Here is a 115,343-nt window from a genome sequence, read left to right on the forward strand (position 1 = left end):
TATCTCGTCCCGGACTTCTAAGATTCGCTCGCCTGACTTCCGCCGATCTTTCCGCACTGCGGCACCGGGCTAGAGGCGGCGGAAGGGTCCGTTCTCGACCCAATGCAGACACTTTATATGATAACCCCGGCGTCGGGAATGCGTTCCGTAGCGGACGCTGCGAGGTTCGTCGCGTTGATTACCGAGGCCGACCCCGCCCGATCGCCCCTGTTTGCTGACGCCAGCAGGGGAGGATGCCCCCGAGCCGATGCCGAACTGGGGTCTGTTCGGTCAGCCCGAGCCTGTCGCCGAGCACGATCAGCGCATCGCTTGGTAGCCGTCGCCTCCTGCAAGAGAGGGGCGCCCCTGTTCTGCGGGTTCGCTGGCTCCGGATTCTCGCCCCAGCGCCCGGAAATACGCGCGCTCGCAACACTCGCGACGTCCGTCAGCCCCGCAGTTGGACGTTGACCGCGCACCCCACCCCCGCTAATCTCCTTCCTCGGGCCAACCTGGACGCTCAGGGTGGCTTGGATTTCCTATCCGTCATGGGTCGGTGGATAGAGTCGCTTTCCCTCGCCTCCGGCGAGAACAAAGGCAAGAACCTTGAGCTGCATATCGCCTCCTATGCTGTCGGGTGTTATTTGGTGCGTTGATCGATGCGTTCGGTCCGCGGATCTGCACTCATCGGTGCAGGCGATCACCCGATAGTCACCGGCGATAAAAAACACGGCCAACCAAACCGTTAAAGTAACAAAGTAGAACTAATGACAGCCTAGTCTTATTGGCGTGGCTGCACCTTGAGCTCGACACGGCGGTTGAGGGCGCGACCTTCTGGGGTGTCGTTAGGGGCTATTGGGTTGTCTGGGCCGTAACCACGTACTTCAAGGCGCGCGGGATCGATGCCGGCATTGATTAGATAATCCGCGACAGCTTGCGCACGCTCATCGGAGAGGCGGAGATTTATAGCGTGCACACCTTCGTTGTCTGAATGTCCCTGAATTTCGATTTGGATTTCAGGGGTTCTGCGCAAGACCTCCAGCACTTGATCAATCGACGCGGTGTCGATGCCGGCGAGACTAGCGCTGTTGGTGCGGAACTTCAGATCGCTGAGCACCCAGCAACCGCGCTCGTCAGTGGTGATACCTTCAGGGGTGTCTTTGCAGTTATCGGATGCATCATCGACGCCATCGCCATCATCGTCGATTTTAGGCGTGCAACCACGGGTGTCGACTGGAGTGTCTGCAGTGCTGCCGGGGCACTGATCAAGGCTGTCAGGAACGCCGTCGGCGTCGGCGTCGAGCGCGCAGCCATGGGTATCGACCGGGCTCCCTGCGGCACTGTCGGGGCATTGATCGAGGCTGTCTGGAATACCATCGGCGTCGGCGTCGAGCGCGCAGCCATCGGCATCGACTGGGGTGTCCGCCGGCGTCTTGCCGCACAAATCCATGCAATCGGAGATGCCGTCGCCGTCGCGATCCGGAAGACATCCCTGGGCATCGACTGGATTGCCCGGCGCGGTGTCAGCGCATTGATCGAGTTCGTCAGGGACGCCGTCGGCATCGGCATCAGGGGGGCAGCCGTGCGTGTCTACCGCGAGCTTGGGCGCGGTCTCGGGGCAATGATCGACGGCATCATTGACACCGTCGCGGTCCTGGTCGCGGGCGCGCAGGCGTTGCTCGAGCAGCCGCGCGGGCCTGCGAAACAGCCCATCGGGCAATAATTCGACATAGAGTTTGACCACATCGGGATTATCGCTCCGGCGCACCCGACTCCACAATTCGCTGTCGATTCGACGCAGGCGCGCTTGTGGGGAGATGCGAGCCTGGCCTGGCATTGGCACGATGGCATCGTTCGAGCGGGCATCCTTGACGATACCACTGAGCAGTGGAGCGACCACGTCGGCGCGCCGTTCGTCACTCAGGGGAACGAAGCCGAGTGCGCGCAGATAGCCATCTGGCCCGGTCGCCGCCTCACTGGTCAATTCGGTCACAAACTCACGCAACCCCGGGATGACACCAATTTGACCGTTACGGATAAATAAATAGACCGGTCTCGCGCCCGGATAATTATCATCGTTGATGGTCTCGACCGTTGGCAAGGCGCCATTCAAGGCTACCGGCCGCAGGAGCTGGGCGTTGCTGACGAGTGTGGACTGATCGACAACGATAAGCTGGCCAGGATCGAATCCGTCCTTGTTCTCCAGCACTTTTTCCAGCTCCTCAAGGTAAGGTTCAATCACCTCATCGTCGCGAAGTTGCGTGCATTGGCGTTCAAATTCCTCGGCATTTTTCTCTTCCAAGGCCGCGAAGTAAGGGATTTCCCGACAACCCGTGCGCAGGATGTCGAGAAAAAGATCGTAGGCCACCGACGCTCGCGGTGGAACGATCAGGATAATGGGCGCGTCCGGCAAGCTGGGTTCAACCTCGCTCCAAACGCGGTAAGGATTGTCCATTAACACAACTTGGGTTGCGGCATCGGCTGGTTCCGCCGGCCGGGGTTGTTCGGCGTCAGTGACGGGCTCGGGAACGGCTGCGGCCAAGGCCAGAAACAAGGTGCGCGGCGCAATATCCGCGAACCCGTCCTCGAACGCGGCCAAGGCTACCGCGTCGTATCCTAGTTGCAGGCTTGCCAACTCGCTGACGCCGTTGCGCACGCAAATGGCTTGTTCGCGCTCACTCATCTCGCGGTTGGCAAGCGCTAGATCGGGGAATTCCGATCCCTCGCCGCTGCAGAGAAGCTTGAAGGCGGTGCGGGTGTCGGTGATCTCGATGCGCGGAAATTTGAACGGCGTGGTGCGCCCAAAACGGTCGGACAGCTCGGAGAAAAACGGATAGACCGTACGCGGACCGATCACGCTGACATGATCGCGCAGGGCAGCCGCGACGACCGACGCGCCGCACAGACTAGCAACAAGCACCAGCGCAAGCGTTTTGCGCTTTCCAGAACGACGGTTGGCGAAGCGACCGATGCTCATACGCCTTAGCTGCGCCGCGGTTTGTCGCGCGGCGCCGAGGCGAGGAGCAACAGCAGCCCAATGATGGGCGTGAGCACAATGGAGCCAAAGAAATAGCCCCAACCGCCCATGGTTCTATTGCGACCGAATAATCCGATGATGATCGCGAGTCCGGTATAGGCCACCACGGCCATGGGGATCATGAATGGGTGCATGTGGTTTTCTCAAGACGAGTGGGACAGGAAGCCTCGTAATTACGACCCTTCCACGAGGGGGCTTGAAACATCGGTAGGAACATTCCCCTCAGCAGAAGGAGACTGGATCTGTCCTTCTTCGAGGGGCTCCGGGACATAGGTATGGACACCGCCTTCAGCGGAATGAAATTGGATTTGTCCTTCCTCGAGGTGGGCGAAATCGAGGGTCTTGGCATAAATGCTGCCGTCCTGGTCGAAGGAATGACGCCCGGTGATGCCCTGCCAAGACAGGGTATAGCGGATAATGGTCGCCACCGAGAACGGCACTGTGCTCTTGGCTTTCTTCATCGCCTCCGCCAACATTGTCACGGTATCGTAGCCCTGTGCGGCCCAACCATCGGGGTCGATGTCGTAACGCTCATTGAACTGTCGTATAAACTGCCTCGTGCGCCAGTTGTCGGCATAAGGATTAAACAGAATAGGGATAATCAACGGCGGAGTCTCCTCTCCCAGCTCCCGATGCAGGGCGAGCGGATCATTCATGCTACCGAGCAGAAACGGGATACGGAAGTTCATTTCGATGCCCTGTTTGACAATATCCTCGGTATTCGCGTTTCCCGCCGCGAGAAACAGGGCATCGAATCCCGCGTAGCCAAAGCCAGCGATAATTTCGCGGAAGTTCTCGCGCTGATCGAAGAACGACTGCCGGCTGACGATATCCAGACCGAGGGCGGCCGCCTGCTTGGCGAAGGCCTTGGCGATTTCGAAGGATTCGTCGTTACGGCTGTTGAGAATACCGATGCGGCGATAGCCAAGACTAAACGCCTGGGTCGCAATTTGGGCACCGATCAGCTCGTTATCCGGAACGGTACTGAATACGTATTGAAAGCTGTGCTCGGTGAGCGAGCGATCGGTGACAGCGGGATTGATGAACAGGATGCCGGCCTGTTCGTAAATGATCGAGGCCGCGATGGCGGTTGCCGTGTTGGAGTGACCAATGACGGCAACGATGTCGGGGTTGTCGCGCACGCTGCGCCCAACCTCAACGCCGCGGCTGCCGCCATCGCCATCGACGATGGCATCGTCGAAGTCCACGAAGGCAAGCGGTCGATCGAGAATGCCGCCGGCGGCATTGATACGCTCCAGGGCAAGTGTTGCGCCCTTGATGAAATCATCTTCGCGCGTACTATCCCAGACAAGGGCAATTTGAATCGGGCCTTCCCCAAGCGCGGCACGGGCCACGCGTTGGTTCTCGCTCACCTTGCCGCAACCGATCAGTAGCAGTCCGATGAAAAACAGCAGCAGACCGAGGCACGGTCGGCGACAGCGGGGCTCCACGGTAACAGCGATCAAGGCGCCGGCGGTCCCGACGCATTGGCGGATGCCGGCGAACTCGGCTTGAGGCTGGGCGGTGATAATCCTGCATTCGCTCCAGGAGCCGCTTCATCGGCAGACGATGACATTCCCGCGGCGCTGGTTTCGCGGGCTATCCCCGCATCCGATGAAACCTCCAATGCGCTGGCCTCAGTCGTTGGCACATTGTCGACGGGCGCCGTCTTGTCGGGAGCAAACATATCGGCGCCGAGAATTACCGGTAAGCCCCCATCACCGGCACCGATGATCACGATCTTGGAATTGTTCGATTGGGCCAGCTCACGGGTGGCACCGATCCCTTCCCAAAGGATCATCTCCTGGGTCAAGGTTTCGGCGATGGTGGCCTGGTAGTCGTGAATACCCTGGGCCTCGATGCGTTTGCGCTCGGCTTCCTGGTTAGCGGCTGCGAGAATGTACTCGTAGGCATACCAGTGCTGCTGTTCGACCAGTTTGGCCTTGATCGCCTTGCGGATTTCGTCGGGAAGCGAGACGGTGCGGATAATGATGTCGTCTATGTAGACAAATTTCTGTCCGGCCTCCTCAATGGCCTTGACGATAATATCAGTCAGAATCCCTTCCTTGTTCGTGTAAATATCCTCGGGATCGTGCTTGCCGATATTGCGGCGCAAAACCGATTCCACCTGCGGCACCACGATGGTTTTGACGTAGTCCGGCCCCACGCGCTGATGCAGCAATCCGACCATTTCAAATTCGGGATGGTAACGAATGGCGAGCGTGAGCGTGATGGTCAGCCCTTTGTTGGTCAGAACATCGAATTGGTGCAGTACCGTTTGCACCCGCGTGTTGTAGACGAACATGCGGTTCCAGGGCCAGAGGAGATGCAGCCCTTCCGGATATACCTGATCCGTCACGGTTCCGCCGTCGAACGGTCGGTATAGAACGCCTGCCTCGCCGGGGCGGATCATCGCTACGATACCGTGCCACAAATACATGACGACGAGAATGGCGGCAAGCAGTGCCATCGCGATGACCGGCGGCACATGATCCAGGAAAGCGCGTTTCGAAAAGGATCTGCGAGAACGCTTGCGCGCCTCGCGATCAGCTTTGCCCACCCGCGCGTTGATCGGCGCTTCGGTTTCGGTCATAAAAGCCAAAATCCCGGTGTGTATACCCCAAGCTGCGGCCAAGGCCACCATGGCCGCGGGCCGCTCTTAAAAAAATCACCCGAGTTGAGAGGCAAGCGGGAGGGAACCTGTGATGCCTTTACTGAGCCGAGTCGGCTGGCTGCTTGTTTTCCTCGGCCACTTGCGCGGCCACGTCTTTGCCCTTGCGGAACTGTTCGCGGAAACTTTTGCGAACATTCTTGGGGTTGAAGTCCATGAGTGTGCCGCCGGAAGCGAAATGCGCAGCGAACACCTTTCCGACTGCATAGGTCAGTGCACCGGCCAGAACGGAGACGCCTGCCGCACCAGCGACGCTTCCCAGCCCGGGGATGATTTTAACGAAACTGGCCAGAGTAGCGCCGAAAGCCGCAGGCAGAACACCGCCAATGAGCGACAGCACCAAGGTTTTGGCGATGTTCTCAGAGTATTTGATGCCGTAGAGCTGAGATAGACCATGCACCATCTTCAACTGCACGGCGACAATGGAAACCATGTCGAAGACAGGAATCGGCACAAGCCCCAAACCCATGGCGGCGATGACATGACTGCGGATTCGCGCCGAAACCGCATTTGCATCGACAGTAACCGCCTCACTCGGGACGGCGTCGGTGGTCGGCGTGGATTCCTCAGATTCAGTGGTATAGGTCATTGTTAAGTCCTCGTGCACCGCGATGGCTGAAGTGGCTGAAAATCGAGAGGAGGCTTGGCATGCGGCAAATCGTGAGTCTAAGAAGCAAACTCGGCGGCTACGCACGACCAGAATATCCCAAAAACGAACAATGACTATGCAACGATCCAAGAAATAATGCAATGATGGCATTGGGACAGAATTCTACGCTCGGCGACTCGGTACTCATTGTGCGTGCAGGCTTTTCTGAAACCGGATCTTGTTCTTTGCCATCACCTGGCCTCAATGGATGCTCTGTTGACTATTCAACATGTTGCTGGTGTCTGGAGACCTCTCGATCATGATTGGCGCGAGACTGCTGCGCGAGCTCTGGCGCTTAGACCGCGTTCGCACCCTCGTCGTTGGTGCGCTGGCGATGGCGGGCGCCTTGGCGCAAGTCGCTTGTCTGATGATATTGACCTTGACCGCCCGCGATATCTTGCTCGACCGCGCACCCGCTGATTTTAAAGTTCAGGTGCTGCTGTTTATGGCGTCGCTGTGCTTGGCCGTCGGGCTGAAGTTCTGGTCGCTGCGAGGCTGGGCGGATCTGACCGAGGAGCTTTCCGCCGAGTTGCTGATTGCCACGAACAAAGAACTTGCCGCCGCCGATTTGCGCACCATCGAGACCCTCGGTCAGGCAGAGATTCTGGCGCGTTTGACCGGTGATATGAAAACCCTGTCAGCGGGAGTCTGGTCGCTGATGGCTGCGGTGCAGACGGTGACCATCCTGTTCGGTGCGCTCTTGTCGCTGCTGCTGTTTGCGTTCGGGGAGACGCTGATTATCGGCTTAATGACCGCTTTGTTTTTTCTGATTATCGGTTCCCACTACGAGCGAATAGATCATGCTCATCATGCAAGCCTGGTTGCCGATGACCGCTTCCAGCAACGCTTGCGCGACCTTATCCTGGGCTTTCAGGATCTGGCCATGGATAGGATCAAGGCCGGGCGTTTTATACGTAAGAGCCTCAAGCCGGCGGCCACGGGCTTTCGCCGTTTGCGCATGCTGTATGCGCGCCTTCTGGCACGGCAGTCACTATTTTTCGACATTTACGTCTTCACCATGGCCGGGTGGATCCTATTCATCGCGCCTGTATGGGGCATGACGCAGAACGTCATTATCGTCGTCGGCGTCTTCTTCTACGTGCTTGACCGGATTGAGCTGCTTTCGGTTCAGTTGGCCCAGATCTCGGCAGGCACCGCCGCAGTGGAACAGTTAGATCATTTGCGCGCGCGTTTGCCTGCCCCTGAAACCCGATCCCAACCGCGCCTGGACGCCTTCGGCCAGATTCGCATGCAGGCGCTTGAGTACCACTATTGTGATCCGGATGGCCAGACAACCTTTACCATCGGCCCAATTGATCTGTGTTTCGAGGCGGGAAAGATCTACCTTATTCAAGGCGGTAATGGGTCGGGAAAAAGCACGCTGATGAAGTTACTGACCGGACTCTACGAGCCACATGCAGGACGCATTCTGCTCGATGACGCCCAGGTTTCGATACATGCCTACCGCTCCCTGTTTTCGACGGTATTTACCGATTTTCATTTATTCGAGACATTGCATGGCCTAGAGGAGATCGATAGCGAGCAGGCAAAGTTTCTGCTGCGCAAATTCGCCATGCAGCGGAAGGTTTCCATTGCGCAGGGCGCGTTTTCAACAACTGATCTATCGACGGGGCAGCGCAAGCGCCTGGCGCTGATCGCCGCCTGCCTGGAAAAACGCCCGGTGTATGTTCTTGACGAATGGACTGCGGATCAGGACCCTGAGTTTCGCCACTTCTTTTTCGCCGAGCTGTTGCCTTGGCTCAAGCAGCAAGGACATACAATTTTCGCGGTCACCCACGACGACCGGTACTTCGGTTATGGCGACTACGCTTTGCGTCTCGACGCAGGGCAGGTACGGGTGCTGGAGCCGAAGGCTCCGGGTCACACATGATCGAGTATTTGCTCACATCGACGATCCGTCGCACCCTGCGCGCGCTCATCCGCGTCAACCTGCTGATGGGGCTGGCTTGGCTCGTGCTGCTGTTTGCCACCATGGCGGCCCTGGACGCGACGCAAGCAGACGGGCGCATTGCGCTGATCTATCTCTTGGTTGCCCTGATCTTGGTTGTCTTCGGTCGATGGCACTCCATGCTCTCGGCGCGCTTTGCCATCGACATCATTACGCAGACCAATGTTCGTATAGCTGAGTGCCTGTTGCGACTGTCCTTCGCCGATTACGAGCGGCTGGATCGGCCGGCGCTGCTCGCGTTGATCTCCGAGGACAGCCGTTTGGCCCTAGACGGCTTGTATGCCATCACGGGCTTTATCGCGCTCTTCATGCTGCAGATGGCATTCCTGTTGTATCTGGCCTTCTTGTCGCCGGGGCTGTTTTTATTGTCGGTGGGTTTTCTTGGCACCATCTATCTTGCGGTGTTTTGGTTGATGTACCGGATTCTGCGCATGGAAGACGCGATCTCAAAGATGGATGGCCGTTTGTATCGCGGTCTGAGCGGACAGTTGTTTGGGTTCAAGGAGTTGCGACTGCACCAACCGAAGCAACGAGCCTTCATGCAGACCGAGATCGAGCCGCCGATTCGGCAGATGCAAGGGGAGAGAACGCGCGAAAAATTCTTCCTGTCCTTGCTTTTCTTGATCAGCGACAGCGCCTTGCTGTTGTTTGCGGGCATCTTCATCGTCTTCGTTCCGTTGTTTGTGCCGGACATGGCCAAACTGGCCGCTCGCAGCGGGCTGGTAGTCTTGTTTTTTCCTATGGCCATGTTCATGGAACTGCCAACGGTGAGCCGTGCCGCCTTTGCTTTTGGGCGATTGGACACGGCATTACGGCGACTGGAAAACCTGGCCGCGCGGAACGCGATACCTCAAGCCGATACGGATGCACAGGCATGGCCAAGCGGTGCCCCGCCGACCCTGCGCGCCGAGGGCTTGGCGTATCAATATCCCGATCACGGGGGCGAGGCAGGTTTCGCCTTCGGCCCAATGGATCTCACCATTGAACCGGGCACCATCACGTTTTTGGTCGGCGGCAACGGCAGTGGAAAATCGACCTGTCTCAAACTACTGATCGGACTCTACCAGCCGAGCAATGGGACGTTGTTACTCGACGAACGGCCGGTGGATATGGCCGGCTATCGGCGGCTGTTCGCCACAGTCTTTGTCGATTCCTATCTGTTCCAGCATGTGCTCGGTGTCGGTGAGTTGGACGAGGGACGGGTGAATCGCCTGCTCGACACCTGGGGTATCGGCCACAAGACCCGCTTCCAGCGCGGCCGGTTCACCAACATCGACCTCTCCACCGGACAGAAAAAGCGGGTAGCCATGGTGGCTGCATTACTAGAGGATAAACCCTTTCTGGTCCTCGACGAGTGGGCCGCTGATCAGGCCCCGGAGTTTCGCGCCTGGTTTTACCAACATTTTCTTCCCGAAATGCGCGCCCTGGGCAAGACCATCGTCGTCGCATCCCACGACGAGCAATTCTTCGCCATCGCCGATCAGGTACTGGTATTCGAGGACGGACGATTGCGCGGATCACAGCCACCTGCGCACATCGCAACCCACTGATGAACATCCCCCATTTGTTGATTGGTGAGAGTCCGGCGCAGCGCCGCCAGTCAGTGCTGTTGGCCGTCCTGCTAGGGCTGTCCTATGCGCTGGCCGGCACCCTGATTGGGCAGGCGGTGGCCAGTCTGCCAGGGGTTCCCGAACTGCGCTTGCTGTTGGGTTTTCTGGCGCTGGTTGCGCTCAATCTGCTCGTGAACGGCATGGTAATTTTCCGCATCGTGACCCGCATCGAAACCGGCGTAGCGCGTTTGCGCCGGGACTTGCTGGCGGGCCTAAGGCGCTTGGATTATCCGTCCTACGAGCGGCTCGGGCATGATGCCATCTATTTCAACCTCGCCACCAACGTGCGTCGGATCTCCGAGGCCACGGCCTTGCTCGGCAAACTTCTACTGAATATCGTCGGCACACTCGGGTGCCTGATCATGCTGGCCACGCTTTCCCCCGCGGCGGTCGCCTTCGTGCTGGTGGTCATGCTCGCGGTGGGCTTCGTTTACGTCATCAACCAGGTCCATATCGGCCAAGCGCAACAAAATGCCGCCGCGCAAGAGCGACGGTTTTTCTCCGGCATGGAAGGCATTGTCCACGGCTTCAAGGAGCTCAAGCTACATGAAGGCAAATGCCGGGATTTTTTCTCTTGGGAAATCGAGCAGTCCTCACTCGCCGCCGAACAGGCGAGGACCAGCGCCGGAATTCGCTTCCTGTTCAACTACGCGCTGTTCGCCCTCTTGTTGCTACTTTGCGTGGGGGTGTTGCTGTATTTGCTGCCGTTGCTGATCCCGCAATTTTCCGAAGTGGCGGTGAAAGCTGCGATTCTGGCCGGAATCGTCCCGATCGCGGTGTTGCGCGACTTGCCCGTGATTGCGCGTGCGCGTCTGGCCTTGGACGAACTGACCAAGTTGCAAACGCGCCTGCAAGAAAGCGTTGGGGAACCGGCGCCGCGCGCGCAGCAGCCCGTCGCGCTCAGCCGCCTGGAATTGAAGGACGTCACCTACCGCTATACCGATGCCGTCGGCGCAACCTTGTTTCAGGTCGGCCCCCTGAGCACCACGTTTCGGGCCGGAACCCTCAATTTCATCGTCGGCGGTAACGGTAGCGGAAAATCGACCCTGGTGAAGCTCATGACCGGCCTGTATCCGCCCCGGTCGGGACGGATTCTCGCCGCCGGACGCGAGCTTTCCGGCGCTGAACTGCGGGGTCTTGTGACGCCGGTGTTCGCCGACCCACATCTGTTCGACCGGCTCTACGGATACGCACAAACCCCGCCCGAGCTGATCCAGCGCTGGCTGGCCGACTTGGACTTGGAACGTAAAACCGACTACGCACAGGGACGCTTCACCCATCCGCGCCTATCGACGGGGCAGCGCAAACGCTTGGCTCTGATCGCGGCCCTCATCGAGGAGCGTCCACTGCTGATTCTCGACGAGTGGGCCGCCGAGCAGGATCCCGAACACCGTGACTGGTATTACCGCGAGTTCCTGCCCACGCTCAAGGCGCAAGGGCGTATCGTCGTGGTCATTAGCCATGATGATCACTATTTCGGCCTTGCGGATCAACTGCTGGTCTTGGATAACGGACACATTAAAGGATGACCGCTGGCGCACGCGAGCACACCGACGACAGGTCCCCCGCTGCTGAGACCGAAGCCCCTAAACGGGCCGAACAACCTCGCGGAGGACTGCGGTTATATCAAACGATCATCGTTGAAAGCCGTTACGGCGGGCTGCTAGCTTTGTCCATCACGCTGCTCTGCGGCGCGTTGCAGGCAGGCATGATTTATCTGATCGCGAGCGATGCCGAACAGTTGGCACGGCAGGAACTCGATATCCCGGATCTCATGTCGTTTCTGCTCGCCCTGAGCCTATTCGGAGTGGTGTTCGTGGTGCAGTTGCGTCAGGCCACCCGGGTTAGCGATCACGTAGTCACGCGCATCGCCCTGCGCCTGGCGCGAAGCTTACGTGCCGCCTCGTTGCCAACCCTCGAAACCGTTGGCCCGGACCGAATCATCACCGCGGTGACCCGTGATCTGACCACCATCGGCGGGGCGCTACCGCTCGCCTTCAGCGCGCTCCAAACCGGCGTGATGATCGCCGTTTGCATCCTGTTAATCGCGGCAACCAATCTCACGGTACTGCTTGTCAGTGGCCTGTTGCTGAGCACGATTCTATGGTTGGTGCGTCGGAATCATCTGCGCATGCGCCTCGCCTCGGCAGCGGCCGCCGAGGCCGAAGGTCGGTTTTGCTCCTACTTGGAACACGCCCTACTCGGCTTCCGGGAGCTGCGGATCAATCATGCGAAGCGCCACGATTTTTATGCCCGCTATCTGTTGCCGCAAGTGGAAGAGGCAAGCGTCCGGCGGCTCGAGGCCGGCGCCTATTTCGTGCGCCAGATGCAACTGTCGCATGGCACCTGGTTCGTGCTCGTGGGCGCGGCGGCCTTCGTCGCCCCCGCTTTGGGGGTTGCCGAAGGCGTGACCACCGCTGTGCTGATTCTGACCTTCTTGCGCACGCCCATGGTGGACATGGCCACCTATTTGCCCTCGCTCCTCAACGCGCGCCTGGCGCTTGAGCGATACGAGGATCTGGAAGCGGCGTTGGACACCGCGCAGGGGCCGTGGCCGGATGAATCCGGCATGGAGAGTTCGCTCGCGCAAACCGCGCAGCCCGAGCCACCGCCCACGTTCGATCACCTGAGTCTGCGACAACTGGCTTACGAGTATTACGATCCCGCTGGCGCTCCCTTATTTCGCGTCGGCCCTATCGACGTGACCTTGAAAAGCGGTGAGGTGGTGTTGGTTTCCGGGGGCAACGGCAGTGGCAAAACCACCTTCCTCAAACTCCTGACTGGATTGTATCCACCCGCCTCGGGCCGCCTGATGCTCGATGACCATCCGCTATCGCCGCATCAGGCGCGCGCCTTGTTCTCAACGGTGTTCACGGATTTTCATCTGTTTCAACGCCTATACGGCATTGAGGAGATCGATCCCGAGGAAACCGGAAGCTTACTGAGAACGCTCGATTTGACGCACAAGGTTTTGATTCGGGATCGGGCTTTTTCGACCACCGCACTATCGACCGGACAACGCCGACGGCTGGCGTTGATTGCCGCGTTGCTCGAACGGCGCCCGATTCTGTTATTCGATGAGTGGACCGCCGATCAAGACCCGGAATTTCGGCGATTTTTCTACCAGGAGTTGTTGCCGCAGCTCAAGGCTCAAGGGAAAACCATTATCGCCGTCACCCATGACCAAACACCCGTGGCCTGCGCCGATCGGCATTGGCGCTTACAAGACGGGCGTCTGGAGGAAATGCCGCGCGGGTCGCATGTCATGTAGCGTGCCGCCGCCCACGAGAATGGAGTCCGATGATAGACAGGCACAATGACAGGCTGGAGATCGACGGCCAAGGCAGAGAGGAGCATACCCCATGAAACAACGACCCCAACCCGTTTTAATGATTCCCTTGCGCCGCTGTGGTAGTCATGCCTTGCGCTTGCGTCTGAATTTTAGCCCAGAGTTTTACTCGCCCTATCCAATACATGTAGTAGATTTTATGCCACTGCTACCTAAGTATGGAGATTTAACTAAAGATCACAATTATTTTCAATTAATTGTAGATTTAATTGGCTTGCAAAATGCAACGATGGTGAAATGGAGTCGCGTGGCACTGGATCCGGTTATGATATTTGAGGCGCTACACCTCCAGCCGCGCGGCATTCACATGGTGTTATGGGAAATGCTTCTACAGGCCGGAGAACAACACCATGCAAAAGTGGTTATGGATAAATCACTGGACAGCGTGGTGTATGCCGAAGAGCTATTTGCAGCGCAACCAGAATTGCGTTTCCTCAACGTAGTACGCGACCCTCGTGCGCAAATCAGCAGTATGAACCAGGCAATTATTTACGATTTTGATACGTTGCTTAATACCCAACGCTGGGTCTCTGCCCACCAAGCCGCCCGGGCTTTACAGGAAAAATATCCGCAGCGCGTCCTGACGATACGCTTTGAAGATTTTATTGCCGATCAAGAAAGCATCTTGCGTAAAATTTGCGATTTTCTCAATATCACATTTCTTCCTGCGATGTTAGACATCTCTTGCTCCAGAGAGGCCCGAGAGATTTCAAGTTTATCCTCTTTATGGGAAACCAATGTATATTCGCCCATTGCTGCCAATATCGATAAGTTCAAACAACTGCTGAGCGAGATGGAGATTGAGCTTATCGAAACCCTAACTGCTGATTTCATGGCATTGTATGCGTATGAAAAAATCACCCCTGCCCGCGCCCAGGTTTCAAAAGCGGATATTCAAGCGGCTCATGCCCGCAGTGATGAAAACAAGAACCAGGCATGGGTGCGTTTAAAGCAGCACAATATGTATGATTACCTATTACGCCGTTTTCGCAATGACTATTTAGACAATCTAGCGCGACGCTTTTCCTCTGTAAATTTCGGAATCGGGTAGAATACAGCGCGCGGAACCTTAGGTGTGAGCTTGGCTTTTTCTGCGGTCCATTAGGTTGAATCAGTCCGATCCGGATCGATACCCGCTGCTTTGAGAAGTTTGAGCAGGCGTTCCTTTTCTTCGTGTTCGGCTTCAGCACGTGCCTGCGCGTTTTCAGCTCTCGCCTGCGCGGCTTGGGCCAGCGCGGCATCGACCCGTTCTTGAGTCTGTTCCAACTGCCGTTCGATATCCTGCAACTCCTCGAGAATATCGTCTTCAAGTTCCATCGCGTCGGTGATCTCTGGTTCTGCGGCGGCCGACCATCTCGCGGCACTCATCCCCCCCGCCCAGGCGCCACCGCCATCGCTACCATGGCGTGCTCGCGCCAAACGCGCCCCTGCGTGCGGCGGCCGTCGTCTTGGGGCGTGACCTGACCGACGACCCGAGCGCCTCCGCCGAGCTCGCCGCACCCCGTCGCGCACCGGCCCCGAACGCGCGCTCCCCAGCGCGCTACCTCTGGGCTGATATGTTTTGACCTGTCAATGTTTGGTAGTAACTATTGTTTAACCACCTCTTCTTCTTTGTCTTTTTTCGAAAACGTTGTTCTCGGGCCGGTGATGGCAAACACCTTGGCTCAGGGCACCCAGCGGCAGACTGCGACGGTGGATCATGCTGATATACGTGGATTGGGTACCACCGGACTTCACTGCGTCGCGGAGCTGGCCTTTCTCTAAGAGCAGGGATCGGCACGTGGGATGCCCATGATGGGATTCTCCCGCGCACCACCGGTATAGCCCAAACAAGGGTTCTCCACACCGGCCGCGGATGCCCTGAATCAAGGTGTCTGTTGGGTTCTCCATGGTTGAATCGATTGGGGTTGCGTCAGCGGGTTGTCAGCATTGGCTCAACATGCGGCCACTGATCAGACCGCTTGGGCGTTCACTTGAGGCATCTCCTGGCGCACGATGTCCCAGAGAAAACCGGCCAGCTCCCGGGCAATGGCCACGCACACCAGCTTGGTGTTTTTGCCGGCACCGGTGAGCGTGCGGTAGCGCCCGCACAGGCGCACCTGCGCCTTCCAGGCGATGCGTCTGGCCCCGGCTGAGGCGTTCACGGCCTTGCCTCGGAGATGCTTGGTCTGGCGTGCCGGGAAGCGATAGCTCCAGGCCGATTCGATCAACATGCGCCGGGCGTGGCTGTTGCCGGTGAGCGTAATCGCCCCTTGGCGCCGCCGTCCGCCACTGGAGTGCTCGCTGGGGACCAGTCCGAGGAAGGCCATCAGTTGGCGCGGGGAGTCGAAACGACTGATATCGCCCAGTTCAGCGAGCAGCACGATCGCGGCGAGCTTGTCGATACCGCGCAGCGCCACCAGGGAGTCAACCACGGGGGCAAGTGACCACTCCGGCAATGCGCGCATGAGCTGATCGGTGAGCTGAGCGACGCGCTCACCGGCGGCCCGCTCAGCGTCGATGTAGTTCTGTAGCACCACCTGCTGCCAAGGATCGGCCATTTTCAGTCCGGCCAGCCAGTTCTCATGCGCCGCACCCCAGCGCGTCTTGCCGGTGGGCCAGTGGTGACCGTGACGCAGCAAAAAGGCGTTGAGCTGCTGACGGGCTTTGCGTTCCTGGGCTTTAATATCATCGCGCGCGCGGCTGAGATCGCGCATGCGCTCCTGCTCTTGGTCGGGAACCCAAACCGCGGTGAGATCGCCGCTGCGCAGCAGTCGCGCGAGCTTCAGCGCATCGCGCCGGTCGGTCTTGATGCGCTCGGCGGCTTTCTTGGGAATCAGCGATGGGGCAACGACTTGGCAATCATGGCCGCTGGCGAGAAGCTGGCGATAGAGTCCATACCCGCAGGGACCGGCTTCGTAGCAGAACAACAGCACCGCTCCATCATAGGCTTCGCTCAGACGGGCGATGAGTTGCTCGATCTTCTTGGGCTTGTTAGCAATCTCGCCACGATAAATCGGCTCCTGACGTCCCGGCTCAGCCACCGCCACGGCGATGGTGTCTTTGTGCACATCCAGGCCAATATAGGCGCCGTGCTTGTGTTCCGGCTGGTTACTCCCGTGCAGCAAGGCGGATAGGGACGATGCGCTCTCGATGCGATCGGTTGCTGGGTTAAACTGCTTCATGACCTGCTCTCCTCAAGGTGGCTCTGTGTCGGTGGTTCTCCATCCTCAACATAACCTACATGCGTTGAGGATGGGCAGGTCAAAACATCATGTCTATGCTGCTGGCGCGGCTGTTCGAGTCGATGCCGCTGACCTGCCCCAACTGCGGCGCGGACATGCGCATCATTGCCTTCATCACCGAGGCCGTGCCCGTCGAGCAGATCCTCACCCACATCGGTGAGCCACCGCGTCCACCCCCGATTTCGCCCGCCCGCGGACCGCCTGCCTGGCATTCTGCGCGGGAGCCGATGCCGGACTGGGACCTCCTCCAACAGCCCGAGCCCGACGTCGAGTTTGATCAGCGCGTCTCCTGGTAACCGCCGTCTCTCGCAGGCGATGGTACAGCCCCTCTCGTCTCGCGGCGGCGCGCTGCAGCGCAGGTGCTCACCCCAGCACTCAGGAAACGCGCGCGCCCGCACTGCAAGCGGGCGTTGACGGCGCATCCCACCCCCGCTGCAGTTCTTCATCGGGCCAACCTGGACGCTCAGGGTGACTTGGATTTCCTATCCTTCGCTGGTGTAGACTGATCCATCGCGGCCAACCTAAGTTCCATGTGCTGCGGCAAAGTGTCGATGCCAATAACGCGATTCTCAGGGGGAACAGGATGAGGACAATTCAACGAGTTCTCGGCGCCATCTGCCTGGCGAGCAGTGTCTACCTGATTGCCGTAGGGTCGGCCTACGCCGAGAACTGCACGGCAATCCACTTCGAACCGGGCCATGACGCTGCCACCGTCACCGGCACTGCGCCCGCGGACGGACAGCTCTGCTACACGCTCGCGACCGGGACGGACCAGCAGGCGAAGGTGGCAGTCGAAGGGCGCAACATGATGTTTTCGATCGTTGACGTCGTCGATGCCCAGGATGACTACAGCTTCACGACGACGAAGAAGACCTATCGGATTCTCGTCGGTCAGCTGATGCGCGCTATCGCCGAGGAGCCTTTCACCCTGAAGGTCTCGGTTCGTTGAGCCGACGCTAGACGAACCTGAATCCACCGCGGCAGGATTCCGCGAACGCGTTCGCCGACACAGGATGCACGAGGACTGCAGACGACCGATGCGCAGCACCGACTCAGAGCCGATGCGCCGTCATCACTGGCGTTTTGCCAGAGTTGGCAGCTTTAATCAGGTCTTGCTCAAGACCGCCGATGATCTCCGACACCTCGGCGAGCTCGACCAGAAGCTTTGGGCCACCCTGAGCTGCCCGACCACCGGCCTGGAGTTTGACCAGCCGACACTGGATCTGTTGGATTCCGATGCCGACGGTCATATCCGGGCGCGGGATCTGATCGAGTCCGTTGCTTGGGTCTGCCGGCGCCTGAAGGATCCGGCAGACCTCTTCTTGCGCGCTGCCGCTTTACCTCTGGATGCGATCGATGACAGCCAGACTGAAGGCAGCATCTTGCGCAAGACGGCGCGGCACATTCTCGACTTCTTGGGGGAGCGCGAGGCTCAGGCGATCACGGCGCAGCACACCGCAGAATCCCAGCGCATCCTCGCTGGAACCAGGTTCAATGGGGACTGCATCATCACACCAGAGACTGCCGAGGATCAGGCCCTGAGCGCCGCCATCCAAGACATCATGGCCTGCGTCGGCGCTCTGCCCGACCGCTCCGGCCTGGACGGCATCGACCAGACCCTATGCGATCGCTTTTTCGAGGCGGCGGAAGACTATCTTGCGTTGTGGGAAGGAGGCTCCGCGAATGCTGAGCAACTGCTGCCGCTCGGTGACGGCACTCCGGAGGCGTTCGCCGCGTTATCGGCGGTGCAAGCCAAGATCGACGACTTCTTCACGCGCGTGCGGCTCGCAGCCTTTGATGCGAGCGCGGTTGACTGCCTCAATCCCTCCACGGAGGACTACGCGTCCGTTGCGCATGGAACGCTTTCCGCGCAGGCCGACAAACTGGTTGAGTTTCCCATCGCACGCATCGGGCCGACGGCCGAGCTGCCGCTGGCGGACGGACTCAATCCCGCTTGGGACAGTGCGGTCCAGGTGTTCCGATCCCGCGTTGTCCGCCCCCTTCTGGGCCCGCTTGAGGAACTAAGTGAGCCGCAGTGGCAACAGATCACGGCAGCATTCGAGGGCTACCGCGACTGGCTGACCAAGTCGAGCGACTCGCCCGTTGCCGCCCTCGGCCCTTTGCGTGTGAAAGTGCTGCTACACGGGCAGATACGCGCCGCGCTCGAGGCACTCATCGGCGAAGACTGCAAAGCCGCCAATCTGGCAGATGCGATTCAGGATGTTGATCGACTGGTGCGTTACTACCAGCATCTCGACACCTTGCTGCAAAGCTACGTGTCGTTCCAAGACTTCTACACGCCCGGACAGATTGCCGTTTTCCAGGCGGGCACCCTGTATTTGGACGGTCGCAGCTGCGCACTCTGCATTCGCGTTGGATCCCCGGACGCGCATAGCGAGCTGGCAACGCTGAGTCGCGCCTTCTTAGTCTATTGCCGTTGTTACCGACGCGGTGGCGACGAGACGATGACCATCGTCGCTGCAGTCACGAACGGCCATGCAGAGAACCTCATCGTCGGTCGCCATGGCGTCTTCTATGACCGCCGGGATCAGGACTGGGACGCGACCGTGATCAAGGTCGTCACCTATCCCATCAGCATTGGGGAAGCCGCATGGCTACCGTATCGCCGCGTAGGGCGTGCCATCTCGCAATGGGTAGAGCGCTTTTCCAGTGAGCGAGAAAAGGCCATCGATGAAAGCAGCGGCAAGGCCATCGATGCACTCGCAACCCGGGCCCCAACCAGCGGCGCAGCCAAGTCCAGCTTCGACATTGCAAGGTTCGCCGGCATTTTCGCGGCAATCGGCTTGGCCATCGGCGCAATCGGCACCGCCCTGGCCACGATCTTCAGTGGGCTGCTTAAGATGCACTGGTGGGAGCTGCCAATCGACATCGCCGGACTGATGCTCCTGATCTCCGGTCCGTCGATGCTGCTGGCCTTTATCAAGCTGCATCAACGCAACCTCGGTCCGCTGCTCGACGGCAATGGCTGGGCTGTGAACACCCGAGCAAAGATCAGTATTCCGTTCGGCACCAACTTGACGCGTACAGCCCGGCTCCCGAAAGGGGCGCGGCTCGTGCTCCATAACGCCGCCAGCCGCGCCAGCGCCCGCAGTGCAAAGGACTGGGGGCAGACCATCGTCCTAGTTCTTGGCCTGTCCGCGTTGCTGCTAGCGTGGATGTATTGGAACCCCAAGATTCCGGTCGCCGATTACTTTGATCAATGGCGGGCACGCCTCGAAGCGATGCAGGCCGTACAGCCTTTGCCGACGGCGGAGATCGAGACACAAGCGGGCGATTCGCCGCCCGCAGACTAGCGAGAGCCGTGTCACGGGCTTCGGGCCAGGGTTCGCGGTGCTTGATCGCGTTGACAGCCGCGATTCAATTAAGAGGCGCCGCGCAGCCGGGCCAGTTGCGCGAGCAGCGCCTCTTTCTCAGCGCGTTCCCGATGCGCGACTTGCTCGGCCTGTTGGCGCGCCTGCTCGGCCTGCTGGCGCTCTGCTTCTAACCGCTGCCGATCTTGCTGCCAGGCCGTGCGCTCGCGCTGCCAAGCCGGCAACACAAAGGACGCATAAACCGCATCCTCAATCAGCGCTTCCGGGCCGGGCTGGCGCTGCAGATCCTCGAGCCGAAAGCGCAAGTCGGGCACCACCTCGGGCTGCAGTATCCCTTCTTCGCTTGGGATCGGCGCGTATCGTCCAAAGACGTTGCGCCGATAGAACCGTTGCCACTGCGGTTTATGGTGCAGGATGCAGTATTCGCTCACCCCGGCGGCTTCGTATTCGCGCCGCTTCTGCTCGGTGTCGCGGGCGATCTCGGCCGGGCTGCTGTCAGAGAGGGCCTCGACGCAGAGGTCGAAGGTGCCTTTGTAGGAGCGGTCAAGATCCGCAGTTGGGATCGGGTTGCTGTCGAGCACCAGGCCCAGATCCGGTTTGCGGATGGCGATCTTGTCGGCGAGGCGCAAGCGAAAGCCCATTTCGAGGGCGGTCAGCCGGGCGTTGTCGTGGGTATCGAGATAATACTGCAGCAGCCTGAGCAGCCATTGATAGACCTGGATGGTCAGGGCATCGGACACCGGCTTGACCTCCAGACGACCGTTGTTCCATTCATAGTCGTTGTCATGCGCGTAGTAGTAGGCCCACTAATCGGCCTCGCTGACGCGGGTGCCAGCGGTTGGGTCAGCGCCAGCGGGCGGACCGGCGTCGAGGCCGAACGCGGGCGGATCAGTCAGGGTGACGGCGGGGGGTGGCATGGTCGTAGATCCTCCAATGTTCTATTGAGCGATCCATAGGCTTGACAATATCAAAGGCACCTTCCGAGGGCGACCCCGGCGCGGGCACTCGCATCCCTTGGGCAGATGGTCGATCAGGCTGCAGGCCGCTGCCGTGCAGGATGCGCTGCAGGTGATCGAACTGGCGCCGGTACTGGATCCCGATCAGGATGATCTCGCCGGGTGTACTGGGTTGTCCGCGCAACGACTTGAGGCGCTAGACTTGGCGTCAGCCTAAGCTCGTTCGGCCAGACATGGCACCCAAACGGCTGCGCTGGTACCTCGAGCGAGAGCCTCAGGCCGTCAGCGCCGTGCTGCACATCCTGCTGCGGCTCATCGAGGCCCCCATCTGCGCCAGGGCAGCGGCGCCGGCGCGCAGGCCCGCTTCGGGGCGGTGAGCTTCATCCACCGCTTCGGTGCCTCCCTCAACCAACACATCCATTACCACTGCTGCGTCATCGACGGGGTCTTCGAGCCGGACGAGGAGGCCGGAGATATCCCGCAATCCGTGCGCTTTCTCCCCGCCGCTGAGCTGACACCGGAGGCCCTCGCCGCCATCGCCGAGCAGGTGCGCATCCGGGTGCTGCGTTGGTTTGCCCGCAGCGGCCTGATCGAGCCCGACGACGTGCGCGAGATGCTGGCCTGGAAGCACAGCAGCTTCTCTCTGGATGCCGCGGTGCGCGTCGCTGCGCATGATCGCGCCGGTCTGAAGCGGGTCCTGCCGCAGTGTGCTCAGCCACTCAATGTCCGGTGTGTCGACTATTGCTGCCGTTGGCAGCCGAAGGCGCGAAGTCTCTTCCTGGCCGGTTGCTGCCGTTAGGGTCGCCTGAACTGACCCAAGCCCAGGTGGACGGCAGGCAGCCGCAAAAGCGGTGGACGAACCCGGTAAGGTCAGCGCGGATTACCCTGAGGAATTCTCCTGGAATGAGGTGACCGACAACAGAGTCAGGGTCAGCGACCACCTTCGCGGCCAAGTCCGCGAATGCCGCGTGGCAGGGTCGCGCGCTCGGCCTGCTCGAACAACCATTGCACTGTGACCGCGAGCACCGCGGCCGGCAACGCGCCTTCGAGAATCAAGCCCAGGTCGTCGAGCCGGATGCCGGCCAGGATTGGCTGTCCATATCCGCCGGCGCCGATCAGCGCGCCCAGGGTTGCGGCGCCGACGTTAATGACCGCCGCTGTCTTGATGCCGGCGAGGATGGTCGGCAGCGCCAGGGGTAACTCGATGCGGCGCAAGCGCGCGCCCGGCGGGAGTCCCAGTGCATCCGCGGACTCGATCATCGCGCTCGGAATGCCGCTGATACCGGCGTGGGTGTTGCGAACGATGGGCAACAGGCTATAGAGGAACAAGGCAACCAGTGCCGGGCCGGCGCCGATGCCAAAGAAGGGGATCATCAGCACCAGCAAGGCTAGGGCGGGAATGGTCTGAGCGATACCGACGCCAGCAAGCACCAGCTGACCGAGTCGTGGTCGGTGAGCCGCGACCAGACCGAGCGGAATCGCGACCACAATGGCCGCGAACAGGGAGACACCGACAAGGGTGACGTGCTCAAGGGTGCGCTGGGCCACGCGACTGACGAGACCGGAAGTGCGCACATCAGCCACGATCTCTATGCGCTCGCGCAGCATGTTACTGGCGACCTGCGACTCGGAGCGACCCTCAAGTTGCACTGCCGCATTCATCGCCCGCATCTCGGATGCGTCGATCAGGCCCAGCGAGCGCTCAAGCGCGGCCACGGCCTCCGGCGAGCGCTTGAGAAGATCCGCACGATAGAGCAGGACCGCGTCGTAGTGGGTGAACCAGTCCCGGTCATCGCGCAGCGGGCGCAAATTGTAGTAGGGGATCTCGGCATCCGTGGTGTAGAGATCGGTCAGATCCGCATCACCGCTGGCGAGCGCGCGGTAGGCTAGTTCATGCTCCAGGCTGCGGACATCGGTCTGCGGCAGTCCGTAGAAGGACCGCAGCCCAGCCCACCCATCGGCGCGATCCATGAACTCATTGCCGAAGCGGAACTTGAGCTCGGGATGATCGAGCAGGTCCGAGATGCGCGCGATGCCAAGGGATTGCGCGCGCGCCTCGGGCATGCCCAGGGCATAGTTGTTCTGGAAACCGAGCGAGCCTGCCATGCGAATGCCCAAGGTGGCCAGGCGGTCCTGCAATGTCTGGTCTTGGCCAGGTTCTTGCGCAGATTTTTGCCCAGGCATTTGCCCAGACTTTCGTTCAGTCTCTTGCTCGGGCAAAATCTCATGGAGCAAGGTGCCGGTGTAGTCGACATAGGCGTCGATCTCGCCGTTTACCAGGGCATTGAAGACAATGCGCGTCCCACCAAGCGCGCGCCTGTGGCGCACCGGAATTCCCGCATCCGCAACCAGGCCACGCAGCACTTCCCCAAGAATGATTCCTTCGGTGAATTTCTTGCTGCCGATGACAATCTCATCGGCGGGGCGGCTGCAGGCCGTGAGCAGTCCAAGCCCGACAATGGCCAGCAGCAGCCAGTGCGGGACTGTCAGACGTTTTGACATGGCAGGCATCTCGTCATCGCGGGCGCCTCGTCATTCCGGGGTACCGAGCGCGTCAAGGTGGCTGCGTTGCGCGCGCACGAATCGCTCGACAAAGGGCTCCGCGGGCGCGCGCAGCATGTCGGCAAGGCGTCCGCTCTGCACGATCCGGCCCGCGCGCATCAGCACGATGGTGTCGGCAAGAAAGGCCGCTTCGGTCAGGTCATGCGTCACCAAGACGACCGTCTTGCCCAAGGTGGCGAAAATTTGCTTCAGTTCCTCCTGCAAGTCATAGCGGATCATCGGGTCCAGGGCGCCAAGCGGCTCGTCGAGCAACAAGACCTCTGGGTCCAGCATCAGGGCGCGCATCAGGCCAAGGCGCTGATTCTGGCCGCCGGATAGCTCGGCGGGATAGCGGTCTAAGGCGGCGCGGGGGAAATGTGTCAGTTCCAGCAGTTCGCTCAGCCGTGTCTCGATGCGCGTCGGGTTCCAGTCCAGGAAACGCGCCATCAGCGCAACGTTCTCGCGCGCCGTGAGATGCGGAAACAGTCCCCCTTGCTGAATGACATAGCCCATGCGCCGGCGCTGGGCGCAGATTGTCGTCCGTTCGAGCCTTTGACCATCGAAGCACACATGACCCGCATCGGGCTCGATCAAACCAATGAGGGTGCGAAGCAGCGTCGACTTGCCGCAACCGGATGGTCCAATCAGCGCGATGGTGCGCCCGCGCGGGATGCTGAGCCGCACGCGCTCAAGGGCCAAGGTGGCACCATAGCTTTTGGTGACCTGATGGAGTTCGAACATTTGCCCTACCTAATCTCGGCCCAATACTGGTCCTGGCCCAATATCGGTTGGGCTCGGTTCGAGGAACAGATCCTGATGGCCAACGCGGATCAGGAGCTCTCCCGCCGCGAGGGAATCCTGACGCTGCCGATGCCATGGCGTGATGCGTCCACGCTGGTGCGGTGCTTGGCGCTCCACAGCTTCAACCCAACCTGCGACCAAAGAGCGCGCAACCTCCAGGTCATCGCGCTCCAGCTGCCAATCCGAGCTGCCCTGATGGAGGCGGAACCCCAGACCTTGTGCAATCCGGCGCAATGTCTTTGCCGCATTCGGACCGAGTGCCGGACCCATGCCTTTATCGCGGCGCTGATCCGCATTGAACAGCTCCATAATCCAGTTGTCTTCGGGTTGCTTGGGATGAATAGCGACACGCCCATCATAGGTGGTGGAGGCGAGCAGCGCAGCGCCCTTGCGCTGACACTGTCCGACCAAATCGGCGAGCCAATCCTCGCTGACGAGATCCAGCAGGGCGCTTGCGGTCAGCAGGGTCGAGGCGTCGATGTTCGCGAGCAGCCCGGATGTGTGCAGCGACGCGACTCGGGTGGTCAAGCCCAAGAGTTGCGGAGATTTTGGTGTGTTAGCCGCCAAGCGCTGGAGTAACTCGGCATCCTGATCCACACAAACCCAGCGCTGGCTGACGGGAAGTCTCGGTGACAGATAGCGTAGATTCGATCCGGACCCGCAGCCGAGGTCGATAACCCGCAAGAGCTTCTTCCCGGCAGCCCAACGGCAAAGCGTGGCCAATACCCGCGGGGATCGGGATCTGTGGTCGACCGGCTCGCGCAAGCTCAGCCAGTCCGCCGAGAAACGCTCTTGGCCGCCAGGCGCGTCGTCGTCAGGCGCGGTCATGGTGCATGCGCTGGCTGAGTGGCGCCGGTTGTGTTCCAAAGGTCTCGAGCGCATCCGCGAAGGCTCGCGCTGATTGGTTCCACGAGGGTAAGGCAAGGGCGGCGCGCCGGGCTCCTTCGGCAAGCAGGGCGCGTTTGCTGGAATCGGAAAGCAGGGTTCGCAGTGCCTCGCGCAACGCTCCGACATCGTCGACTGGCACCAGTAAGCCAGCCTCTGCTGGCAGGGTGTCGGCGGCAGCGCCCCCGCGGGTGACTACCATTGGCAACCCATGCGCCAATGCTTCGGAAATCACCATGCCATAGCCTTCAAAGCGTGTCGCGAGCACCGCAAGATCAGCCTCTCGGTAATGCTGATCGACTTGCTCAGCGCGCAGTGCGCCGGAAAATTGGACCCGCTCGGAGAGACCCAAAGACTCCCGTAGCGCGAATACCCGAGCGGCCCAGGCAGGATCTCTGGTCAGATCACCGATGCAGTTGAGTCGCCAGGGAAGGTGCCGAAGCCCAGACAAAGCTTGCAGGAGAAGGTCGTGGCCTTTGCGTTCAATAACGCTTGCGACGCAGATCAGCGATAAGGAGTTCTTGACACCATCTGCGGCGTCGAAAGCGGGAATCCCGGTGGGCTTGTCCACGCCTGGCTCGACCACTCGCAGCCGTTGCATTGCCACCTGATAGCGGGCCAGTTTGCCAGCCGTGAACCGGCTGGTCACAATAATGCCGCGAACCGCCGCCAGGGCGCGCGTTTCGCTGTCTTTGAGCTCAGCTTGACGCGCCAGGTCGAGGCCGCACTCATCGGCTAGCGGGTGATGCACCAAGGCGACCAATCGAAGACGTTGACTGTGCGCCTGTGCAAGCTCTGGCATCGTGCCAAGTGCCAAGCCATCGATCACCACTAAGCCCTGATCGGGAATATCAGCCAACGTCTGCCGGGCATGTTCCAACGCATGACGCGAAGGGGCAGGGAAGCTGTCATCAAGACGGCGGTATTCGACTTGCCAACCCAGCTCAGCGAGACCGGCCGCGATGCGCCTGTCATAAGCGTAGCCGCCGCTTCGCGTGTCCAGGTCGCCAGGAATCAGAAACCAAAGTGTCCGGCTCACAGCGCCTGAGATAACTCAGCCTCGAAAAAAGCCCATGCACGATGGGATTCGGCCAGCTCGACACGCAGGCTCGTCAGGCCGGCCGCCGCCGCGCCAAGCTTGCCGTCGGCGATGCACCGCGCCATGGCATCAAAGAGATACCGGGCAAGAAATTCCGTGGTCGTGTTCTGTTCGGCCAATTGGGGCAGCTCATCAAGGTTGCGGTAGTCGAGTTCATCGAGAACCGCGCGTAAAGCCTGGCTGGCAAGGCCGATATCGACCACCAGGTTGTCATCGTCGAGCGTATCGCGGCGAAACTCCACATCCACGACATAGGTTGCACCATGCAGGCGTTGTGCGGGACCAAATATCTCGCCGCTGAAACTGTGAGCGATCATCATGTGATCTCGAACGCGAATACCGTACATCGATGGCCTCTTTGAATGTCTCGCTAAAAGCTGCTGGTCAGGGACCAGGTTGGCTGTTTTCTTGTGCAATCAGCCCGCTGCCGCTGACTGCCCCCAGAGTATCCACGTGCGGATAGCGGATGCGATGCATCAGCACCCCTGGCGGGTCTTTGGCCAATCGCGCCTGCACTGCAGGCAGTTCAGCGAACGGACTCTCTCCAGTAATCAGACAATCCAGGGCAGGGTCTCCGAGCAGCTTGAGGGCGAGCACCATGCGGCGGCGGTGATCCCAACGCGCCCGCTGGGAGTCCGCGACGCTGCCCACCTGAGAGGAGATTAAACGCAACCGATGATGATGAAAGCTCCGACCCAACGCGAGGGGAACGGTGCGCGTGCCAAACCAGCTGAGCTCGATCACCCGGGCTTCGAAACCGGCCAGTTCTAGCGCCGTAGCTAAGCCCGCCGGTGAGCCGCTCGCGTGGATGACTAGATCGGCGTCCGTGCTGGCTTGATCCGGACGGCGAAATTCAACCCCCAAGGCGGTAGCGACGGCTGCGCGCGTTGGGTCGATGTCAATCAGCTCGACCTCGGTGCCGGGAATCCGTGCCGCCAACCAGGCGCACAAACTGCCAACCACCCCGGCCCCGATCACCGCAACCCGATCCCCGACCCGCGCAGCCGCGTCCCACAGCCCATTGATCGCCGTCTCCATATTCGCGGCTAGCACCGCCCGCTCGGGTGGCAGCCCATTGGGCAGGGGATGAACCCAGTCGACCGGCACCTGGTAACAGGTCTGGTGAGGATAGAGGCAAAAGATCGGCGCATTGACAAATTCCTCCGGCCCAGCCTCGACGACGCCGACATTGCAGTAGCCATATTTTACCGGCGCCGGAAACTGCCCGACCTGGAAGGGCGCGCGCATCCGCTCGCACTCGCTGGGCGGAACCTCGCCGCGGAAGACCAGCGCCTCAGTCCCTCGGCTAACGCCCGAGAAGAGAGTTCGCACGCGCACCTGCCCCTCCGCCAGCGGCGGCAGCGGCTCGTCGCGAAGCTGACCCTGGCCGGGCGCGGTCACCCAGAAGGCGGTTATGCATCGATCACCGCCTGTCATCGCGCTACCCTAGGACCTGACCGCGGGATTCGCTATCGTGATTCAGGGCATCAAGATTGAGTGATGCCAGGAAAGGGCTTGGCGCCAGTTCCTCGGGTATTGCCCAGAAGCCATGGCGGGTCACCCAAAGTCCGAGCCGTGGGTCAGCGCTCCACACCGCGATTGGCACGGCGACCAGGGCGCCGATAAAGAAGGGTGATAACAGAGCGATGGTCACGCTGCCATGAGTCGCCAGGGCGAGAGTCACCGCGATGCCAATCAAGGTCTGGGGCCAGAGTCGGCGCCAAGCCAAGGCGATTGGCACGCGATGCGTCAGCCGCCGCTGCGGTTCCCAGGCCAGCTTTTTCCCCGCCAGCAAACCGCCGATAAAAACGCTGTGCGCGATGGCCAGAACCGGGGCCAGCAAGGTACTGAAGAATGCCTCGCCAAGGGCGCCTGCGATCACCCTGGACGCGCCCCCGAAGGCGCCGCGCCTTCGCGCATCCGCCAGCAGATCGATCACCGAGGCAAGCTTTGGTGCGAAGACCATGGTCAGGATAATGAACAACAACGCCATCCCGTAGCTTGGATCGAACAGAGGCCCGGCGGGCGCGATGAAGGCCCGAGATGCGGCAATCACCATCAACGAGACCCAAAATGGCGAGCTGATGAACATCAAAATAGCCAGGATCAATTGAACCCGGCTGAGCGCATGCAGGCCGCGGGTGCCTAGAAACCTGAAATACTGAAGATTACCCTGGCACCAGCGCAGATCGCGGCGGATATACTCCAATAGCGTGGTCGGATTCTCTTCATAGCTGCCGGTTTCTTGCGGAAGCACGCGAACCTCATACCCGGCCCGGCGCATCAGCACGGCTTCGACCTGATCGTGGCTCAACACCCAGCCCGACAACGGCCCTCGACCGGAAATTCGCGGAATCCGGCAATGTTCCATGAAGGGGCGTACCCGCAAGAGGGCATTGTGCCCCCAATAAGGGCCGCAATCACCCTGCCACCAGGCACTGCCCAAGGTGTAGGAGCGCATGCCAAACCGCATGCCAAACTGAAAAGCTCGTGCAAAGGCGCTGACCGATGGCAAACCAACCACCAAGCTTTGCAGAATGCCCAGACGCGGGTTCGCCTGCATGGTGCGCACCATTGCAAGCACAGTGTGCGGGTCCATCACGCTGTCGGCATCAAGCACCAATGCCAAGTCGTAGCGCTCACCGCACCTATCCATGAACTCGGCGATGTTGCCAGCCTTGAACCCTGGGTTGTCTTCACGTCGACGGTAGCTGACGGGCAATGATTGGCCCCAGCGCGCGCCAAAACCCTCGCTCAACCCTTCTTCATCACTGATGCATTCCGCCCAAGTCGAATCGCTCAGCACATGCACGGCGAAACGGTCGGTGACGCCTTTTTCGGCGAGTCCAGCGACCATTCGGTCGAGGTTGCGGTACACGGTTTCCGCGTCTTCATTGCGAATGCAACTGAGAATCGCGACCTTCTGATTCACCGGAACTCTCTCGCCCTGGCCCAGAGGGAAAACCCGCGCAACCGGATCGCGGGAGAAGCGCATCAGCAGCAGCCCAATGACGGCATTCCAGAAACCAATGACCGTCCAAGGCAGCGTAAAGCCAAAACAAAGCAACAAGGCCTTATCCAGCAGGTCCAGACCACCCGGGCTCAGTGTCTTGGCCATCAACAACATCAGCAAGGACATTGTTGATAACACCGCACTGGCGAATACCCAGCGCCGGCCCGCTGTTAACATCGAAGGATGCGCGGGTGCAGCAACTCGTGCAAACCGCCCATCAGCTGCCTTGGATCTCGACTTTCGTGGGCTCGCCCTGCGCATCATAGCTCACACGGAACACGAGAAAGTCCGGACTCGACATGAATCCCTCGAGCGGATACCCCACAACATTCCAGATTCCCAGAGTGGCAACCGACAAGATGCCATGGGTGAATGAACGCAAAGATGAACCTCTTTCGCGACTAACCTGGTAAACCTCCTCGAGCGAGCCGTCCGCATGCTGCGTGCTCAGCAAGACTTTTCCACCATACTTTAGCAGCCCAAGAAAGCAACTTCGGGTTTCGCACCGGGCGATCTCGTGACGGCTGGCTCCAGCGTGCCTGGATGCCTTCTTTGCAGCAGGACCGGTGCAAGCACTGACGGCCGCAGCAAAGACTGCCACCGCCAAGCAGAGCGGGAGTGTTCTGATCAGATGTCGCTTTTGCACTGGATAGCTGTCATCAAGGATGCGCCGCGCCGCTCGTTGATCAAGCTTGTGCGATGCGTTTTGTCCTGCGTCAGGTTCGGACTGATCCTAGAGTAGCAAAAACCATGGGGCAATTGGCGATCTACCTTGATGACAACACCAAGATAGCACCGCTGGCTCAGGGCCGAGCGCCGTCCATCAGCCCGCACCGAACCGACAGTGCAGTGTCGGGCGTCTGCCAAAGCCTGCGAGGGAGGAAGAACAGCGGCGGGGACGAGCGCAAGAGTTCCGCGTGAATGCGGCTTGACAGATTAGTATTTGCTTATATACTAACACTCATCAACCACATCCACACTTCGTTAGGAGGCTAGATATGTTGGCTCCACTCGCACTCGTTGCCCTGTTGATCGGCGGTAGCCAAGCCGTGCTGATCGTCTCTGAAGATGACGCCGCTGTAAATGACCATCCTCAAGTTGCACAGGTCGAAACGGCCAAGTCCCCATTCGAAGCAAACTGAGTGAACACGGCTCTGGGCCCGGAGCGACGCAGCCCCGGGCCCAGCTAGGCCATCTTCTGGGTCTCAGCTCCGACCAGATCGACTTTGTCCTGCACGCGGACTTGCTCCGCGAGAGCGTGGCAATTTACAACACCACGCCGCACGGTAATTCAAGCTAGCAGGCACCCGGCTTGGGCGGCTGGCGAAGATACTTGTCCGCCTCGAGGTTGATCCATAGAATCTGAATGGGCTCGAGCACGAAGCGCTCACGAAAGATTGGCACAAAGGCGGCCATTAGAATGGCCCCCATAATCAACAACGCCTGGGCGGCATTGGTCGGCAGGGTGTAGAGAATGGCTTTCTGCGGGTTCTGCCAGGCGTGGCGGCCCTCCTCCACCGCGGTGACGATGGTGGCGAAGTTATCGTCTGCCAACACCATGTCGGCGGCCTGACGAGCCACCTCGGTGCCCTCCTTGCTCATGGCGACGCCGATGTCGGCCAGCTTGAGCGCCGGGGCGTCGTTGACGCCATCACCGATCATGGCCACCACATGGCCATTGGCCTGCAACGCCTCGGCGATTTCCTGCTTGTGCTCTGGCGCGACCCGGGCGAACACCGAGACATCCTCCACCTCTCGCCTGAGCCGGGCGGCGTCGATGTCGTTGAGCTCGGTGCCCGAGAGCACCCGCTCGGCCGGAATGCCGAGCTGGCTGGCGACGGCTTGAGCGGTGAGCCTGACAAAAACCGTTCGGATTTGTAGCCCAGGTGTAGCCCAGAAACGAGAGAGGGATTTTTGCCGAATTACGGCCACAAAAAAAAAGCCGCTCGGAAGCGGCTGATTTAATAGGTTTTTTTTTGGTGGCTACGGCTAGATTCGAACTAGCGACATCGGCATTATGAGTGCCGCGCTCTAACCAACTGAGCTACGTAGCCAAATAAGCCGTGCAGTATCGCGCAATCGGATGTTTTGGTCAAGCGCCGAGACGGCTTCGATCGGGCGATTGCGCAGGTTTGCCGCGGAGTCAGGACGCTTAGTTGGCCCTGTCTTTGGTGTCCGCGCAGCGCAGGGCCAGAAACAGCCGCGACAGGGCGATGGGCAGGCCGGGCTTGACTTGCTGCAACTCGGTTGGCTCTTCCGTCCAGGTCCCTGCATCCAGGTCGTAGCCGACCAACTCAGCCAGGTTGGTGACGTAGTCTTCCAGGTCGTCGTTGTTCATGCTGCTCCTCGCGCCGTGCAGGGACGGCCGTTGTCTTGTTTGACGGTTATTATCGCGAATCAGATCGCTGTGGCAATGATTTCCCTGCGTTCCAGCACGACGGGACGGCTTAACGCGGCGATCATGAATCCGATCGTGGCGATGCAACTTCGGAGGTTGACTCTTTTCGTGGTGCCAGCGCGGCGGAAGAGCAAAAGCGCGGTGGCGGAGGTCATGAGCGCGTTCGCCGGCAGTGCCACCAAAATCGTGCTGAGTGTTGATCAAATCGGCTTGGCCTGCGAGCGCACCTCGAGCGGCGTGGTGGAGCAGCGCCGCCATATCGAGCAGGTCGCGAGTGCGATGACCGAATGGCTGCGGCCATTCAGGAGATAGCTGGTCAGGAGATAGCTGGGTTGGATCGGCTGTTTGGTGGCCGGATATTAGGATTTGCGCTCGCGCTGCTTGGGCGGCAGTAGGTCGGTAATGGATCCGTGCGCCATCTCGGCGGCCAGACCAATGGTCTCGTTCAGCGTCGGATGCGGATGGATGCTAAGCCCGATATCTTCCATATCCGCGCCCATTTCGAGTGCCAGTACCGTCTCGCCGATCAACTCGCCGGCGTTGGGGCCGACAATGCCGGCGCCGAGAATGCGCTTGGTCTCCGGGTCGAACAGCAGCTTGGTCAGGCCCTCGTCGCGGTGGATGCCGAGTGCGCGTCCGCTCGCCGCCCAGGGGAAGACGCCTTTCTCGTAAGCAATACCCTTGGCCTGAGCTTCGATCTCGGTCAGCCCCATCCAGGCGACTTCCGGGTCGGTGTAGGCAACCGAGGGGATGGTGAGTGGGTCGAACAAGGCCGGCTCGCCAGCGATCACCTCGGCCGCGACCTTGCCCTCGTGAGTGGCCTTGTGCGCCAGCATGGGGCCACCGACTACGTCGCCAATGGCAAAGATGTTGGGCACATTGGTGCGCATGTGCCCATCCACCTTAATGAACCCGTGCTGGTCGACCTTGACGCCCGCCTGCTCGGCGTTGATTTGCCCGCCGTTGGGCAGCCGGCCGATGGCGACCAGCACGCGGTCGTATTCGGCTTCTTGACTCATTGGGCTGTTTCTTTTCCCTTCAAAGCGCACCTGGATGCCGCTGCTCGACGCGGTCATGGCGGCGACCTTGGTGTCGAGCAGGATGCGGTTGTAGCGCTTTTTGATGACTTTTTGCAGCGCTCGCACCAGATCGAGATCAGCGCCGGGCATGAGTTGGGATTTCATCTCCACCACATCGATCGCGCTACCGAGGGTGCCATAGACGCTGGCCATTTCGAGCCCAATAATGCCGCCGCCGACAATCAGCATCCGCTCGGGGATGTCGGGTAGCTCAAGCGCGTCGGTCGAGTCCATCACCCGCGGGTCTTCGTGCGGGAAACCGGGGATGCGGATCGGGCGCGAACCACAGGCAATGATGGCGTGATCAAAATGCACCGCCACATGCCCATCGCGGCTGTCGACGCCGATGCGGTTGGGTGCCTCGAAGCGCCCAGAGCCCTGGACCACCTGCACACCGCGCTGCTTGGCCATGCCGGCCAGCCCAGTGGTGAGCTTCTTGACTACCTTGTTCTTGCCTGCGCGCATCTTGTCGAGGTCGATCTCGGGCGGCGCGAAGGTCACGCCCATGGTACCGAGGGTTTTGGTCTCCTCGATAATGAGCGCTGTATGCAGCAGCGCTTTCGAGGGGATGCAGCCGACATTCAGGCACACACCGCCAAGGCTTGGGTAGCGCTCGATCAGCACCACACGCAGGCCGAGATCGGCGGCGCGAAAAGCCGCGGTATAACCGCCAGGACCGCCGCCCAAGACGGCGACCTGGGCGCTGAGTTCTTTGTTCGGGGCGGAGTCGGTCATGGTGTCTTTGGTTGACTGTAAGGTTGATGTCAGTAGCGAACTGGAGACTCATAAAGCCTCGGGTTCGGCCAGTTTCAAGCGCCGCTTGATGCGCTCCAGCCGCCGCTTAATGTCTTCCATGTCGCTTTTGGCCCCGTAAACGGCTCCCGTGAGGCCGGCAAGCTGCTGGCCCATGGCGGAAATTTGTAGGCTGTTGGACGCCGTTTCTTTTTTTAGATCGGCCAAATCCGACCGGATTAGGCGCAGATGTTCGAGGACCAAGTTTTCAGTCATGCAGCCCTCCGTTGTTTGTATGGATTAGAGCAACAACCGCCTAATGTCCGCAAGCAACTGCCGCAGCAGGCTGGTGAAGCGCACGCCATCGGCGCCATCGACGACGCGGTGATCATAAGACAAGGAGAGCGGCAACATCAGCCGGGGTAGAAACTCTTGACCATTCCAGACGGGTTTCATCTCGGTGCGCGAGACACCGAGGATAGCGACTTCCGGGGCATTGACGATGGGCGTGAAAGCGGTCCCGCCAATGCCGCCGAGGCTGGAGATGCTGAACACTCCACCCTGCATGTCGGCAGCGAGCAGCTTGCCGTCGCGGGCTTTTTGGCTGAGCGTCATGAGCTCCTCGGCCAGGGCGAACAGGCCCTTTTTGTCGACATCCCGCACCACCGGCACCACCAGGCCATTGGGCGTATCCACGGCCACGCCGATATGACAATAGTGCTTGTGGATCAGTTGCTCGCCATCCGCGGCCAGTGAGGCCTTAACGATTGGCATCTGGTTGAGCGTGGCGGCCACTGCCTTGAGCAGAAAGGGCATGAAGGTGAGCTTGACGCCGGCTTTCTCGGCGGCGGCTTTCTGCTCCTTGCGGAAAGCTTCGAGTTCGGTGATGTCGGCCTCGTCAAACTGGGTAACATGAGGCACCGTCAGCCAGCAGCGATGCAGATGGGCGCCGCTGATCTTCTTGATGCGCGGCAGCGGTGCGCTGGTGACCGGACCGAATTTGCTGAAGTCAACCGCCGGGGTGCTCGGCAGCTGGAAGGGCGTACCGGGTGCCGCAGTGGGTGCGCCGCCGGCGAGGCTTTGCTTGACGAATTGCTGAACGTCTTCTTTCAGGATGCGCTGCTTGCGCCCGCTGCCCTTGACTCGATGGAGATCGACGCCGAGCTCGCGCGCGAAGCGTCGCACCGCCGGGCTGGCATGCGGAGTGCGCCCGTGGGCAATGGCAGCCATGTCGGTCGGGCGCGGCAGGATCGGGGCCTTGCGCTTTTCCGCGTCACCCGGTGCGCGGGTCGCTGTTGCCGGAGCCCTTGTCGGTTTAGCGGAAGGCGCGGCTGAAGGTGCAGCTTGGTTTGCGTTTGGGCTGGCAGCCGGCACGGATCCGGTGGTGTCGGCCTTGGAGATGGGGGCTGGCGCCGGGGCACTCTCTTCATCGTCGCCAGGTACGTTGCTGGGAGCGGTGTCGTTCGTGCGCAGCTTAAACAATAGATCGCCCTGGCTGACGCTGTCGCCGACCTTGACCTCGACCGAGGTGACAGTCCCGCCGCGCGGGGCAGGGATTTCCATGGTGGCCTTGTCGCTTTCGAGCGTCAGGATAGACTGCTCGACGGCGATTTCATCGCCCACGCTAACCAGTACTTCGATGACTGGAATATCGGAAAAGTCGCCGACGTCCGGCAGACAAATGTCGATGTCTTCCGCCGCGGCCTTGGCTTCTGGTGCATTGCTTGCCGAGCGCGAACCGGCCTCTGACTTGGGCGCACCCGAATTGTCGCTTGGCTGTGTGGCTGGCGATGTGGGGGAAGGCTTAGGCGCGCTTTCCGGCCCCGTTTTTGCCGCTCCGCGCTGAGGTGCGCTCTGCTGTGTATCGGAGTTGGCGGCTGCGCCTGTTGCAACCCGCATCAGCGGGCTGCCCTGACTGATCCGCTCACCGACCGAGACCAGCAGTTCTTTCACTTCGCCGCCCATCGGCGAGGGAATCTCGATGCTGGCCTTGTCGCTCTCGAGCGTCAGTAGCGACTGCTCGGGCGCGATCTGATCGCCTGGCGCGACCAGGATCTCAATGATCTCGACATCGCTGAAATCGCCGATATCGGGGAGCAGAATATCTTCTAGCTTAGCCAAGGCTGGCATCTCCTGGCGGTCAATTCTTGTGTGCTTTCGCAGTTCAATGCAGTCGTCGCTAAGGCCTGGAGCTCGATTATTTGGCCGCGACTTGTTGCGCGGAATGAGCTCCCGGTGCGCGACAGTTTGGCGCTAACGGGTGGCACTGCTGGGTGACGCTATTGGGTAACCGGGTTCGGCTTCTCGGGGTCGATGCGATATTTGGTGATCGCCTCGCTGACCTTGGCCTGTTCGATGGTGCCCTCGGCGGCCAGCGCGCTCAGCGCGGCCACGGCGATGTACCAGCGGTTGACTTCAAAGAACTTGCGCAACTGGGCACGCATGTCGCTGCGGCCGAAGCCGTCTGTTCCAAGCGTGAAATAGCGCTGCAATAGATAGGGGCGAATCTGGTCGGCATAGGCGCGCATGTAGTCAGTGGCCGCCACAATGGGCCCAGTGTGATCGGCGAGCTGCTGTTGGACAAAGCTCTGGCGTGGCTCGGCCTCGGGGTGGAGCATGTTCCAGCGCTCGCAGTCGAGGCCGTCGCGGCGCAACTCGTTGAAGCTGGTGGCGCTCCACACTTGAGAATGAATGCCAAAGTCCTTTTCCAGCAGCTCGCCCGCGGCGAGCACTTCACGCAGTATGGTGCCGGAGCCGAGCAGCTGGACTTGCGCCTGATTGCTCTCCTTCACCGGGTAGAGTCCGCGCTTAATGCCCTCTTCGGCCCCTTCGGGCAGGGCTGGCTGCGTGTAGTTTTCGTTCATCACCGTGATGTAGTAGAAGACGTTTTCCTTGTCCTGATACATCCGATGCAGACCGTCCTGCACGATGACGGCTAGCTCGTAGGCATAGGCTGGGTCGTAGCTCACGCAGTTGGGGATGGTCGCCGCGGCGAGATGACTGTGACCGTCCTGATGCTGCAAGCCCTCGCCGGCAAGCGTGGTGCGGCCGGCGGTGCCGCCAATCAGGAAACCGCGCGCCTGCATATCGCCCGAGGCCCAGATTAGATCCCCAACGCGCTGGAAGCCGAACATGGAGTAGTAGATGTAAAACGGAATCATCGCCTGGCCATGGTTGGCATAGGCGGTGGCGGCGGCGATCCACGAGGACATGGCGCCAGCCTCGTTGATGCCTTCCTGCAGGATCTGGCCGTTTTTCTCCTCGCGGTAATACATCACCTGGTCGGAATCGACCGGCTCGTAAAGCTGGCCGACATGGGAGTAAATCCCGAGCTGGCGGAACATGCCCTCCATGCCGAAGGTGCGCGCCTCGTCCGGCACGATGGGGACGACATACTTGCCGATGCGTTTATCGCGCACGATGCTCGAGAGCAGTCGCACCAGCGCCATGGTGGTGGACAGCTCGCGTTCGCCGCTGGATTCGAGCAGGGCAGAGAAGCTGTCGAGCCCCGGCACTTCCAATGGCTCGGAACGATCCTGTCTTGCTGGCAGCGGACCGCCAAGAGCCTCACGGCGTTCGTGCAGGTAACGGCTTTCGGGGCTATCCGGTGGCGGCTTGTAGAAGGGGGCCGCGCCGATCTGATCGTCCGAAATCGGAATATTGAAGCGATCGCGGAAGGCCTTCAGGTGCGTCTCGCCCATTTTCTTTTGCGAATGGGTGATGTTCATGCCCTCGCCAGCGACACCCATGCCGTAACCCTTGACCGTCTTGGCCAGGATAACGGTCGGTTGTCCCTCGGTGCGCAAGGCCTCTTGATAAGCGGCGAAAATTTTCACCGGATCATGGCCGCCGCGGTTCAGACGCCAGATGTCCTCGTCGGTCATGTTTGCTACCAGGTCGGCGAGCTCTGGATATTTGCCGAAGAAGTGCTCGCGCGTGTAGGCGCCGCCCTTGGCCTTGTAGGCCTGATAGTCGCCATCGACGCACTCTTCCATGCGTTGCACCAGAAGACCATTGTGGTCGCGCACGAATAGCGGGTCCCAGTAGCTGCCCCAGAGCACCTTGACGACATTCCAGCCGGCGCCGCGAAAAACGGCTTCCAGCTCCTGAATGATCTTGCCATTGCCGCGCACCGGCCCATCCAGTCGCTGCAGGTTGCAGTTGACCACGAAGACCAGATTATCCAGCCGCTCGCGCGCGGCCAGCGAGATGGCGCCGAGGGACTCGGGCTCGTCCATCTCGCCGTCGCCCAAAAAGGCCCAGACCTTGCGCCCCTCGGTGTTCAGCACACCGCGGTCGCTCAGGTAGCGCATGAAGCGCGCCTGATAGATGGCCATGATGGGGCCTAAACCCATGGAGACGGTCGGGAACTGCCAGAAGCCCGGCATCAGCCAGGGGTGCGGGTAGGACGACAGGCCGTTGCCGTCGACCTCCTGCCGGAAGCTGTAGAGCTGCTCCTCGCTGATGCGGCCTTCCAGATAAGCACGAGCATAGATGCCGGGTGCCGAGTGGCCCTGGATGAACACCAGATCCCCGCCATGATCCTTGCTCGCGGCGCGGAAGAAGTGGTTGAAGCCGACATCGTAGAGCGTGGCGCTGGAGGCAAAAGAGGAAATATGCCCGCCGAGCTCGGTCGAGATCCGGTTAGCCTGCACCACCATGGCCATGGCGTTCCAGCGCACGAAGGAGCGGATGCGCCGCTCGATGGCGCGATCGCCGGGGAAACGCTCCTGCTGCGTGACCGGGATGGTATTCACATAGGCAGTATTGGCGCTGAACGGCAGATGCGCACCCGAACGCCGGGCCTTGTCAATCAGACGCTCGAGCAAATAATGAGCGCGCTCGATCCCCTCGTTCTCCAGCACGGCGTCGAGGGCGTCGAGCCACTCTTGGGTTTCTTGAGGGTCGATATCGGGCTTGTTGGACATAGCAAAGGTTCGCAAAGATTCTACAAAGCGCCGGAGCGGTTGGATCCTGAAGGGGCTGCGCATCAATGGCGCTCGCAGCCGTCAAAGCTACCTCAGGCCACGGGGATTGGCAAATCAAGCGGGGGCTGAAATCGGCGGGTCAACGGCGTAGAACAGCACCTGGGGTCTGCGCGCTGACTGCACCCGAGGGATGCGGGAAGCCGAAAGGGTAGGTCCATCCATAGACAGCTTCTTCTCGAGGATGAAAGGCCTGTCCTGAAAAAATTGCCGCAGAGGAGCTTTCAGGCAGGTCAGACCAACGCCGGGATGTCGGACCCTGGTCCTGACTCCTGAACGTGATCAGCGCGATGGCGCTGACTACTAATGTCGCAAGCAGACTGGCTGTGAGAAGGGTGCTTGAAATCTTGTCCGCACGCATGCCGAGACCCTGTTGGTTGCGAGTGCCCGTTGATAATAGACGTCAAGTGTGAGTGCCGCCTGAGCATACAATTTGGCCAAAAATCCAATTGCATAACCTTTAGTATATAAGTAAATAATGAAATATCAACGCAAGCTGAGCTGCGGGTTCTGATGTCCCCGGTCACTCAACCTTCAGCAAATGCAGAGCGGTTCTCCAGCAACTGGTGTCGTGTTCTTACATCCAGTTGCCTACCAGGATAAACGCAGCCCAGTCGCTAGGGCTGGAGTGCTTGGCGCTCTTGATCATGGCTTGCTGTGCTTGCCGAAGCGCGCTGGCTTTGCTGAGTTTGCCGTCAGCGAGAGCCTCATAGAAGCGCGCCATCAGCTGCTGGGTTGCCGAATCGCCAACTGGCCACAGGGAGCCGAGCGCGCTGCGCGCGCCCGATTGCAGTGCGACACCGCTGAGTCCCAGCGGGGTGCGGTCATCGCCCTCGGCGGTTTGGCAGGCACTCAGCACTAGGAGTTCGATCGGATTGCTGTCAAGCTCGCGGGGCTTCAGGGCGGCGGCCAGGCGGCCCATGTCGAGCTTGTGATCATAGGTGACGATAAAATTCTCTTCCGGCGGACCCTGGAACAGGCCGTGAGAGGCGATGTGAACAATGCGATAGGGATGCTGCTCGACTTCATCGACAAAGTGGTCCAGCAAAAAGTCCTGATTGCGCAGGACTTGCGAGGCAGTTTGCGCGGACAGGGTATCGATTTCGGCTTCGACACCGGGCAGGGACAGGGCATCGATCTTCTCCTTGCGCGCGGCGCGCGTGGTGCGCGCCAGGTTGTTGCCGTCCTCGCCGCGGCCCTGCACCGGCACCGAGACCCCGCGCGAGCCGCCGTCGGTACCGCGCGCGAGGGCGCGGCGATGCTGCTGTACCATAGCTCCCACCCACCATTCGGGCAGTTCGTCGACGACCGGGCCGGGCTGGCTAACACCCGCGATCAGGGTCTTGGGGCGTGCCCGACTGAAGGTTTTGGGCGCCAGAAGTTGCAGGCCGGGCGTGGTCGCGACCGCATAGTCCTCAATCAAATAGCCGGTCGGGCTGCGTAGCACCGCCACCGGCACAGTGCGCAGCGCGCCATCGGGCACGAACACCAGGGTGTCGATCTTGCGCTCGCGCAGAGTCGGTGCGACAGGCGCGATCAGCCAGTCATACAGTTCCCGCGCTTCCGGCTCAACGGGCTGATCGTAGCGCAGCTTCACCGCCAGGATTTGAGCCGCCAGTTCGACGCGATCCCGGGCCACCGGCAGGGTCTGCTGCACCATCTGGCCGCCGGCGCTCAGAATCAGCTCCAGACGTTCAGGAAAGAGCACCGGGTAGAGCACGGCGGTGCGGCGGTCGACCGCGTCGATCTTTTGTCGCAGCGGCTGAATGCAGGCATCGCGGAAATAATCCCGCAATTCGTCAACCTTGAGTTGCTCCAGGTTGTCCCGGGCCTCGCGCAGCAGTTGCTGTTTGGTGCCCGCGTTGGCGGTTGCAGCGGCTTCCTGCAGCAGGAGGTCGGACAGCCCCAGGTAGAGCGGCTCCAGAGTTTCGCGGAAGGAGGAACGGCCTTCGGCGTATTCGACCGGAATTTCGCCGCGAATCTTCTCTAGATGACCCACTGCGCGGCGGTAAGCGGCCAGTGCGTGGCGGCGGTCCCCGGCAGCCTCGAAGCTGCGCGCGAGCTGCCATTCCCATTGGTAGCGCAGGTCGTAGGCATCGATGGGTGCCAGCTGCAACGCCTGCAAAAGGAGATCGCGCGCCTGGCGGGAGCCATCACCGGCCAGCTTGGCGGACTGTCCGAGTGCCTCGGCGCCCTCGCGCGGCAAACCGGCTCGTTGTGCCTGTTCGGCGGCGGCGGTCAGGCTCTTGCGCGCCAGGGCTTGGCCCTTGCCGCCTTGTTGGGCCAGGTAGGCGATGCGCAACAGCAGTCGCACGCTCTCGCGACCGGCAGGCAGCGCGCTGGTCTCCTGGTAGGCTGCGTTCAGTTCGCGCTGTTTGGCGCCTTGGGCGCCAGCCAACGCGGCCAGATTAACCCGCGCGCTGGCGACCAGACCCGTATCTCCGGCACGCTTGGCGGCTGCAAGCGCCGCGCGATAGTCGCCGGCGGCGGCCTGATGCTGCCCCTGGGCCAGCTTCAGGTTGCCGAGCGCATTGGCGCTGGCGGCGATCAGCGTGGGCCTGTCGAGATCGCTCGCCTGTCGGGCGGCCTGGTCGAGCAGGGGGGCCGCCTCGCTGTTGCGGTTTTGGGCCAGCGCGATTTCGCCTAGGCCAAGGGTGGCGATAGCTGCTTGCAGGTCGAGGCGATGCGCCTTGGCCAACTTGAGCGCAGCCGCGTAGTCATCTCCTGCTTGGCGATAATGGGCCAGACTGCGATAGCTTTCGGCCCGCAGCAACAGCGCCCCGATGCGCTCAGCGGCCGGGGTGCCGCGCTGGTCGATTTGCGCCGACCACTGGCGGATGGCTTGGCTTTGCCGCGCATCCGGCTGTGCCATGCGCACATCGGCGCTGCTGCCGCTGTGCGGCTCGCAGCTTTTGCTGCTGGCGAGCATTGGAACGCTCGCCAGCGCGGTGAGCAAACCAGTTAGAATCAGTGGGCGAATGGCGAAATTTCTCATAATCAGACTCTTTGATGATCAGCGCCGTTAGAAATCGGCTTGCAACAAAAAGTTGAAGCCGCGGTCTTGCAGGTCATCTTCGTTGGCCTCAATGATGTCTTCGAGCGCATGGCCGTAATAGAACTCGGCGCTCAGGCGATCACTAAGCGTCCACAGCAGACCGAAACCGACCGAGGCGATGGTCTGGCGCAGACGGAAGCGCGCGTGATCCCATGCGCTGCCGACATCAGAGAAAACGGCCAGTTGCAGAACTTGCTCGGTCTGCGCGAAGCCAAGCCCTTGCCACAGCGGGTAACGCACTTCCACCGTCGCGGCATAGCCCTGATCGCCCACCAAAGTGTTCTCGCGATAACCCCTCACAGTGTACAGGCCGCCGACCGAAAAGCGCTCAAGTGGCAGCAGGATGTCGCCGGAAAGCTGCGCCGCGCCGCGCAGGATCAGTTCTGCGCCGTTGTCGGCCAGGCGGCGCACATACTGGGCCTGTCCGAGCCAACTGAAGAAGTTGCTATCGGGCCAGTCGTTGTCGTGTATGGTCGCGTCCAGGGTATCGACACCCAGGCTGAACTGCGAGAACAGTGCAAATGCTTGGCGATCGGAGCTGCGGGCGAAATTGGTGAACAGGCGCGCGGCACTGACGCGGCTCTCACCCGAGACTGAGCCGGGTGAGAAGTCGAAAGGCTCTCCAAGTAGTGTGGTCTTGTTTTCCGCCCAGCTCAGCATCAGCCCAAGCTCCAGGCTGCTTTGCAGATTAAGCCACAGCGGGTGGGACAGCGCGATCTCGGCGCGCTGGGTTTCGCTCTTGATATCCAGTTCCCGCAATGTTTCTTCGATCAGAGGTGCGTCGCTGCGCTCATAGCCGATGGAGAAGCGGGTGCCGCGTGCGTTGAGCGGAATCGACCAATCGATAGCCCCTTCACGGCCTTGGCCCTCGTAGCTCTGGCCGATGTAAAGATCGAGCGCATCGCCCCAACCGCTCAGGTTGCGTAGAGTGCCGCCGACATAGGCGCGCGCGCCACCGGAGCTCGGCGGGCGGGCATTGTCGGTGCGCAAATACAGATCCCAGGGACGCGCCGGGGTGACAGCCAGATCCAGCTCTGCCACACCGGGTCCGTCGCCGGGTTGCAGCCCCCCCTGAATTTGCTCAATCAGCGGGTCCTGCAATAGCAACTGAAAGCGGTCTTGCAGCTCGAAGCGGTTGAAGGTCGCCTGCGGATCGGGATGAATTCGACGGCTGATATAGGCGGGATTCAAACGCCCTTGTCCGGTCACGCGCACCTCGGTGAGGGTGCCGGCGATGACCTGAAACCGCAGCAGACCGTCGCGCAAGTCTTGATTGGGCACCAGCACCACGCCGCTGTTCAGATAGCCCTGATCGACATAGTGCTTGGTCAGCCGGTAGCGCAGCTCCTCGACATCGGCCAGGGTCGTCCATTGGCCCAGGAAGGGCTCGATCAGCGCATCGAGGCCGGCTTCCGGCAGCGGGTTGCCGCCGTCGAATTGGATGGCATTGAGGACGAAACCGGGTTCGCGGGGGTCGGGAGCGGCTGGCTTGGCTGTGGCGGGTGAGTTGTCTGGCGACGCTGCCGCGTCGTCCGCAGGGGCCGAGCCGGGATTCCCGGCCGCGATGGCCAGCGCCGGTAGCAGCGCCATGGCGGCCCCGGAGAGTCGGCCAAGGGGGCTCGAAACAGAGATGAACATGGAATTTTCGCTCCTCAATCTTCCAGCAGCAACAGCCGCTTAAGCCGCTCACTGTCGACAGGCGTGGCCAACGGCGCCTCCGGCCCCGGGGGGAGGCCGCCGGTACCCAGTGCCACCAGCGCGCTGGCCTCTTCGATACTCCCAATCTGGCACTGGTCGCTCAGGAGCGCATTCCTATCCTCAAAGGGCGTGCGCAGCGGCACCAGGGTGGCGGTGATGTCGAAATCAGGCGTGGCCATTGCGATATCGCCCTGCACCCCCATAGGCGCGGCGGCCTGGATGACATTCTGACCGCTGCCGGGAATGAAGACCTGACGCTCATTGCCGCCGATCTCGATCTGGTCGTAACTGGCGATCAGTGCCTGAGCGCCGATGCGGATGTCCCCGCCGCTAGCATCGGCTGCGGCGGTGTTGGCCTGAATGAAGCCGCCGTCGAGGATGAGTTGTTTGGGTGCCAGGTCAATATCGCCACCGTTGCCGAGCAGTCCCTCAGCCGAGGTGGTGATCTGGCTGTCTTTGAGCCATAGGAAGCCGCCTGCGATCAGGATTGGTCCGGCATCGGCGGCTAGGGACTCTGTGGAGATGCGGCTGTCGTTGGCAAGCTGCATCGTGTCGGCATCAATGGCCATGGTGGCGGCGGGCATCTGCCCCGTGCTTGTGGCGCTGATCTCGCTGTCGTTCAGCTCCAAATGGCCCGCGTTAACCTGAATCCGGCGAGTCTCGGATGCGGATACGTCAAGCATCAAGGGAGCGGACGCCGATGGATTGCGCGATTCGATTGAAATGAGCGACCCCTCGCGCAGGCTCAAGTTCAGGGCGTTGACCGCGACATTACCAACTTGGCCGGTGGCTTCTCTTGTGGCCTCACTAAAAAACCCGCCGTTGGACATCATGATACCCTCGGCGGATACGTTGACGGATCCGGCGTTGCCTTCGGCGAAGGTGCTGCTGAAAATTACCGCGCCATTCAGCACCTCGAGAAGATCGGCGACCACCAGCTTGACGCTGCCGGCATCGCCGCTGGAGTCTGGCTGGGCCGAGCTGGAGAGACCGGTGAATAGCTCCAGCCCGCCGCCGTCCAGGCGCGCGGCGCCGGCAGCGATGTCCAGACTCCCGGCGTTGCCTCCGGCGAAGGTACCGCTGGAAATTTCCGCGCCATTCAGCACCTCGAGAAGATCGGCGACCACCAGCTTGACGCTGCCGGCATCGCCGCTGGAGTCGGGCTGGGCCGAGCTGGTGAGACCGGTGAATAGCTCCAGCCCGCCGCCGTCCAGGCGCGCGGCGCCGGCAGCGATGTCCAGACTCCCGGCGTTGCCTTCGGCGAAGGTACTGCTGGAAATTTGCGCGCCATTCAGCACCTCGAGAAGATCGGCGATCACCAGCTTGACGCTGCCGGCATCGCCGCTGGAGTTGCGATTGGCACCGCTGGCGAGAACGGTGAATTGGCCCTCCAGCCCGCCGCCGTCCAGGCGCGCGGCGCCGGCGGCGATGTCCAGACTCCCGGCGTTGCCTTCGGCGAAGGTACCGCTGAAAATTACCGCGCCATTCAGCACCTCGAGAAGATCTGCCACCACCAGCTTGACGCTGCCGGCATCGCCGCTGGAGCCGGGCTGGGCCGAGCTGGCGAGACCGGTGGATAGCCCCAGCCCGCCGCCGTCCAGGCACGCGGCGCCGGCAGCGATGTCCAGACTCCCGGCGTTGCCTTCGGCGAAGGTACTGCTGGAAATTTGCGCGCCATTCAGCACCTCGAGAAGATCGGCCACCACCAGCTTGACGCTGCCCGCATCGCCGCTGGAGTCGGACTCGGCGGAGCTAGTGAGACCGGTGAATAGGTCCAGCCCACCGTCGTCCAGGCGCGCGGCGCCGGCGGCGATGTCCAGACCCCCGGCGTTGCCTTCGGCGAAGGTACTGCTGGAAATTTCCGCGCCCTTCAGCACCTCGAGAAGATCGGCGACCACCAGCTTGACGCTGCCGGCATCGCCGCTGGAGTCGGGCTGGGCCGAGCTGGTGAGACCGGTGAATAGCTCCAGCCCGCCGCCGTCCAGGCGCGCGGCGCCGGCAGCGATGTCCAGACTCCCGGCGTTGCCTTCGGCGAAGGTATCGCTGGAAATTTTCGCGCCATTCAGCACCTCGAGAAGATCTGCCACCACCAGCTTGACGCTGCCGGCATCGCCGCTGGAGTCGGGCTGGGCCGAGCTGAGGAGACCGGTGAATTGGCCCTCCAGTCCGCCGTCGTCCAGGCGCGCGGCGCCGGCGGCGATGTCCAGACCCCCGGCGTTGCCTTCGGCGAAGGTACTGCTGGAAATTACCGCGCCGTTCAGCACCTCGAGAAGATCGGCCACCACCAGCTTGACGCTGCCGGCATCGCCTTCGGCATAGGCGTCGCTTGCAATCTGAGCGCCATTGTCCAGATACATTTGGCCGGCCCGCACCCATACCTGACCACCCCGTCCGGCGGCGGTGTCGGTATACAACCAGCTTCCAAGAATCTCAAAGGCGCCGCCGAAATTTGCGCTGATCCCGCCCGTGGCATCCCTCTCCCCCTGGTTCTCTGCGATCAGTAGCGCGTTGGTCAAAGACGCCTGACCCGCTTTCAATACAATCAGCCCGCCGCCGTCGCCGCTGGTATCGAGATCGGCATCGGCGATCGCGAGCTGGCCCAGATGGGGAAGGCCTGGAGCCAGGCTCGGATCGGCAGGGGGCGCCGGTGGGTCGATCAGCACGGCGGTCGCGGTCGCGCCCAAGGCTTCGAGCCGCAGGGTGCCGCCGGGAGCGGCCAAGCTGGCCAGCTGTTCCCCGCTGCCCTGGATGCCGATGTCGCCGGCGCTCAGGCTCAATGTTTCGCTAGGCTGGACCTGAAGCTGACTGCCGTTGAGGTGAAGATTGGCCGCCGGTTGCTGGCCCAAGAATCCGAATGCCTCGGGCGCTGCCATGGTCAGCGTGCTGGCACCGGGCTCGCTGGCGGAGAAGCGGCTGCCGTCCTGGAAGCGCAATTCATCGGCGGTGCTAACGTGCAGCGAGGCCGGCACATCGACAGTCGCGTTTGGTCCCATCACCACACCCGAGGGGTTGATCAGAAATACATCGGCCTGGCCGACCTCGGAGCGAAGGGCACCGTCGATGTTGGAGGCTTGACCGCCAGTAACCCGACCGATGACGTTCTGGATGTTGTCCGGACCGGTAAAGGTCGCGCTTTGGTCGGTCGGAATGTTGAACTGCTGAAAGCTGTGAAAGAGGTTGTTGCCATGCGTCTTGCCGAGTTCGGCGCCGATCTGCATGTCCGGGCCCTTGAGGTCTAGCCGGGGGCCCATCGAGCCATCGGTGGCGATGTCGGCGCGCGCGAGAGCGGTGGTGATGCTCAGGAACAAGACGGTTAGGCACGCGGGGCGCAATTGGCGAAGGAAGGAGGCCATAGCGGCAAATCCTAGTTGGGGTCAATGTTGTATTCAAAATATATTCGATTTGCCTTGATGCAGTATGTATGAAGGCAGCGTCTTGGCCGTTTTCAAAGAGTTTCCGATGCCTGAGACCATCTCTGGTACCCGTGAGTTTGAAGGCGTGTATGCTTTGCCCATGGCTCGAACTTGATCACATTAATCGCCAGTTCCGAGCAGGCGATTCAGCCTTTCCTTATCTATCGCCACGCCTGCAGGATCTCCAGCACCGGCGGGCACTCCGCCTGAACCCAGCGCCACCAGCGTGCTGGCATTGCGGATATCCGCAACTTGGCACAGGTTGCTCAAGATGGTATCCGGATTCCCAAAGGGCGTGCGCAGCGGCACCAGTGTGGCGGTGATGTCCAGTTCCGGGGTGGCGAGTGTAATGGCGCCCTGTACCCCCATGGGCGCGGCGGCCTGGATGACATTCTGACCGCTGCCGGGAATGAAGACCTGACGCTCATTGCCGCCGATCTCGATCTGGTCGTAACTGGCGATCAGTGCCTGAGCGCCGATGCGGATGTCCCCGCCGCTAGCATCGGCTGCGGCGGTGTTGGCCTGAATGAAGCCGCCGTCGAGGATGAGTTGTTTGGGTGCCAGGTCAATATCGCCGCCGTCGCCGAGCAGTCCCTCGGCTGAAGTGGTGATCTGGCTGTCTTTCAGCCATAGGTAGCCGCCGGCGATCTGGATTGGTCCGGCGTCGGCCAGTTGCGACTCGGTCGTGACCCGGCTGTTGTTCGTCAATTGGGCGGTATTGGCGGAGAGAGTGATAGTGGCTGCTGGGAGATTATTCGTGCTTTGGGCATCGATTAGGCTGTCGTTCATCATCAGATGGCTGGTCTTGAGGTGTAGTTCTTGACCGCCTGTTGGTTTTGGATCGCCATATAAAGCACTCTGGAGCGAGGCGATTGTAAGGCGGGCATTGCCGGACAGATGAATGGAGTCGGAGTCAATGAATAGACTGCCGGTCAAGCCGCTCGCTTCTGGAGCAGCAATATTGCCAATCACTGCTTCATGTACCTCGATCTCCCGGCTCCGAATTCGAGTTTCCCCGGCATCTCCATCTCCGAAGGTGCTGGCTGATATCTGGGCATTGTTGCGCAGGTTAAGAGATTCCGATATCCACACGCTGATATTTCCACCGTCACCAGTCGAGCCAAAATCGGCCTGGCTGTTGATGCCTGTTGATTGATCTGTGAGCATTCGCCCATCAATATCTGCGCTGGTGGCAGATATGTCGATATTTCCCGCTTTTCCACTATCGAACGTATTGGTCGAAATCTGAGCACCATTGGCAATGACGAGTTGACCATCTATCTGAATCGCTAAATCACCAGCATTGCCGCTCGAGCCGACATTTGCGACACTTCCGATGCCGGTTGATTGGCCGGATAATGCTCCGTCGTCCAGTATGAGATTGCCGGCATGGATTCGAATATCGCCGGCATTACCGATGGAATAGGTGCTGTTAGAGATCACTGCGCCGTTAAGCACCTCAAGTGCGCCAGCCACTCGCAAGTCCAAGGTGCCCGCTCTACCGGCCGAGCCGAGTTCGGCGGTACTCCCGATACCGGTCGAGAACCCAGAAATTCCGCCATTGTCGAGCCGCATGGAGCCGGTGCGGATTGCGATTTGACCGGCATCGCCCTCCGAGAAGGTGGCCGTGGAGATTTTTCCGCCATTGAGCACTTCGAGCGATCTTGCCACTTGCAGCTGAATGGTGCCCGCGGCGCCCAGGGATCCCGCCTCCGCTTGGCTGACCACTTCGGTTCGATCTTCACTGCCAGCGCGGTCGATGCACATTGCAGATGCGTCGATTTGCACGCTGCCACCATCGCCTGCCCCGAAAGTGTTGCTGGAAATGAGCGCGCCCCGAAGCAGATCAATGTTCGCATCCGGACCGATAATTGCAATACCACCGGCGTTACCGGCCGCGAAGGTGCTGCTCGATATTTCACTATCCCCTACCATCTCGATCAGTCTTCCGACGCGGATGAAGACATTGCCAGCGTCGCCAGTGCCAGCGTTTGCCTGGCTGGCGATGCCGGTCACTCGGTCTTCGAGACCGAAACCGTTCATGGCAACAACGTCGGCCTCAAGGCGGACATCGCCCGCGTTTCCAGATCCGAAGGTACCGCTGAAGATAGACGCACCGCCGAGGATTTCGATTGTGTCGGTCACGCTGGCGACAATGCCGCCGGCTTGTCCGCTCGAGCCTGGATTGGCGATGCTCGCCAGACCGGTGAATTGGCCGGGGGCGTCCTGGCCGTTCAGATAGATCGAGTCAGCCCGAATTTGCAACGGTTGTGCATCACCTGACGCACTGGTGTCGCTCGCGATGAATGCCCCATTGCGAATGTCCAGCAACGCTCCGACTTCGATAAATACTGGACCGGACTCAGCGTACCCGAAAGTTGTGCTTTGAATGGCGCTACCGTTCGTTAGCGTTAGACCTTCAGTCGTCAGGATTTCAACACCGCCGGCGGCGGCGATTGCATTGACCGAATCAGGGGCTGTGCTGCCGATGAAATCGCTGGTGAGAAACGCATTGTCGAGCTGCAAGTTCTTCGCGTGAATTTGAAGTCTGGTACCGATCGCCGAGCCCGCGTTATCAGCGAACACCAGGGACTCGTCGAGGCGGAGAAGGCCATTGATGGCCATGAAAATTCCGCCGTTTGCATCGGCTGTGCCTTGATGTTCGGCGATGATTAGGGCCGAGTTCAATGAAGCGTTGCCCGCGTTCAAATAAATCGAGCCACCGTCGTCGCTGCTTGTTTCGATTCTGGCCTGATTAACGTTAAGCTTGCCTGAAACCGACGTGTTGCTGTTTTTTGTTTCGAGCGATAATTCAGTATCCTGCTTGCCAACTGCATCGATCTGAATTCGCCCCCCTTCGATATTGATTTCGGACGGTTTTCCGCCTTGAGTGCCAATCTCAATGTCGTTGCCTGACAGTGATAGCGTTGCTTGGGGGCGGAGACTTAGCGTGGCGCCGTTAATGCTGAGATTTCCCGTTGGTCCTCGGTTGAGGAAGCCGAATGCCTCGGGCGCTGCCATGGTCAGCGTGCTGGCACCGGGCTCGCTGGCGGAGAAGCGGCTGCCGTCCTGGAAGCGCAATTCATCGGCGGTGCTAACGTGCAGCGAGGCCGGCACATCGACAGTCGCGTTTGGTCCCATCACCACACCCGAGGGGTTGATCAGAAATACATCGGCCTGGCCGACCTCGGAGCGCAGGGCACCGTCGATCTCGGAGACCTGACCGCCGGTGACCCGACCGATGACGTTCTGGATGTTATCCGGACCGGTAAAAGTCGCGCTTTGGTCAGCCTGGATGTTGAACTGCTGAAAGCTGTGAAAGAGGTTATTGCCATGCGTCTTGCCGAGTTCGGCGCCGATCTGCATGTTCGGGCCGCTCAACTCCACCATGGGCCCCAGGGAGCCATCGGTGGCGATGTCGGCGCTGACCGTTGTGGTGACGGCCAGCAAGCAGATACTGGCGATCAGCGCGGGTGGATTCAGGCAAAGGGAAACGAGAAGTAATCGGGGCATGGTGATTTCTCTTTTATTGCCGCAGCGCTGGTCTCGCCGGTTGAAGGAGAATTAGGTAGAGATGGTCAATCTGGCGCGCGCAATAACCGCTCCAGGCGCTCGCTGGTCAATGTCGGTTGGGATGGTGCTGTCGCGTCCAGGGGCAGACCGCCGCGTCCGAGGGCGATGAGGTGGCTTCTGTTATCGGTTGCTACAACCCGACAAAGATCATCAAGAATGGCATCCGGGTGCTGAAAAGGCGTTCTTAATGGGACCAAGGAAGCGGTAATGTCCAGGTCCGGCGTGGCTATTGCAATATCGCCCTGGATGCCGAACGGTGCGGCGGCCTGGATGACATTGCGTCCGCTGCCGCTGACGAATTCCGCGCGCTCCTGACCGCCGATCTCGACCGCGTCCAGGCTGGCGATGAGCGCTTCGCTGCCGATCACGATGTCCCCGCCCTTGGCGCCCGCCGCGGCTGTGTTGGCCTGGATGAAGCCACCCTCGAGAATCAACTGCTTGGAATCCAGCTCAATGTTGCCACCATCTCCTTGAGTCCCGAAGGCCGTGGTTGTGATGGCGCTGTTGCTGAGCCAAAGCCAGCCGCCAGCGATGCGGATAGGCCCAGCGTCGGCGGCGGCGGAGCTTGTGGATACTACGCTTTGGTTTTGAAGTTGCATTTGTCCGGCGCTAATGCCGATCGAGCTGGCGGGAACATTGCCGAGGCTGACTCCGGAGACCCAGCTGAAATCGAGCGATAGGCTTTCGGTGTCGATCCGAATTCCGTTATCCGGGATGGCTCCAAGACGCTCATCTGGAACCTGTGCCAAGCTGGCGACGGTGATCGAACCGAAGCCGCTCAAGCGGATATCGGTGGCGGCTATTTCGATGGAGCCAGCGAGTCCACTCGAGCCGCTGATTGCGCTGGATTCGATACCTGTAATTTCATTCAGTGAAAACTCCCCGTCGATTGACAGGTTGTTGGCCGTGACTTGAATCGCACCAGCATCCCCAGGCGAAAAACTTCTTGTCGACAAGCGCCCGCCGTTACTCAGAATGATATCCCGGGAAACGGCCACTTGCAGATCGCCGGCATCTCCGCTGCCGAACGATGTCTGGCTGAAAATACCGGTGTCTTGAATCAAAGGGTCGCGCTGGGCCGAGTCGCCGCCGTCAATAAGAAGGCTTCCGGCGTTTAGGCTGATCGATCCGCCATTACCTGCGCCAAAAGTGGATAGGTCGATCTTGCCGCCGTCGCGAATTAGAACCTGATCCGCGTCGATGCGAACCGGTCCAGCGGAAGACTGGCCGCCGGTGCGTGATTCGATGGCGCCGCCTTCGGCAAGCTCGAGATAGGGTGTCGTGATGGTGATGGCGCCTGCCCCGCCGAGAGTGTCCCCTTCGAGAAAGGCGCTGGTGGTGAAGAGGCCGCTCTTGCCAAAGATCGGATTTTCCGCGCGAGGGTCGACACCCCAAATCCGGATGGCTTGATCGGCGCTGACACTCAAATCACCGCCATTGCCGGTGCTCTCTGAGCGAGTTTCGATCCGTCCCCCTTGCGCCAGTTCCAGGCGGCCAACATCCAGGGTGATGTCGCCTGCGCGCCCCTCCGAAAAGGAGATCGACTGAATAATGCCGCCCGATTGAAGAATCGCCTGACCGGCTTGGATATCGATGGGGCCGCCGGCGCCGGTGGACGCAGATCCCGCAATGGGGCGCGTGGGGTCGATGGTCTCGAGACCGCTGGTGCCCGTGTCAATCCAGGCATCCTGTAGCCACAATGTATTGTTCAGGTTAAGCTGAACCGATCCGGCGCTGCCTGGGCCGGCAGTTCCGGTCATGATGGCCGAGCCAGGCGCCATGAAGAGCGAATTGGCATCAATGCGAACTTGACCGGCATCCCCTGCGGTGGTGACGTTTAGGATGGCGGCTCCATTTTGCAAGGAAATCTGCTCGGCCTCGATAAGAATATCGCCCGCGCGGCCCTCGCTCGCCGTCAGCCTTGGGTCGAAACCGAATTGCTCTGCTGGGAAAATATTGGCAGCCCAGAAACCCGCGCTGCCGTTCTCGGCGTCGACCAGAAGATCGCCGGTAACTTGAACCTCAATGGTGCCGGCGTTCGCGCGATTTTGAGAGATTGCGGACAGGATGGAGTCACGCATGTCGAGTTCGCCTGCGTTTACCGAGATTTGGCCCGCGTCGCCGAGCCGCAAATCCGTGGCTCCGGCGCCTGAGCTGACGTCAATTCCTGAATTGCTGAGCGCGAGGCGGACCTGAGCGGTGATGTCAATCTGTCCCGCGTTGCCGAGACCTTCTGTGAACGCGCTCAGCACGGCATCCTCCATCTCCAGATGGTCGGCCTTGATGGCGATCTGGCCGGCATCGCCGCCGCCAAGCGTGCTCACATTGATGACGCTGCTGATGCCAGTTGTATCTTGTCCGATTATGCGAATCAGCGGGGCTGTCATTCGGATTGCGCCGCCGGCGCCAGTCGCCGTGGCCAGCGCCTGAACATTGCTGTTGCGCAGGTCTAATTGTCCGGCCTGGATCGCGATGCCGCCGCTGGCGGCTGACTCGGCGCCGTTATCGGCAGCCAGGGTGCTGTCTGTGATCTGTATCGGCCCGCCACGCAGATTGAGCTGGCCCGTTCCGGCGCTGCCGCTGACGTCCAGGGTTGCGCCACCGCTGATATCGATCGCACCCGTGGCTGCCGGCGCTGGCTGGTCGGAAGACGGCCGAATCTCAGCCGATGCGGCCCCGACGGCCGTTAGCCCGAGAGTTCCATCGGGGGCCGACAGGCTTGGCGCCTGATTTTGACCGATATCATCCGAGATTTGGATTGCGCCCGCGCTGAGGGTCAGGTCTGCCTCTTGGGCAACTTGAAGCTGCGTGCCGCGCATTGAGATGGAACCCGGCTGGGGGCCGAGAAAGCCAAAGGCTTCAGGTGCGGCCATGGTGAGTGTGCTGCTGGATGGATCGCTCGCCGAAAAGCGGCTGCCATCGCTGAAACGCAGCTCATCGGCGGTACTGACATGCAGGGAGGCGGGCACATCGACGCTGGCGTTTGGCCCCATGACTACCCCGGCGGGGTTGATCAAATAGACATCGGCTTGGCCGACCTCGGAGCGCAGAGCACCGTCGATCTCGGAGACCTGACCGCCGGTAACCCGACCGATGACGTTCTGGATGTTATCCGGGCCGGTAAAGGTCGCGCTTTGGTCAGAGTGGATGTTGAACTGCTGAAAGCTGTGAAAGAGGTTGTTGCCATGCGTCTTGCCGAGTTCGGCGCCGATGGTCATGTTTGGGCCGTTGAGCTGGACGGCCGGCCCGAGGCTGCCGTCGGTGGCGATGTCGGCGCTGACCGTTGTGGTGACGGCCAGCAAGCAGATACTGGCGATCAGCGCGGGTGGATTCAGGCCAGGGGAAGGGAAAAGTGATCGGGGCATGGTGATTTTTCTCTTTTTGCTGCAGCGCTGGCCTCGCCTGTTGAAGGAGAATAGGTAGTGATGGTCAATCTGGTGTACGCAATAACCGCTCCAGGCGCTCGCTGGTCAGTGTCGGTTGGGATGGTGCTATCGCGTCCAGGGGCAGGCCGCCGCGTTCGAGGGCGATCAGATGGCTTCTGTTATCGGTTGCTACAACCCGACACAGATCATCAAGAATGGCATCCGAGTGCTGAAAAGGCGTTCTTAATGGGACCAAGGAAGCAGTAATGTCCAGGTCCGGTGTGGCGAGGGCGATCTCGCCCTGGATGCCGAGCGGCGCGGCGGCTTGGATGACGTTCCGGCCGCTGCCGGGGGTGAAGTTCTGGCGCTCGATGCCGCCGATTTCGAGTTGGTCGTCACTGGCGATCAGTGCCTCGCTGGCGATGCTGATATCCCCGCCCTTGGCCTCGGCTGCGGCGGTGTTGGCTTGGACAAAGCCACCATCGAGGATTATCTGCTTCGGCGCTAGCAAGATATCGCCGCCATTTCCCAAAGCGCCCTCAGCAGAGGTGGTGATCTGGCTGTCCTGCAACCACAGGTAACCGCCGGTGATGGTGACGTGGCCAGCATCGGCTAGCTGGGATTCAGTGCTGACGCGGCTGCTGTTAGCGATCCGCATCTCATCCGCCTGAATGTTGATTGTGGCGGCGGGTATTTGGTTGCTGCTGGAGGCATCGATGGAGCTGTCTTTGAGGTCGAATTGTCCCCCACGAACGCTCAGGAGCAGGGGTTCTAAGGTTGAATCCAAGGCAGATGCAGGGATGAAAGGATTAAGGGAGGCAATGGAAATCAGGGATCCCTGGCTGAGACCGATTTTGTCCGCCGTAATGCTAATCTGGCCGGCGCGGCCGGTGGCTTCGGCGCTTGCGACACTAATGATTTCTCCGTCTTGGAGCACAAGGTTTCCAGCCTGAACTTGCACGTCCCCAGCATTGCCGGTGCTGTCGGTCTCAGTTGAAATCTGGGCGCCGCGTAACACCTCGAGCAGGCCAGTAATGTTCATGGTGACGGTGCCGGCCGCTCCGCTAGCGTCGGATTTTGCGCGACTGTACACGCCGGTCGACTGATCTGTGAGTCCCTCGCCGTCGAACCGCGCTGACTCGGCGGTAACCACTACCTCGCCAGCATTTCCAACAGCGGAAGTGCTGGTCGAAATCCCCGCGCCATTTGATATTTCGAGCAAGCCATCGACCTTCATCGTGACCCTGCCGGCATTGCCGCTTGAGCCGGAGTTGGTTCGGCTAAAAAGCCCGGTTGCTTGTTCCTCCAGAGCGCTATCGTCCAGGCGCGCAGAGCCGGCGACGACGTCGAGGCTGCCGGCGTTGCCTTTCGACCAGATGCTGCTTGAAATCTGAGCGCCGTTCAGCATCTCAAGTCGATCGGTCACCACCAGTTTGATCGTGCCGGCATTGCCGCTTGAGCCGGCATAGGCGTTGCTCGCAAGACCGGTCCATTGGCCCTCCAGCCCGCCGTCGTCCATGAGCATGGAGCCGGCGTGAATGTCCAAGCGCCCGGCGTCGCCTTCGGACCAGGTGCTGCTGGAAATTCCTGCACCGTTCAGTAATTCAAGCAGATTGGTTACCACCAGCTTGACGCTGCCAGAATCACCGTTAGAACCAGCAAGGGCTCGGCTGAGAATACCGGTCAATTGCTCCCCACCAACGTCGTCCAAGCGCGCGGCTCCGGCTGCGATGTCCAGGTCTCCAGCGTTGCCTTCCGATAAGGTGCTGCTGGAAAGTTGCGCGCCATTGCGCATTTCAAGGAGATCGGTCACGACCAGTCTGACGGTACCGGCATCGCCGCTGGAGCCGGAGTAGGCATTGCTGAAAAGACCGGTGACTTGCCCCTCCAATCCGCCGCCATCCATGAGCGCGGAGCCGGCACTGATGTCTAGATCCCCGGCGCTGCCACGGGCGAAGGTGCTGCTGGAGATGTAAGCGCCGTTCAGTATTTCGAGCAGATTGTTCACCGCAAGCTTGACGGTGCCGGCATCGCCGCTTGAGCCAGAGATGGCTTGGCTGAAAAGACGGGTCCATGTCCCCTCCAACCCGCCGCCATCCAGGCGCGCGGCGCCGGCTGCGATGTCCAGGTCCCCTGCGTTGCCTTGGGACCAGGTACTGCTCGATATCTCTGCGCCGTTCAGCACTTCCAGCATATCGGTCACCACCAGTTGGACGGCGCCGGCATCGCCGCTGGAGCCGGAAGAAGCATCGCTAAAAAGGCCGGTCAATTGCTCTTCCAGGCCGGCCCCGTCCAAGCGCGCGGAACCGGCTGCGATGTTAAGGTCTCCAGCGTTGCCTGCGGACAAGGTGCTGCTGGAAAGCTGCGCGCCGTTTAGTAATTCAAGCAGGCCAGTCACCACCAGTTTGACGGTGCCGGCGTCGCCGCGGGAGCCGGAATAGGCATTGTTGAAAAGGCCGGTGACTTGCCCGTCTAACCCGCCGCCATCCATGTGCGCCGAACCTGCGGTGATGTCCAGATCCCCGGCATTTCCAGCAGCGAAGGTTCCGCTGGAGATGTAAGCGCCGTTCAGCACTTCGAGCAGGTCGGTCACCTTCAGTTTGACGGTGCCAGCATCCCCGCTTGAGCCGGCGATGGCTTGGCTGAAAAGACGAGTCCATGGTCCCTCCAGCCTGCCGCCGTCCAGGTGCGCGCTGCCGGCTGAAATGTCCAGGTCCCCGGCGTTGCCTTGGGACCAGGTGCTACTTGAGATCTCCGCACCGTTCAGCACTTCCAGCAGATCGGTAACCACCAGCTTGACGGTGCCGGCGTTGCCGCTGGAGCCGGAAGAGGCATCGCTGAAAAGACCTGTGACTTCCCCCTTCAAACCACCGCCGTCCAGGCGCGCGGCCCCGGCAGCGATGTACAGACCTCCGGCGTTGCCTGCGGCAAAGGTGCTGCTGCCAATCTGCCCGCCGTTCAGTACTTCAAGTAGATTGGTGACTGTCAGCTTGACAGTGCCAGCATCGCCGCTGAAGTCTGAATTCGCTTGGCTGAAAATACCCGTTACTTCCCCCTCGAGCCCGCCGTCGTCCAAGCGCACGGCCCCGGCTGCAATGTCAAGGTCGCCGGCGTTGCCTTCGGCGAACGCGCTGCTGGAAATCTGAGCGCCGTTAAGCACTTCCAGTAGATCGACCACCACCAGCTTGACAGCGCCCGCATCGCTTTCAACACCTGTAGAACTCCGAATGACGGCACCTTCCTCCATTCTCAGCGATCCGTCCGAACTGATCACCACCCCACCCGCCGCGCCAATTGGACCGTCAAGAGACAGCGCTTCATTGCGGTAGCTGTCGCTCGTGATCCGTGACGCATTAAGGCTAATGTTCCCTGCCCGAATCAAAGCCCGTCCGGCGTGTCCAGCAGCGGCAGTGTCGGCCCACAGATCACTGTCAACAGCCTCGAAATCTCCGCCCACACCGACCCGGATGCCGCCTTTGGAATCTGTAGCCCCTTGATTCTCAGCGATCAAGCGAGCCTCATTGAGATGTGCCTCTCCAGCCTGAAGGCTGATCAAGCCGCCGCCATCCCCACTGGTTTCCAGTTCCGCTTGGGCAATGTCAAGACGCCCAAGATGCGGCGCGGCTTGCTCTGGACTAAGATCCGGCAGCGTTGGTGATTCAACTGAAACCTCAGCCTCCGCTGAGCCGACCGCTTCAAGTCGCAGGGTGCCGCCGGCGGCGGTCAGGCTGGCGTCCTGCTCGGTAGAGCCCTGGATTGCAATGTCGCCGGCGCTGAGGCTAAGAGTCTCGCCCGGCGCGACCTCCAGCTGGGAACCATTGATCTGGAGATTGGCAGCCGCCTGCTGGCCCAAGAACCCGAAGGTCTCGGGGGCGGCCAGAGTTAGGGTGCTGGCACTGGGGTCAGTGGCTGAGAAACGACTGCCGTCCTGAAAGCGCAGCTCATCGGCAGTGCTGACATGCAGGGAGGCAGGCACATCGACAGTGGCATTGGGCCCCATGACAACGCCGGCGGGGTTGATCAGATAGACGTTGGCCTGGCCAACTTCGGAACGCAGGGTGCCGTCGATCTTGGATTGCGTGCCCCCGGTGACCCGGCCGATGACATTGTTGATGTTGTCGGGCCCGGTAAAGGTGGCACTCTGTTTGGTGGGAATATTGAAGTGCTCAAAGCTGTGAAAGAGATTTCCTCCGTGGGTTTGGCCGAGCTCGGCACCGATGGTCATGTTCGGGCCCTTAAGCTCCACCATCGGCCCGAGGGTGCCATCAGTGGCGATGTCTGCGTGGGCCGCCATGGTCATAAGGCAAAGCAACAGCAGGGCGGCGGGTGCGAGAGCACGCGGGGGCCTGGACGCAGCGCAAAACTCCAATCCTGGGGCCCACTGGGATGAGTTCGTGCATCGCCTCTTGGTGCATTTTTCAGGCTTTAGATGAGCTGAAGCTGGCGCCATGGTGCGGGTATCCGGTGGCTGAACTTGCGGGGGATGGATAAATTGTAGACCACGAATGCATGGCTGGCAGTCCCCGTGTCGATCCCGATCGCGATCGCGGTGGCGGATACGTCGCTCTCAGTGGTGATATGGCTATGGCGCAGAAATGACGGCCCGAAATTGATCCGAATCCGTGGCCAATGGAGGTTGGTTCTCGTGGTACATGATCGTTACCATCTCATTGCGATACTCCAGCTCTTCTAGTCTTATCCAGCCTAGGTGAGCGTAGAAGTCGGTCTTATTGGGGGTGAAAAGATATATTTTTTGAAAAGACAGTTCACGCGATACATCTACAATTGCTTGGCAAAGTTGGCGTCCAATGCCCTTGTGACGATGATTCGGTGGCACGTATACGCTTGATAGCCAGGGGTGAAGATTTTGTCTAATGCCTATGTCAAATAAAACGAGCCGGGCAATACCGATCACATCGTTATTGTTTTTGGCTATTATTGAAAATGGAAGTCCGTCTCGGTTTGGTTTTTTGCTGAGGTGGGCCATTGCACGTTCTACGCTCGAGCCTTTGTTCAGGTGACCCCATTCTCCATAGAGCCATTGAGCCACTGTTGTTAAGTGCTCAGGAGAGTGATGTAGAGGTAAGAGTTCCATTGTTGACTGCAGCCAGGTAACGATTCAATAGTAAGCCCGCTTTCGGGGCGGGCTTCGGTGCGAGGGCCATCGGGTGAGCTAATCGAGCAGCTTCCCGAGCTGCCTATCTGCTGGATATCAGCGCGTTGTTCTGCGCCTTAAGCGCATCAGTGATCTGAAGGCTGACCGCGCCGGCGCTGTTGTGGTGCCTGGGAGTAGCGATGCCAGCTGCATTCATCTACAGCGATCTCGCATTCAAGGCGATCTTACCACCGTTGTCGGCACCTCAGGTAACTGACCTGTAGTATAGTGGTGCGCGCGCCCATTGGTTCGCGGCGACGAGTCAGGTTGCCCTTTCTAACCCACAGTATCCGGCTATGAATGAAGACGAGAATGCATCGCCCTTGCCGCCGGGGACTCAAGTCCATGAGTTGGTGATCAAAGAACCGCTCGGGCGGGGTGGAGCCGGCATCGTTTATGCGGCGCGGCATGCCATTCTCGATCAGATTCTGGCTGTGAAGGAGTTCCTGCCCGGTGCATTGGCTCGGCGTGTGCGGGGTTTTGAAGTCGAACCGCTTCCTGGACAGGAAAAGGTCTTTGAAGGATTAAGGCAAAAGTTCCTGCAGGAAGGGAGAACTCTGGTCGAACTGGCGCGACCTAGCCCACATCCGAATATCGTCCAGGCAACAGACGCGTTTCGTGCGAATGAAACCGTTTACCTTTGCATGCGCTTTGAGCGTGGCGAACCGCTTGACGTTATCTTGAAAGCCCAGGGGCCTCTCTCGGAGGCTGAGCTGCGCGCGCTGCTTGTCCCGCTGCTCGACGGCCTGGCTCACGCTCATCGGCACTTGGTGCTGCACCGGGATATTAAGCCTTCCAATATTCTGATTCGTGATGACGGTTCGCCGGTGCTGATCGATTTCGGCGCCGCCCATCAGGAACGGCCGGGCGGACCGGTGAGTGTGGTTGCGCAATATACCCCCGACTTTGCCGCGCCAGAGCAAATGCTCGACGGTGACCAGGGACCCTGGACAGATATTTATTGTTTAGCCGCAGCTTGCGTCTATGCGCTGACTGGTGAATCCCCTAAGGGGATGCATTTTAAGCTGGAGCCAGATGGTCGCTTGGCCGGAGTGGACCCGCGCCTGCTTGCCGCTTTGAATGCGGCGCTGCATTTCGATTGGACCAAACGACCGCAAAATGTGGGTGAATGGTGCGAGCAGCTTGGTCATGCGGGACTCGACCTCCGGGCGATTCGGTCCGAGCCTGCCTTGCGAACCGGGCAGGCAGGAACCGAGTCCATGGCTCAAACTCGGACCCAAGCGATTGGCAGGCTTCAGGTGCCCGCATCGGATGCGACCGAAGCGCTGCCGCTCAATCGGGTACCCGCTCCGCCGCCTGGTGCTGCCGATGCAACCGCTGTCGAGGAGCCGGGATCAGGCGTGGCGGTCGGTCTGGGCAAGCAGGCCAAGGGGCCTAGTCAAAATCTCGCACAGAACTCAAGTCGGCCGGCACGCGCCGTCGTGCTGGCCAGTGTCGGTTTAACCACGTGTCTTGTGGCTGCAGCCGCGCTCTGGTGGTGGTTTGCGAAGGGGCCGGAACCATCATCGACTGAAGCTGGACTCCCGCCGGTGGCATTGCCTGAGGTGACGGCTGAGCGCGCAAGCAGCGGCGATGCTGGTGAAGCGGCCCAGCAACAGCATCCGTCTAATGCTCGGCCTGCGGTGGAGGATGCGCCAGAGTCGCGCCCTGAGACGCAATCGCTACCTGATATGGTGGACCCGGTGGCGTTAGTCAGGGAGTTTGTGTCAGCCTCGAATTGTGCCGCCCTGACGGATGTGCGGCTGTCGAAGCTGGACGGTGAACTGCAGCTGAGGTTGCAAGGTTTCGTGCGGGATGAGCGCGAACTCGATCGGCTCGAAGCAATGCTGCGCAGCGCGCGGCCGGATTTGAACCTTGATGCGCGCGACCTGGCCATTGCCGCCCCTTTTTGCGACATCATCGGGAGCTTGAATCGGGCCTTGGAGACCGTGCCGACGCATCCGGGCATGCCGAGGCTTGTTCTAAATCACGCGGACAGGCTCTACCACCAAGACCAGTTGCTGGCGTTGACGGCGACTCAGCCCGGCGGCGCAGCGGGTTTTCTCTACCTGGATTTTGTCGATCGACACGGAGGAAGTTCGCCGCTATTGCCGAATGCCGCGGTGGAGTCGAATTTCTTGGCTCCTGGTGCGCGGATTTCGGTCGGTGCCCCAACGAAGACAGCCTGCAACAGCGCGCCCGAGGCCTGCTTCATGGCCTCGAAACCGCATGGTAATAATTTGATTCTGGCGATCTGGAGCGCGCGGCCACTTGAACCCGACTGGCACCTCTCGGCGGATGACCGGGATGCGATGTCCGCGCTTGCAGAAATGCTCGCTGAGGAGGGTCGCTATGAGGGTGCGGGTGTGACTTTGGGGTTTCAATTTGTCACGACCGCACCCTGATCTTCGGGCTGAGCATCTGCATCAGGCTGAGTGCTCAGTCAGCCGTCTTCGTCTTTGGCTGGCGCGATTTTCTCGGCTTCTTGGCTGCTTTCTTCGCCGATCGGCCGCAGCCGTACTCGGCGGTTGACGCTTGCCGCGGGTTGCTGTGAGTCGTAGAGCTCGCTCTCGCCTTTGCCGACGGTGATGAGCTTGTCGGGCGCAATTCCGGCGGTTTCGATCAAAAAACGGCGTGCTGAGCTCGCCCGTGCTTCAGACAGGCGCTGGTTGTAATCACCTGCGCCTGAAGCGTCTGTGTGACCTTCGATCAGCCAGTAGACTCCTGCAAACTCTGGCGCACGCAGCGCTTGGCCGAGTTTGCGCAGTTCGTCTTGAGCGGCGCGCGTTAATTCGGCTGAGTCGTAACCGAAATACAAGGATACACCATCTGCGTTACCACGCTCTTGGTCTTGGTCGGGGATATAAACGCCGGTATCAATGCGCGCGGGCTTTCCGGAGCTTGCGGTTCGGGTTGCTCCCGTGCTGGAGTGCGACGGAGACGGCGTCTGTCGGGCTGCCTGCTGTTGGCGTTCACGGGCGGTAACAATGCCGCGCTTGCGCTCGAGTACGCGCCCGAGTGCCTGCTGGTAATCGTCGACGGTGGCGCCACGCTTCATGTACTCCTCGGCTTTGGCCTGGGAAATCACCCCGGGGCTGCCAATCAGGATGCTCAAGCTGAGTCCAGTAACTGCAATTTGCATTGAAAAGCGACTTGGTATCGACATTTTCTTACCTCCAGTGGCTGCGGATGAGAGCAACTAAAATGAGAGCAACTAAAACAGACGGTTCAGCCCATTGAGCGCCGCGACCCGGTAGGCCTCGGCCATGGTAGGGTAGTTGAAGGTGGTCTCGGTGAAATACTGGACGTTATTGGCGTCGTCCGGCTGCGACATCATGGCTTGACCGATGTGGATGATTTCCGAGGCTTGCTCGCCGAAGCAGTGGATGCCGAGGATTTTTAGCGTTTCGCGGTGAAAGAGCAGCTTCAGCATGCCAACGGTTTGGCCGGTGATCTGGGCGCGGGCAATGCTCTTGAACGATGCCTGGCCGACCTCGTAGGGAACTTGGGCGGCGGTGAGCTCGCGCTCGGTGCGTCCGACCGAGCTGATCTCGGGCATGGTGTAGATGCCGGTCGGGAATTCGTCGATCAGCGACCAGTCGCAGCGGCCATCGGCGATATGTGTGCCGACGAAGCGGCCCTGGTCATAGCTGGCGCTGGCCAGGGCCGGCGGGCCAACCACATCACCGGCGGCATAGATGTGGGGCAGGGCGGTCTGGTAACTCTCGTTCACTTCCAGTTGGCCGCGTTTGTTGGGCTCAATGCCGATCATTTCCAGCCCGAGTTGGTCGGTGTTGCCGGTGCGCCCGTTGGCCCATAGCAGGATCTCTGTCTTCAGTTTTTTGCCCGAATGGCAATGCAGCACTACGCCATCCTGGTCCGGTTCCACCCGGTCGTAGCTTTCGTCGTGGCGGATTACGACGCCTTGCTCGCGCAGATGATAGCCAAGTGCGTCCGTGATCTCGTCATCCAGAAACGACAGCAGCCGGTCGCGGGTGTTAACGAGATTCACTTTCACGTCAAGATGGCTCATGATGGACGCATATTCGCACCCGATGACACCAGCGCCGTAGATGGTCATGGAGCGCGGGGTGTGCTTGAGCCGCAGGATGGAATCGCTGTCGAGCACGCGCGGATTGGAGAAGTCGACATCCGGCGGGTGATAGGGACGCGAGCCGGTGGCGATGACGAAGTTCTCACCGGCCAGCCGGTCGATCGCGCCGTCCGGACGGCTGACTTCAATCTGATACGGATCGACGAACCGGGCCTGTCCGTGCAAAATCTCGACCCGGTTGCGCTGAAAATAGCGGTAGCGGGTGCTCACCTGCGCGTCGATCACTGCGTCGGCCGCTTGCAGTAGCTGGGGGAAATCGACATCGATCAACCCGCTACTATGCGCGAACAGCGGATTGCGGCGATAATCCGCCAGCATCTGGATGGAGTGTCTGAGTGCCTTGCTCGGGATGGTGCCCCAATGCGTGCAGCCGCCGCCGACGCGCGGTTGGGCGTCGACCACCGCAACCTGGCGTCCGGCCTTGGCGAGCTTCATCGCTGCCCCCTCGCCAGCCGGGCCGGCGCCGATGATGATGGTGTCGAACCGCTTGTCGGTAGTCACGGGTTGCCGCTCCGGTGAGTCGTGATGGGAAGGCCGAGGTTAACCCAAGGGGATCATCATGTCGCGGCCGATGCCGCGGCTCGGGCAACTGGAGCGGCCCCTGGGTATTGATTTTCCGCCCGCTCTGGGCCAGTCTGCGCTGGCCATGTCAGTCGCCCGCCTGCCGAACTCACGGCGAAGAGGAGCCAAACCATGGATCTGCTGCCCCAAGATAAAGAAAAACTGCTGTTGTTCACCGCTGGCCTGCTTGCCGAGCGGCGTAAGGAGCGCGGGGTGAGGCTGAATTACCCTGAAGCCGTTGCCCTGATTAGCTGTGCGATTCTCGAAGGTGCTCGCGACGGCAAGAACCCTGATGATCTCATCAATGCCAGTCGCCGTTTGCTGCGTCAGGACGATGTGATGGAAGGGGTGGCGGAGATGCTGCCTGAGGTGAAAGTGGAAGCCACCTTTCCCGATGGCGTGCGGTTGATCTGCGTTTCCGATCCAATCACCGCCTGACCAATGGCTAGCAGGCTGGTCGCCACCGAGTGGGCCGCCCGCGCTGACTCGCCAGACATGATGCCGGCAAAGGACGCAGTCGGCGCCTGATTTTTCGCACTCCGCCGCTTCTGATGGAGGCAAGAGTTATGAATTCCAAACCCATGATTCCGGGTGAAGTCCTGTTGGCTCCAGGGGATATTGAGCTTAATTCCGGTCAGTCGCTGCTGACCGTCGAGGTTGCCAATAATGGTGATCGGCCGGTGGAGATCGGCTCGCACTACCATATTGCCGAGGCCAACCCGGTGCTTGAATTCAATCGTGAGGCGGCACGTGGTTATCGGCTCGCGATTCCGGCCGGCACCACGCTTTGCCTGGAGCCAGGGCAGCGGCGCATGCTCGATCTGGTCCCTTACGGCGGCACGCGTGAGTTGTATGGCTTTCGCGGGGAGGTGATGGGTCCGATCGACGCGCCGCCGCCAGCCCAGGAGATTGCCGAGCCTTTGCAGGAGACCGCGACATGAGCAAGATCAGCCGAGCCGATTATGCCGCGCTTTACGGTCCAACCATCGGGGACAGGGTGCGCCTCGGCGATACGGACCTGTTTGCGCAGATCGAGGAGGATCTCACCCACTACGGCGATGAGGCGCGCTTTGGGCGGGGCGGGTCCATCCGCGACGGCATGGGGCAATGTCAGCGTCAGGCCGACGAGGTGATGGATACCGTTATCACCAATGCCCTGTTGATCGATTTCTGGGGTGTTGTTAAAGCCGACATCGGTATCAAGGACGGGCGCATCGCGGCCATCGGCAAGGCCGGAAATCCAAACATCCAAACCGGCGCCGATGTGTTGATCGGTTCGGGAACGGAAATCATCGCCGCCGAGGGGCAGATTCTGACCGCCGGTGCGGTCGATGCCATGACTCACTTGATTTCGCCGAGACAGGCAACATCCGCGCTGATGGCGGGCGTTACCACGGTGATTGGCGGTGGGACTGGACCAAGTGCGGGATCTTTGGCCGCAGCGACGACGCCTGGGCCCTGGAATATTCGCCGCCTGCTGCAAGCTGCCGAAGGTTTGCCTGTGAACCTGGGAATTCTCGCCAAAGGCAGCGGCAGCCTGCCCAACCCGCTTGAGGAACAAATTCGCTCCGGCGCCATGGGGCTGACAGTTCATCCGGCATGGGGCTGCACGCCAGTGGTGATCGCGCGGGCGGTGGAGATCGCCGAGAAAATGGATGTGCAACTGCTGCTGCGGTTCGACAGCCAGAATGAGTCCGGGTCCGTTGATGAACTCATGGGTTTGATTGGCGAGCACTGTGTTGGCACCCTGCATGGGGATTCGCACAACGACGGGTCCATTGAGACACTGCGGGCGCTGGGCATGGCGCATACACTACCCTTGACGGTGTTCTCTCCGACGGCTGCGGACCAGGAGCGTACCGGCGCGCTTGAGGTGTTGCACGATCTTGGCGGCATCAGCGCGATGGCATCGGGTGGCCAGGCCGGCGGGCGCAGCGGCGGTTTAATCAGCCGCACCTGGCAGATGGCTCATCGCATGAAGGTGCGTCGCGGTCACCTGGCGCCGCCGCCCTTCGCCGCTGACATCGATCGCGAGGATAACGATAATTACCGCATCAAACGCTATATCGCCAAAACCGGCATCAACCCGGCGATACAGCACGGCATCGCGCATGAGGTTGGCTCGATCGAGGTCGGAAAGCTTGCGGACCTTGTACTGTGGCGCCCGGCGTTCTTTGGCGTGCGTCCGAGTCTGGTCATTAAAGGTGGACTGATCGCGGCGGCCCCGATGGGAGATCCCGGCGCCTCGGTCGCGGATGCCCAACCGGTGCAGTATGAGCCCCTGTTCGGTCTGACCGGCGGGGCGACGCGCCTGACCTGCATGACGTTCGTCTCCCAATGGGCCTTGCAGGCTGGCGAGCCGCAGCGTTTGGATTTGACCCGCCGTATCGGTGTGGCACGCGATGTGCGCCAGGTGCGCAAAGTGGATATGATCCATAATTTCTGGCGGCCGGAGATCGAGACTGATCATCGCACCGGCGAATTGCACGCCGACGGAATGCCGATGACCTGCGAGCCCCTGCCGATCGTTCCGCTGGGACAACGCTACGCGCTCTTTTAACGCTCGCTGCTCACACAACGGCCAGATTCGTCATCTACCAGATTCGTCATCTAATAGAGCCGTCATGTAAAATGCCGGGTTAGTCTGAGTGCGGGCCCGGTGGCTCGCGCGCTACAACGATTCTCAAGGTGCTTGGTGGCGAACAAGGATCAACCTCGGCCCTCTCGGGCGCGCTCCCACGACGACGACCCGCGGCCATCCGCGCCGCGTTGGTCGGGGTCTGCGGGCAATGTGCCGCCAAAAAAGAAAGCTCCCAAGAAAAACGCGGCCAAGACACCAACCAAGACCGGGCCTCATCCGGTGCTCGGGGTGCTGGATTTGTTTGGGCGCATGCTTGCCGGCATGCTCGCCATCCCGCTCGATCTGGCGGTGCTCGGGCTATTCGGCGCGGCCTTGGTGATCTATGTCACCCTTCCAGAGTTGCCGGACATTGAAGGCTTGACCGATGTTGCTTTTGAGGAGCCGTTGCGGGTCTATTCGCTGCAAGGCTCGCTGATGGCCGAATTTGGTATTCAGCGCCGGCGTGCGGTCGCTTTCGAAGACCTGCCGCCCAACATCATCAATGCCTTCATCGCGACCGAGGATGCGCGCTTTTTTGCGCATGTCGGTGTGGATGCCATCGGCTTGCTGCGCGCGGCGGTGCATGTGGCGCGCACCGGTTCCATGACCCAGGGCGGCAGTACCATCACCATGCAGGTGGCGCGGAATTTTTATCTCTCGCGCGATAAGACCATCCGTCGCAAGCTCGCCGAGCTGCTGCTGGCGATGCAAATCGAAAAATCGCTCACTAAGGAAGAAATCCTCGAGCTGTACCTCAATAAAATCTTCTTCGGGCATCGTGCCTATGGTATTTCGGCAGCGGCGGAGTTCTACTACCGCAAGCCGCTCGATCAGCTCACACTGGCGCAGATGGCCATGCTCGCTGGCTTGCCCAAGGCACCCTCGGCTAATAATCCGCTGAGCAATCCCGAACGGGCCAAAGAGCGACGCGACTATGTCCTCGGGCGCATGCGCGAGCTCGGATTTATTACCGAAAGCCGCTATCGAGAGGCCATCGCCGAGCCGCTCACGGCCACTTACTACCGCGCGGAGATCGAATTTGAGGCCGATTATGTCGCGGAGATGGTGCGCCAGGAGGTGGTCGAGCGCTTCGGCGAAGAGCAAGCCTATTCGCTCGGCCTGAACGTCTATACGACGGTGGATGAGCGCTTGCAGCGCGCGTCTGACGCGGCGCTGCGCGAGGGGCTGATGGCCTATAACCTGCGCCATGGCTACCATGGGCCGGAAGCCACCATTGACAATGCGGGTGCGCTGAGCGCCAGCCAGCTCGACGAGGTGCTGGCGGAGCGTCCGCCCGTGCCGGGCCTGCCAGTGGGGGTTGTGACCAAATTTGGACCCGAGCACGCTGAGGTCTATCTGGGAGACGGCCGCTACCATCAACTCACACGTGACCAGGTGGCCTGGGCACGGCGCTACAAGACCGAAAACTGGCGCGGATCTCAGCCGCGGCGGGTGGGCGAGGCGGTGTCGGTGGGGGATGTGATCCGGCTGCGCCAGAACGAGGACGGCGAATGGCGCCTCGCGCAGGTGCCGCTGGTGGGTGGCGCCCTGGTGGCCATGTCGCCGCAGGACGGCGCAGTGCGCGCGCTCTCTGGAGGCTATGCCTTCAAATGGAGCAAGTTCAATCGAGCGGTAGATATCAAACGCCAGCCGGGCTCGAGCTTCAAGCCATTCGTCTATGCGTCGGCATTGGCGCAGGGCTATACCCCGGCAAGCATCGTGCGGGACCAGCCGTTCGAGATGATGGGCGCGCGCGGCATGTGGCGGCCGCAAAACTCTGACGGCAAATTCCTCGGCGCCATGACCATTCGCAGAGCGCTAACCAGGTCGCGCAATCTCGCCATCATCGATCTCGTTAATCGCGTGGGCCCGGATGTCGCGCGTGATTACATCCAGCGATTCGGCTTCTCGCTCGATTCCATTCCCAATAACATCGTAATGGCCCTCGGCGCCGGCGCGGCTTCGCCGCTCGAAATGGCAACTGGCTTCAGCGTGTTTGCCAATGGCGGCTACAAGGTGGAGCCTCACGTGATTTCCCGTATCGTCGATGTGCATGGCCAAGAGATGTACAGGGCGAATGCGCCCCGATCCTGTGACGAGTGCTGGCTGGAGGTGCCCGAAGATGGCACGGCGCGGACGCAGGCGGACGGGGCTTCCAGTGCCCCGGAAGCGCCCCAGGTGGTCGACCCGCGCATTGCCTACAGCATCGATTCCATCTTGAAGGACGTGGTGATCCAGGGCACTGCCACGCGGGCAAGGGTGCTCGAGCGGCCGGATATCGGCGGCAAAACCGGTACCACCAACGATTCGCGCGATTCCTGGTTTGCCGGCTATCAGCCTGAGCTGGTGTCCATTGTCTGGATGGGTATGGACGATAACCGCCCGCTTGGTCGTGGTGAGTGGGGAGGAACCGCCGCCCTTGGGGTGTGGATCGACTTCATGCGTGTCGCGCTGGAGGGGATACCCGAGGCCAAGATCAAACGCCCGGAAGGCATGGTTGAAGTGAGCTTGCAGGGTGGCGGAACTGAGGTCGTGCGGGTCGAATACCGCGACAAACTTGGCGGCCCCACGCCGGTTTCCTCAGGTTGGACACCATCGCCGCGGAGAGGCAGTGCGCCGCGGGTGATCGACGATCTGTTTTGATTCGCTTCAGCTTTCTGGTGCTCTGAGCTGGTTGGTCAGCTTCTCGAACTCGCGCTTCATCTCCAGATTCTCGAACGGGCGCAGCGGCGGAACCTGACGCTCGAGCAGGCCATCAAGGAGCTGCTGGCTGGATTGCACCAGAGCCACCAGCTCGCCGGACACGCGCACCGTCTCGTAGGTGTTCCAGGCGGTGCGGATGTCTTGTTGCAGCGCCTCGCGCGCGCGGCGCACCTGCCGGGCCTGCTCGGCGAGATAATCCCGATAGCGCCCTGCGGCGGTGATGGTCATCTGCTGCGCCGCGAGATTGGCCTCAAGCACATCGGCGCGATCCGGCTGCGCTTTGAGCAGTTGGCGGGTTTCGCTGCTTAACTCCTGAGCGCGCTGGCGGATGGTGTCGATCTGTGGAATGTACTCGGTTTCGATCGTCTGCTCGACCTCCAGGTGCATCTGTTTCAAGGCCCGCAGCAGCACGACGTAGAGCCCGTAGTAGCGGCGGGCGCTGTCCATGTCCTCGCCGCTCTCGCGCACCAGGCGCTCGAGCTCGACGGTGATGGTTTTGACATTGTCAAACACAATGCCAAGATCAATCATCGAGTCGCCCACCACAGTGGCGAGCAAGAACTCGACCTGCTCGTCCGATAACTCAAGGCCGATGGCGCGCAGCCGCTCGGCGAATTCACGCTGAATCTGACGCAATTTGGCCTGATTGTCCTCAATGGCCTGTTGCTCGTCGGCGATCAGTGCGTCGTAATCCTCGGGCGTGCGCTTGACCAGTGACTGGGTTGGGGCGCCGATGCGCTCCTGGCGATAATTGGCGATCTTCTCCCGCGATTGTTCGATTTTGGTGTGAAGTTCAGCGATCGCGGCGCGTTCGTCCTGCAACGGCGACATCGACAGCACCGCCACCGCCTGGTCGAGCAGCGCCTTGATGTCGTCTTCGACATCGCCCTGATCACGCTTGAACCAGGCCTGCTCGGGCAGGTCGCGCTGCACCTCCTGCAGCGTCAGGGTCTCGTTGAGCGGCGGCAGCACATCGGACCAGAGGGCGCTGAAGTGCGCGTTATCGGCCGCAGTGGTTGCCCCCTCGTGCGCTTGCACCAGATCGGCCGAGCGCTGCCACCAGTCACCCGCAGTCTCGCGCGAGCGGCGCCAAATATCGCCGGCGCCGTCGACCGATTTGCGCCACAACTGCGCGCCCTGCTCTCGCGACTGCTCGAGCAGCTTGGTCGTTTGTTCGACGATTGGGGCCGTATTCAGCCCAGGTGATGGCTGCGACGCGGCTGGCAGCGGGTTTGGTGGCCTGTTTAGCGGCTGGCTTGGCAGCCGGCTGCCCGCTTGGTCGGTATCGGCTGAATTGGACTCGGTCTGCGCGAGAGCGTCAGACATCAAGGCACCGGGCATGGCCAGGCACAGGCTAAGACTCAGCAGAAGGCGAATTGCATCAGCCCTGCGACGAACGAATGACCAGGATAGGATTGACATGGTGGGATGGCACCTCCCTGTGCCGGCACAAATGAAGGGTTGTTGCAGCGCTCAAGCGTCAGCGGCGGCGCCGACGATGTTGACCTCTACACGCGAGCGCGTCAGCACTTTCTGCAGTGCCAGGCGATTTTCGGTGTTGATCAGGATAGGGCCGGCAATGTTGGCGTGCACCTTGGGCTTGGCCGCGTCGCTTTCATCGTTGCGCGCCAGCATCAGCAACACCAGAATCTCGTTAGGGTCCTTGGATTGGAGCAGCGCCTGCTCCTCGTCGTTGAGGTCGATGACGTAATTCAGTCCGTAGAGTGTCGGGTCGACCACCGTGAAACGGACATCGGGGCTGTCGAGTGATTCGAGCCAGAAGAGCTTGTTGCTCTGTTCTTCCGGTTTGCCGTCGCTATTGTGAAACATTGTGAAGCGATGGTCATCCTCGAAGCCGGGCAGACCTTGAGGAAAGGTAATGATTTTGTTCGCATCGATCTGAGGTCTGTCTGAAGATGCCGCCATGATGATCTCCTTGATTATCGCGAAAACCCATTGATACGCCTTTGCGGTCGCAGCTAAAAAGGCTGCAGCTCGGAAAGGCTCGACTTCGCCGGACGGGGCCTGAAAACCATGCCCCGCGTTTATGCCTAACTATAGACGCAAAAGCGCCTTCGTGCCCCTCGCAGTGGATAACTCATTTGTGACGCCGATTCTCGATAACCGACTTAGTGCGCCGCGCTTTGACCCCGCCAATCCTCTACGCGCTTGACCGCTGCCAGCACTAGCGCGCCGGCGACCAGGCCGATCAGGGCATCGACAATCAAAGGCGTGAGAAAGTGCAGGATAGCGCCAACAGTTGGCAGCCCGCCCAGCATCTGCGTGAAATGGTGCACCATCTCCTGGAGAGCGGGGATGCCGTGCGCGATGATACCGCCACCGACCAGAAACATGGCAATGGTGCCGGCAACCGATAAGAACTTCATCAGCCAGGGCGCCAGGGACAGAATGAAGCGGCCAAAGGCGCGCTGCAAGCGGATGCTCGCGCTCTCGCCCTCGCGTTTTGCCAGCAAGGCGCCGCCGTCGTCGAGCTTGACGATACCCGCAACCAGCCCATAAACGCCGACCGTCATCACAAAGGCGATGCCAATCAGCACCAGCACCTGGGTCAGGAAGTTCGCTTCCGCCACGGTGCCAAGGGTGATGACAATGATCTCCGCCGACAAGATGAAATCCGTGCGGATGGCGCCTTGGATCTTATCGCGCTCCAGCACCGCCAGATCGACTTGCGGATCGAGCAGCGCGGCGCTCAGTTCCTCGCGTTTCGCGTTGGTCTCCTCGGGCGGGTGCAGAAACTTGTGCGCGATTTTCTCGAAACCCTCAAAGCAGAGATACAGACCGCCAAGCATCAATAGCGGCATGATGGCCCAGGGCGCCAACGCGCTGATCAATAACGCGGCCGGTACCAGAATGGCCTTGTTGCGCAAGGAGCCCTTGGCGACCGCCCAGACCACTGGCAGCTCGCGGTTGGCGCGCACGCCGGTAACTTGCTCCGCGTTCAGAGCCAGATCGTCCCCAAGCACGCTCGCGGTCTTGCGCGCGGCGACCTTGGTCAGCAGGGATACATCATCAAGGACTGTGGCGATGTCGTCGATCAGGGCAAGCAGTGTCGTGGCCATGGCACAGGGCTCGTCAGCAGGAAGATGATCGCCGGAAGGCGGCGTTAGCTCGGGCGCATCATAGTGGAGCGAGCGGGCGGAACCAAGAGGGGCGTGTGCTTGGCGCTAAAAACCAAGTAAAACGCTAGGAAAAAGCCTGCAGTTTTTCGGGTATTCGTTGAAGTCAGCTAGGACGGGCCAATCTCGCTCCCTGAAGGTTGACGGATGTTCCATCGACCAGTCACTCGAAAGAGGTAACGACCATGAGCGATGAAGCACTGCGTAAGAGTAACCGACTCGGCTTTTGGATGATTGCGGCAGTATGTTTGCTGCCGCTGGTGCCCTATGCGATGAAGGGGGTCTCCTGATCCGCGGCATCCCGAGTCAAATCTGCGTCCTAAGGAACGCCGGCCCGGACGGGCCGTGCTTGATGAAACTCCCCGACTGAGCAAAGTCACCGATATTGGAGGTAAGAACGATGAGTGATGAAGCACTTCGTAAGCAAAATCGTATTGGCTTCTGGATGGTGGCAGCGGTGTGCCTGTTGCCCTTGGTGCCCTACGCACTGAAGGGCGCCGCATGATCGGCACCATTCGGGGATATCGCCCTTGTGGGGATATCGTCTAGCGATACGTCAACCGGCGCTGGTCGCTTGTCGGCCAGCGCCTTCATTGATCACCAGGAAGTTCTCAACAGGTATCGCAACAGCGGGGCGAACATCAGCCCGCAATAATGTCGTCTTCTGAGGATTGAGCGGGGCTTGCGCAGCGAGTCCCGCTCTTTTTTTGCGCGAGCTAGCCGGATTCCACCCGGTTGCGACCACCTTCCTTGGCGCGATACAGGGCTTCGTCTGCACGCGCGATCAGCTGATCAAGCGACTCCTTCTGCTGGCGGCTGGCAACACCTAGGCTTGCCGTGACCTCAAGCGCGGTTTCCGTGCCGATGTCGATGGGTGTGCTGCTGATGAGCGTTCGCAGTCGTTCAGCGGCACCGGTGGCCTCGGCGCCGCTCTGGCCGATCACAAAGACAATAAACTCCTCGCCACCATAGCGTACCGCAATGTCCGTGCTGCGGCTGTTGTCGTTCAGCCGGGCGGCGACTGCCTGCAGCACCTGATCTCCTGCACCATGGCCGTAGGTGTCGTTGACGCGCTTGAAATGATCGACATCGATCATCACTGCCGAGAAAACTGCGGTGCTGTCGCGATCATGCATCGCGCACTGGCGGGACATCACGTCCTGCATGTAAAAACGGGTGAATAGTCCGGTCAGGGCATCGCGGATCGAGCGCTGGTAGGCCTTCTCGCGCTCCAGGTCAATGGAGCGATAAATCACTTCGCGTTCGAGTGCGACCTGCAGCGGCTCTGCCAGTTGCTTGACAATCTGCTCGATGCCCTTGTCGACCGGTGCGCGCTCGCTGAGCTCGATGATGGCGAAGCCATCAATACGCTGTTGCGACGGCCCGATGAGCGGGATGGCCAGACGCGACCCCGGATGTTCCTCGGGGTGCTCCTCGCAAAAAGCCTCGCCGCACAGATGGTGGTTGAGAAAACCCGCCTCCTCGCGGTGTGCCTTGACCCAATGCTCGCGTGGCTGGCCAATGAAGCGACAGAACTCGGGCGGCTCGGTCTCGATGCTGCCGGAAAAGCGATTCTCGCGCTTGAGCACCAGGATGGAGTCATCCGGCAGGGCGGCATAATAGTCGATGCGCGCCGCTGGCAGACTGCGCCGCACCAGCTCCAGCAGCCGCGCGGCAATGTCGCGGAAGTCCCGATACAGCAGCATGGTCTCGGCAATATCGCGCAGGGTGGCGTTCAGGCGCGACAGCCGACGGATGTCGGTGTCGTCCTGCCCCAGCAGATAGATGCCGCAGTCGATCTGCTTGAGCTGCTCGATCATGAAGGACACCAGCGGCCGCGGGATAATGGACCCGTGCTGGGCGGCGATGATCTCGATCGGGTAGCGCTCAATCTGATGCATCGCGTAGCCGAGGATGTCATTGCTCGGCATGTAGTGCTCGTGGAAGGGCTTGAGCGCCTCGATGTGCGATTCATCGCGAGCGATCAGCTGCGGCTCCTCGGTAAAGCCACCGAACAGGTCGCTCGAGAAGAGCACCCCGGTGTGGCGGTCGAAGCTGCAGAAGGCACCCGGGAAATGCGCATAGGGGGTAAAAATGAATTCCAGCTCGCGATCGACCAGCGGCAGTCGCCAGTCATGCTGGTCGATCAGCCAGAAGGGCATCTTCAGCCCGTAATGGCGCAGCAGCGCATGGGCGCGCCAGTGGGTGACGACAACGGCATCCTCGCGGTCGTTCATCTGGTCGATCAACGGCAGCGCGGCGGTAATGTCCGGGTCCTGATGATGGCAGACGAAGTAGCGTATCTGGGTGAAGGGCACGATCTGCTCGATCTTGGCCAGGGTGCCGGGAAAGGTCAGCTTCGAACCCGGATCGAATAGCACCGACTGATCACCCTGCTCAAGCAGATAGACATGGCACTGGAAGGGATCATCCGGCAGCACATGGCCCACCCACCAGACGCGCTCGGCGATCTCCAGCGGGCCGCGACAATCGGCATCGTGCAGATGACTAAGATCAGGGTTCAGCGAGGGTTTGTTCAACGTTTTTTCAACCTGGGCCTTCCACAACAACCGGGCCCGGTTTCGCCGGGATTAGCCAAATATAGCACTCTCGCGCTGATTGCGACTGAGACTTGAGCCCAAGGATTCAGATTCAGTAAAACCACCAGCGTGGAATGTCATGGCGCGCGGTCACTGGGAAAATGCAGACTTGCCATCATTGTTGTGGTCACCTGTGAAATCGAGCAAAGGTTTCTCGCGGCCCAGACGCACCCAAACGCACCCCAAACCAGCACTGAATACTCAAGGACTACTCAAGCGCAATCACGATCAATTCGTGCGCGTTTCCAGATGAAGGCATTCCAATCATGAATCGATTTTCCAGCGGTGACGGCCGCGCCGTTCCCAGTCGTCGCATCCAGCGCCTGTGGCATCTCGGGCGCGCCACCACCGATCTGGCGGTGGGCATCGGCCCGCGCGGTCTGTTCGAGCTTGCCCGCTCGCGCGGTGGCGAGGGCAATCGCATCCAGCTCAGCCCGGCGGCCACTCAGCGCTTCACCGAGCGGCTCGCGCGTATGCGTGGGGCGGTGATGAAAATGGGCCAGCTGATGTCGATGGACGGGGCTGATGTGTTCACGCCCGAGGCCGCCGCCGTTATGGCCAGCCTGCGCGAGCGGGCCGAGCCCATGCCGCTGAGTCAGCTCGCGCAGGTGCTCGAGCGCGAGTGGGGCGCGGACTGGAATAAGCGCTTCCAGCGCTTTGACTTCAAGCCTATCGCCGCGGCCTCCATTGGCCAGGTGCACCGCGCACAAACGCGCGACGGTCGCCAGCTAGCGCTGAAAATCCAGTTCCCTGGCGTGCGCGAGAGCATCGACAGCGACATCGACAACCTCGGGTTCCTTGGCCGTTCGCTCGGCATGGTGCCCAAGGGAGCCGACCCTCAGCCGCTGCTCGAGGAAGCGCGCCGGCAGCTGCATCAAGAGGCGGACTATCAGGCCGAGGCCGATGCGCTCGATGCCTATCGCGCGCTGGTAGGCGAGGATGCTGATTTCATCGTGCCCGCGGTGCATCGCGACTTCTGCACCGGGCGCATTCTGGCGATGGACTATGTCGAGGGCGTGTCGATCGATCGGCTGAGTGAGGCGCGTTTCAGTCGTGCCGAGCGCGAGCGGGCGGCCAACCTCCTGACCCGTCTCACACTGCGCGAGTTGTATGAGTTCCAGCTGGCCCAGACCGACCCGAACTTTGCCAATTACCTCTATCAGCCTGAAAGCGGGCGCATCGCGCTGCTGGACTTTGGCGCCACCGCGCACATCGCACCGGAGCTGGTGGCCGGCTTCCGCCGCCTGGCGACGGCCGGCATGAACGACGATGTGCCTGGCATGCACCAGGCCATCGTCGAGCTCGGTTACCTAAGCGCCGAGGCTCCAAGAGAGAACGTCGATGCCCTGACCGGGCTGATGCGCCTGTCCGCCGAGCTGCTGCGCACCGAAGACGCCTATGACTTCGGCAATTCAGACCTGTTCGAGCGCATCTACCAGCGCGGGCGCGAGCTTTATCACGCCGGCGCCTTTCAGGAACTGCCTGATCCGGCCAGCATGTTTCTGCATCGGAAGTTTGTCGGTACCTTCATGCTGTCCCGGCGCTTACGTGCGCGGATTCCTCTGCGCACCATGATGCAGCAGTATCTCTAGTGCTCGCGGCCGGCTGGCCTCGCCTCCATGGCACGGCAGCCGAGGAGTATTGGGGGGAGAGCGTTAGGAACGCGACGGCGGGTTCCACGGCAGCATCCGCTCGAGCGCATGATCCTTGCGCACGTACTGATGCCAGAGTGCGGCGGCGATATGCAGCCCGACCAGTGTCAGCAGGTAGATGGCCATGGCATCCCCATGCAGCTCATGCATCACGTTATGCAGCCACTCCTGCTCGCCGACCACAGAGGGAATCGGCATGCCAAAAAAGCTCGCGGGAATCCCCTTGGATGCGATGCGCAAATAGCCAAAGATCGGAATGACCAGGGTGGAGAGATTTAGCAACATGTGCGCCGCTTTGGCCGCCAGCACCGACCACTGAGGTGCGTCGAGCAGCTCTGGTGGCGGGGCCATCTTTGCCCACAGGATGCGCGCTAAGGTCAGGAAGAACACCAAAATGCCAAAGGACATGTGCAGTCCCAGCCAGAACGTGAAGGTAGCCGTGCCTTCCTCCGAGGCGCTGCGCAGCGCGTTGGTGGTGAGCAGACCCACGATCAGCAGTGCCACCAGCCAGTGAAAGCCTTGTGCCACGATGCCGTACTTTTGGATGGGAGGGGTCGATTCCGTGTTCATGATGAAAATCCTCGAAAAGAGTGAGTGAATCAAGCGTCACAGTTTATGCAAGAACCCCCTCCTACGTCACCGCACAATTGCGACTCCGGCTCGGGCCCAAAGAGTGCCAAGAGCCCCGATAGCTCCGAGAGCGCCGAGATCGCCAAGAGCGATCGAGCTCAGCGCTTTTGGTGGCTGCTGCTCGGCTGCCTGGTCATGGCAATTCTGGCGACTCTGGTGCTCAAAGGGCGAGCAATCACGCACATTCAGGTGCGGGAGCTTGCGCGTGCGCCGGCAAGCTGTGATTTGCACCAGGGCGCCTGCACCGCGCGTTTCGCGGCTGGGGGGCAGGTCCAGCTCGAGATCCAGCCTGCTGAAATTCCCTTGGTCAAGCCGCTGCGGGTGCAAGTCCAGCTGGCGGACATGGATGCGCCCCAGCGCGTCGAGCTCGACTTTAAGGGTGTCGACATGGACATGGGATTCAACCGCTTCCCGCTCGAGCCTTCCGCCCAGCCTGGGTTCTACCATGGCAATGCAATGTTGCCCCTGTGCGTGCGCCAGCGCATGCAATGGGAGGCGCGCGTCCTGCTGCTCGACGCGGACGGCACGCGCGCTGCTGCATTTCGCTTCGAGACACATCGTCCGAGCTGACAGATCTGCTGCGCGGGGCTTTGGCGCGCTGAGTTGGCTCGGACGGGCTGGCTTGGACTTAGGCACGTCAAACGCATCCGGTATAAACTATCCGCCCTTCGCTGAATGCGGACTGGGGATGAGCGTTCGGGAGATCCTGCGATGGTTGTGTTGGTCGGAGATATTGGCGGCACCAAGACCCATCTTGCCACGGCAGATATGGTCTCAGGGCAAGTGCGTCTTGCGCGTGAGTGCCGCTATGTCAGTCGCGACTATCCAGGGCTCGAAGATATTCTTCGGCTTTACCTGAGCGAGCATCTGTCGGACCTGGCGCAGCGTCCGGCGGGGGCTGCTTTCGCAATCGCCGGCCCGGTGGCCGATGATCGCAGCGATGCGACGAATTTACCCTGGCATCTGGACGCACGCGCGCTCGAGGCGGCAACCGGCATTGCCCAAGTGGGGCTTCTCAATGATCTTGAGGCGATTGCCTGGAGTATTGCCGGGCTTGATGAGACGCAACGTCTGGCCATCCAAAGCGGGGATTCAGCAGCGCGTGGCAACATTGCCGTGGTGGCACCCGGCACTGGCTTGGGGCAGGCTGGGTTATTCTGGGATGGACAGAGCCATCGACCCTTTGCGACCGAAGGCGGCCATACGGACTTCGCGCCGACGAACGCACTTGAGTTTGCACTGCTTGAGCATCTGCAGAGGCGCTACGGTCACGTGAGTTGGGAACGCATTGCTTCCGGCATGGGTATCGAAAACCTCTATGAGTTTCTGCACCAGCATCGCGGTGCCACGCATCATCCGCGCATGCAGGAGACGCTGGTGCAACAAGGTGATGTTGCAGCTGCCGTGTCCATGCTCGCCGCAGGCGGGGAGTGCGCTATCTGCCAGGAGGTGATGGACTGGTTCGCGCAATTGCTCGGTCGCGAGACCGGCAATGTGGCGCTCAAGTTAATGGCGCGCGGTGGCGTCTATCTAGCCGGTGGTATCCTGCCGAAAAATCTTGATCTGATCCGTGGTAGCGGATTCTTGCAGGGCTTCGTCGACAAGGGACGCATGAGCGGGCTACTCAAGGCCATGCCGGTGCATCTGATCGTCGAAGAGCGCAGCGCGCTGATCGGTGCGGCCCACTACCTCAATGAGCAAAGAATTCGCTGATTTTTGATGTCACCCGCTTTGAGACCAATCTTAACAAGCAGCCGACCCCCAGCAGATGTGACCGGTGCATGCGCAAGCTGGGCCCCTAGGCTGCGCGCAGGACTGGTCATGCTTATACTGGCGGCGGCTGCGCTGACTCCCGGCTTGGCACAGGCGCTGCAGCTGAAGGTTGATGTCACGGGCCTGAGCGGCGAGCAGGAAAAGAACGTGCTGGCGCTGCTTAGCATCTATCAGGAGCGCCAAGACAAGGACATCACCCCCTTGCGGCTGATGGCGCTGCATCGGCGGGCTCCGGAGCAGATCGAAAACGCGCTTGCCCCCTTTGGGCTTTATCGGGTCAGCATTCGAGACAGCCTCACCCCACCCGCCAGCGACGGCGGCACTTGGGTCGCGCGCTACACTGTCGAGCCTGGATTGCCGGTGCGCATTGCCAGTATTGACTATCAAATTACCGGGCCGGGCGCCAGCGCTGGCGTCTTTCCGGCCAAGTTTCCGCTGAAGGTTAATGATGTGCTGCTGCATGCCAAGTATACCGCAGCGCGTGACAGCATCGAGAGCATTGCTACCGAGCAGGGCTATCTGGACGCAACCATGGTGCGCCATGAGGTGCTGATTGATCCGGTCGCCTACCAGGCGAAGATATTTTTTCATCTCGACACGGGGCCGCGATATTACCTCGGCCGGGTAGAGTTCAAGCAGGATTTGCTGGCGGATGAATTCTTGCAGCGCTTTGTGCCCTTTGAGCCTGGCACCGTCTACAACCCGGACGAGCTGCTGGAGCTCCAAGGGCGTTTGCTGGGGATGGAATACTACAAAAGCGTCGTGATCGACCCGCAAAAGAAGCTTGCGAATTCCGACCGCGAGGTGCCGATAACAGTGGTTGCGCAGCGTAACAAAGCCAATCGCTATCGCGTTGGGCTCGGTTTTGCGACGGATTTTGGCCCGCGAGTCACGCTCGATTACCGCCGCCGCTACATCGGGCGCTATGGCCACAAGTTCAAGGCAGAAGCGACCGTATCGGCTAGCATTCAGACGATCTATGCCGAATACAACATCCCGGTCGGCGACCCGGTGCGCGACTCCATTGTCATCAAGCCCCAATACGGCTTCTATGACACCGCCACCCGCCAGGGGTCCATGGTCAACGTGCAGGCCGCCTGGTCACGCGCCATGCCCTCCGGTTGGCGGCGCGATATTGGCATCAATTACCAGTATGAGAACCTTGAGGTCAGTGATCTGGAAGATTCAGACTTCAACGGCCTGGTGCCCAACATTGCCTGGTCCAAAATTGTTTCCGATGATCCCATCAATACGCGCAATGGGTATCTCGTTAAGGCGCTCATTCAGGGAACCGCCGGCGGCGTGCTGTCCACCGGTTCCTCATGGCTGAGCGGCTCGCTCTATGCCAAGTGGATCAAAAGCTTTGGTGAGCGCTACCGCTTCATCACCCGCACGAATCTGGGCGCGACCTGGGCGGCAAGTTTGGACGATGTTCCTGCCAGTCAGCGCTTCTTTGCCGGCGGCGACAACAGTATCCGCGGCTGGGGCTACGATGTACTTGGCCCGACTGACCCCGAAAATAACGCGACCCTTGGCGGACGCTATCTGGCAGTCGGTTCGCTGGAGTTGCAACGGCATATCAAAGGCAAGTGGAGCGCCTCGGTGTTTACCGACTTCGGCAACGCCTTCGACCCCGAGTATGAAGACAAATGGGAGCAGAGCGCCGGCCTGGGGGTGAATTATCAGACCCCATTGGGCCAGGTTCGGGTCAATGTGGCCTATGCTTTCACCAAGAGTGAGCCAGGCGTGCGCCTGCATCTGGTGATCGGCCCCGACCTTTAAGTGATACCCAAATGACAGCCCAGGAAGCCAACAGTCGCCCGAGTGCCGGCAATCTTCCGCCCCGACGGCGCTGGCGTGTCTGGCGCTGGGTGCTAGGCGGGCTGACCACTCTGTTGCTGTTGTTGGCGCTGCTGTTCGCCTGGGTGCTGAGCACCCAGGGCGGTCTGCGCCTGCTTGCGGACCTGGGCGAACGTGCGCTGCCTGAGGCACTGGAAATCGGCGCTGTGCAGGGCAGCCTGATCGATGAATTCCAGATTCAGAATCTGCGCCTGCACCTGCCAGCGCTTAAGGTACAGATCGCCCTGATTGACCTGAGCTGGCGGCCCGCGCGGCTGCTGGGCGGCACCTTCAGTATCGTCGATCTTCATATCGCGCAGAGCGAGGTGCTCACCGCGCCAAGCCCAGAGCCCAAGCCGAAGGAACCCTTTAAACTTCCTGAGATCAAGCTGCCATTGGCGATCGCTGCCGACCGGGTGAGAGTCGATGACTTTCGTCTCGCCTCGATGGCAACGCCTGATCAGCCGCTGATGGCACTCACGCAGGCGGAGCTCTCGCTTGGCATGGAGCGCTCCACCGTCGATCTGCGCACCTTCAATCTCGTCATGGCCGTCCCCGATGTGAAAGCCGATGCCAAAGGGCAGCTTGAGTTGCGGGGAGACTATCCGGCAGACCTGCAACTCGACTGGACCTTTGCGCAGCCACCGGCGATGACGCTGACCGGGAAAGGTAGCGTGCAGGGCGATGCCCGCGCGCTGCGCATCGAGCATCGCATTAGCGGGTCCGCCGATCTGCGGCTCGACGCCGAGGTTCAGGACTTGCTCGAGCAAGCATCCTGGAAGGCTGAAATTCAGCTCGATGGCCTGGATTTGCCGCAAATGGTTGCCGGGGCGCCGCAACTCGAGGTGACCGCCAACCTTCGCTCTGAGGGCAACCTGAAACGCGCCGGGCTTGCCGGCACTCTGATCGCCGAGGCGCCGGAGCACGGCGAAATGGGGCGCCTGGCTGCCGAGCTTGATCTTGGCTGGGAAGACCAGGCCTTGGAGATTCGCTCACTCAATCTCACCGAGCAGGGCTCGGGCGGCATGCTCGATCTGCAAGGGGGCGTGGACCTCGAAGGCGCGCAAGGCCAGGTGGCGATTACCGGCGTTTGGGAGGCGCTGCGCTGGCCGCTGACAGGCGCGGCACGTTTGCAATCACCGCGCGGTACGCTCGATGTTAACGGCCAGCTCGACGCCTTCGACTACAATGTCTCGGCGGAGGTTTTTGGTCAGGACATTCCGGAGACCAGTCTGTCGTTGCGCGGCGAGGGCGACAGCCAGGGTACCCGCATCGAAGAACTCCGGCTTGACAGTCTCGGAGGTCAGGCAATCGGCAAGGGCCGGCTGAGCTGGACCCCGGAGCTCTCCTGGGAGCTGGCGCTCACGGCACAGGATATCGACCCCGGCCAGCAGTGGTCAGGTCTGGAAGGCAACCTCGAGCTAAAGGCCGAGTCTGCCGGCAGCCTGGCGCAGGGCTACGACTATCAGCTCAACGCCGATGTTGGGCTGAAGGCCTACCCGGCGGCGGTGGTGAATCTCGCCGGTAAAGGGAGTGCCGATGCCGCGCAGATAACGACACTGAGCCTCGAGACACTTGGTGGGCAAGTCACCGGGGTTGGTGATGTTGAATGGGCGCCCGAGCTTGCCTGGGATGCCGATATGAGGCTCAGCGACATCGACCCTGGCGTTTATGCCGCTGACTGGCCCGGTCATCTATCCGGGCGCATCGCCAGCCAGGGCCGCCTGGCGGCTCAGGGGCCCGAGCTGACAGCGCGCATCAGTGACTTTGGCGGACAGCTGCGGGGCTACCCGGTCAAGCTGGCTGCCTTGCTCGAACTGGCTGCGGGCGCACTCGAGATACGCGAGCTTGAGGCCGATTCAGGTGCGACCCAATTGACCGCGAGTGGGCAGGCAGCAGACAAACTCGCGATCAATTTCAATTTCCGCTCACCTGACCTCGGTGAGCTGCTACCGGCCGCGCACGGCCAGCTTACAATCGACGGTCAGCTGCGTGGTGAGGCCCAAGCGCCGCGCGCCACTGTCGCTCTCGATGGCCGCGACATCGAGCTGCAAGGGCACGGCATTGCCAGCATTCAAGGCAAGGCGGATGTTGGACTCGGCAGCGATGACCCGATGAACGCCACCCTGACCGGCTCCAACTTGCTGCTTGGCGGTATGCGGTTTGAATCGCTCAACATCCAAGCGGACGGGACATTGCCAAGCCATCGGTTGAATGCAACGCTGAATGGCGAAGTCCTGTCCGCACAACTGAAATTCACCGGCGAACAACCCAGTCAGGGTGGTTATCACGGTAATTTGACCGATCTCAAGCTCGCCACTGCAGAATTCGGCACCTGGGCTCTGCGTCAGGCGGCAGCCGTGACCTTAGACCAGGGGAAGATTCAGGCCGGTCCCTTGTGCATCGGCGACAGCCAGGGCTCGGGCGGCTGCGCCCGCTTTGTTCAAACTCAGCCCGGCTCCTTCGATGCGAGCCTGACGCTTGAGCGGTTCGATTTTGCGAGCATTGATGCGCTGGTGCCGCCGAATCTCGATCTGAAGGGCCATGCGGCGATGGATGCCAGTTTCCAGTCACGCGATGCTGTCATCACGGGGAAGGCGAGTCTCAAGGTGCCAGAGGGGTCGCTAGAGCTTGCGCTGCCTGAGTCCAAAGAACGACTGGTCTTCTCCAACGCGGCGGCCGAGCTGGATGCAACCTCTAGCGGCGTGACTGCAAGCCTTAGGGTGCCGGTGCAGGGGCTTGGCGATCTCAACGCCCAGGCCAAGCTGCCAGGTTTGGCGTTGGCAGCCCCGGATGTTGAACGCCAGGCGCTGACGGGCTCGGTGCGCCTTGGCCTCAGCGACCTGAGCCGTGTGGGCAATTTGGTACCGGATGTCACCGGCGTTTCCGGAACTATCGACGCTGATATCAAACTTGCCGGCACCCTGGGCAATCCAGCGCTGCAGGGGCAGATGCAGTTGAAAAATCTTGGTTTGCAGGTTCCGCTCATCGGTCTTGTCGTGAACGACACCAATCTGACAGCCAAGACCCAGGGCAGTGACCGCCTCGACATCAGCGGCGGCGCGAACATCGGCGGTGGTCAGCTCACGCTTTCCGGCAGTGGCTCACGCGCTCAGCAAGGCTGGACGTTCCAGCTTAAGCTCGACGGTGACAAGCTCAAGGTCGCGAATACCAAGGAGTATTTCGCCATGCTCAAGACCGACATGGCGGCTGCTTTTGGTCCCGACGGCGGCTCAGTAGAGGGAACGGTCAATGTGACGGAAGCGCGCATCAAGCCGCGTTCGATTCCGGCCGGAACCGTCTCTACCTCCCCCGATGTGGTGGTGGAAGGGCAGGGCAGCAAGGCAGACGCCACATCCGCCTCTCCCTTCCGGGTGGATGTAAAGGTCAAGCTGAGCGAGTCGGTGCAGCTTGAGGCCTTTGGTCTGCGCGCGAAGTTGCGCGGCACCGTGCGCGCCATCCAACAGCCGCAGCAGCCATTGCTCGGCGACGGCCAGCTTGAGGTGGTGGATGGCACCTACCGGCTGTCGAGTCAGTTTGGACTCCTTGCCAGCGTCGGCGCGCCGCTCAAGATCGAGCAGGGTATCCTGGTGTTCGCCAAGACACCGCTGAGCAACCCCGGTTTGGTGCTGCGTGCCCAGCGCGAGGGCGGCGACATGACCGCCGGTGTGCGCGTGTTGGGCACGCTGAAGAAGCCCAAGCTGGCGTTTTTCTCCGAAAATGATTCAAACATGACCGACGCGGAAATCGTCAGTTACCTGCTGACCGGTGTGCCACCCAAGGGCAATTCCGGTAGCGTTGATCGCTCATTGTCGGTGGGCGCCTATGTTGCGCCAAAGCTCTTTGTGGAATACGAGAGCAACCTCGGCGATCAGGGGGACAAGATCAAGCTGCGCTATGATCTGAACAACCGGATTCAGCTCCAGACCGAGACTGGGGACACCCAAGGCGCGGATGTGTTCTTCAAGTTCGAGAATTGACGCTGTCGAAACCGCGGCCAAAGGCGATCTTGCCACCAAGGTGCCGCTTTCTTTGAAGCATCCGCGCAACTGGCCATCCTGGTTGCTGGTGTGGTCGATCAACGGGCTCGGCCGTCTGCCCCTGCCGCTTTTATTCGCGCTCGGCCAGTTCATCGGGGCTATAGCCTACCCGCTGATGGGCGCGCGCCGGCAGGTCGCGCTGACCAATGTGCGCTGCTGCTTTCCTGAGCTCGGTCACGCTGAGCACAAGCGCATTGTGCGCGCCCATCTGAGTTATCTTGCGGCCGCGGCCCTGTGTCAGGGCATCTGCTGGTCGGCCTCGCGGGAACGCCTGCGCCGCCTGGTCCGTATCCAGGGTCGCGAGCGCATCGACGCCCTTTGCGCGGCCGGGCGGCCGGTCATCGTGCTGGTGCCGCACTTCATCGGGCTGGAGCTTGGTGGGGCCGCCTTTACCGCGCTGGTGCATCCCGGCATGTACATGTACCAGCGCATTCGCAACCCGGTGGTCGACTGGCAGGTCAAGCGCGGGCGCACGCGTTATGGCGGCATCCCGGTCGAGCGTGGCGATGATCTGCGCGGCCTGGTGCGCGAGCTCAAGCGCGGCACGCCCTTTTTCTACCTGCCAGATCAGGACGCCGGCAAGCGCCGTGGCGTCTTCGCGCCCTTCTGTGGCCAGCCGGCGTCCACCGTGGCCACGCTCGGGCGCATCGCGCGTCTCGCCGATGCCGAGGTCATCCCGCTGTTCGCGCGCTTTCTGCCGCGCGGCCGGGGTCTTGAGCTGCGATTCGCGCCGCCGATTGAGGGGCTGGGTGGGCGCGACCCGGCCGCCGACGCCACGCTGATGAATCAGGTGATCGAGGCGGAAATCCACCGCATGCCGGAACAGTATTTCTGGGTTCACCGCCGCTTCAAGACCCGCCCACCGGGGGCGACTCCGCTCTATCCCGTCAAAGCCCGGCGGCGTCGCAAGCGATGACGCGACGCGGCGCTTTTTCAGCTGGTGGTCAAGCAGCGGCCGCCACTGTGCTGGAGACTTTGCAGAACGCTGGGCAGAGCGCTGGGCAGAACGCTGGAGAAAACACTGGGCAGCCGCCACTGCGGCTCAAGCGTCCGCGCGAATGGCTGCTCGGCGGCTTGCTGCTGTGTGGGCTCATCGCGCTGGTGCAAGCTTGGATCGGCTGGCCGCAACTGCTCGCGCCCTGGTTGGAATTCCCGCCGTTGCTGCTGGCCGGATTGCTGGGCCTGAGCGCCGGCAGCTACCTAGCCCGCGCGGCGCGGGTGCAGCTCTATTTCGCCCCGCTGATGGCAGGCGTTTTCCCGACCACCCTGCGTCTGTCGGTGCTGCACACCACCGCCAATGTGCTCCTGCCGATGCGTCTGGGCGAACTGGTCTTCCCCTGGCTGATGCGCCGCTACTTCGGCCAGGGCCTGCTCGGTGCCGGCGTGTCCCTGGTGTGGATTCGCCTGCTCGACCTGCATTTTCTCGGTCTTATCGGCTGGCTAATCCTGTGGCTGCGCGCGCCTTCGCCGCTGTGGCTGCTCGCCATGCTGCTCTGGCTCGGGCTCTTGCTGCTAGTCGTGCCGCTCGCCCGACGGGCCGCTCGGCTGCCCCAAGCCGGCCCCCGCTGGCAGCGCACCCTGGCGTTTCTGGCCGCGGCCGCTCCGCAACAAAACACCCGCCTGGCCGGCCTCTATGCCTGGACCGCCCTGTGCTGGGCGGCAAAGTTTATCGCCTTCGCCATGGTGCTCGGCCACTTCCTGCCCATCGACTTCTGGCAACTCCTCGCTGGCGTCATGGGCGCCGAACTGTCCTCCGTCCTTCCCTTCCACGGCATCGGCGGCTCCGGCTCCTACGAGCTAGCCACAATGGCCGCCCTGGTGCCCCTCGGAGTAACTGCCAAAGACGCCCTCGCCGGTGCCGTCAACCTGCACCTGTTCATGCTCGGCGTCTGCATCCTGTTTGGCCTGCTTGCTCTGGCATTGCCAATACGCGCTCCCCAGACCGGCGAAAGCTGCTACCCCCAACGCTGACCTCAAGCGGGATCAGTCTCCGGTGTCTTCAGCGTCACCAACTCCTCGGCGCTGACCGGATGGATGGCGACAGTGTTGTCGAGGTCGGCCTTGGTGGCGCCCATTTTTAGCGCCACGGCAAAGCCCTGGAGCATCTCATCCACACCATCACCAATCATGTGAATGCCTAAAATGCGCTCTTCCGGACCAGCGCAGACCAGTTTCATCGCGGTGCGCGGGCCTTGTTTGTTGAGCGCATAGCGCATCGGCGTGAATTCGGTCTTGTAGATGGTGATCTTCTCGTTCGAGCTCTCGCGGGCGGCGGCTTCAGTTATGCCGACGCTGCCAACCGGCGGATGGGCGAAGACCACGGTCGGAATGTTGCTGTAGTCCAAATGCCGATCGGGCATGCCGCCGAACAGACGGTCGGCCAGGCGGCGACCGGCGGCGATGGCCACGGGTGTGAGTGGTGCGCGGCCGGTGATGTCGCCGAGGGCATAGATGCCATCGACCTTGGTGTTTTGATACTTGTCGGTGGCGATGATGCCGCCTTTTTCCAGTTCGATGCCCACAGCCTCAAGATTCAGATCGCGAGTGTTGGGGGTGCGACCGATGGCCCAGATGATGGTGTTGAAGCCGTCAAGCACCTGATCATCGCGTGAGCGGATGGCGAGGCTGTCGCCTTGTTGCTCCAGGGATGCCACGGCGAAGGGCAGATGGCTTTTGATGCCAGCCAATTCCATGTTGTGCGCCAGGGTTTCGCTGATGATGGGGTCGAAGACCTCCAGCACGCGGCTTTCGAGCGCGACTACGGTCACGTCCGAGCCCATGGCGGCGAGCATGCCGGCGAACTCGATGCCAATATAGCCGGCACCAATGATGCAAACTTTTTTGGGTTGTTGTTTCAGCTTAAAAAAGCCATCGGAGGTGATGCCCAGCTCCTTGCCCGGCACCGGCGGCACCATGGGCTGGCTGCCGGTGGCAATGGCGATGTGATCGGCGCTGTAGGTGGTCTCACCGACGCGAATGTGGCGGTTGTCAACAAAGGTCGCATAACCATCAATGACAGTGATGCCTTGCTCTTTGGCATAACCATCCCAGTAGCTGTTGATGTTGCTGATGACCTTGTCGCGTCCGGCGGTCAGCCTGTCCCAGTCGATCTTGCCGCTGCTCCCTTCCACGCCCATTTCAGCAGCGTGGCGCACTTCCTCGGCCAAATTGGCGGCGTACCACATGAGCTTTTTTGGCACGCAGCCCTGGTTAACGCAGGTGCCACCGAGCTTGCCGGGCTCCACCAGCGCGACTTTTTTGCCGTGCTGTGCAGCGCGCTCGGCCACGGCCAGGCCGCCGCTGCCGCCACCGATGGCGATGAGATCGAAATGCTGTTCCATGGCTGACTCCTTAGGAGAATGCAAACGGGGAAAGAGGGAAACGGGGAACCGAACCGCGAATCAGGTCGGTCGATGGCCGCACGCGATAGGGGAGGGTGCCAAATCCGCGAACGGCCAGGTTTCAGGCAGCTTGCCCGATCCCTGGCCGATCATGCATTGACGGATGCGGCGACCGGGAGGCGAAAGCCCCCGGTCCGCGCGGCTAGCGTTAAGCGGCGCTTAGCGCTTGGCCAGCCAGGCTTCCAGGTCGTCGGAGCCGCCGATCTTCTGCCCGTCGATGAACACCTGGGGCACCATGGTGCCGTTGGTGACGGCGCGCAGGGTCTGCTCGGTGTAGTCGCGATTCAGCACCAGTTCCTCGTAAGGCAGACCTTCTTCGGTCAGGGCTTCTTTTGCCTTGGCGCAGAACGGGCAACCGGAGCGGGTGAAGACGGTGATGTTCAGCGGCTTGGGCTCGCTTGGAGCCATGTAGGCCAGCATGGTGTCGGCGTCTGAGACCTCGAAGGGGTCGCCCGGCTTTTCTGGCTCGATGAACATCTTCTCGACCACGCCGTTTTTCACCAGCATGGAGTAGCGCCAGGAGCGCTTGCCAAAGCCGAGGTCGTCCTTATCGACCAACAGGCCCATCTTTTCGGTGAACTCGCCGTTACCATCGGGGATGAAGGTCAGGTTGTGCGCCTGCTCGTCTTCCTTCCAGGCGTTCATGACGAAGCCGTCGTTGACCGACATGCAAATGATGTCATCCACACCCAGCTTCTTGAAGGTCGGCGCCAGCTGATTGAAGCGCGGCACGTGGGTGGAGGAGCAGGTCGGGGTGAAAGCACCCGGCAGCGAGAAGACGATGACGGTCTTGTTGGCGAAAACCTCGTCGGTGGTCACATCCGCCCAGTCATGATCGGTACGGGTGCGGAAGGTGACTTTCGGGACGGGCTTGCCAGTGTGATCGGGAAACATGTTGTTCTCCTCTTGAATTGGTGGATCGGTTGAAACTTGGGTTGGGAAAACGTAGCGGGGAGAAATACCCCACGCTTGGCGGCTATATTGGGCCAAAGCCGCCGAAGGCAAAAATCGGTTGTTTGGATGATGGCGATTGTCGGCGCCGATGATGCAACGGGCGTGGGATTCTCAGCCACCCAGACCCTGATCGGCGCGACTCAAATCCTCGGGAAAGTCGACCTCGACACAGTGCAGATCGCTCACATCAACCGGCAACAGGCGCAGACCGGCGCCGATGGCATACTCGATACCGCGCTCGAAATAGTCATCCGGCCCGCATTGTTCAAGCCCGGCACGCAGCTGTGCTGCATCGCCGGCGCGGAATAGATTGACGCCCAGCGCCTCGCCGAGCGGGGCCTCAACCGTCTTGGAGACCTCGCGAATCGCGCCACTCGCATCGAGCGCGTACTTGACCTCTTCGGCGCCAACCGCCGCGCGGTTGACCGCCATGGCGGACGGCTCGGCCTGCAGTAGGCGCGCGATCACGGCCTGGTCGCAGACCACATCACCATTGAGCATGAGCACGTCGGCCTCGCCCGTCTTGCGCAGCGCCAGGCGCAGGCTTACAGCGGTGTTGGTGGTGTCAAAAAGTGGGTTGTAGACGAACAGCAGCTCCGGATGGGCCTCCATGATGAGCTCTTTTTTATAGCCGACGACGACCAGAATGCGTTCGCGATCGACAAAGCGGCTGACATGCTGCAGCTGAAGGTCCATGATGCGCTGGCCGTTGGCCAGCGTCGTCAGGGGTTTCGGAGCCCGCTGACCGAGTCGCGCCCCAATGCCGGCGGCGAGGATCACGGCAAACATGGTAACTAGAATCCTTAAAACCTGATGATGGGGAACTATACTTGAGCAGGGATGGAGGGGAAAAGCTGTCAGCGGTAACTGACTCAAGAGGAAGCTGCCATGGTTAAAGCTATTCCCGAAAACAAGATTGATGCGCTGCCCGAGTCGCCACAAGCGCCCGAGGCAAAACGCGAGAAGGTCGTGGCGATTATTCAGGCGCGCATGACCTCAACCCGGCTGCCGGGCAAGGTGATGCGGGAGCTATGCGGCACGCCGGTCATCGGTTGGATGGTGCGTCGGGTTGCTGCCTGCCCGCTGGTCGACGAGGTGGTGGTGGCCACCACCACCAACGCCACCGATGACCCGGTCGCGGAAGCCGCCGCGCGTTATGGTGCTTTTGTGTTTCGTGGCAGCGAGGCCAATGTGCTCTTGCGTTACTGTCAGGCGGCGGCCAAGCGCGAGGCGCAGGTCATTATTCGCATTACCGCCGACTGTCCGCTCTATGACCCGCAGCTGCTCACCCAAATGCTCGAGCGCTGGCACTTTTTGCGCGGCGCCGGCGAGCCGCTTGATTACATGAGCAACATGTGGGGTGGGCTGACCTGGCCGCGCGGTCTGGACACCACCATCTTCACCCGCGCGGTGCTTGACATCATCTGCGTAAAATCCGACCGCCCCTATCAGCTCGAGCATGTCACGCCCTACATTTATCAGCATCCGCAAGAGTTCCGCCTGCGCCCCTTCCGTGGCGACCAGGACCTGTCGCACCACCGCTGGACTCTGGATACCGAAGACGATTGGGTGCTGATCGAGGCCATCTATCAGGCGCTGGGCGACGAGTCGCGCATTTTCTCGACCGATGAAGTGCTCGACTTTCTGGCCAGACACCCGAAGCTGTCGCGCCTTAACGCCCATATACAGCAGAAGACCCTGGGCGATTGACGCATGCGGGTGGCGATCCGTTGCGACGCCGCGCCTGCGATCGGCGCCGGTCACTGGATGCGCTGTCTGGCCTTGGCGCGCGCGCTGGTGCGCGATGGCGCCGAGGTCGTTTTTCTGTGTCTTGACCATGCCGGTGACTTCAAGCCAGTTATGCAGGCGGCCGGGCTGCCGATACACTGGTTAACGGCGGCCGCTGCTGATGCGCTTCCTGCTGTCGGAGACCCTGTGGACGCAGCTGATGACGCGCAAGCCTGCGCCGCGGCGCTGGCCGCGCAGCCGCTCGACTGGCTGATTGTCGATCATTATCAGCTAGGTGCCGAGTGGCAGGCGCAGTTGCGCAAGTGCGCGCGCCGGCTGCTGGTAATCGATGACTGGCCAGAAAAATCGCACGACTGTGATCTGCTGTTGAATCTGAATCTGCCACTGCAACCTCAAGCCTATCGGCCGCTGGTGCCGGCGCATTGCCGGCTGCTGCTGGGGCCGGAATATGCGCTGCTCGGCCAGGACTTTCTGCGCCACAGCCCGCGTGCGCGCGACGGGCGCGTGCGCCGGGTGCTGATCACCTTCGGCGGCAGCGACCCGCCAGGTGCCGGCTTGCTCTGCATCGCGGCACTGGCGCAGCTGGCGCGAGCAGGCGCGCTCGACGGCATCGAACGCCTGATACTGGTCGCCGGCCCCGGCAATCGGCACTGGCGCGAGCTGCGCGCAGCGGCTCAGGAGGTGCCGCGCCTGCGTGTGGTGCGCCAAGTGCGGGCCATGGCAGCGCAACTGCAAGCGGCTGATCTGGTTATCGGCGCCGCCGGCGGTAGCCTATGGGAGCGCGGCTGGCTTGGCGTGCCGGCGCTGGTGCTGGCGCTGGTGCCGCATCAGCGCCCGGTCGCCGAGGATCTGGCCGCGCGCGATGCCATCGACTACCTCGGGTCAGTCGAACAGCTCGACGCCAAGCAACTGGCCGCGCGCATCGCCGCCGCGCTGCAAGCACCGGGCCGACTGCGGGAAATCGCGCGCAATGCCTGCAAGCTGATCGGTCAAGCCGCATTCATCCGCGCCCCGCGCGCATTCCTGGAGGCCGCCTGATGAGCAGTCCCTCTGGCCCGTGCACGCGCTGGGAGCGGTCGCGATGAATGTGCTGCTGCTCAGCTGCGGCGCCAAAGTGCCCTTGGTGCGTGCTTGGCGCGAGGCGACCGCCGAGTGCGGTGGCCGCCTGACCGCAGTCGACTGCGCCCGAGATGCCGCCGCCCTGTTCGATGCCGATCAGGCATTCCTGCTGCCGCACTGCAACCAACCTGACTGGGCGCCAACTCTTCTCGAGCTATGCGAGCGCCAACGCATCGCCGTGCTGGTGCCGACAGCCGATGTCGAACTGGCGCCCGTGGCAGCCTTGACACCGGCTCTGGCCGATATCGGCACCCAGGCGCTGGTCAGCCCGGCCTCCGCGCTCGCCCTGTGCGCCGATAAAATGCACTTCGCCGAATTCTGCCTGCAGCACGGGTTTCCAATTCCCCCGCTGGTTGAGTCAGCCTGGGAGTCAACCGAGGGGCTTGAAACGGCGTCATCCGGCAGGATCACCATCCAGGCACCCACGGGGTTGGGCGCGCCGGAGCACCTGGGAGCCAGTGCTCTGGCCGCCGATGAGTCCAGTGCATGCCCGCCGACAGCGTCGCGCCCGGTCTTCGTGCGCCCGCGCCTCGGTCGCCAGCCCGACTGCACCGGCTTGGTCCGCACCAGAGCCCGGCTCGCCGCCATGCGCGCGGACTGCCCCGAGCTGCTGGTGCAGCAAGCCATGGACGCGCCCGAGTATTCCGTCGATGCCCTGCTCGACTGGGACGGCACGCCGCTTCAGGCTGTTGCCCGTCAGCGGCTGCGCATTCGCGGCGGCGAGGCCTGCACCAGCCGGGTCGAGTCGGTCCCTGCGCTGACCGAGCTCGCGCTGGCGCTCAGCCAGGCACTTGGTCTCATCGGTCATGTCATGATGCAGGCGTTCTGGACGCCGGAGGAGGGCGCCCATGTCATCGAGGTCAACGCGCGCTTCGGCGGCGCCTCCAGCCTGTCGATCGCTGCCGGGCTCGACTCCCCGCGCCGCCTGCTTGCCCTGCTGGCCGGTGACACCGCCGCCCGCCGCCCGCGCCCAGTGCACGCCGGCCTGACCCTGCTGCGCCATGGCATCGACCGACTGGTTGACGACGCGCAGCTCGCCGCCTGGCCGCGCGCCGGGGACCAGAAATCCAGCCAGTCATCCCATGACGGATAACGCCTTTCGCATCGGCGACCTGCACTTTGGCCGCGACCAGCCGCCGCGCATCATCGCCGAGCTGTCCGGCAACCACGGCGGCTCGCTCGACACCGCCCTGGCGCTGATCGAGGCCGCCGCGCGCGCTGGGGCCGACGCCATCAAGCTACAGACCTACAAGCCCGAGACCATGACGCTGGATCACGACGGCCCCGGCTTCGTGATCGACGACCCAAACAGCCTGTGGCGCGGCGAGCGGCTGTTCGACCTCTACCTGCGCGCGGCCACCCCCTGGGACTGGCATCCGGCGCTGTTCGCGCGCGCGCGCGAGCAGGGCCTGGTCGCCTTCAGCTCGCCCTTCGACGCCAGCGCGGTGGAGTTTCTCGAAACCCTCGCCACCCCCTGCTACAAGATCGCGTCCTTCGAGAATCTCGACCAGCCGCTCCTCGCGCGCGTCGCCGCTACCGGCAAGCCGGTCATCCTCTCCACCGGCATGGCCACCGCAGAGGAACTCGACGAGTCCATCGCCTGTCTGCGCGCGCACGGCTGCCGCTCGCTGCTGCTGTTGCACTGCATCAGCGCCTACCCCGCGCCGCTCGAGCAGGCCAACCTGCGCTCCATTCCCGCCCTCGCGGCTCGCCACGGCGTCCCAGTCGGCCTGTCCGACCACAGCCTCGGACAGACCGCCGCCATCGCCGCCACCGCCCTGGGCGCGGTCGCCATCGAAAAGCACCTATGTCTTGAGCGCGTTGGAGGCGCAGTAGATGCTGCCTTCTCACTCGAACCCGAAGAGCTCAAGGCGCTGGTCACCAACACCCGCGCCACCCAAGCCGCGCTCGGCAGCGGCGAAATCGGCTGCGCGCCAGCCGAACAGGCATCCCTCACCCATCGCCGCTCCATCTACCTGGTCGCCGACCTACCCGCCGGCACCATCCTGGCCTCCGAGCATCTGCAAATCATTCGCCCCGGCCTGGGACTGCCGCCAAAAGCCTACCCGCAAGTGATCGGGCGCAGGCTGGCCTGCAATCTCGCGCGCGGCACACCCTTGCGCTGGGAGCATTTTGTGGAAGACTGATCTGCCGAAGGCGCTTGATCATGCTGCGGGCGCCGTCATCTCTGCAGTGCAGATTGTGTCAGCCGGTTGGCTGGGGCTAGGGACACTTTGGTTGCAATAGAGTCAGGGGCTTTAGTGGTGCGAAGTGTGCTATCCAAAGTGCGAGCGATAGAAGGTGTCACATTTACGAACTCGAAGGCTATGCCATCTTGGGCGATGCGAACGACACGGCCTTTAAGCTTGAATGGTCGCTCGCCACCTGGTATGGAAAAGACAAGATCGACGATATCGGACGGGGAAAAATTGTGATCGACCGTGATGAAAATGCCGCTTGCGCTGATATCCTTGGCCTGACCTAGACAGACTCGGTCATTGCATGCAACGCCCACATCGGCAGATTCTTGCTCAAAGCGCTCGTAGCGACGCTGTTGCCCAAGTTGCCATTGTTTCACGATTGCCAGCAATTTCTTCTTCTGCTCAGGATCGAGGGTCTTAATCCCTTCGATCAGTTCATCAGTTATCGCACGGGCTACCATCTTCTCAATCCTCGTTGCACGTTCACCAAGATCAATTGCTTAAGTGCGAGCGGGCAACACGGCCGAGCAACAAGTGCAAGATTGGCGTTATCCTTGTGCTTGGGTGTTTCGCACTAAGTCTCATTTTAGTGCATAAACAGAACACTGCAAGAGCGGTCACAAATATACCGCTGTAGCCACGCAGGCTCTCAGAAAAAGAGCAAGACGCATCCTTTAGCGGTTGGCAAACCCGGTAGGGATGGTGCCGCATGACAGAGAATCGGACCAAGGTATATCGCCTCGCGCTCATCGGTCTTGGCCGGGTGGCTTGGCTGCTGGAGCGTGACCCTTTGCGCACCAAGCCCTGCACGCATTTGGGTGCCTGGCTGGAGCGGGATGATGTGCGTCTGGTCGGTGCCTGCGACACGGCCCCGGAGCGTCGCGCGGCCTTTGCCGAGTTTTTCCCGGAGGTTCCGCTCTATGATGATTACCAGGAGATGCTGGAGCAGGAGCGGCCGGAATTACTGAGCATCTGCGCCTATGCCACCGAGCGCTGCGAGATGGTGGTGGCTGCGACCGAGGGGGGCGTGCGCGGCATCTGGTGCGAGAAGGCGATGGCCACTTCGCTGGAGGAGGCCGACCGGATGGCGCGTGCCTTGGATGCATCCGAGACCCAGATGATCGTTGCCTTCACCCGGCGTTGGTCGCCGGCCTATGCGACGGTGCGGGATTGGCTTGCCGCGGGGCGCATCGGCGCGCTTGAGTCCGTGAATGTGCATTTTGCAAGCAACCTGCTGCACACCGGCACCCATGCCTTTGACGTGCTGCGGCTGTGGTGCGGGGAGCCGACGGCGGTGCGCGCCTGGCTGGATGATGACTCCGGCCTTGCCGAGCAGAGCGGCTATCGCTTCGATGGGGAAGACATTGTCGAGGACCTCGGCGGTCTGGTGGTGATCGAGTTTCCCGACAGGGTGCGCGCCACGGTGCAGGGGCGCGACAAGGGCTATTTTCGCTTCGAGTTCGAGTTGCTTGGCAGTCGCGGCATGATCCGGGTGGGCAACGACCAGCGCGAGCTCTGGCTGCCCGGCAGCTCGATGCGTTTTGCCGGTTTTGTGGAGCTGTGCCAGGCGGAATTCCCTGACCCTGGGCCTTTCAACACCTGGCGCTCGGCGGCGGAGAATCTGATCGCTGCGGTTGAGGGCCGCGCCGAGCCCGCCTGCGGTATCCAGGACGGACGCGAGGCGCTGGCCATCGCGCTCGCCGCCCATGGCAGCCATCGCCAGGGCGGGGCGCCGGTGGCGCCGAGCGAGGTGCCACCGGTGCTGCGGGTACCAAGCCGCTGATCAGTAGGACGCTGGCCAGGGCGGTTGCCAACCAGGCCGCCAACCCACTGGAGTCGTGGCGAGAACTCGGTCGCGCGCGCATAATGCGCGCATGAGCGAGCAGATTGGTTCTCATCAGACTTCCGGGCATCAAAGTCTCGGTTCGTCAAATCACGGGCAGGGTCTCGATCGGGGCACGGGCGATACGCGCCAGGCTGCCGACAATCATGCTGAGCAGGGGGCCGCCGCGCGAGCCGGTCCCGATGTTCGCAAGGCGAGAGGTGGAGGAAAGCTCCGCCCACCCAGAGTGCAAGGGCCGCGCATTCGTCGCGAGAAGCGAACCATCGCGGCGATGACTCACCTTTATTGCCAGGACCACCATGGCACAACCGGCGGTCTGTGCGATGACTGCGCGGAGCTGGTCAATTACGCGCATCGTCGCCTCGATTACTGCCCCTTCGGCGAATCGAAATACACCTGTCTGGACTGTCGCATTAACTGTTATACCGCCGACAGAGCCCTGACGACGCGTGAGGTGATGCGCTATGCCGGCCCCCGACTTTGGCGGCGAAATCCGCTATTGGCCCTGCTGCATCTTCTCGACGGCCGTGTCTTGCATCGGGCCCCGAAGCGGGCGCAATCGGCGCCGTCAGCAGGCGCTGGGCGCAGCCGACGATCCTGATGTTTTCTCAGTGCCGGCATGGTGCCTTTTCAGTGCCCGTGCTCGCGGTTGAGCGTCAGAAAGGCACGTCATCCATGCCGTTGTCGAAAAACGGCGGCTCGTCGGGGCCGAGCGGCGGTGGGCTTTCGTCCTGCTGCTGTAACGGCGAGACCCGCCAGGCTTTCACGTCGGTATACCAACGCCCGTTGTATTCGCGGCTTTCAAGGTCAATCTCGACACGCAGCTGCTGGCCCTCGCGGATGGCAAAGTCGTCGATTTTGTCGCCCCACACCATGAAGCAGATTTTCTTCGGATAATCGGCTTGCGTCTCCAGCACATACTCCTGCTTGCGCCAGGTGCCGCGCGCGGAGGTGCCGGATTTTTCCGGAATGGCCTGAATAATGGTGCCGCTGATTTCCATCGGAGAATCCTTCGATCTGTCGCTCTACTAATGTGTTTGCCGGCGCCGTCGCGGCGGTTTCAGCCCCGATGCAACCGGTCAGGCCGCTGCCTGATTTTGCGTCCATAGTGCCCTGCCACGCCCATGGAGTCCAGACGCGGCTTGATAATCAACAATGTTGGCAGACGCTGTTTCGCGCTTCAATGGCGCAAGCAGCCGCAGAGCGTTGGCCAGCGAGCCTTATCCGCGGCGATAGGCTGGAATTTGAATGTCTGGATTTACGAGAGACGAGGAAACCCGAATGAAGACCATTGCCATCACGGCGAACGATGATCGCGGCCTGGCCGGCGAAATGTCGATGCACTTCGGCCACTGCAGCCATTTCGTCCTGGCCACCCTGGATGACAACAGCCAGGTGAAATCAACCGACGTGCGCCCCAACCCCTATGCCGAGCAGCACCAGCCGGGGCAGATTCCGGATTTCGTCAAGTCCCTGGGCGCTGACGTGGTGCTCTCAGGCGGCATGGGCGGCCGCGCTATCGAGTTCTTTGATGAACTCGGCATTGAGGTCGCCACCGGCCACCGCCCAAGCGTCGGTGCTGCGATCGATGCCTATGTGGCGGGCGAGCTCAACGGCGCCGACGGCTGCGCGCATGATCATCACTGATGACTAGTCGCCGAGGACGCCGGCCTGGGTGATCAGCCGTCACCGGTCAGTTCCGCCAGCCTGTTGGCGGCGGGCTCGACGGTCAAACGTCCGCGTTGCACGCCTTGGCTCGGACGCTGACCAGCAAGCCTGGTGCCTGGTGGGGCCTTTGGGGCGGCGCTCCATTAGAAGGGCATCGACATCACACGCGATTGGTCGGAAATCCCCAAGGTGATTGCGCGCACTCCCGTATTGCCTGACTGTTCTTAAGTTTTTGCTTGCGGGCATGCCCGTGGGCTATCCTTGCCGAACACGAATTTCGTAGTGCGAGGTATGCCTTGGCGACATCCGCGACGAAGCTCGATGACCTCTCCGCCAAACTGATTGCCTGGGCCAAGGCCCATGCCACGGACAGGCGGGAGTCGGTGCTGGACCTGCCGCACCTCATGCTGGGTGCCCTGAAAGCGGACGCTGGGCGCGAACTGATTGGCGAGCTTCTCGCATCCGACTACCCGCTTGACCCCTCGCGCTTCGCGCCAGACTTGCGCGAGCGCCTCGCGCGCGTTTCCCAACCCATCACTGACCAGCAACTGCCCCTGTCGCCGCGGCTCAAGGCGCTGGTTGGCGACCTCATGGCGCGGTATCGGGAGCTGTCCGCCAAGCCGCTCCTGGAGCGGCTGATCGAGGAGCTGGACGACGACCCGGACTGGAAGCAATGGCTGTTCGATCCCGCCCGCCAGCACCGCGTGGCCAGCGGCAGCCGCTGGGATGCGCTCAAAGCCGCGTCCGAGCGGGTCTCAGAATTCCGTTCGGCCTTGGCGGGGCGCGTTCTTGGCCAGGAGCAAGCCGTCGAGGCGGTGTGCGAGGCGCTCTTTGCCAACCTGCTGGTGCCCCCGCGCGGCGAGGGTGACAGCAAAGGCCCGCGCATGGTGCTCACATTCGCGGGGCCGCCGGGCGTGGGCAAGACCTTCCTCGCGGAAACGCTCGCCGCCCAACTCGGCCAAGCCCCGCCGCAAGCGCCAGTTGCAATGCAGGGGGCAAGCCCCGCATCGATACCGGCGTCAAAGCAGGCGGCTAATCAGACAGCAACCCCGTCATCAGCCCAGTCAGCAACCCCATTCAGCCGTACCTCGGGATCTAGCCCTTTCTGCCGCGCCTCGGGATCAAACCGCCTTAGCACTTCTTCGGGGTAAAGCTCCTCAAGGCGTTCCTCGGGGTCGAGTTGGGGCAGGTAGGTTTTGAGCCAGTCGCGGGCTTCGCGCTTCATGTCTTCGTAGGTGTGTGCCATCTTGCCTTCTCCAAATCGGTGATGGGCCGTGAGGTTGTGCAGATGCGTGCCCACGTCGCTGCGCGGGCGATAACTCGTGAAAGCTGCCCGCCAGTGCGCCTCGTCGGTGGCAAACAGGCCCTAGGGGGCGTTGCGCGGGTGGAGTTCGAGCTGGTTGATCACCACCAAGCGCAGGTCGCGGGTGCCGACGGACAGGCGATAGATTCCGGCCGATTCCGGCCTTTGCGGTCTTTTGACAACTCCCTGGTGGCAGTTGTTTGACCAGCTTGCGCGGAAAGCGCGTGGCGATGGCGTAGGAGCGGAAGTCCTCGGCCGGCAGCAGCGGATAGGCTTTGCGCGGTTCCGCAACGGGGGTTTCATCGCCAGCGGGTAAGTGGCGCAGAGAGCGGATGGAGGCGAGCTTGCAGTAGGTGACGTAGTGGCTGTTCAGTTTTTCGGCCGCCCAAACATCAAGGGGAATCGGTGTCGCCAAAAGACGCAGGCGTACACTTAGCGCGGCGATTCGCTACTGTCACCAAGAACGGGTGGACGTTGATTGGTTTGTGGAAGACCAAGCTAGAAGAATCCTGCCGCGAATCTCGTGCGGCTGATCATTCATCACCATTCGGGTCGGCGCGCCGCGACAAATGAGTTGTCACAGCGTGTCGACTGAATACCAACGGATGAGAGGATCGGAGCTGAGCAGCCGCATTGGCTCCGTTTTGGCTTGGGCGATCAGGAGTCGGTCGAAGGGATCGCGGTGATGGTCGGGAAGGTGGCGAACCGTGGCGGCGTGGCTGCCGGTGATGGGCAATTCGTGAAAGCCGGTTGCCAATCCGGCCGCGCGGACAACCTCGGGCTCCGCGTCGAAGTCAGGCCGATTCAAGGCGCGCTTGATCGCAATTTCCCAGATATTTGCGGCACTGAAGAAGACCTCATGTTCGGGAGATTCCAGCATCTCCCTGTGAGAGGGCGCGAGCCGGGCTGGCTCAAGGAGGGACCAGAGCAGGATATGCGTATCGAGGAGGACGCGCATCATCGACCCTCGATGGCGTCGATGAATTCGGCAGGGGTCGCGGGCAGCGGTTTGTTGTCGTCCGCGGGTAGCTTGTATCGTCCGGCGAGCCGCCCGAGCACGCGCCGAGCCGGTGGTGCTTCAATGGGCACCAGGCGCACGACCGGTTTGCCGGCTCGGGCAATCACTGCTTCACCACCGGATTCGACTTGTTCGATGATCCGCGACAGGCGCGTCTTGGCCTCATGAATGTTAAACTGCGTTTGCATCGCTGGTCCTCTCAATTAGCTAGACTTAGTCTAGTTACGAGTCGGCTAACGGATCAAGCATTTTTCTTGGGAATTGCTTGGAGAAATTGCCGCTCATGTCGCTAACGCCGAGGGTTGTGTCTTCGCATTCCCCCTGAAAGCAAAGCTTGCAGGCCAGTTCGTCGTCGAGCTTGGGGTTTTTGAAAGGCGCAAGTTGCCCGGGAGTTGTTGGCGCGTATGGATTCACCAGGATTTCTAGGAGGATGATGTTCCTTTCGTTCTCTTTTGAATAGCAGCACACCTGGAAGCTGGCGCCAGGCGGGTCCTCGAGCGTGAGGCCGGCGGCTGGCACCAGGTCCGTGTGGGCTTGTCCGCAAGAGAAGCGATAGTTCGCGCCTTAGCCGTCGGCCGCCGGCATGGGGCTGGTGAGAGTGCTTTGGGTTGCGGGGTCAATGGTGTATTCCTTGCCGTTCCAGGACCAGATGACGGACTGGTTGATGAGCAGGTTGCGCCTGCCTTGGTGGTAATGCTCGTCCAAGGTCAGTCCGGTTTGCAGGATGCCGTGCTCACCAGCACCGCCGCTGGCGCTGATGGACAGCAGCGGCCGCGAGCCCTGACCGGGTTGGGTGGAGTAGATGCGCAAGTGTCAGCGAGTTTCGGCATCAATTCAAGGCCATCGCCTGTTCGACCAGTTCGACGAAGCGGACGCGGTGGCCATTTTGGTCTTTGCCGACGGCGCCCCGAGTGAGTTGCAGCACGTCGCCGAGACTGTAATCGCCGACAGCCGGGTTGTTCTGGAGGAGCTGCGCGAAACTGGCGACGGCGACGGCGAAACGGGTATCGTCGGATTGCTGGGCCAGGGGCGCCTTGTCGGCTGCGGTGACGGGTCGCTCCATCAGGCGTGAGGCGGTCTCTCCAGGGGCTTTCCAGCGGATGCGAAGATGGGCGAGCTCGGCCTGCCGATCCGCGGCTGACGGGGTTTGCGGAGATGTCGGGGTGGATGCGGATTCGGCGCCCTGTCTGTCGCCATAGCGTCGCTGCGGAAGCCGCAGGCCGGCCGAACCGGGCGCGGCGATTCCTAGATGGCAGTGACCCTGTGGCCGTCGCCGATCTCGCCCGCGTCGACGGCATCGTTGGCGAAGTCTTCCTCGCGTAGCATTCGCGTCTCGTAGCCGACCAGGCGGTATTCGGCTACCTGTGCAGGGTTGAACTCGACCTGGAATTTGACATCATCGGCGATGGGCTGTAGCTGGGCGGCGCCGGCGTAGGTGACCAGGGCGACATGGTCGTCGCCGTTAAGTTGGTCTACCAGTACGGCCATGGAGCGCTTGACCAGGTCCAGGCGGTCGGGGCCGCGCATGGATCCGGACACGTCGGCCAGCAGGACCACGTTGGCCGGTGGCAGCTTGGCCCGTTGCGGGGCCCAACCGCGAATACCCACCACCATCAATTCGCGTCCCTGCCCCCAGGGCGACGGCATCAGGTGAACCGAAGGCGCGAAAGGTTTTGCGGCGCTCTCTGGGCGCGGATAGTTGTAGTCGAAGTAGTTGACCAGCTCCTCCACCTGCACGGCGTCGGCCGGGGGGGCCCCATCGCGGATAAAGCGCCGCACGATGCCCATGGAGGCGGTGTCCACGTCGGCGGAGAAGGTGGAGATGGGTTGATCGCTGGTGCGAATCACGCCGTTCAGGTCAGTCTCGGCGAAGCGATCACGCTCGACGATGCCTGCCTCGGGCAACGGGCTGGGCGATGGCGGGGCCACCCTACCCATGCCATCGGCCATTTTCATGGCCGGCCGGGCTGATTGGGGCGCCGTTCGGGTCAGGGGGGCGACTCTTCGAGCGCAGCCGCTATGTTGGGCGGCTGCATAAAAAAGAAGTATCTCGGGAGCCGGCGCGGGTGCGCCGCCACGGGCTGAGCTGGCGGCCCGCCCCTCTAGGATGGCGGCTTCCGCCCGTTCCACGATGGTTAGACAGCTCTCGCCCGTGAGCCCTGCGTGAGTCCAGCCGAGCACTACCAAGCCCGCAGCGGCTAGGACCAGGTGGGTCGCGATTCCAACATTCTGTCGCATGATGGCCTCCTATTGAATGCCGGCTGAGTTGGCCGTCTAGGCCGTTTGGTGTTCGCTTCGTCCGTGGATAGCATGCCGCTGAGGGCTGCCCCGGTCTAGGGAAAACCGTTTTCTCTGTGTCGCGGCCAGCGTCGGCTGGCCGCGACATAATGCGCCTCGAGCTACTGAACGCTGCCGAATGACTTGTCGACGGCGCCAGCTGGCGCCTGCAGGCCGGCCAGACGGCAGCCTTGAGCCACGGGGCCGCCGGGTAAGAGCTCATAGAGGTATTTGATGCCGCCGCGCGCGTGAAAATGCTCATCGAGCGCGTCGTGCAGCTTGCGAACATTGGGCGTCTCATCGGCTGCGAAGAACGCCTGCAGCGCGCTAATCAGCTCCCAGTGATCTGCCTCCAATTTCAGGTCGTCAGCACTGGCCGTGGCTTCGGCGCTGGCGCTGCTCCAGCCTTCCGGAGCGTGCGGAAACTGGGGGTCATGCTGGCGGTTTGCCGGGTTCATAATTTCGCTCATGGTCTCGGCCATGGTAAAACTCCTCTTGGCTTTGGTGTTGGATTCTGTTGTGCACTGTCGCGACGGATCGCGCGCTTGATTGTCTACTGGACTTGCGTCGGTGCGTCAAGCCGCTGGTGCTGGAGACGCGCCCGGCATCATCCAGGTTTCAGCAGCGGGAGGTTCATCGCCGATTGGTCTATGCTTGTTTCCTACTGCGGTGCGAAGGAGGTTTGATCGATGCAATTGCCAGGGGTCGAGACGCAGGTTTTTGAAGATGCCAAGGCGGTGGCCGAGGCGGCGGCGGAGAGGATAATGCAGCTCGGCCGCGCGGCCGTGGCCGAGCGCGGCTGGTTCAACCTGGTACTGGCCGGTGGCACCACACCGGAGGCGGCCTATCGGTTGCTCGCGCAGACGCACCAGGACTGGAGCGGCTGGCGTTTCTTTGTCGGCGACGAGCGCTGTTTGCCGGTGGATGATCCGCAACGCAATAGCCGCATGGCGCTGAACTCCTGGCTGGAGCCAGCGGGCATTCATCCAAGCCAGCTCGCCGCGATTCCGGCCGAGCTGGGGCCGGAGGCGGCGGCCAGTGCTTACGCGCCAGTGGTCGCCGAGGCGCTGCCGTTCGATCTGGTGTTGCTCGGCATGGGCGAGGATGGGCATACCGCCAGCCTGTTTCCGGGCTTGGCCTCCGATCGCGAGCTGTCGGGGCCAGATCTGGTCGTGCCGGTGCGCGACGCGCCCAAGCCGCCACCCGATCGGGTCTCCCTGACGGCAGGTGCGCTTGGCGCCTGTCGGCAGATGTTGCTGTTGGTCACTGGAGCCGGAAAACACCATGCGCTGGAGCAATGGCAGCAGGGCGCGGCACTCCCTGTCGCGCGGGTTGCCGCTGCCGGGTCTGCGTTGATCATGCTTGATCAAAGCGCTGAGACCGGGGCGTAATTGCGCCAGTTAGCGCGCCGAATGGCCGGTCGGCCAGGGTGGCTTAACGAAACCGCCGTGCGGCATACTGCTGATGGTAGTCTTCGGCGTAATAGAAGGTCGGCGCTGGGCGGATGTCGGTCGTGATCGTCTCGCTGCCCGTGGCGTCGAGCTTGCGCTGTTCAGCAGCCAGGCTTTCGCGCGCGGCGCTTAGGTGGTCGTCGCCATCGGTGAAAATGACCGAACGGTACTGGGTGCCAATATCGACCCCCTGGCGCATGCCGCTGGTTGGGTTGTGGTTGCTCCAGAAGTGCTCCAGGCAGGCTTCAAAAGACAGCCGCTGGGGGTCGAAGACCACCAGCACGACTTCGGCATGGCCGGTGAGACCGCTGCAGACTTCCTCGTAAGTTGGGTTGGGCGTCAGGCCGCCGGCGTAGCCCACGGCGGTGGTGTGCACGCCTTCGAGCTGCCAGAAGCCTTGCTCCGCGCCCCAGAAACAGCCCATGCCGAACAAGACCTGGCGTATGCCCGTGGGGAAGGGCGGGCGCATCGAGGTGCCGAGCACCAGATGCTGACCACCGATGACCATGGGCTGGGTGCGCCCGGGCATGGCTTCGCTGGGGCCTGGAAGCTCGAGTTTTTTGCCGAATGGGAACATCATAGTCGTCTCCGCGCGAAAGGCTGTTTGCGTTTTAAACCTACTCCGTGCAACCAGGGATGTCGATTTTGTCTTCGAATTACCGCCTGCTGACGTTGGATCTAGACGATACCCTCTGGCCCTGTCACCCGACTATTGAGCGTGCCGAGGCGCATTTCCATGCCTGGCTCGACGAGCAGGTGCCGCGGCTGGCCGCTGCGCACGATCTGGACAGCCTGCGCCGGCACCGGCGCGAGCTTTACGAAACGCGCCCGGATATCGCCCATGACATGACTGCGCTGCGGCAAGTGTCGCTGGAGTTGCTGCTCGAAGACTTTGGTTACTCCACCGCCATGGCCACGGAGGCGGTTGCGCTTTTTTGCGCCCACCGCAACCGAGTCGAGCCATACGAGGAGGTGGCGGAGATGCTGCGTCTGCTCGGGCGCTCCTACCAACTGGTCTCGGTCACCAACGGCAATGCTGAGGTGGCGCTGACACCGCTGCGGGACTGCTTTCATTGCTCCCTGACCGCAGCCGGCGTTGGGGCTGCCAAGCCCGACCCGGCCATGTTTCGCGCGGCCATGCGCTGGGCTGGGGTGACACCAGCCGAGACCCTGCATGTGGGCGATGATCCCATCCGCGATATCGAAGGGGCGCGCCAATGCGGGCTGGATGCCGTCTGGGTCAACCGCACCGGCGCAGTCTGGCCGGAGGAGCTGCCGCCGCCTTTGGCTGAAGTGGCCGACCTGCATGGATTGCGTGACTGGCTCGACGGGGCAAGCCATGCATTTTGATGTGCTGAAAACCGATGGTCTCGCCCGCCGTGGTCGGCTTGAGCTGCCGCGCGGCAGCATCGACACCCCGGCCTTCATGCCGGTGGGAACCTATGGCACCGTCAAGGGCGTCACACCAGAGGAGGTCCGCGCCCTCGGTGCCCAGATCATTCTCGGTAACAGCTTCCATCTGATGGTGCGCCCAGGGACCGACATCATCGCCGCGCACGGCGACCTGCATGATTTCATGCACTGGGATGGTCCTATTCTGACCGACTCTGGCGGGTTTCAGGTGTTTAGCTTGGGCGACCTGCGCAAGATCACCGAGCAGGGCGTGCAGTTTCGCTCCCCGGTCGACGGGGCCAAGCTGTTCATGGGGCCGGAAGAGTCGATGGCGGTGCAGCGCGCGCTCGGTGCCGATATCGTGATGATCTTCGACGACTGCACGCCCTATCCGGCCAGTCACGAGCAGGCGCGCACATCCATGGAGCTATCTCTGCGCTGGGCGGCGCGCAGTAAAATCGCGCACGGGGATAATCCGGCAGCGCTCTTTGGCATCGTGCAGGGCGGCATGTTCACCGATCTGCGCGCGGCCTCGCTCGACGGGCTGCTTGAGCTCGGTTTCGACGGCTATGCAGTCGGTGGTCTTTCTGTAGGCGAGCCGTCGCAGGAGCGCGAGCAGGTGCTCGATCATCTGGCCGAGCGACTCCCGGCCGACAAACCGCATTATCTGATGGGGGTTGGCACCCCGCTCGACATCATCGATGCCGTGCAGCGCGGCATCGATATGTTCGATTGCGTGATGCCAACCCGCAACGCGCGCAACGGCCATCTGTTCACCAGCCAGGGCGTGGTGCGCATTCGCAACGCCGTGCACCGGCAAGACACCGGTCCGCTCGACTCCGACTGCGACTGCCCAAGCTGCCGCGACTACAGCCGCGCCTACCTGCATCATCTCGACAGATGCAACGAAATGCTCGGCGCCCGGCTCAACACCCTGCACAATCTCACTTACTACCAACGCCTGATGCGCGATCTGCGCGCCGCGATTGAGCAGGAGCAGGTATCGGCGTTTGCTGCCAGCCTGGCCGAGGCTTACCGGCGCTCCTGACCGGGCTGAAAACGCTTATGACCAGAACAGGTTGAACCGATGGCCATCGAGATAGAGCGCAAATTTCTCGTCCGTGATGACAGCTGGCGGGCGCAGAGCGAGTCCGACTCGCGCATCGTGCAGGGATATTTGAGCACCGATGCACGCCTAACGCTGCGCGCGAGGCTGCGCGGCGAGCAGGCGTTTCTCACACTCAAGGGGCCGACCCGCGGGGTGGCGCGCTCGGAGTTTGAGTATCCGATTCCGCCGGAGGATGCCGAGACCATGCTGGCTGAGTTTGCGCAGAGTGCCTTGATCGAGAAGCGCCGTTACCTGGTGCGCGAGCAAGGCTGGTTGTGGGAGGTTGACGAGTTCGCCGGCGACAATCACGGGCTGGTGCTGGCCGAGATCGAGCTGCCTGACGTCGCGCAGGAGTTTCCGCGACCCGTCTGGCTTGGCGAGGAGGTCTCGCATGATCCGCGCTATTTTAATTCCAGCCTGGCACGTCATCCGTTCGCGCGTTGGTGAGCGGTCGGGTTTGTCGAGTCTTCCGAGCAGAATTCATTTTGGGTCATTCCGTGAATCTCATGGATTCGTTCTCCGGGGTGGCCTGGACCATGAGTGTTGGCATCTGCGCGCTCGCGCTCTTGCTGACGGCCTGCGGCGGACCAGTGGATTCCGAGGGGATGCTGCGCTTCGGCATCGCCAACTCGGCGCGCAATCTGGACCCGCGCCATGCGACCGATGCAACCTCCGAACGCGTCAATCATCTGCTCTATCGCGCGCTGGTCGATTTTGACGATAGCGGGCGGCCTGTGCCTGGTTTGGCGAGCTGGGAGCAGCTTTCTGATCGGCGTTATCGCTTCGTGCTGGGCCAGGACGGACGGGACTTCTCCGATGGCAGCCGGCTGAATGCCCGCGATGTGGCGGCGACATATCGCTCCCTGGTCGATCCCGCCACCGGCTCGCCGCATGGCGCGCAACTGGCGCTGATCGACGATATCCAGGTGCTGGATAACGACCGGCTGGAGTTCCTGCTGAGCCGGGCTGATCCCTTGTTCCCATCCTATCTCGGGCTCGGCATTCTGCCCGCGGATGCACTCGCCGCCGGCCGGGACTTCGCGCGCGAACCGCTCGGGAGCGGCCCCTTCGTGCTGCATGACTGGCCAGAAAGCGGTCGCTTGATCCTGGAGCGCCGCCGCGACGGCCAGCGTGTCGAGCTGGTCACGGTAAAAGATCCGAGCGTGCGGGTGATGAAGCTGCTGCGCGGAGAGGTCGACCTGCTGCAGAACGATCTGCCACCGGAGCTCGTCGCCTATCTGCGCCGGCAGCCGAGCGTGGTGGTGGAGACGCGCCTCGGGGTGAATTTTTCCTATCTGGGCTTCAACCTGGAGGACCCGCTGCTCAGCCAGCGAAAACTGCGCATGGCAATTGCCTATGCCATCGATCGCGAAGCGATTCTCAAGTATTTATTTCATGACCTGGGGCGCACGGCGCAGGCCCTGCTGCCGCCCGAGCACTGGGCCGGCGCGCCGGATCTCAAGGCCTATCGCCATGACCCGGAGCGCGCGCGGGAACTGCTTGCCGGTTTCGGCTACGGACCCGAGCACCCCTTGCAGCTGACCTACAAGACCTCAAGCGACCCCTTCCGGCTGCGGGTGGCGAGCGTGCTGCAGGCGCAGCTTGAAGAAGTAGGCATCGTGCTTCGCATCCGCAGCTACGACTGGGGCACCTTCTTTGGCGACATCAAGTCAGGGCGCTTCCAGCTCTATAGCCTCACCTGGGTTGGGGTACGTGGGCCGGATATCTTCCGCTATGTGTTTCACAGTGATTCCGTGCCGCCGCATGGCGCCAATCGCGGTCGCTTTCGCGATGCGCGGGTCGATGACTTGATCGATCGCGCTGGCGTCACCGAGGATGTGGGAGAACAAGTCGCACTCTATCGCGAGCTGCAAGCGCTGCTGTTGCACGAGCTGCCCTATGTGCCGCTGTGGTACGAGGACCAGGTCCTCGCCCGGCGCGCGGAGGTGAGCGGCTACCGGCTGGCAGCGGATGGTGACTACGACGGGCTTGAGATGGTGACGATCGGCCGTTCTGTGGGGCCAGGAACTACGAACGGCAGAAGTGTCACAGATGCCGCAGCCAGTCGGCAATCACCGCCTTGATCAGGTCCGGGCATTCCTCCTGCGGGACATGTCCGCATTCGGGCAGCACGGCGAATTCGGCGTTGGGCATAGTCCTGGCCACGCGGGCGCTGTCGGCCATTTTGACCACGCGGTCCTCGGAGCCGGAAATGATCAGCGTGGGCTGTGTGATTTGCGCGAGTCCCTCGCTCACGGTGACCGGGTCGAGCAGGGAGCGGTTCATCAGCGCGCCCCAGGCAAGATCCCAGCCGGGGGCCCAGGTATGGCTGGTGGCGAGTTCGCGGCGCTCCTCGGTAATGCGCTCCGGATCGAAATAGGACAGCTTGAGCAGCGGCATGCCGCCGCCCAGGTAGCGCCCGAGCATGAGGCTGATGCGCTTCATTTGTGGGGTGCCGACGAGCCAGGCCGGGAAAGTCGGGCGGTTGGCGTAGACCCAGGGGTCGATCAGGATAAGACCCGACACGCGCTCGGGCGCCTGCAACGCGACATCCAAGGCCAGTGTGCCGCCGGACGAATTACCAACCAGGATCGCCCTTGGCATCTCAAGCGCGTCCATCAGCGCGAGCAGCTGCTCCACAGCGGAGGCTTTGGCGTAGGGGTTGTTCGTTTCCAGGTCCGCTGGCAGCGGCTTTTCGCTCAGGCCGTAGGGGAGTTGATCATAGGCGATGGTGCGCCCTTCCCGAGCGAAGAACTTGAACAGCGGCCCCCAGGTTGACAGATTGAAGGTAAATCCGTGCAACAGCAGGAAATCCTGACTGCCGATGGGTTCGATGGCGTCGTCGCGCGGGTCGCTTGAGTCGCGATAGTGGATGCGCAGCCCCGGGCTGCCGCTGACCGGAATGGTGACGAAAGAATGCGTTGCCGCGGCCGGATCGACCCTTGTCGGCGACTTTTCCGGGGCTTGGTTCGGGTTGATGAACAGCGGCCCAACAAGAGCGATCAGCACGAGCGCGAAAGCCAGCACCAGAAGTGCGCCTAAGAGAAAACGCCACATACCCAAGATTACCTGAGTTGAAATGTGCCCATTCTATCGCGTTTGCAGATTACATTTCTGCGTCCGTAACAAGGGTGCCAGAGGAATTCTTCCAGCGTGACTGGAGAAATTGCCTCTTTGTTGCGGATTGCGTGCAGCGATCAGGATGGAGTCGTGTGTGTTGCACCGGAGATTTCGCGCGGCGGGCGGCGCGCCCAGAAGGCAGCCAGGAGGGAACCGCTCAGGTTGTGCCAGATGGAGAAAATCGCACCGGGCAGGGCGGCTGCAGCGGAGAAGTACTGAGTGGCCAGCGCGACCGCGAGCCCGGAGTTTTGCATGCCGACTTCAATGGCCAGTGTGCGCGCGGTGCGTTCGTCGCGGGTGAGCCAGCGCGCAAGAGAATAGCCGCCGAGCAATCCCACGCTATTGTGCAGCATCACCGCCAGCATCAGGAGCAGGCCAGTCTGGGCGATCTGCGCCTGATTGAGTGCGACCACGATAGCGATGATGACCACAATCGCCAGCATGGAGATCAGCGGGAAGATGCTCTTGATGCGCGTCAGGTGCGGGCCAAGCCAGGTATTGACGGCGACGCCGATGGCAACGGGCGCCAGAACCACCTTCAGCATCGACAGCAGCATGGCCGCCGCTGGCACCGGTACCTGTTGTCCGGCGTAAGCGAGGGTGAGGGCAGGGGTGGCCACAATGGCGATGAGCGTCGAGATCGTGGTCAGGGTAATCGACAGGGCCACATCGCCGCGTGCCAGGTAACAGATCAGGTTGGATGCCGTGCCGCCCGGGCAGGCGCCGAGCAGCACCATGCCGGCGACCAGCTCCGGCGGAAATTGCAGGCCGGTGGCGATGGCCCAGGCAGCGAACGGCATGATCAGAAACTGCAACGCCAGGCCAAGACCGACTGCCGCGCGCCGCGACCAGACGGCGGCGAATTGCCTCCACTCAAGCGTAAGCCCCATGCCCAGCATGACCAGGCTGAGCAAGGGCACGATCAGCGGCTTGCCGGGCGTGAAAAACTGCGGTTGCCACCAGGCGAAAAAAGCACCCAGCAGTGCCCAGAGCGGGAAAAGGGTGGTGACGGACGTCATCATGAAAGGGGCTGTTGCGATTACAAAGTAAGTTTTCGGTTGTGGGTCCTTACCCGGCCCAACATAAATCGAAATCCCATGCGGTTCTCGCATGGCAAGGCGTTCGTCGAATCATGAGGTGATCTGTCTTTCCGCCTGTGCGTACTTCGATGCTGTCTGCGCGATCACCTCGGCTGGCAGCTCAGGGCCGGGTGGGCGCTTGTCCCAGCCGATGAACTCGAGATAATCGCGCACATATTGCTTGTCGAAGCTCGGCGGGCTGATCCCCGGGCGGTAGGCGTCGGCGGGCCAGAAGCGCGATGAATCCGGCGTCAGCACCTCGTCAATCAGATGCAGACGGTCTTGGCTGTCCAGGCCAAATTCAAATTTGGTATCGGCGATGATGATCCCGCGCGCGGCGGCATGGGCGGCAGCCTCGCGGTAGAGCCGCAGGCTGATGTCGCGCACTTTGGCGGCCAGGTCCGGCCCGAGCAGGCTTTCTGTCTGCGCGAAGGCGATGTTTTCATCATGGGCGCCGACCTCGGCTTTGGTTGCCGGGGTATAGATGGGCTCCGGCAGTTGCGCTGCCTGGACCAGTCCGGGAGGTAGGGTAATCCCACACACAGTGCCTTCGCGCTGGTAGTCTTTCCAGCCGGAGCCGATCAGATAGCCACGCACCACGGCCTCAACCGGCAGCGGGCGCAGTCGTCGCACCAGCATCGCGCGCGCGCCAATCTGAGCGCGCTGCTCGGGGTCTGGAATCAGCGCCTCGAGTGTTGGTGCATTGTCCTCTGGTGCTGGCAGTTGGTTGGGAATCAGGTGCGCGGTGCGCGCAAGCCAGAAGCGCGTGACCCGTGTGAGCACCTCGCCCTTGCCGGGAATGGGCTGGGGCAGCACCACGTCGAAGGCTGACAGGCGGTCGCTGGTGATAATCAGCAGCCAGTCGTCATCGACGGCATGGATATCACGCACTTTCCCTTGACCGATCAGTGGCAGATGGTCAATCTTTGATGCATACAAGGCTGTCATGCCGGCATGACCCTCAAGACTCTGTCCGAAATTGGGAGCGGCAGCCTATCACAGCCGCGCGGCACGAATCGGCACTGGAGCGGCGCCGCGACTGCGGATGCGCTAAGGTACGGGGAAAGAAACCAACCTGAGGCACAGACGGGATTTCGACTATGACCAGAACCGTGATTCACACCGATCAGGCACCGCAGGCCATTGGCACCTATTCTCAGGCCGTGCGCGCGGGCAATACCGTTTATCTTTCCGGACAGATCCCGCTTGATCCCGCGACCATGGAGCTGGTCCCTGGCGACATGGAGGCGCAGATTCGCCGCGTTTTCGAGAATCTGCTCGCGGTGGCCCAGGCGGCTGGTGGCAGTTTTCAGGATCTGGTCAAGCTGCATATCTTCCTGACTGATCTTGGCCATTTCCCGCTAGTCAATCAGGTCATGGCGGAATACTTTCAGGAACCCTACCCGGCGCGCGCGGCCATTGGCGTTGCTGCGCTGCCCAAGGGCGCTGGCGTTGAGATGGACGCCATCATGGTTCTGGATGAATGATGGGTTTTGTGGCCCAAAACCGAAAGTGCATTTGTGATTCCTTATAAGTCTGCTGCCGAGGAAATGAAGCGATGACCAAGCTGCGAGCGCGATTCCTGCTGCCACTTGCCTGCGCGGCTTTTGCGCTAGGAGGCTGTTCAACCCAGCAGACCAAGACCTTTGGGGCCGCTGCTGAGGATGCGGACACCGCACCGGGTGGGAGTTTGGGCGCGAGTTCAGGCGCGACGCGAGCCAGTTCGCCGACGACACCAGCGACGCCTTCCCGCTCCGAGCCGGTTGTGCGCCTGGCATCCTCTGCCAATAGGCCGCAGGCTGATGGGGATGTCTTCAAGGTCCCCGGCAGCAGCGCGCGGGTTTCCGCTTTTACCAAGGTTTCCACGGCAGGCGGTGTGCGTGGGGATTATGCCGGCAATGCGGCACTGCAGCGCTTTATCGCGCGCATGCAGGCGGAGGGTTTTGACGAGGCGGAGCTTGCACGACTGTTCTCTCAGGTCGAGCGTCAGCAGTGGATTATCGACTATATGCACCGCATCGCGCCGCGCCCAAGCAAACCCAGCGGGCCGAATGGTGCCTGGCTGCGCTATCGCGCGAAATTTCTCAAGGACTCGAACATCGCGGCGGGGGCCGACTTTTGGCGCCGTCACGCCATCACTCTGGCGCGCGCGGAGAAGCAATATGGCGTGCCGGCGGAGTATCTGGTCGCCATCATTGGTGTGGAAACCCGCTGGGGCGGCTATATGGGCTCGCACCGCACCATTGACGCGCTGACGACTCTGGCGTTCGATTATCCGCGCCGGTCGGAATTCTTCACCGATGAGTTGTCGCATTATCTGATCATGGCGCGCGATGAGAACTTCGATCCCTTGAGCCCGGTCGGCTCCTTCGCCGGGGCCATGGGGCTGGGGCAGTTCATGCCCTCGAGCTTCCGCCGCTATGCCGTCGACTTCGACGGCGATGGCCACCGCAACCTTTGGGACACCGAGGACGCCATTGGCAGTGTGGCCAATTATTTTGTCAGTCACGGCTGGCGTAGCGGTCAGCCGGTGACCGAGCGGGTGCAGGTCGCGCAAAGCGTGCCAGCGAGCATGGAGACCGGTTTTAACAGCAACTACCGTCCCGCCGCATTGACCGCGCTGGGGATCGATGCCGCGTCCCTGGCGAAAGGCCAGGAGCGCCTGAGCCTGCTGCAGCTCGACGTCGGCAGCGGTTACCAGTACTGGGTGGGATACGACAATTTCTATGTCATCACCCGCTACAACCACAGCTCCTTCTACGCCATGGCCGTGCACCAACTCGCGCAGGCCATCAAGGCGCGCCGAGGCGGGGCACCGCGCACTCTGATCACCGAGGAGATACCCAGACCGGACGCCCGTAGCTGAACTCCAGGGTAAATCTGCACGCGTGCCCGCGCAGCGTCCCTGGCTGAGTTACTGGCTAAGTCGCTGGCTGAGTTACTGGCCAGTCAGGGTGACGCAAAGACGCCGCTGATGCGCATGGGCGCGGTGCTCGTAGAGAAACACCCCTTGCCAGGTGCCAAGGCCGCAGCGTCCTTCGACGATGGGCAGGCTGAGGTCCATGTTGGTCAACACCGAGCGGATATGCGCCGGCATGTCGTCCGGCCCCTCGTCGGCATGACCGAACAAGGGATCGCCGTCTGGCACCAGTCGCGCCAAGAAGGCTTCCAGATCGCGGCCGACTTGCGGGTCGGCATTCTCGCAGATCAAAAGGGACGCACTGGTATGCTGCACAAAGACATGGCAGATGCCGATGCGGATACCGCTGTCGCGCACCATGTGCTTGATCTGGTCATCGACGCGGTAAAGCCCGCGCCCGTGCGTAGCGATCTTGAGCTGTTTTTGAGAGATCATTGGTGGATTCCTGTCGCTTCTTGAATTGTCAGCCAGCAATGACGTGGCCGCCGCCGGCGCAATTGCTATCGTGAAAAAAAACGCGTCGCCGCCCACCGATCTGACCTTGATGCCCGTCGAACAGCTGCGCGGGGCGGGACCACGGGTCAGCGAGCGTCTTGACCGTCTCGGCATTCGCAGTGTCGCGGACTTGCTGTTGCACCTGCCGCTGCGTTATCAGGACCGCACCCGCTTCTGCGCCATTAACCAGCTGCAAGCCGGCCAGGAGGTCTCGGTCCATGCGCGTATTCTAACGGCGGATATTCATCAGGGTCGCCGTCGCGCCCTGCTGGTGGCCCTGGCGGACCCTGAGCGCGATACGGGCGCGCGCCTGTGGCTGCGGTTCTTCCATTTCGGCCAGCCGCTGATGCGCCGCTTCGAGCCCGGCGCCGGCGTGAGTGTGTTTGGCGAGGTGCGCCCGGGTCCGAAGGGGCTGGAAATGATCCACCCGGAGTTGGAATTTCTTGCCGCTGATGAGACTGAGGATCAGCCATCCGCCGAGCTTGATCACGAAAGCGCCAGCACCGCGCTCGAAGCACCAGCGCTGGCCCTGACCCCGGTTTACCCCACCACCGAGGGGCTCAGCCAGGCCCTGTGGCGGTCCCTGATCGATCAGAGCCTTGCGCTGCTGCACGAGCAGCCCGAGTGCCTGCCGGCGCTGCTGCCGGAATCCCTGTTGCACCCGCGCGAGTTGCCCACGCTGACTGAGGCGCTGCGCCTGCTGCACCGCCCGTCGCCGGATACCGCCACGGATGAGCTGCTTGAGCGTCGCCACCCCGCCTTCCAGCGTCTTGCGCTTGAGGAGCTGATCGCGCAGCAGCTGGCGCTGCGGGTGTTTCGCGAGCAGCTGCGCGAGTCCGGTGCCAGTCCACTGCCTGGCACTGGGCAACTGGTCGCGGCGCTGCGTGCGCTGATTGGCTTTGAACTGACACAGGCGCAGGCGCGGGTGCTGGACGAGATTGCTGCAGACCTTGCCGCCCCGCGACCGATGCTGCGCCTGTTGCAGGGCGATGTCGGCTCCGGTAAGACCATTGTCGCGGCCATGGCCGCCGCGCAGGCGTTGGAGTCCAATGCGCAGGTGGCGCTGATGGCACCGACCGAGTTGCTAGCCGAGCAGCACTTGCGCAGCTTCAGGCGTTGGTTCGTCCCGCTCGGCTTCGAGCCGCTATGGCTGGCTGGGCGCCACAAGGGCGCCGAGCGCAACGCGATCTTGAACGCCTTGGCGAGCGATGCGGCCCCTTTGGTTGTCGGCACCCATGCCCTGTTTCAGGATGACGTGCACTTCGCCCGGCTCGGGCTCGTCATCATCGACGAGCAGCACCGCTTCGGCGTCCACCAGCGCTTGCGCCTGCGCGAGAAAGGCCAGCGCGACGGACGGCTGCCGCATCAGCTCATTATGACCGCGACGCCCATTCCGCGCTCGCTGGCCATGACTGCCTATGCCGACCTGGACCTATCGGTGATCGACGAGCTGCCACCTGGCCGCCAACCCGTGCAAACCATCGCCGTGCCCGATGCCCGCCGCGGCGAGGTCATGGCGCGTCTGCGCGCGGCCTGCGACAGCGGGCGCCAGGCGTACTGGGTCTGCACCCTGGTTGAGGAATCCGATGCGCTCCAATGCCAGGCCGCCGAGGATGCCGCGGCCGAGTTGGCGCGCGAGCTCCCCGCGCAGCGCATCGGTCTGGTGCACGGGCGCATGAAGCCCGCTGAGCGCGAGCCGGTGATGAGCGCCTTCGCCGCCGGCGAGTTGGACGTGCTGGTTGCCACCACCGTGATCGAGGTCGGCGTCGATGTGCCCAACGCGAGCCTGATGATCATCGAGAACCCCGAACGCCTGGGGCTTGCCCAACTCCATCAGCTGCGCGGCCGCGTTGGGCGCGGCCTCATCGAAAGCGTGTGTCTGCTGCTTTATCATCCACCGCTCACCAGCCAGGCCTTTGAGCGGCTCAAGCTACTGCGCGAGGAGCACAGCGGCTTTAAGATCGCCGACGCCGACCTGCGCCTGCGCGGTGCCGGGGAAGTGCTCGGCACC

General features: G+C 61.6%; 92 protein-coding genes and 1 tRNA gene (1 of these 93 only partly in view). 39 read left to right on the forward strand and 54 right to left on the reverse strand.

What is annotated here, in order from left to right; genetic code table 11:
* Nucleotides 1-757 precede the first annotated feature (757 nt).
* From Thiosp_RS04850 to Thiosp_RS04870, 5 genes are all read right to left on the reverse strand, one after another.
* Nucleotides 758-2,953, reverse strand: coding sequence for a phosphate ABC transporter substrate-binding/OmpA family protein (locus Thiosp_RS04850; RefSeq protein WP_201066982.1), 2,196 nt, complete (start codon nucleotides 2,951-2,953; stop codon nucleotides 758-760).
* A 5-nt stretch (nucleotides 2,954-2,958) separates the two neighbouring features.
* Nucleotides 2,959-3,147 (reverse strand): hypothetical protein, encoded by a 189-nt coding sequence (locus tag Thiosp_RS04855; protein ID WP_201067000.1) that lies wholly within the window; start codon nucleotides 3,145-3,147, stop codon nucleotides 2,959-2,961.
* A gap of 39 nt (nucleotides 3,148-3,186) precedes the next feature.
* Nucleotides 3,187-4,479, reverse strand: coding sequence for an ABC transporter substrate-binding protein (locus tag Thiosp_RS04860; RefSeq protein ID WP_207188067.1), 1,293 nt, complete (start codon nucleotides 4,477-4,479; stop codon nucleotides 3,187-3,189).
* Nucleotides 4,476-5,606, reverse strand: coding sequence for a prohibitin family protein (locus Thiosp_RS04865; RefSeq protein WP_201066985.1), 1,131 nt, complete (start codon nucleotides 5,604-5,606; stop codon nucleotides 4,476-4,478). Before Thiosp_RS04865 ends, Thiosp_RS04860 begins: the two co-directional genes overlap by 4 nt.
* Before the next feature lie 118 nt (nucleotides 5,607-5,724).
* Nucleotides 5,725-6,273 carry a YcjF family protein gene (locus tag Thiosp_RS04870; RefSeq protein WP_201066986.1) on the reverse strand — a complete coding sequence of 183 codons (549 nt, stop codon included), beginning with the start codon at nucleotides 6,271-6,273 and terminating at the stop codon, nucleotides 5,725-5,727.
* A 289-nt stretch (nucleotides 6,274-6,562) separates the two neighbouring features.
* Between Thiosp_RS04870 and Thiosp_RS04875 the strand changes: the two genes are divergently transcribed.
* The 5 genes from Thiosp_RS04875 to Thiosp_RS04895 all read left to right on the forward strand — a co-directional run bounded on the left by Thiosp_RS04875 (nucleotide 6,563) and on the right by Thiosp_RS04895 (nucleotide 14,312).
* A complete protein-coding gene (locus tag Thiosp_RS04875) occupies nucleotides 6,563-8,224 on the forward strand; it encodes a cyclic peptide export ABC transporter (RefSeq protein ID WP_323696841.1) in 1,662 nt (553 codons plus the stop codon).
* Nucleotides 8,221-9,852, forward strand: a complete 1,632-nt coding sequence (locus tag Thiosp_RS04880; protein ID WP_201066988.1) for an ATP-binding cassette domain-containing protein — start codon at nucleotides 8,221-8,223, stop codon at nucleotides 9,850-9,852. Before Thiosp_RS04875 ends, Thiosp_RS04880 begins: the two co-directional genes overlap by 4 nt.
* Before the next feature lie 149 nt (nucleotides 9,853-10,001).
* Nucleotides 10,002-11,441 (forward strand): ATP-binding cassette domain-containing protein, encoded by a 1,440-nt coding sequence (locus Thiosp_RS04885; RefSeq protein WP_323696842.1) that lies wholly within the window; start codon nucleotides 10,002-10,004, stop codon nucleotides 11,439-11,441.
* 179 nt (nucleotides 11,442-11,620) lie between these two features.
* Complete coding sequence (locus Thiosp_RS04890) at nucleotides 11,621-13,183, forward strand: cyclic peptide export ABC transporter (protein WP_201066991.1); 1,563 nt, start codon at nucleotides 11,621-11,623, stop codon at nucleotides 13,181-13,183.
* Between the two features lie 91 nt (nucleotides 13,184-13,274).
* Complete coding sequence (locus Thiosp_RS04895) at nucleotides 13,275-14,312, forward strand: sulfotransferase family protein (protein ID WP_201066993.1); 1,038 nt, start codon at nucleotides 13,275-13,277, stop codon at nucleotides 14,310-14,312.
* 50 nt (nucleotides 14,313-14,362) lie between these two features.
* Here the strand turns inward: Thiosp_RS04895 and Thiosp_RS04900 are convergent, their stop codons facing one another.
* Both Thiosp_RS04900 and Thiosp_RS04910 read right to left on the reverse strand, forming a co-directional pair.
* Nucleotides 14,363-14,578, reverse strand: a complete 216-nt coding sequence (locus tag Thiosp_RS04900; RefSeq protein ID WP_201066995.1) for a hypothetical protein — start codon at nucleotides 14,576-14,578, stop codon at nucleotides 14,363-14,365.
* A gap of 635 nt (nucleotides 14,579-15,213) precedes the next feature.
* Complete coding sequence (locus tag Thiosp_RS04910) at nucleotides 15,214-16,425, reverse strand: IS110 family RNA-guided transposase (protein ID WP_323696718.1); 1,212 nt, start codon at nucleotides 16,423-16,425, stop codon at nucleotides 15,214-15,216.
* Nucleotides 16,426-16,514: 89 nt separating this feature from the next.
* Here Thiosp_RS04910 and Thiosp_RS04915 point away from each other — a divergent pair, with 89 nt between their 5' ends.
* The 3 genes from Thiosp_RS04915 to Thiosp_RS04925 all read left to right on the forward strand — a co-directional run bounded on the left by Thiosp_RS04915 (nucleotide 16,515) and on the right by Thiosp_RS04925 (nucleotide 19,799).
* Nucleotides 16,515-16,781, forward strand: coding sequence for a hypothetical protein (locus Thiosp_RS04915; RefSeq protein ID WP_201065917.1), 267 nt, complete (start codon nucleotides 16,515-16,517; stop codon nucleotides 16,779-16,781).
* A 287-nt stretch (nucleotides 16,782-17,068) separates the two neighbouring features.
* A complete protein-coding gene (locus tag Thiosp_RS04920; protein ID WP_201065915.1) occupies nucleotides 17,069-17,434 on the forward strand; it encodes a hypothetical protein in 366 nt (121 codons plus the stop codon).
* 88 nt (nucleotides 17,435-17,522) lie between these two features.
* On the forward strand, nucleotides 17,523-19,799 hold the full coding sequence (locus tag Thiosp_RS04925; RefSeq protein WP_201065914.1) for a hypothetical protein: 2,277 nt from the start codon (nucleotides 17,523-17,525) through the stop codon (nucleotides 19,797-19,799).
* Between the two features lie 68 nt (nucleotides 19,800-19,867).
* On the opposite strand, the gene Thiosp_RS04930 is transcribed toward Thiosp_RS04925, so the two are convergent.
* Entirely contained in the window at nucleotides 19,868-20,557 is a 690-nt protein-coding gene (locus tag Thiosp_RS04930; protein WP_323696843.1) for a Uma2 family endonuclease, read from the reverse strand.
* Nucleotides 20,558-21,146: 589 nt separating this feature from the next.
* Here Thiosp_RS04930 and Thiosp_RS04935 point away from each other — a divergent pair.
* The gene (locus Thiosp_RS04935) at nucleotides 21,147-21,572 is read left to right on the forward strand and encodes a transposase (RefSeq protein ID WP_201065912.1); all 426 of its coding nucleotides are present in this window, start codon (nucleotides 21,147-21,149) and stop codon (nucleotides 21,570-21,572) included.
* A gap of 131 nt (nucleotides 21,573-21,703) precedes the next feature.
* On the opposite strand, the gene Thiosp_RS04940 is transcribed toward Thiosp_RS04935, so the two are convergent.
* The 7 genes from Thiosp_RS04940 to mdoH are packed head-to-tail and all read right to left on the reverse strand — an operon-like array spanning nucleotide 21,704 to nucleotide 29,289.
* A complete protein-coding gene (locus Thiosp_RS04940) occupies nucleotides 21,704-23,275 on the reverse strand; it encodes an ABC transporter permease/substrate-binding protein (protein WP_201065911.1) in 1,572 nt (523 codons plus the stop codon).
* Between the two features lie 30 nt (nucleotides 23,276-23,305).
* Nucleotides 23,306-24,055, reverse strand: coding sequence for an ATP-binding cassette domain-containing protein (locus Thiosp_RS04945; RefSeq protein WP_201065910.1), 750 nt, complete (start codon nucleotides 24,053-24,055; stop codon nucleotides 23,306-23,308).
* A gap of 9 nt (nucleotides 24,056-24,064) precedes the next feature.
* Nucleotides 24,065-24,943, reverse strand: a complete 879-nt coding sequence (locus Thiosp_RS04950) for a class I SAM-dependent methyltransferase (protein ID WP_201065908.1) — start codon at nucleotides 24,941-24,943, stop codon at nucleotides 24,065-24,067.
* Nucleotides 24,930-26,039: a glycosyltransferase family 4 protein gene (locus tag Thiosp_RS04955; RefSeq protein ID WP_201065906.1), complete on the reverse strand. Its 1,110-nt coding sequence runs from the start codon at nucleotides 26,037-26,039 to the stop codon at nucleotides 24,930-24,932. Before Thiosp_RS04955 ends, Thiosp_RS04950 begins: the two co-directional genes overlap by 14 nt.
* Nucleotides 26,036-26,446, reverse strand: coding sequence for a 6-pyruvoyl trahydropterin synthase family protein (locus tag Thiosp_RS04960; RefSeq protein ID WP_201065905.1), 411 nt, complete (start codon nucleotides 26,444-26,446; stop codon nucleotides 26,036-26,038). The genes Thiosp_RS04955 and Thiosp_RS04960 overlap by 4 nt, the downstream gene beginning before the upstream one ends.
* A 37-nt stretch (nucleotides 26,447-26,483) precedes the next feature.
* Nucleotides 26,484-27,536, reverse strand: a complete 1,053-nt coding sequence (locus Thiosp_RS04965) for a zinc-dependent alcohol dehydrogenase (protein ID WP_242518464.1) — start codon at nucleotides 27,534-27,536, stop codon at nucleotides 26,484-26,486.
* A gap of 4 nt (nucleotides 27,537-27,540) precedes the next feature.
* Nucleotides 27,541-29,289, reverse strand: coding sequence for a glucans biosynthesis glucosyltransferase MdoH (mdoH, locus tag Thiosp_RS04970; RefSeq protein WP_242518463.1), 1,749 nt, complete (start codon nucleotides 29,287-29,289; stop codon nucleotides 27,541-27,543).
* A gap of 821 nt (nucleotides 29,290-30,110) precedes the next feature.
* Between mdoH and Thiosp_RS04975 the strand changes: the two genes are divergently transcribed.
* The gene (locus Thiosp_RS04975; RefSeq protein ID WP_201065903.1) at nucleotides 30,111-30,254 is read left to right on the forward strand and encodes a hypothetical protein; all 144 of its coding nucleotides are present in this window, start codon (nucleotides 30,111-30,113) and stop codon (nucleotides 30,252-30,254) included.
* Between the two features lie 154 nt (nucleotides 30,255-30,408).
* Here Thiosp_RS04975 and Thiosp_RS04980 read toward each other — a convergent pair whose 3' ends face one another.
* From Thiosp_RS04980 to Thiosp_RS04990, 3 genes are all read right to left on the reverse strand, one after another.
* The gene (locus Thiosp_RS04980) at nucleotides 30,409-31,044 is read right to left on the reverse strand and encodes an HAD-IC family P-type ATPase (protein WP_323696844.1); all 636 of its coding nucleotides are present in this window, start codon (nucleotides 31,042-31,044) and stop codon (nucleotides 30,409-30,411) included.
* 45 nt (nucleotides 31,045-31,089) lie between these two features.
* Nucleotides 31,090-31,166: transfer RNA gene (locus Thiosp_RS04985), tRNA-Met, on the reverse strand.
* A gap of 98 nt (nucleotides 31,167-31,264) precedes the next feature.
* Nucleotides 31,265-31,450, reverse strand: coding sequence for a hypothetical protein (locus tag Thiosp_RS04990; RefSeq protein ID WP_201065902.1), 186 nt, complete (start codon nucleotides 31,448-31,450; stop codon nucleotides 31,265-31,267).
* 39 nt (nucleotides 31,451-31,489) lie between these two features.
* On the opposite strand from Thiosp_RS04990, the gene Thiosp_RS04995 reads away from it, so the two are divergent.
* On the forward strand, nucleotides 31,490-31,822 hold the full coding sequence (locus tag Thiosp_RS04995) for a hypothetical protein (RefSeq protein ID WP_201065901.1): 333 nt from the start codon (nucleotides 31,490-31,492) through the stop codon (nucleotides 31,820-31,822).
* A gap of 47 nt (nucleotides 31,823-31,869) precedes the next feature.
* On the opposite strand, the gene lpdA is transcribed toward Thiosp_RS04995, so the two are convergent.
* The 11 genes from lpdA to Thiosp_RS05050 all read right to left on the reverse strand — a co-directional run bounded on the left by lpdA (nucleotide 31,870) and on the right by Thiosp_RS05050 (nucleotide 58,505).
* Nucleotides 31,870-33,324 (reverse strand): dihydrolipoyl dehydrogenase, encoded by a 1,455-nt coding sequence (gene lpdA, locus Thiosp_RS05000; protein ID WP_201065899.1) that lies wholly within the window; start codon nucleotides 33,322-33,324, stop codon nucleotides 31,870-31,872.
* Nucleotides 33,325-33,372: 48 nt separating this feature from the next.
* On the reverse strand, nucleotides 33,373-33,597 hold the full coding sequence (locus Thiosp_RS05005; protein ID WP_201065897.1) for a hypothetical protein: 225 nt from the start codon (nucleotides 33,595-33,597) through the stop codon (nucleotides 33,373-33,375).
* Between the two features lie 24 nt (nucleotides 33,598-33,621).
* On the reverse strand, nucleotides 33,622-35,442 hold the full coding sequence (gene aceF / locus Thiosp_RS05010; RefSeq protein WP_201065895.1) for a dihydrolipoyllysine-residue acetyltransferase: 1,821 nt from the start codon (nucleotides 35,440-35,442) through the stop codon (nucleotides 33,622-33,624).
* Between the two features lie 158 nt (nucleotides 35,443-35,600).
* The gene (gene aceE, locus Thiosp_RS05015) at nucleotides 35,601-38,249 is read right to left on the reverse strand and encodes a pyruvate dehydrogenase (acetyl-transferring), homodimeric type (RefSeq protein ID WP_201065893.1); all 2,649 of its coding nucleotides are present in this window, start codon (nucleotides 38,247-38,249) and stop codon (nucleotides 35,601-35,603) included.
* Between the two features lie 634 nt (nucleotides 38,250-38,883).
* Complete coding sequence (locus tag Thiosp_RS05020; protein WP_201065891.1) at nucleotides 38,884-41,301, reverse strand: CHAT domain-containing protein; 2,418 nt, start codon at nucleotides 41,299-41,301, stop codon at nucleotides 38,884-38,886.
* Between the two features lie 27 nt (nucleotides 41,302-41,328).
* Nucleotides 41,329-42,999, reverse strand: a complete 1,671-nt coding sequence (locus Thiosp_RS05025) for a ShlB/FhaC/HecB family hemolysin secretion/activation protein (protein ID WP_201065890.1) — start codon at nucleotides 42,997-42,999, stop codon at nucleotides 41,329-41,331.
* Nucleotides 43,000-43,013: 14 nt separating this feature from the next.
* Complete coding sequence (locus tag Thiosp_RS05030) at nucleotides 43,014-46,412, reverse strand: two-partner secretion domain-containing protein (RefSeq protein ID WP_323696845.1); 3,399 nt, start codon at nucleotides 46,410-46,412, stop codon at nucleotides 43,014-43,016.
* Between the two features lie 180 nt (nucleotides 46,413-46,592).
* Nucleotides 46,593-49,985, reverse strand: a complete 3,393-nt coding sequence (locus Thiosp_RS05035) for a two-partner secretion domain-containing protein (protein ID WP_201065888.1) — start codon at nucleotides 49,983-49,985, stop codon at nucleotides 46,593-46,595.
* A 65-nt stretch (nucleotides 49,986-50,050) separates the two neighbouring features.
* A complete protein-coding gene (locus Thiosp_RS05040) occupies nucleotides 50,051-53,410 on the reverse strand; it encodes a two-partner secretion domain-containing protein (RefSeq protein ID WP_201065887.1) in 3,360 nt (1,119 codons plus the stop codon).
* 64 nt (nucleotides 53,411-53,474) lie between these two features.
* Nucleotides 53,475-57,704, reverse strand: a complete 4,230-nt coding sequence (locus tag Thiosp_RS05045) for a two-partner secretion domain-containing protein (protein ID WP_201065886.1) — start codon at nucleotides 57,702-57,704, stop codon at nucleotides 53,475-53,477.
* Nucleotides 57,705-57,992: 288 nt separating this feature from the next.
* Entirely contained in the window at nucleotides 57,993-58,505 is a 513-nt protein-coding gene (locus Thiosp_RS05050) for a GNAT family N-acetyltransferase (RefSeq protein WP_201065885.1), read from the reverse strand.
* 356 nt (nucleotides 58,506-58,861) lie between these two features.
* On the opposite strand from Thiosp_RS05050, the gene Thiosp_RS05055 reads away from it, so the two are divergent.
* Nucleotides 58,862-60,970 (forward strand): serine/threonine protein kinase, encoded by a 2,109-nt coding sequence (locus tag Thiosp_RS05055; RefSeq protein WP_201065883.1) that lies wholly within the window; start codon nucleotides 58,862-58,864, stop codon nucleotides 60,968-60,970.
* Nucleotides 60,971-61,008: 38 nt separating this feature from the next.
* Here the strand turns inward: Thiosp_RS05055 and Thiosp_RS05060 are convergent, their stop codons facing one another.
* Nucleotides 61,009-61,680 carry an OmpA family protein gene (locus tag Thiosp_RS05060; RefSeq protein ID WP_201065881.1) on the reverse strand — a complete coding sequence of 224 codons (672 nt, stop codon included), beginning with the start codon at nucleotides 61,678-61,680 and terminating at the stop codon, nucleotides 61,009-61,011.
* A gap of 99 nt (nucleotides 61,681-61,779) precedes the next feature.
* Nucleotides 61,780-63,180: a Si-specific NAD(P)(+) transhydrogenase gene (gene sthA / locus Thiosp_RS05065; protein ID WP_201065879.1), complete on the reverse strand. Its 1,401-nt coding sequence runs from the start codon at nucleotides 63,178-63,180 to the stop codon at nucleotides 61,780-61,782.
* A 192-nt stretch (nucleotides 63,181-63,372) separates the two neighbouring features.
* Here sthA and ureA point away from each other — a divergent pair, with 192 nt between their 5' ends.
* The 4 genes from ureA (at nucleotide 63,373) to Thiosp_RS05085 (ending at nucleotide 68,503) form a co-directional block, all read left to right on the forward strand.
* On the forward strand, nucleotides 63,373-63,678 hold the full coding sequence (ureA, locus tag Thiosp_RS05070) for an urease subunit gamma (protein ID WP_201065877.1): 306 nt from the start codon (nucleotides 63,373-63,375) through the stop codon (nucleotides 63,676-63,678).
* 143 nt (nucleotides 63,679-63,821) lie between these two features.
* Nucleotides 63,822-64,181 (forward strand): urease subunit beta, encoded by a 360-nt coding sequence (locus Thiosp_RS05075; protein WP_201065927.1) that lies wholly within the window; start codon nucleotides 63,822-63,824, stop codon nucleotides 64,179-64,181.
* On the forward strand, nucleotides 64,178-65,800 hold the full coding sequence (locus Thiosp_RS05080) for an urease subunit alpha (RefSeq protein WP_201065876.1): 1,623 nt from the start codon (nucleotides 64,178-64,180) through the stop codon (nucleotides 65,798-65,800). Before Thiosp_RS05075 ends, Thiosp_RS05080 begins: the two co-directional genes overlap by 4 nt.
* 231 nt (nucleotides 65,801-66,031) lie before the next feature.
* Nucleotides 66,032-68,503: a penicillin-binding protein 1A gene (locus Thiosp_RS05085; protein ID WP_323696846.1), complete on the forward strand. Its 2,472-nt coding sequence runs from the start codon at nucleotides 66,032-66,034 to the stop codon at nucleotides 68,501-68,503.
* Between the two features lie 6 nt (nucleotides 68,504-68,509).
* Here the strand turns inward: Thiosp_RS05085 and Thiosp_RS05090 are convergent, their stop codons facing one another.
* From Thiosp_RS05090 to Thiosp_RS05105, 4 genes are all read right to left on the reverse strand, one after another.
* Entirely contained in the window at nucleotides 68,510-69,889 is a 1,380-nt protein-coding gene (locus Thiosp_RS05090; RefSeq protein WP_242518462.1) for a coiled-coil domain-containing protein, read from the reverse strand.
* 147 nt (nucleotides 69,890-70,036) lie between these two features.
* Nucleotides 70,037-70,489, reverse strand: a complete 453-nt coding sequence (gene fliW / locus Thiosp_RS05095) for a flagellar assembly protein FliW (protein WP_201065874.1) — start codon at nucleotides 70,487-70,489, stop codon at nucleotides 70,037-70,039.
* A gap of 203 nt (nucleotides 70,490-70,692) precedes the next feature.
* Nucleotides 70,693-71,643 carry a DUF808 domain-containing protein gene (locus Thiosp_RS05100; protein WP_201065872.1) on the reverse strand — a complete coding sequence of 317 codons (951 nt, stop codon included), beginning with the start codon at nucleotides 71,641-71,643 and terminating at the stop codon, nucleotides 70,693-70,695.
* 773 nt (nucleotides 71,644-72,416) lie between these two features.
* Nucleotides 72,417-74,240 (reverse strand): oxygen-binding di-iron domain-containing protein, encoded by a 1,824-nt coding sequence (locus tag Thiosp_RS05105; protein ID WP_242518461.1) that lies wholly within the window; start codon nucleotides 74,238-74,240, stop codon nucleotides 72,417-72,419.
* Nucleotides 74,241-74,566: 326 nt separating this feature from the next.
* On the opposite strand from Thiosp_RS05105, the gene Thiosp_RS05110 reads away from it, so the two are divergent.
* Nucleotides 74,567-75,892 (forward strand): ABC1 kinase family protein, encoded by a 1,326-nt coding sequence (locus Thiosp_RS05110; protein WP_201065870.1) that lies wholly within the window; start codon nucleotides 74,567-74,569, stop codon nucleotides 75,890-75,892.
* A 63-nt stretch (nucleotides 75,893-75,955) separates the two neighbouring features.
* Here the strand turns inward: Thiosp_RS05110 and Thiosp_RS05115 are convergent, their stop codons facing one another.
* Nucleotides 75,956-76,522 carry a cytochrome b gene (locus Thiosp_RS05115; protein ID WP_201065869.1) on the reverse strand — a complete coding sequence of 189 codons (567 nt, stop codon included), beginning with the start codon at nucleotides 76,520-76,522 and terminating at the stop codon, nucleotides 75,956-75,958.
* A 45-nt stretch (nucleotides 76,523-76,567) separates the two neighbouring features.
* Here Thiosp_RS05115 and Thiosp_RS05120 point away from each other — a divergent pair, with 45 nt between their 5' ends.
* The 6 genes from Thiosp_RS05120 to Thiosp_RS05145 all read left to right on the forward strand — a co-directional run bounded on the left by Thiosp_RS05120 (nucleotide 76,568) and on the right by Thiosp_RS05145 (nucleotide 86,205).
* Nucleotides 76,568-77,152, forward strand: coding sequence for a hypothetical protein (locus tag Thiosp_RS05120; RefSeq protein WP_201065868.1), 585 nt, complete (start codon nucleotides 76,568-76,570; stop codon nucleotides 77,150-77,152).
* Nucleotides 77,153-77,293: 141 nt separating this feature from the next.
* A complete protein-coding gene (glk, locus tag Thiosp_RS05125) occupies nucleotides 77,294-78,295 on the forward strand; it encodes a glucokinase (RefSeq protein ID WP_201065867.1) in 1,002 nt (333 codons plus the stop codon).
* A 108-nt stretch (nucleotides 78,296-78,403) separates the two neighbouring features.
* A complete protein-coding gene (locus Thiosp_RS05130) occupies nucleotides 78,404-80,137 on the forward strand; it encodes an autotransporter assembly complex protein TamA (protein WP_201065866.1) in 1,734 nt (577 codons plus the stop codon).
* 11 nt (nucleotides 80,138-80,148) lie between these two features.
* Nucleotides 80,149-84,174 (forward strand): translocation/assembly module TamB domain-containing protein, encoded by a 4,026-nt coding sequence (locus tag Thiosp_RS05135; protein ID WP_201065865.1) that lies wholly within the window; start codon nucleotides 80,149-80,151, stop codon nucleotides 84,172-84,174.
* A 52-nt stretch (nucleotides 84,175-84,226) separates the two neighbouring features.
* Nucleotides 84,227-85,150, forward strand: a complete 924-nt coding sequence (locus tag Thiosp_RS05140; RefSeq protein WP_242518459.1) for a lysophospholipid acyltransferase family protein — start codon at nucleotides 84,227-84,229, stop codon at nucleotides 85,148-85,150.
* Nucleotides 85,147-86,205, forward strand: coding sequence for a lysylphosphatidylglycerol synthase domain-containing protein (locus tag Thiosp_RS05145; protein WP_201065862.1), 1,059 nt, complete (start codon nucleotides 85,147-85,149; stop codon nucleotides 86,203-86,205). The genes Thiosp_RS05140 and Thiosp_RS05145 overlap by 4 nt, the downstream gene beginning before the upstream one ends.
* A 2-nt stretch (nucleotides 86,206-86,207) precedes the next feature.
* Here Thiosp_RS05145 and gorA read toward each other — a convergent pair whose 3' ends face one another.
* The 3 genes from gorA to Thiosp_RS05160 form a co-directional block, all read right to left on the reverse strand.
* Nucleotides 86,208-87,575 carry a glutathione-disulfide reductase gene (gene gorA / locus Thiosp_RS05150; RefSeq protein WP_201065861.1) on the reverse strand — a complete coding sequence of 456 codons (1,368 nt, stop codon included), beginning with the start codon at nucleotides 87,573-87,575 and terminating at the stop codon, nucleotides 86,208-86,210.
* Between the two features lie 219 nt (nucleotides 87,576-87,794).
* Nucleotides 87,795-88,529 (reverse strand): glutathione peroxidase, encoded by a 735-nt coding sequence (locus tag Thiosp_RS05155; RefSeq protein WP_201065859.1) that lies wholly within the window; start codon nucleotides 88,527-88,529, stop codon nucleotides 87,795-87,797.
* A 171-nt stretch (nucleotides 88,530-88,700) separates the two neighbouring features.
* Entirely contained in the window at nucleotides 88,701-89,378 is a 678-nt protein-coding gene (locus Thiosp_RS05160) for a phosphocholine cytidylyltransferase family protein (protein ID WP_201065857.1), read from the reverse strand.
* 99 nt (nucleotides 89,379-89,477) lie between these two features.
* Here Thiosp_RS05160 and Thiosp_RS05165 point away from each other — a divergent pair, with 99 nt between their 5' ends.
* The 4 genes from Thiosp_RS05165 to pseI are packed head-to-tail and all read left to right on the forward strand — an operon-like array spanning nucleotide 89,478 to nucleotide 93,604.
* Nucleotides 89,478-90,299 carry a cytidylyltransferase domain-containing protein gene (locus Thiosp_RS05165; RefSeq protein WP_201065855.1) on the forward strand — a complete coding sequence of 274 codons (822 nt, stop codon included), beginning with the start codon at nucleotides 89,478-89,480 and terminating at the stop codon, nucleotides 90,297-90,299.
* Between the two features lie 3 nt (nucleotides 90,300-90,302).
* The gene (gene pseG / locus Thiosp_RS05170) at nucleotides 90,303-91,376 is read left to right on the forward strand and encodes a UDP-2,4-diacetamido-2,4,6-trideoxy-beta-L-altropyranose hydrolase (protein ID WP_201065853.1); all 1,074 of its coding nucleotides are present in this window, start codon (nucleotides 90,303-90,305) and stop codon (nucleotides 91,374-91,376) included.
* Nucleotides 91,377-91,419: 43 nt separating this feature from the next.
* On the forward strand, nucleotides 91,420-92,550 hold the full coding sequence (locus Thiosp_RS05175) for an ATP-grasp domain-containing protein (RefSeq protein ID WP_201065851.1): 1,131 nt from the start codon (nucleotides 91,420-91,422) through the stop codon (nucleotides 92,548-92,550).
* Nucleotides 92,540-93,604 carry a pseudaminic acid synthase gene (pseI, locus tag Thiosp_RS05180; protein WP_201065849.1) on the forward strand — a complete coding sequence of 355 codons (1,065 nt, stop codon included), beginning with the start codon at nucleotides 92,540-92,542 and terminating at the stop codon, nucleotides 93,602-93,604. The genes Thiosp_RS05175 and pseI overlap by 11 nt, the downstream gene beginning before the upstream one ends.
* 35 nt (nucleotides 93,605-93,639) lie before the next feature.
* Here the strand turns inward: pseI and Thiosp_RS05185 are convergent, their stop codons facing one another.
* On the reverse strand, nucleotides 93,640-94,119 hold the full coding sequence (locus Thiosp_RS05185; RefSeq protein WP_201065847.1) for a PilZ domain-containing protein: 480 nt from the start codon (nucleotides 94,117-94,119) through the stop codon (nucleotides 93,640-93,642).
* Nucleotides 94,120-94,367: 248 nt separating this feature from the next.
* On the opposite strand from Thiosp_RS05185, the gene Thiosp_RS05190 reads away from it, so the two are divergent.
* Complete coding sequence (locus Thiosp_RS05190; protein ID WP_201065846.1) at nucleotides 94,368-95,441, forward strand: Gfo/Idh/MocA family protein; 1,074 nt, start codon at nucleotides 94,368-94,370, stop codon at nucleotides 95,439-95,441.
* A 145-nt stretch (nucleotides 95,442-95,586) separates the two neighbouring features.
* Here Thiosp_RS05190 and Thiosp_RS05195 read toward each other — a convergent pair whose 3' ends face one another.
* Nucleotides 95,587-95,733, reverse strand: coding sequence for a hypothetical protein (locus Thiosp_RS05195; protein WP_242518457.1), 147 nt, complete (start codon nucleotides 95,731-95,733; stop codon nucleotides 95,587-95,589).
* Between the two features lie 39 nt (nucleotides 95,734-95,772).
* Between Thiosp_RS05195 and Thiosp_RS05200 the strand changes: the two genes are divergently transcribed.
* The gene (locus tag Thiosp_RS05200; protein WP_242518456.1) at nucleotides 95,773-96,102 is read left to right on the forward strand and encodes a nitrous oxide-stimulated promoter family protein; all 330 of its coding nucleotides are present in this window, start codon (nucleotides 95,773-95,775) and stop codon (nucleotides 96,100-96,102) included.
* A 55-nt stretch (nucleotides 96,103-96,157) separates the two neighbouring features.
* Here the strand turns inward: Thiosp_RS05200 and Thiosp_RS05205 are convergent, their stop codons facing one another.
* On the reverse strand, nucleotides 96,158-96,502 hold the full coding sequence (locus Thiosp_RS05205) for a DUF3127 domain-containing protein (protein WP_201065844.1): 345 nt from the start codon (nucleotides 96,500-96,502) through the stop codon (nucleotides 96,158-96,160).
* 280 nt (nucleotides 96,503-96,782) lie between these two features.
* On the opposite strand from Thiosp_RS05205, the gene Thiosp_RS05210 reads away from it, so the two are divergent.
* Both Thiosp_RS05210 and Thiosp_RS05215 read left to right on the forward strand, forming a co-directional pair.
* Nucleotides 96,783-97,148, forward strand: a complete 366-nt coding sequence (locus Thiosp_RS05210) for a NifB/NifX family molybdenum-iron cluster-binding protein (RefSeq protein WP_201065843.1) — start codon at nucleotides 96,783-96,785, stop codon at nucleotides 97,146-97,148.
* A gap of 317 nt (nucleotides 97,149-97,465) precedes the next feature.
* On the forward strand, nucleotides 97,466-98,320 hold the full coding sequence (locus tag Thiosp_RS05215) for a hypothetical protein (protein ID WP_201065842.1): 855 nt from the start codon (nucleotides 97,466-97,468) through the stop codon (nucleotides 98,318-98,320).
* A gap of 729 nt (nucleotides 98,321-99,049) precedes the next feature.
* Here the strand turns inward: Thiosp_RS05215 and Thiosp_RS05220 are convergent.
* The 7 genes from Thiosp_RS05220 to Thiosp_RS05250 form a co-directional block, all read right to left on the reverse strand.
* A complete protein-coding gene (locus Thiosp_RS05220; RefSeq protein WP_201065923.1) occupies nucleotides 99,050-99,430 on the reverse strand; it encodes a type II toxin-antitoxin system VapC family toxin in 381 nt (126 codons plus the stop codon).
* Nucleotides 99,430-99,678 carry a type II toxin-antitoxin system Phd/YefM family antitoxin gene (locus tag Thiosp_RS05225; protein WP_201065841.1) on the reverse strand — a complete coding sequence of 83 codons (249 nt, stop codon included), beginning with the start codon at nucleotides 99,676-99,678 and terminating at the stop codon, nucleotides 99,430-99,432. The genes Thiosp_RS05220 and Thiosp_RS05225 overlap by 1 nt, the downstream gene beginning before the upstream one ends.
* A gap of 34 nt (nucleotides 99,679-99,712) precedes the next feature.
* Entirely contained in the window at nucleotides 99,713-100,009 is a 297-nt protein-coding gene (locus Thiosp_RS05230; RefSeq protein ID WP_323696847.1) for a hypothetical protein, read from the reverse strand.
* A gap of 45 nt (nucleotides 100,010-100,054) precedes the next feature.
* Nucleotides 100,055-100,300, reverse strand: coding sequence for a hypothetical protein (locus Thiosp_RS05235; RefSeq protein WP_201065839.1), 246 nt, complete (start codon nucleotides 100,298-100,300; stop codon nucleotides 100,055-100,057).
* A gap of 19 nt (nucleotides 100,301-100,319) precedes the next feature.
* The gene (locus Thiosp_RS05240) at nucleotides 100,320-100,844 is read right to left on the reverse strand and encodes a YfbK domain-containing protein (RefSeq protein ID WP_201065922.1); all 525 of its coding nucleotides are present in this window, start codon (nucleotides 100,842-100,844) and stop codon (nucleotides 100,320-100,322) included.
* The gene (locus Thiosp_RS05245) at nucleotides 100,736-101,446 is read right to left on the reverse strand and encodes a YfbK domain-containing protein (protein ID WP_201065837.1); all 711 of its coding nucleotides are present in this window, start codon (nucleotides 101,444-101,446) and stop codon (nucleotides 100,736-100,738) included. The genes Thiosp_RS05240 and Thiosp_RS05245 overlap by 109 nt, the downstream gene beginning before the upstream one ends.
* A 443-nt stretch (nucleotides 101,447-101,889) precedes the next feature.
* Nucleotides 101,890-102,249, reverse strand: a complete 360-nt coding sequence (locus tag Thiosp_RS05250; RefSeq protein WP_201065835.1) for a TusE/DsrC/DsvC family sulfur relay protein — start codon at nucleotides 102,247-102,249, stop codon at nucleotides 101,890-101,892.
* Nucleotides 102,250-102,456: 207 nt separating this feature from the next.
* On the opposite strand from Thiosp_RS05250, the gene pgl reads away from it, so the two are divergent.
* Entirely contained in the window at nucleotides 102,457-103,158 is a 702-nt protein-coding gene (pgl, locus tag Thiosp_RS05255) for a 6-phosphogluconolactonase (protein WP_201065834.1), read from the forward strand.
* A 43-nt stretch (nucleotides 103,159-103,201) separates the two neighbouring features.
* Here the strand turns inward: pgl and msrA are convergent, their stop codons facing one another.
* The gene (gene msrA / locus Thiosp_RS05260) at nucleotides 103,202-103,795 is read right to left on the reverse strand and encodes a peptide-methionine (S)-S-oxide reductase MsrA (RefSeq protein WP_201065921.1); all 594 of its coding nucleotides are present in this window, start codon (nucleotides 103,793-103,795) and stop codon (nucleotides 103,202-103,204) included.
* 59 nt (nucleotides 103,796-103,854) lie between these two features.
* On the opposite strand from msrA, the gene Thiosp_RS05265 reads away from it, so the two are divergent.
* From Thiosp_RS05265 to Thiosp_RS05280, 4 genes are read left to right on the forward strand one after another with little or no spacing between them, the layout of a single operon-like run.
* Nucleotides 103,855-104,568, forward strand: coding sequence for an HAD family hydrolase (locus Thiosp_RS05265; RefSeq protein ID WP_201065833.1), 714 nt, complete (start codon nucleotides 103,855-103,857; stop codon nucleotides 104,566-104,568).
* Complete coding sequence (gene tgt / locus Thiosp_RS05270; protein WP_201065832.1) at nucleotides 104,558-105,658, forward strand: tRNA guanosine(34) transglycosylase Tgt; 1,101 nt, start codon at nucleotides 104,558-104,560, stop codon at nucleotides 105,656-105,658. Before Thiosp_RS05265 ends, tgt begins: the two co-directional genes overlap by 11 nt.
* Before the next feature lie 39 nt (nucleotides 105,659-105,697).
* A complete protein-coding gene (locus Thiosp_RS05275; protein ID WP_201065831.1) occupies nucleotides 105,698-106,165 on the forward strand; it encodes a CYTH domain-containing protein in 468 nt (155 codons plus the stop codon).
* A 59-nt stretch (nucleotides 106,166-106,224) separates the two neighbouring features.
* The gene (locus Thiosp_RS05280; RefSeq protein ID WP_201065830.1) at nucleotides 106,225-107,802 is read left to right on the forward strand and encodes an ABC transporter substrate-binding protein; all 1,578 of its coding nucleotides are present in this window, start codon (nucleotides 106,225-106,227) and stop codon (nucleotides 107,800-107,802) included.
* On the opposite strand, the gene Thiosp_RS05285 is transcribed toward Thiosp_RS05280, so the two are convergent.
* From Thiosp_RS05285 to Thiosp_RS05295, 3 genes are all read right to left on the reverse strand, one after another.
* Nucleotides 107,765-108,775 carry an alpha/beta fold hydrolase gene (locus tag Thiosp_RS05285; RefSeq protein WP_201065828.1) on the reverse strand — a complete coding sequence of 337 codons (1,011 nt, stop codon included), beginning with the start codon at nucleotides 108,773-108,775 and terminating at the stop codon, nucleotides 107,765-107,767. The two genes, Thiosp_RS05280 and Thiosp_RS05285, sit on opposite strands and share 38 nt — an antisense overlap.
* 140 nt (nucleotides 108,776-108,915) lie before the next feature.
* The gene (locus tag Thiosp_RS05290; protein WP_201065826.1) at nucleotides 108,916-109,860 is read right to left on the reverse strand and encodes a bile acid:sodium symporter family protein; all 945 of its coding nucleotides are present in this window, start codon (nucleotides 109,858-109,860) and stop codon (nucleotides 108,916-108,918) included.
* Nucleotides 109,861-109,968: 108 nt separating this feature from the next.
* The gene (locus tag Thiosp_RS05295; RefSeq protein WP_201065824.1) at nucleotides 109,969-110,865 is read right to left on the reverse strand and encodes a phosphoribosylaminoimidazolesuccinocarboxamide synthase; all 897 of its coding nucleotides are present in this window, start codon (nucleotides 110,863-110,865) and stop codon (nucleotides 109,969-109,971) included.
* Between the two features lie 152 nt (nucleotides 110,866-111,017).
* Between Thiosp_RS05295 and Thiosp_RS05300 the strand changes: the two genes are divergently transcribed.
* Nucleotides 111,018-111,404 carry a RidA family protein gene (locus Thiosp_RS05300; RefSeq protein WP_201065822.1) on the forward strand — a complete coding sequence of 129 codons (387 nt, stop codon included), beginning with the start codon at nucleotides 111,018-111,020 and terminating at the stop codon, nucleotides 111,402-111,404.
* A 71-nt stretch (nucleotides 111,405-111,475) separates the two neighbouring features.
* On the forward strand, nucleotides 111,476-112,783 hold the full coding sequence (gene mltB / locus Thiosp_RS05305) for a lytic murein transglycosylase B (protein ID WP_201065821.1): 1,308 nt from the start codon (nucleotides 111,476-111,478) through the stop codon (nucleotides 112,781-112,783).
* 72 nt (nucleotides 112,784-112,855) lie between these two features.
* Here the strand turns inward: mltB and Thiosp_RS05310 are convergent, their stop codons facing one another.
* Nucleotides 112,856-113,272 carry a secondary thiamine-phosphate synthase enzyme YjbQ gene (locus Thiosp_RS05310; RefSeq protein WP_201065820.1) on the reverse strand — a complete coding sequence of 139 codons (417 nt, stop codon included), beginning with the start codon at nucleotides 113,270-113,272 and terminating at the stop codon, nucleotides 112,856-112,858.
* Between the two features lie 109 nt (nucleotides 113,273-113,381).
* Between Thiosp_RS05310 and recG the strand changes: the two genes are divergently transcribed.
* Nucleotides 113,382-115,343, forward strand: partial view of an ATP-dependent DNA helicase RecG gene (gene recG / locus Thiosp_RS05315; RefSeq protein ID WP_242518469.1) — the 5' portion only. 165 nt of this gene lie beyond the right edge of the window; 1,962 of the gene's 2,127 nt are visible here — the first part of the coding sequence; the start codon lies at nucleotides 113,382-113,384; the stop codon falls past the right edge of the window.

Source organism: Thiorhodovibrio litoralis, from assembly GCF_033954455.1.
Lineage (GTDB): Bacteria > Pseudomonadota > Gammaproteobacteria > Chromatiales > Chromatiaceae > Thiorhodovibrio > Thiorhodovibrio litoralis.

Coding starts and splice junctions, on each gene's coding strand:
- Thiosp_RS05285 (WP_201065828.1), bottom strand. CDS start 108,775: ATGTGGCGTTTTCTCTTAGGCGCACTTCTGGTGCTGGCTTTCGCGCTC.
- Thiosp_RS05045 (WP_201065886.1), bottom strand. CDS start 57,704: ATGGCGGCCCACGCAGACATCGCCACTGATGGCACCCTCGGGCCGATG.
- Thiosp_RS05300 (WP_201065822.1), top strand. CDS start 111,018: ATGACCAGAACCGTGATTCACACCGATCAGGCACCGCAGGCCATTGGC.
- fliW (WP_201065874.1), bottom strand. CDS start 70,489: ATGGCGGCATCTTCAGACAGACCTCAGATCGATGCGAACAAAATCATT.
- Thiosp_RS05135 (WP_201065865.1), top strand. CDS start 80,149: ATGACAGCCCAGGAAGCCAACAGTCGCCCGAGTGCCGGCAATCTTCCG.
- Thiosp_RS04945 (WP_201065910.1), bottom strand. CDS start 24,055: ATGTTCGAACTCCATCAGGTCACCAAAAGCTATGGTGCCACCTTGGCC.
- Thiosp_RS04900 (WP_201066995.1), bottom strand. CDS start 14,578: ATGGAACTTGAAGACGATATTCTCGAGGAGTTGCAGGATATCGAACGG.
- Thiosp_RS05050 (WP_201065885.1), bottom strand. CDS start 58,505: ATGGAACTCTTACCTCTACATCACTCTCCTGAGCACTTAACAACAGTG.
- Thiosp_RS05030 (WP_323696845.1), bottom strand. CDS start 46,412: ATGGCCTCCTTCCTTCGCCAATTGCGCCCCGCGTGCCTAACCGTCTTG.
- Thiosp_RS05190 (WP_201065846.1), top strand. CDS start 94,368: ATGACAGAGAATCGGACCAAGGTATATCGCCTCGCGCTCATCGGTCTT.
- Thiosp_RS05005 (WP_201065897.1), bottom strand. CDS start 33,597: ATGACTGAAAACTTGGTCCTCGAACATCTGCGCCTAATCCGGTCGGAT.
- lpdA (WP_201065899.1), bottom strand. CDS start 33,324: ATGACCGACTCCGCCCCGAACAAAGAACTCAGCGCCCAGGTCGCCGTC.
- Thiosp_RS05220 (WP_201065923.1), bottom strand. CDS start 99,430: ATGCGCGTCCTCCTCGATACGCATATCCTGCTCTGGTCCCTCCTTGAG.
- Thiosp_RS05100 (WP_201065872.1), bottom strand. CDS start 71,643: ATGGCCACGACACTGCTTGCCCTGATCGACGACATCGCCACAGTCCTT.
- pseI (WP_201065849.1), top strand. CDS start 92,540: ATGACGGATAACGCCTTTCGCATCGGCGACCTGCACTTTGGCCGCGAC.
- Thiosp_RS05020 (WP_201065891.1), bottom strand. CDS start 41,301: ATGAGAAATTTCGCCATTCGCCCACTGATTCTAACTGGTTTGCTCACC.
- Thiosp_RS04880 (WP_201066988.1), top strand. CDS start 8,221: ATGATCGAGTATTTGCTCACATCGACGATCCGTCGCACCCTGCGCGCG.
- ureA (WP_201065877.1), top strand. CDS start 63,373: ATGGATCTGCTGCCCCAAGATAAAGAAAAACTGCTGTTGTTCACCGCT.
- Thiosp_RS05055 (WP_201065883.1), top strand. CDS start 58,862: ATGAATGAAGACGAGAATGCATCGCCCTTGCCGCCGGGGACTCAAGTC.
- Thiosp_RS04910 (WP_323696718.1), bottom strand. CDS start 16,425: ATGAAGCAGTTTAACCCAGCAACCGATCGCATCGAGAGCGCATCGTCC.
- Thiosp_RS04865 (WP_201066985.1), bottom strand. CDS start 5,606: ATGACCGAAACCGAAGCGCCGATCAACGCGCGGGTGGGCAAAGCTGAT.
- Thiosp_RS05040 (WP_201065887.1), bottom strand. CDS start 53,410: ATGCCCCGATCACTTTTCCCTTCCCCTGGCCTGAATCCACCCGCGCTG.
- Thiosp_RS04895 (WP_201066993.1), top strand. CDS start 13,275: ATGAAACAACGACCCCAACCCGTTTTAATGATTCCCTTGCGCCGCTGT.
- Thiosp_RS05225 (WP_201065841.1), bottom strand. CDS start 99,678: ATGCAAACGCAGTTTAACATTCATGAGGCCAAGACGCGCCTGTCGCGG.
- Thiosp_RS05155 (WP_201065859.1), bottom strand. CDS start 88,529: ATGTTTCCCGATCACACTGGCAAGCCCGTCCCGAAAGTCACCTTCCGC.
- Thiosp_RS05265 (WP_201065833.1), top strand. CDS start 103,855: ATGTCGATTTTGTCTTCGAATTACCGCCTGCTGACGTTGGATCTAGAC.
- Thiosp_RS04870 (WP_201066986.1), bottom strand. CDS start 6,273: ATGACCTATACCACTGAATCTGAGGAATCCACGCCGACCACCGACGCC.
- pseG (WP_201065853.1), top strand. CDS start 90,303: ATGCGGGTGGCGATCCGTTGCGACGCCGCGCCTGCGATCGGCGCCGGT.
- Thiosp_RS05160 (WP_201065857.1), bottom strand. CDS start 89,378: ATGTTTGCCGTGATCCTCGCCGCCGGCATTGGGGCGCGACTCGGTCAG.
- Thiosp_RS05110 (WP_201065870.1), top strand. CDS start 74,567: ATGAATCGATTTTCCAGCGGTGACGGCCGCGCCGTTCCCAGTCGTCGC.
- mltB (WP_201065821.1), top strand. CDS start 111,476: ATGACCAAGCTGCGAGCGCGATTCCTGCTGCCACTTGCCTGCGCGGCT.
- Thiosp_RS04950 (WP_201065908.1), bottom strand. CDS start 24,943: ATGACCGCGCCTGACGACGACGCGCCTGGCGGCCAAGAGCGTTTCTCG.
- Thiosp_RS04890 (WP_201066991.1), top strand. CDS start 11,621: ATGATTTATCTGATCGCGAGCGATGCCGAACAGTTGGCACGGCAGGAA.
- Thiosp_RS05145 (WP_201065862.1), top strand. CDS start 85,147: ATGACGCGACGCGGCGCTTTTTCAGCTGGTGGTCAAGCAGCGGCCGCC.
- Thiosp_RS04965 (WP_242518464.1), bottom strand. CDS start 27,536: ATGACAGGCGGTGATCGATGCATAACCGCCTTCTGGGTGACCGCGCCC.
- Thiosp_RS05025 (WP_201065890.1), bottom strand. CDS start 42,999: ATGTTCATCTCTGTTTCGAGCCCCCTTGGCCGACTCTCCGGGGCCGCC.
- Thiosp_RS04960 (WP_201065905.1), bottom strand. CDS start 26,446: ATGTACGGTATTCGCGTTCGAGATCACATGATGATCGCTCACAGTTTC.
- mdoH (WP_242518463.1), bottom strand. CDS start 29,289: ATGTTAACAGCGGGCCGGCGCTGGGTATTCGCCAGTGCGGTGTTATCA.
- Thiosp_RS05075 (WP_201065927.1), top strand. CDS start 63,822: ATGATTCCGGGTGAAGTCCTGTTGGCTCCAGGGGATATTGAGCTTAAT.
- Thiosp_RS05130 (WP_201065866.1), top strand. CDS start 78,404: ATGCTTATACTGGCGGCGGCTGCGCTGACTCCCGGCTTGGCACAGGCG.
- Thiosp_RS05295 (WP_201065824.1), bottom strand. CDS start 110,865: ATGACAGCCTTGTATGCATCAAAGATTGACCATCTGCCACTGATCGGT.
- Thiosp_RS05175 (WP_201065851.1), top strand. CDS start 91,420: ATGAATGTGCTGCTGCTCAGCTGCGGCGCCAAAGTGCCCTTGGTGCGT.
- pgl (WP_201065834.1), top strand. CDS start 102,457: ATGCAATTGCCAGGGGTCGAGACGCAGGTTTTTGAAGATGCCAAGGCG.
- Thiosp_RS04940 (WP_201065911.1), bottom strand. CDS start 23,275: ATGTCAAAACGTCTGACAGTCCCGCACTGGCTGCTGCTGGCCATTGTC.
- Thiosp_RS05275 (WP_201065831.1), top strand. CDS start 105,698: ATGGCCATCGAGATAGAGCGCAAATTTCTCGTCCGTGATGACAGCTGG.
- aceE (WP_201065893.1), bottom strand. CDS start 38,249: ATGTCCAACAAGCCCGATATCGACCCTCAAGAAACCCAAGAGTGGCTC.
- gorA (WP_201065861.1), bottom strand. CDS start 87,575: ATGGAACAGCATTTCGATCTCATCGCCATCGGTGGCGGCAGCGGCGGC.
- Thiosp_RS04920 (WP_201065915.1), top strand. CDS start 17,069: ATGAGGACAATTCAACGAGTTCTCGGCGCCATCTGCCTGGCGAGCAGT.
- Thiosp_RS05210 (WP_201065843.1), top strand. CDS start 96,783: ATGAAGACCATTGCCATCACGGCGAACGATGATCGCGGCCTGGCCGGC.
- glk (WP_201065867.1), top strand. CDS start 77,294: ATGGTTGTGTTGGTCGGAGATATTGGCGGCACCAAGACCCATCTTGCC.
- Thiosp_RS05290 (WP_201065826.1), bottom strand. CDS start 109,860: ATGATGACGTCCGTCACCACCCTTTTCCCGCTCTGGGCACTGCTGGGT.
- Thiosp_RS05280 (WP_201065830.1), top strand. CDS start 106,225: ATGGATTCGTTCTCCGGGGTGGCCTGGACCATGAGTGTTGGCATCTGC.
- Thiosp_RS04875 (WP_323696841.1), top strand. CDS start 6,563: ATGTTGCTGGTGTCTGGAGACCTCTCGATCATGATTGGCGCGAGACTG.
- tgt (WP_201065832.1), top strand. CDS start 104,558: ATGCATTTTGATGTGCTGAAAACCGATGGTCTCGCCCGCCGTGGTCGG.
- Thiosp_RS05310 (WP_201065820.1), bottom strand. CDS start 113,272: ATGATCTCTCAAAAACAGCTCAAGATCGCTACGCACGGGCGCGGGCTT.
- Thiosp_RS04855 (WP_201067000.1), bottom strand. CDS start 3,147: ATGCACCCATTCATGATCCCCATGGCCGTGGTGGCCTATACCGGACTC.
- Thiosp_RS05120 (WP_201065868.1), top strand. CDS start 76,568: ATGCAAGAACCCCCTCCTACGTCACCGCACAATTGCGACTCCGGCTCG.
- Thiosp_RS04915 (WP_201065917.1), top strand. CDS start 16,515: ATGTCTATGCTGCTGGCGCGGCTGTTCGAGTCGATGCCGCTGACCTGC.
- Thiosp_RS04990 (WP_201065902.1), bottom strand. CDS start 31,450: ATGAACAACGACGACCTGGAAGACTACGTCACCAACCTGGCTGAGTTG.
- Thiosp_RS05080 (WP_201065876.1), top strand. CDS start 64,178: ATGAGCAAGATCAGCCGAGCCGATTATGCCGCGCTTTACGGTCCAACC.
- Thiosp_RS05185 (WP_201065847.1), bottom strand. CDS start 94,119: ATGGTAGCCCGTGCGATAACTGATGAACTGATCGAAGGGATTAAGACC.
- Thiosp_RS05090 (WP_242518462.1), bottom strand. CDS start 69,889: ATGTCTGACGCTCTCGCGCAGACCGAGTCCAATTCAGCCGATACCGAC.
- msrA (WP_201065921.1), bottom strand. CDS start 103,795: ATGTTCCCATTCGGCAAAAAACTCGAGCTTCCAGGCCCCAGCGAAGCC.
- Thiosp_RS04975 (WP_201065903.1), top strand. CDS start 30,111: ATGTTGGCTCCACTCGCACTCGTTGCCCTGTTGATCGGCGGTAGCCAA.
- Thiosp_RS05250 (WP_201065835.1), bottom strand. CDS start 102,249: ATGGCCGAGACCATGAGCGAAATTATGAACCCGGCAAACCGCCAGCAT.
- Thiosp_RS04925 (WP_201065914.1), top strand. CDS start 17,523: ATGCGCAGCACCGACTCAGAGCCGATGCGCCGTCATCACTGGCGTTTT.
- Thiosp_RS05165 (WP_201065855.1), top strand. CDS start 89,478: ATGGTTAAAGCTATTCCCGAAAACAAGATTGATGCGCTGCCCGAGTCG.
- Thiosp_RS05200 (WP_242518456.1), top strand. CDS start 95,773: ATGACTCACCTTTATTGCCAGGACCACCATGGCACAACCGGCGGTCTG.
- Thiosp_RS05035 (WP_201065888.1), bottom strand. CDS start 49,985: ATGCCCCGATTACTTCTCGTTTCCCTTTGCCTGAATCCACCCGCGCTG.
- Thiosp_RS04850 (WP_201066982.1), bottom strand. CDS start 2,953: ATGAGCATCGGTCGCTTCGCCAACCGTCGTTCTGGAAAGCGCAAAACG.
- Thiosp_RS05205 (WP_201065844.1), bottom strand. CDS start 96,502: ATGGAAATCAGCGGCACCATTATTCAGGCCATTCCGGAAAAATCCGGC.
- Thiosp_RS05245 (WP_201065837.1), bottom strand. CDS start 101,446: ATGAAAATGGCCGATGGCATGGGTAGGGTGGCCCCGCCATCGCCCAGC.
- Thiosp_RS05115 (WP_201065869.1), bottom strand. CDS start 76,522: ATGAACACGGAATCGACCCCTCCCATCCAAAAGTACGGCATCGTGGCA.